The organism is Salinicola lusitanus, from assembly GCF_038648475.1.
In the GTDB taxonomy this organism is placed as follows: Bacteria; Pseudomonadota; Gammaproteobacteria; order Pseudomonadales; family Halomonadaceae; genus Salinicola; species Salinicola lusitanus.
Genome location: NZ_CP151919.1, coordinates 3,653,423 through 3,765,340 on the forward strand (window position 1 = coordinate 3,653,423; position 111,918 = coordinate 3,765,340).

General features: G+C 63.0%; 118 protein-coding genes and 1 tRNA gene (2 of these 119 only partly in view). 50 read left to right on the forward strand and 69 right to left on the reverse strand.

Features of this window, described 5'->3' with window-relative positions; all coding sequences use genetic code 11:
• The 3 genes from AAGT95_RS16460 to AAGT95_RS16470 all read left to right on the forward strand — a co-directional run.
• Nucleotides 1–89, forward strand: the 3' end of a protein-coding gene (locus AAGT95_RS16460; RefSeq protein WP_342594497.1) for a response regulator transcription factor. Its footprint begins 448 nt before the window's first position; only the last 89 of its 537 coding nucleotides appear in the window; the start codon falls outside the window, past its left edge; it ends in the stop codon at nt 87–89.
• Nucleotides 90–297: 208 nt separating this feature from the next.
• Entirely contained in the window at nt 298–1,062 is a 765-nt protein-coding gene (locus AAGT95_RS16465; RefSeq protein ID WP_240612361.1) for an inositol monophosphatase family protein, read from the forward strand.
• 127 nt (nt 1,063–1,189) lie between these two features.
• On the forward strand, nt 1,190–1,459 hold the full coding sequence (locus AAGT95_RS16470) for a GrxA family glutaredoxin (RefSeq protein ID WP_110599582.1): 270 nt from the start codon (nt 1,190–1,192) through the stop codon (nt 1,457–1,459).
• A 106-nt stretch (nt 1,460–1,565) separates the two neighbouring features.
• On the opposite strand, the gene AAGT95_RS16475 is transcribed toward AAGT95_RS16470, so the two are convergent.
• On the reverse strand, nt 1,566–2,882 hold the full coding sequence (locus AAGT95_RS16475) for an MFS transporter (RefSeq protein ID WP_342594498.1): 1,317 nt from the start codon (nt 2,880–2,882) through the stop codon (nt 1,566–1,568).
• Nucleotides 2,883–3,291: 409 nt separating this feature from the next.
• Here AAGT95_RS16475 and AAGT95_RS16480 point away from each other — a divergent pair, with 409 nt between their 5' ends.
• From AAGT95_RS16480 to AAGT95_RS16500, 5 genes are all read left to right on the forward strand, one after another.
• Nucleotides 3,292–4,167 carry an acyltransferase gene (locus AAGT95_RS16480; protein ID WP_342594499.1) on the forward strand — a complete coding sequence of 292 codons (876 nt, stop codon included), beginning with the start codon at nt 3,292–3,294 and terminating at the stop codon, nt 4,165–4,167.
• On the forward strand, nt 4,167–5,000 hold the full coding sequence (locus AAGT95_RS16485; protein WP_240612338.1) for a murein hydrolase activator EnvC family protein: 834 nt from the start codon (nt 4,167–4,169) through the stop codon (nt 4,998–5,000). The genes AAGT95_RS16480 and AAGT95_RS16485 overlap by 1 nt, the downstream gene beginning before the upstream one ends.
• A 139-nt stretch (nt 5,001–5,139) precedes the next feature.
• Entirely contained in the window at nt 5,140–6,297 is a 1,158-nt protein-coding gene (locus tag AAGT95_RS16490) for a glycosyltransferase family 1 protein (protein WP_342594500.1), read from the forward strand.
• Nucleotides 6,266–6,820 carry a phosphatase PAP2 family protein gene (locus AAGT95_RS16495; protein ID WP_342594501.1) on the forward strand — a complete coding sequence of 185 codons (555 nt, stop codon included), beginning with the start codon at nt 6,266–6,268 and terminating at the stop codon, nt 6,818–6,820. Before AAGT95_RS16490 ends, AAGT95_RS16495 begins: the two co-directional genes overlap by 32 nt.
• Nucleotides 6,821–6,829: 9 nt before the next feature.
• Complete coding sequence (locus AAGT95_RS16500) at nt 6,830–7,441, forward strand: alpha-ketoglutarate-dependent dioxygenase AlkB (protein WP_342594502.1); 612 nt, start codon at nt 6,830–6,832, stop codon at nt 7,439–7,441.
• Nucleotides 7,442–7,530: 89 nt separating this feature from the next.
• On the opposite strand, the gene gcvT is transcribed toward AAGT95_RS16500, so the two are convergent.
• The gene (gene gcvT / locus AAGT95_RS16505) at nt 7,531–8,643 is read right to left on the reverse strand and encodes a glycine cleavage system aminomethyltransferase GcvT (RefSeq protein ID WP_110599570.1); all 1,113 of its coding nucleotides are present in this window, start codon (nt 8,641–8,643) and stop codon (nt 7,531–7,533) included.
• Nucleotides 8,644–8,676: 33 nt separating this feature from the next.
• Nucleotides 8,677–10,071, reverse strand: coding sequence for an alanine/glycine:cation symporter family protein (locus AAGT95_RS16510; RefSeq protein WP_110600432.1), 1,395 nt, complete (start codon nt 10,069–10,071; stop codon nt 8,677–8,679).
• Nucleotides 10,072–10,568: 497 nt separating this feature from the next.
• Here AAGT95_RS16510 and gcvH point away from each other — a divergent pair, with 497 nt between their 5' ends.
• Both gcvH and gcvP read left to right on the forward strand, forming a co-directional pair.
• Entirely contained in the window at nt 10,569–10,973 is a 405-nt protein-coding gene (gene gcvH, locus AAGT95_RS16515; protein WP_110599568.1) for a glycine cleavage system protein GcvH, read from the forward strand.
• An 88-nt stretch (nt 10,974–11,061) separates the two neighbouring features.
• Nucleotides 11,062–13,962 carry an aminomethyl-transferring glycine dehydrogenase gene (gene gcvP, locus AAGT95_RS16520; RefSeq protein ID WP_342594503.1) on the forward strand — a complete coding sequence of 967 codons (2,901 nt, stop codon included), beginning with the start codon at nt 11,062–11,064 and terminating at the stop codon, nt 13,960–13,962.
• A 132-nt stretch (nt 13,963–14,094) separates the two neighbouring features.
• Here gcvP and AAGT95_RS16525 read toward each other — a convergent pair whose 3' ends face one another.
• Nucleotides 14,095–15,015 carry a LysR family transcriptional regulator gene (locus AAGT95_RS16525; protein WP_342594504.1) on the reverse strand — a complete coding sequence of 307 codons (921 nt, stop codon included), beginning with the start codon at nt 15,013–15,015 and terminating at the stop codon, nt 14,095–14,097.
• Nucleotides 15,016–15,283: 268 nt separating this feature from the next.
• Between AAGT95_RS16525 and AAGT95_RS16530 the strand changes: the two genes are divergently transcribed.
• Both AAGT95_RS16530 and ppnN read left to right on the forward strand, forming a co-directional pair.
• Nucleotides 15,284–15,613 carry a YfcL family protein gene (locus tag AAGT95_RS16530; protein WP_110599562.1) on the forward strand — a complete coding sequence of 110 codons (330 nt, stop codon included), beginning with the start codon at nt 15,284–15,286 and terminating at the stop codon, nt 15,611–15,613.
• 33 nt (nt 15,614–15,646) lie between these two features.
• Nucleotides 15,647–17,011, forward strand: coding sequence for a nucleotide 5'-monophosphate nucleosidase PpnN (gene ppnN / locus AAGT95_RS16535; protein WP_110708869.1), 1,365 nt, complete (start codon nt 15,647–15,649; stop codon nt 17,009–17,011).
• A 227-nt stretch (nt 17,012–17,238) separates the two neighbouring features.
• Here ppnN and AAGT95_RS16540 read toward each other — a convergent pair whose 3' ends face one another.
• The 12 genes from AAGT95_RS16540 to cysQ form a co-directional block, all read right to left on the reverse strand.
• The gene (locus AAGT95_RS16540) at nt 17,239–17,628 is read right to left on the reverse strand and encodes a hypothetical protein (protein WP_110599558.1); all 390 of its coding nucleotides are present in this window, start codon (nt 17,626–17,628) and stop codon (nt 17,239–17,241) included.
• Nucleotides 17,625–18,086: a flavodoxin domain-containing protein gene (locus AAGT95_RS16545; protein WP_342594505.1), complete on the reverse strand. Its 462-nt coding sequence runs from the start codon at nt 18,084–18,086 to the stop codon at nt 17,625–17,627. Before AAGT95_RS16545 ends, AAGT95_RS16540 begins: the two co-directional genes overlap by 4 nt.
• A 148-nt stretch (nt 18,087–18,234) precedes the next feature.
• A complete protein-coding gene (gene ihfA / locus AAGT95_RS16550) occupies nt 18,235–18,543 on the reverse strand; it encodes an integration host factor subunit alpha (protein WP_110599554.1) in 309 nt (102 codons plus the stop codon).
• Nucleotides 18,544–18,571: 28 nt separating this feature from the next.
• Nucleotides 18,572–20,953 (reverse strand): phenylalanine--tRNA ligase subunit beta, encoded by a 2,382-nt coding sequence (pheT, locus tag AAGT95_RS16555; protein WP_342594506.1) that lies wholly within the window; start codon nt 20,951–20,953, stop codon nt 18,572–18,574.
• Between the two features lie 28 nt (nt 20,954–20,981).
• Nucleotides 20,982–22,001: a phenylalanine--tRNA ligase subunit alpha gene (pheS, locus tag AAGT95_RS16560; protein ID WP_110599550.1), complete on the reverse strand. Its 1,020-nt coding sequence runs from the start codon at nt 21,999–22,001 to the stop codon at nt 20,982–20,984.
• A gap of 149 nt (nt 22,002–22,150) precedes the next feature.
• On the reverse strand, nt 22,151–22,501 hold the full coding sequence (rplT, locus tag AAGT95_RS16565; RefSeq protein WP_110599548.1) for a 50S ribosomal protein L20: 351 nt from the start codon (nt 22,499–22,501) through the stop codon (nt 22,151–22,153).
• 36 nt (nt 22,502–22,537) lie between these two features.
• On the reverse strand, nt 22,538–22,732 hold the full coding sequence (rpmI, locus tag AAGT95_RS16570) for a 50S ribosomal protein L35 (protein WP_071230088.1): 195 nt from the start codon (nt 22,730–22,732) through the stop codon (nt 22,538–22,540).
• 90 nt (nt 22,733–22,822) lie between these two features.
• The gene (infC, locus tag AAGT95_RS16575) at nt 22,823–23,314 is read right to left on the reverse strand and encodes a translation initiation factor IF-3 (protein ID WP_071230089.1); all 492 of its coding nucleotides are present in this window, start codon (nt 23,312–23,314) and stop codon (nt 22,823–22,825) included.
• Between the two features lie 82 nt (nt 23,315–23,396).
• A complete protein-coding gene (thrS, locus tag AAGT95_RS16580; RefSeq protein ID WP_110599546.1) occupies nt 23,397–25,307 on the reverse strand; it encodes a threonine--tRNA ligase in 1,911 nt (636 codons plus the stop codon).
• 297 nt (nt 25,308–25,604) lie between these two features.
• Complete coding sequence (locus tag AAGT95_RS16585; protein WP_110599544.1) at nt 25,605–26,486, reverse strand: OmpA family protein; 882 nt, start codon at nt 26,484–26,486, stop codon at nt 25,605–25,607.
• Between the two features lie 394 nt (nt 26,487–26,880).
• Nucleotides 26,881–27,363 (reverse strand): DUF2489 domain-containing protein, encoded by a 483-nt coding sequence (locus AAGT95_RS16590; protein ID WP_110599542.1) that lies wholly within the window; start codon nt 27,361–27,363, stop codon nt 26,881–26,883.
• Between the two features lie 93 nt (nt 27,364–27,456).
• Complete coding sequence (gene cysQ / locus AAGT95_RS16595) at nt 27,457–28,263, reverse strand: 3'(2'),5'-bisphosphate nucleotidase CysQ (protein ID WP_110599540.1); 807 nt, start codon at nt 28,261–28,263, stop codon at nt 27,457–27,459.
• A gap of 185 nt (nt 28,264–28,448) precedes the next feature.
• On the opposite strand from cysQ, the gene AAGT95_RS16600 reads away from it, so the two are divergent.
• The 4 genes from AAGT95_RS16600 (at nt 28,449) to AAGT95_RS16615 (ending at nt 32,333) form a co-directional block, all read left to right on the forward strand.
• Entirely contained in the window at nt 28,449–29,903 is a 1,455-nt protein-coding gene (locus AAGT95_RS16600) for an SLC13 family permease (protein WP_110599538.1), read from the forward strand.
• Nucleotides 29,904–30,370: 467 nt separating this feature from the next.
• Nucleotides 30,371–30,619 carry a DUF1654 domain-containing protein gene (locus AAGT95_RS16605; RefSeq protein WP_342594507.1) on the forward strand — a complete coding sequence of 83 codons (249 nt, stop codon included), beginning with the start codon at nt 30,371–30,373 and terminating at the stop codon, nt 30,617–30,619.
• A complete protein-coding gene (locus AAGT95_RS16610) occupies nt 30,616–31,062 on the forward strand; it encodes a translesion error-prone DNA polymerase V autoproteolytic subunit (protein WP_342594508.1) in 447 nt (148 codons plus the stop codon). The genes AAGT95_RS16605 and AAGT95_RS16610 overlap by 4 nt, the downstream gene beginning before the upstream one ends.
• Entirely contained in the window at nt 31,059–32,333 is a 1,275-nt protein-coding gene (locus AAGT95_RS16615; RefSeq protein ID WP_342594509.1) for a Y-family DNA polymerase, read from the forward strand. Before AAGT95_RS16610 ends, AAGT95_RS16615 begins: the two co-directional genes overlap by 4 nt.
• A gap of 147 nt (nt 32,334–32,480) precedes the next feature.
• Here the strand turns inward: AAGT95_RS16615 and AAGT95_RS16620 are convergent, their stop codons facing one another.
• A complete protein-coding gene (locus AAGT95_RS16620; protein ID WP_342594510.1) occupies nt 32,481–33,116 on the reverse strand; it encodes an SOS response-associated peptidase in 636 nt (211 codons plus the stop codon).
• A gap of 56 nt (nt 33,117–33,172) precedes the next feature.
• On the opposite strand from AAGT95_RS16620, the gene AAGT95_RS16625 reads away from it, so the two are divergent.
• Complete coding sequence (locus AAGT95_RS16625) at nt 33,173–33,484, forward strand: hypothetical protein (protein WP_342594511.1); 312 nt, start codon at nt 33,173–33,175, stop codon at nt 33,482–33,484.
• Between the two features lie 30 nt (nt 33,485–33,514).
• On the opposite strand, the gene AAGT95_RS16630 is transcribed toward AAGT95_RS16625, so the two are convergent.
• The 6 genes from AAGT95_RS16630 to AAGT95_RS16655 form a co-directional block, all read right to left on the reverse strand.
• Complete coding sequence (locus AAGT95_RS16630; RefSeq protein ID WP_342594512.1) at nt 33,515–34,285, reverse strand: hypothetical protein; 771 nt, start codon at nt 34,283–34,285, stop codon at nt 33,515–33,517.
• Between the two features lie 11 nt (nt 34,286–34,296).
• Nucleotides 34,297–36,354: a hypothetical protein gene (locus tag AAGT95_RS16635; protein WP_342594513.1), complete on the reverse strand. Its 2,058-nt coding sequence runs from the start codon at nt 36,352–36,354 to the stop codon at nt 34,297–34,299.
• Between the two features lie 85 nt (nt 36,355–36,439).
• Nucleotides 36,440–36,910: a hypothetical protein gene (locus AAGT95_RS16640; protein WP_342594514.1), complete on the reverse strand. Its 471-nt coding sequence runs from the start codon at nt 36,908–36,910 to the stop codon at nt 36,440–36,442.
• A 14-nt stretch (nt 36,911–36,924) separates the two neighbouring features.
• On the reverse strand, nt 36,925–39,663 hold the full coding sequence (locus AAGT95_RS16645) for a host specificity factor TipJ family phage tail protein (RefSeq protein WP_342594515.1): 2,739 nt from the start codon (nt 39,661–39,663) through the stop codon (nt 36,925–36,927).
• Nucleotides 39,629–40,045, reverse strand: coding sequence for a hypothetical protein (locus AAGT95_RS16650; RefSeq protein ID WP_342594516.1), 417 nt, complete (start codon nt 40,043–40,045; stop codon nt 39,629–39,631). Before AAGT95_RS16650 ends, AAGT95_RS16645 begins: the two co-directional genes overlap by 35 nt.
• The gene (locus tag AAGT95_RS16655; protein WP_342594517.1) at nt 40,045–40,542 is read right to left on the reverse strand and encodes a DUF1833 family protein; all 498 of its coding nucleotides are present in this window, start codon (nt 40,540–40,542) and stop codon (nt 40,045–40,047) included. The genes AAGT95_RS16650 and AAGT95_RS16655 overlap by 1 nt, the downstream gene beginning before the upstream one ends.
• Nucleotides 40,543–40,593: 51 nt before the next feature.
• Here AAGT95_RS16655 and AAGT95_RS16660 point away from each other — a divergent pair, with 51 nt between their 5' ends.
• Nucleotides 40,594–40,869 (forward strand): hypothetical protein, encoded by a 276-nt coding sequence (locus tag AAGT95_RS16660; protein WP_342594518.1) that lies wholly within the window; start codon nt 40,594–40,596, stop codon nt 40,867–40,869.
• 6 nt (nt 40,870–40,875) lie between these two features.
• Here AAGT95_RS16660 and AAGT95_RS16665 read toward each other — a convergent pair whose 3' ends face one another.
• The 28 genes from AAGT95_RS16665 to AAGT95_RS21680 all read right to left on the reverse strand — a co-directional run bounded on the left by AAGT95_RS16665 (nt 40,876) and on the right by AAGT95_RS21680 (nt 60,517).
• On the reverse strand, nt 40,876–43,371 hold the full coding sequence (locus tag AAGT95_RS16665) for a hypothetical protein (RefSeq protein ID WP_342594519.1): 2,496 nt from the start codon (nt 43,369–43,371) through the stop codon (nt 40,876–40,878).
• 60 nt (nt 43,372–43,431) lie between these two features.
• Entirely contained in the window at nt 43,432–43,818 is a 387-nt protein-coding gene (locus AAGT95_RS16670; protein ID WP_342594520.1) for a superinfection immunity protein, read from the reverse strand.
• A gap of 69 nt (nt 43,819–43,887) precedes the next feature.
• Nucleotides 43,888–44,271, reverse strand: a complete 384-nt coding sequence (locus AAGT95_RS16675) for a hypothetical protein (RefSeq protein WP_342594521.1) — start codon at nt 44,269–44,271, stop codon at nt 43,888–43,890.
• Between the two features lie 68 nt (nt 44,272–44,339).
• The gene (locus tag AAGT95_RS21675; protein WP_425356059.1) at nt 44,340–44,594 is read right to left on the reverse strand and encodes a phage tail assembly protein T; all 255 of its coding nucleotides are present in this window, start codon (nt 44,592–44,594) and stop codon (nt 44,340–44,342) included.
• Nucleotides 44,501–44,989 carry a phage tail assembly chaperone family protein, TAC gene (locus AAGT95_RS16680; protein ID WP_342594522.1) on the reverse strand — a complete coding sequence of 163 codons (489 nt, stop codon included), beginning with the start codon at nt 44,987–44,989 and terminating at the stop codon, nt 44,501–44,503. The genes AAGT95_RS21675 and AAGT95_RS16680 overlap by 94 nt, the downstream gene beginning before the upstream one ends.
• Nucleotides 44,990–44,998: 9 nt before the next feature.
• The gene (locus AAGT95_RS16685) at nt 44,999–45,508 is read right to left on the reverse strand and encodes a phage tail tube protein (RefSeq protein WP_342594523.1); all 510 of its coding nucleotides are present in this window, start codon (nt 45,506–45,508) and stop codon (nt 44,999–45,001) included.
• Between the two features lie 87 nt (nt 45,509–45,595).
• Nucleotides 45,596–45,967: a tail completion protein gp17 gene (gp17, locus tag AAGT95_RS16690; RefSeq protein ID WP_342594524.1), complete on the reverse strand. Its 372-nt coding sequence runs from the start codon at nt 45,965–45,967 to the stop codon at nt 45,596–45,598.
• Nucleotides 45,967–46,458, reverse strand: coding sequence for an HK97-gp10 family putative phage morphogenesis protein (locus tag AAGT95_RS16695; protein WP_342594525.1), 492 nt, complete (start codon nt 46,456–46,458; stop codon nt 45,967–45,969). Before AAGT95_RS16695 ends, gp17 begins: the two co-directional genes overlap by 1 nt.
• Nucleotides 46,451–46,645, reverse strand: coding sequence for a hypothetical protein (locus AAGT95_RS16700; protein WP_342594526.1), 195 nt, complete (start codon nt 46,643–46,645; stop codon nt 46,451–46,453). Before AAGT95_RS16700 ends, AAGT95_RS16695 begins: the two co-directional genes overlap by 8 nt.
• A gap of 4 nt (nt 46,646–46,649) precedes the next feature.
• Nucleotides 46,650–46,982 carry a phage head closure protein gene (locus AAGT95_RS16705; protein ID WP_342594527.1) on the reverse strand — a complete coding sequence of 111 codons (333 nt, stop codon included), beginning with the start codon at nt 46,980–46,982 and terminating at the stop codon, nt 46,650–46,652.
• Nucleotides 46,983–46,991: 9 nt separating this feature from the next.
• Entirely contained in the window at nt 46,992–47,177 is a 186-nt protein-coding gene (locus tag AAGT95_RS16710) for a hypothetical protein (RefSeq protein WP_342594528.1), read from the reverse strand.
• Between the two features lie 2 nt (nt 47,178–47,179).
• Complete coding sequence (locus AAGT95_RS16715) at nt 47,180–47,512, reverse strand: head-tail connector protein (RefSeq protein ID WP_342594529.1); 333 nt, start codon at nt 47,510–47,512, stop codon at nt 47,180–47,182.
• Entirely contained in the window at nt 47,509–47,952 is a 444-nt protein-coding gene (locus tag AAGT95_RS16720) for a hypothetical protein (RefSeq protein WP_342594530.1), read from the reverse strand. Before AAGT95_RS16720 ends, AAGT95_RS16715 begins: the two co-directional genes overlap by 4 nt.
• 66 nt (nt 47,953–48,018) lie before the next feature.
• A complete protein-coding gene (locus tag AAGT95_RS16725) occupies nt 48,019–49,260 on the reverse strand; it encodes a phage major capsid protein (protein WP_342594531.1) in 1,242 nt (413 codons plus the stop codon).
• Nucleotides 49,261–49,264: 4 nt separating this feature from the next.
• The gene (locus AAGT95_RS16730; RefSeq protein ID WP_342594532.1) at nt 49,265–49,966 is read right to left on the reverse strand and encodes an HK97 family phage prohead protease; all 702 of its coding nucleotides are present in this window, start codon (nt 49,964–49,966) and stop codon (nt 49,265–49,267) included.
• Nucleotides 49,956–51,230 (reverse strand): phage portal protein, encoded by a 1,275-nt coding sequence (locus AAGT95_RS16735; protein WP_342594533.1) that lies wholly within the window; start codon nt 51,228–51,230, stop codon nt 49,956–49,958. The genes AAGT95_RS16730 and AAGT95_RS16735 overlap by 11 nt, the downstream gene beginning before the upstream one ends.
• Nucleotides 51,230–52,963, reverse strand: coding sequence for a terminase large subunit (locus AAGT95_RS16740; RefSeq protein WP_342594534.1), 1,734 nt, complete (start codon nt 52,961–52,963; stop codon nt 51,230–51,232). Before AAGT95_RS16740 ends, AAGT95_RS16735 begins: the two co-directional genes overlap by 1 nt.
• Nucleotides 52,926–53,438, reverse strand: coding sequence for a phage terminase small subunit P27 family (locus AAGT95_RS16745; RefSeq protein ID WP_342594535.1), 513 nt, complete (start codon nt 53,436–53,438; stop codon nt 52,926–52,928). Before AAGT95_RS16745 ends, AAGT95_RS16740 begins: the two co-directional genes overlap by 38 nt.
• 173 nt (nt 53,439–53,611) lie before the next feature.
• Complete coding sequence (locus tag AAGT95_RS16750; protein WP_342594536.1) at nt 53,612–53,926, reverse strand: HNH endonuclease; 315 nt, start codon at nt 53,924–53,926, stop codon at nt 53,612–53,614.
• Nucleotides 53,913–54,377, reverse strand: coding sequence for a 3TM-type holin (locus AAGT95_RS16755; RefSeq protein WP_342594537.1), 465 nt, complete (start codon nt 54,375–54,377; stop codon nt 53,913–53,915). Before AAGT95_RS16755 ends, AAGT95_RS16750 begins: the two co-directional genes overlap by 14 nt.
• The gene (locus AAGT95_RS16760) at nt 54,374–54,691 is read right to left on the reverse strand and encodes a hypothetical protein (protein ID WP_342594538.1); all 318 of its coding nucleotides are present in this window, start codon (nt 54,689–54,691) and stop codon (nt 54,374–54,376) included. The genes AAGT95_RS16755 and AAGT95_RS16760 overlap by 4 nt, the downstream gene beginning before the upstream one ends.
• On the reverse strand, nt 54,688–55,305 hold the full coding sequence (locus AAGT95_RS16765) for a glycoside hydrolase family 108 protein (protein WP_342594539.1): 618 nt from the start codon (nt 55,303–55,305) through the stop codon (nt 54,688–54,690). Before AAGT95_RS16765 ends, AAGT95_RS16760 begins: the two co-directional genes overlap by 4 nt.
• 252 nt (nt 55,306–55,557) lie before the next feature.
• Entirely contained in the window at nt 55,558–55,941 is a 384-nt protein-coding gene (locus AAGT95_RS16770; RefSeq protein ID WP_342594540.1) for a hypothetical protein, read from the reverse strand.
• A 49-nt stretch (nt 55,942–55,990) separates the two neighbouring features.
• Nucleotides 55,991–56,533 carry a hypothetical protein gene (locus AAGT95_RS16775; protein ID WP_342594541.1) on the reverse strand — a complete coding sequence of 181 codons (543 nt, stop codon included), beginning with the start codon at nt 56,531–56,533 and terminating at the stop codon, nt 55,991–55,993.
• 305 nt (nt 56,534–56,838) lie between these two features.
• On the reverse strand, nt 56,839–59,367 hold the full coding sequence (locus AAGT95_RS16780; protein WP_342596541.1) for a bifunctional DNA primase/polymerase: 2,529 nt from the start codon (nt 59,365–59,367) through the stop codon (nt 56,839–56,841).
• Nucleotides 59,368–59,426: 59 nt separating this feature from the next.
• Nucleotides 59,427–59,636 (reverse strand): TraR/DksA C4-type zinc finger protein, encoded by a 210-nt coding sequence (locus tag AAGT95_RS16785; RefSeq protein ID WP_342594542.1) that lies wholly within the window; start codon nt 59,634–59,636, stop codon nt 59,427–59,429.
• Complete coding sequence (locus AAGT95_RS16790) at nt 59,636–60,136, reverse strand: phage regulatory CII family protein (protein ID WP_342594543.1); 501 nt, start codon at nt 60,134–60,136, stop codon at nt 59,636–59,638. The genes AAGT95_RS16785 and AAGT95_RS16790 overlap by 1 nt, the downstream gene beginning before the upstream one ends.
• Before the next feature lie 180 nt (nt 60,137–60,316).
• Nucleotides 60,317–60,517 carry a Cro/CI family transcriptional regulator gene (locus AAGT95_RS21680; protein ID WP_425356030.1) on the reverse strand — a complete coding sequence of 67 codons (201 nt, stop codon included), beginning with the start codon at nt 60,515–60,517 and terminating at the stop codon, nt 60,317–60,319.
• A gap of 109 nt (nt 60,518–60,626) precedes the next feature.
• On the opposite strand from AAGT95_RS21680, the gene AAGT95_RS16795 reads away from it, so the two are divergent.
• The 12 genes from AAGT95_RS16795 to AAGT95_RS16850 all read left to right on the forward strand — a co-directional run bounded on the left by AAGT95_RS16795 (nt 60,627) and on the right by AAGT95_RS16850 (nt 66,398).
• Complete coding sequence (locus AAGT95_RS16795) at nt 60,627–61,361, forward strand: XRE family transcriptional regulator (protein ID WP_342594544.1); 735 nt, start codon at nt 60,627–60,629, stop codon at nt 61,359–61,361.
• Between the two features lie 110 nt (nt 61,362–61,471).
• Entirely contained in the window at nt 61,472–61,648 is a 177-nt protein-coding gene (locus AAGT95_RS16800; RefSeq protein WP_342594545.1) for a hypothetical protein, read from the forward strand.
• Nucleotides 61,645–61,926 (forward strand): hypothetical protein, encoded by a 282-nt coding sequence (locus AAGT95_RS16805; protein ID WP_342594546.1) that lies wholly within the window; start codon nt 61,645–61,647, stop codon nt 61,924–61,926. Before AAGT95_RS16800 ends, AAGT95_RS16805 begins: the two co-directional genes overlap by 4 nt.
• Nucleotides 61,923–62,252: a hypothetical protein gene (locus AAGT95_RS16810; RefSeq protein WP_342594547.1), complete on the forward strand. Its 330-nt coding sequence runs from the start codon at nt 61,923–61,925 to the stop codon at nt 62,250–62,252. The genes AAGT95_RS16805 and AAGT95_RS16810 overlap by 4 nt, the downstream gene beginning before the upstream one ends.
• Nucleotides 62,249–62,551, forward strand: coding sequence for a hypothetical protein (locus AAGT95_RS16815; protein ID WP_342594548.1), 303 nt, complete (start codon nt 62,249–62,251; stop codon nt 62,549–62,551). The genes AAGT95_RS16810 and AAGT95_RS16815 overlap by 4 nt, the downstream gene beginning before the upstream one ends.
• Before the next feature lie 12 nt (nt 62,552–62,563).
• The gene (locus tag AAGT95_RS16820; RefSeq protein WP_342594549.1) at nt 62,564–62,842 is read left to right on the forward strand and encodes a phage antirepressor KilAC domain-containing protein; all 279 of its coding nucleotides are present in this window, start codon (nt 62,564–62,566) and stop codon (nt 62,840–62,842) included.
• Nucleotides 62,835–63,203, forward strand: coding sequence for a pyocin activator PrtN family protein (locus AAGT95_RS16825; RefSeq protein ID WP_342594550.1), 369 nt, complete (start codon nt 62,835–62,837; stop codon nt 63,201–63,203). Before AAGT95_RS16820 ends, AAGT95_RS16825 begins: the two co-directional genes overlap by 8 nt.
• A 52-nt stretch (nt 63,204–63,255) precedes the next feature.
• A complete protein-coding gene (locus tag AAGT95_RS16830; protein WP_342594551.1) occupies nt 63,256–63,630 on the forward strand; it encodes a hypothetical protein in 375 nt (124 codons plus the stop codon).
• Nucleotides 63,631–63,719: 89 nt separating this feature from the next.
• Complete coding sequence (locus AAGT95_RS16835; protein WP_342594552.1) at nt 63,720–64,526, forward strand: DUF2303 family protein; 807 nt, start codon at nt 63,720–63,722, stop codon at nt 64,524–64,526.
• 87 nt (nt 64,527–64,613) lie between these two features.
• Complete coding sequence (locus tag AAGT95_RS16840; RefSeq protein ID WP_342594553.1) at nt 64,614–65,000, forward strand: hypothetical protein; 387 nt, start codon at nt 64,614–64,616, stop codon at nt 64,998–65,000.
• 55 nt (nt 65,001–65,055) lie between these two features.
• On the forward strand, nt 65,056–65,271 hold the full coding sequence (locus AAGT95_RS16845) for a helix-turn-helix domain-containing protein (protein ID WP_342594554.1): 216 nt from the start codon (nt 65,056–65,058) through the stop codon (nt 65,269–65,271).
• A complete protein-coding gene (locus AAGT95_RS16850; RefSeq protein ID WP_342594555.1) occupies nt 65,271–66,398 on the forward strand; it encodes a phage integrase Arm DNA-binding domain-containing protein in 1,128 nt (375 codons plus the stop codon). The genes AAGT95_RS16845 and AAGT95_RS16850 overlap by 1 nt, the downstream gene beginning before the upstream one ends.
• Nucleotides 66,399–66,499: 101 nt before the next feature.
• Here the strand turns inward: AAGT95_RS16850 and AAGT95_RS16855 are convergent.
• A tRNA-Pro gene (locus AAGT95_RS16855) sits at nt 66,500–66,576 on the reverse strand.
• Between the two features lie 266 nt (nt 66,577–66,842).
• Between AAGT95_RS16855 and AAGT95_RS16860 the strand changes: the two genes are divergently transcribed.
• The 3 genes from AAGT95_RS16860 to AAGT95_RS16870 all read left to right on the forward strand — a co-directional run bounded on the left by AAGT95_RS16860 (nt 66,843) and on the right by AAGT95_RS16870 (nt 70,472).
• On the forward strand, nt 66,843–67,211 hold the full coding sequence (locus AAGT95_RS16860) for a CidA/LrgA family protein (RefSeq protein WP_342594556.1): 369 nt from the start codon (nt 66,843–66,845) through the stop codon (nt 67,209–67,211).
• Nucleotides 67,208–67,936 (forward strand): LrgB family protein, encoded by a 729-nt coding sequence (locus tag AAGT95_RS16865; RefSeq protein ID WP_110599534.1) that lies wholly within the window; start codon nt 67,208–67,210, stop codon nt 67,934–67,936. The genes AAGT95_RS16860 and AAGT95_RS16865 overlap by 4 nt, the downstream gene beginning before the upstream one ends.
• 163 nt (nt 67,937–68,099) lie before the next feature.
• A complete protein-coding gene (locus AAGT95_RS16870) occupies nt 68,100–70,472 on the forward strand; it encodes a right-handed parallel beta-helix repeat-containing protein (protein WP_342594557.1) in 2,373 nt (790 codons plus the stop codon).
• Between the two features lie 80 nt (nt 70,473–70,552).
• Here AAGT95_RS16870 and AAGT95_RS16875 read toward each other — a convergent pair whose 3' ends face one another.
• From AAGT95_RS16875 to AAGT95_RS16940, 14 genes are all read right to left on the reverse strand, one after another.
• Nucleotides 70,553–70,753, reverse strand: a complete 201-nt coding sequence (locus AAGT95_RS16875) for a hypothetical protein (protein ID WP_342594558.1) — start codon at nt 70,751–70,753, stop codon at nt 70,553–70,555.
• A gap of 120 nt (nt 70,754–70,873) precedes the next feature.
• A complete protein-coding gene (locus tag AAGT95_RS16880) occupies nt 70,874–72,841 on the reverse strand; it encodes an acyltransferase family protein (RefSeq protein WP_342594559.1) in 1,968 nt (655 codons plus the stop codon).
• A gap of 123 nt (nt 72,842–72,964) precedes the next feature.
• On the reverse strand, nt 72,965–74,023 hold the full coding sequence (locus AAGT95_RS16885; protein WP_342594560.1) for an acyltransferase: 1,059 nt from the start codon (nt 74,021–74,023) through the stop codon (nt 72,965–72,967).
• Nucleotides 74,024–74,157: 134 nt separating this feature from the next.
• A complete protein-coding gene (locus AAGT95_RS16890) occupies nt 74,158–75,519 on the reverse strand; it encodes an undecaprenyl-phosphate glucose phosphotransferase (RefSeq protein ID WP_110599523.1) in 1,362 nt (453 codons plus the stop codon).
• 169 nt (nt 75,520–75,688) lie between these two features.
• Entirely contained in the window at nt 75,689–76,621 is a 933-nt protein-coding gene (locus AAGT95_RS16895; protein ID WP_110599521.1) for a KpsF/GutQ family sugar-phosphate isomerase, read from the reverse strand.
• A 313-nt stretch (nt 76,622–76,934) separates the two neighbouring features.
• The gene (locus tag AAGT95_RS16900) at nt 76,935–77,489 is read right to left on the reverse strand and encodes a KdsC family phosphatase (RefSeq protein WP_342594561.1); all 555 of its coding nucleotides are present in this window, start codon (nt 77,487–77,489) and stop codon (nt 76,935–76,937) included.
• Between the two features lie 20 nt (nt 77,490–77,509).
• The gene (gene kdsA / locus AAGT95_RS16905; protein WP_342594562.1) at nt 77,510–78,355 is read right to left on the reverse strand and encodes a 3-deoxy-8-phosphooctulonate synthase; all 846 of its coding nucleotides are present in this window, start codon (nt 78,353–78,355) and stop codon (nt 77,510–77,512) included.
• Nucleotides 78,355–79,572 carry a hypothetical protein gene (locus AAGT95_RS16910; protein ID WP_342594563.1) on the reverse strand — a complete coding sequence of 406 codons (1,218 nt, stop codon included), beginning with the start codon at nt 79,570–79,572 and terminating at the stop codon, nt 78,355–78,357. The genes kdsA and AAGT95_RS16910 overlap by 1 nt, the downstream gene beginning before the upstream one ends.
• Nucleotides 79,565–80,650: a glycosyltransferase family 4 protein gene (locus AAGT95_RS16915; protein ID WP_110599512.1), complete on the reverse strand. Its 1,086-nt coding sequence runs from the start codon at nt 80,648–80,650 to the stop codon at nt 79,565–79,567. Before AAGT95_RS16915 ends, AAGT95_RS16910 begins: the two co-directional genes overlap by 8 nt.
• Before the next feature lie 4 nt (nt 80,651–80,654).
• A complete protein-coding gene (locus AAGT95_RS16920) occupies nt 80,655–81,815 on the reverse strand; it encodes a hypothetical protein (protein ID WP_110708848.1) in 1,161 nt (386 codons plus the stop codon).
• A gap of 104 nt (nt 81,816–81,919) precedes the next feature.
• The gene (locus tag AAGT95_RS16925) at nt 81,920–83,263 is read right to left on the reverse strand and encodes a lipopolysaccharide biosynthesis protein (RefSeq protein ID WP_342594564.1); all 1,344 of its coding nucleotides are present in this window, start codon (nt 83,261–83,263) and stop codon (nt 81,920–81,922) included.
• A gap of 55 nt (nt 83,264–83,318) precedes the next feature.
• A complete protein-coding gene (locus tag AAGT95_RS16930) occupies nt 83,319–85,523 on the reverse strand; it encodes a polysaccharide biosynthesis tyrosine autokinase (protein WP_342594565.1) in 2,205 nt (734 codons plus the stop codon).
• Between the two features lie 19 nt (nt 85,524–85,542).
• The gene (locus tag AAGT95_RS16935) at nt 85,543–85,980 is read right to left on the reverse strand and encodes a low molecular weight protein-tyrosine-phosphatase (RefSeq protein WP_110599504.1); all 438 of its coding nucleotides are present in this window, start codon (nt 85,978–85,980) and stop codon (nt 85,543–85,545) included.
• Nucleotide 85,981: 1 nt separating this feature from the next.
• The gene (locus tag AAGT95_RS16940; protein WP_240612336.1) at nt 85,982–87,115 is read right to left on the reverse strand and encodes a polysaccharide export protein; all 1,134 of its coding nucleotides are present in this window, start codon (nt 87,113–87,115) and stop codon (nt 85,982–85,984) included.
• 1,228 nt (nt 87,116–88,343) lie between these two features.
• Here AAGT95_RS16940 and AAGT95_RS16945 point away from each other — a divergent pair.
• From AAGT95_RS16945 to AAGT95_RS16975, 7 genes are all read left to right on the forward strand, one after another.
• Nucleotides 88,344–89,027: a YjbF family lipoprotein gene (locus tag AAGT95_RS16945; protein WP_342594566.1), complete on the forward strand. Its 684-nt coding sequence runs from the start codon at nt 88,344–88,346 to the stop codon at nt 89,025–89,027.
• Between the two features lie 73 nt (nt 89,028–89,100).
• Nucleotides 89,101–89,937: a capsule biosynthesis GfcC family protein gene (locus AAGT95_RS16950; RefSeq protein ID WP_342594567.1), complete on the forward strand. Its 837-nt coding sequence runs from the start codon at nt 89,101–89,103 to the stop codon at nt 89,935–89,937.
• A gap of 9 nt (nt 89,938–89,946) precedes the next feature.
• Entirely contained in the window at nt 89,947–92,082 is a 2,136-nt protein-coding gene (locus AAGT95_RS16955; protein ID WP_240612335.1) for a YjbH domain-containing protein, read from the forward strand.
• A 172-nt stretch (nt 92,083–92,254) separates the two neighbouring features.
• Nucleotides 92,255–93,619 (forward strand): AlkA N-terminal domain-containing protein, encoded by a 1,365-nt coding sequence (locus AAGT95_RS16960; RefSeq protein ID WP_110599496.1) that lies wholly within the window; start codon nt 92,255–92,257, stop codon nt 93,617–93,619.
• Nucleotides 93,616–94,140, forward strand: a complete 525-nt coding sequence (locus tag AAGT95_RS16965) for a methylated-DNA--[protein]-cysteine S-methyltransferase (RefSeq protein ID WP_342594568.1) — start codon at nt 93,616–93,618, stop codon at nt 94,138–94,140. The genes AAGT95_RS16960 and AAGT95_RS16965 overlap by 4 nt, the downstream gene beginning before the upstream one ends.
• Nucleotides 94,141–94,399: 259 nt before the next feature.
• Nucleotides 94,400–96,067 carry a methyl-accepting chemotaxis protein gene (locus tag AAGT95_RS16970; RefSeq protein WP_342594569.1) on the forward strand — a complete coding sequence of 556 codons (1,668 nt, stop codon included), beginning with the start codon at nt 94,400–94,402 and terminating at the stop codon, nt 96,065–96,067.
• A gap of 63 nt (nt 96,068–96,130) precedes the next feature.
• On the forward strand, nt 96,131–97,291 hold the full coding sequence (locus tag AAGT95_RS16975) for an EAL domain-containing response regulator (RefSeq protein WP_342594570.1): 1,161 nt from the start codon (nt 96,131–96,133) through the stop codon (nt 97,289–97,291).
• Here the strand turns inward: AAGT95_RS16975 and AAGT95_RS16980 are convergent.
• Nucleotides 97,265–99,511 (reverse strand): ATP-binding protein, encoded by a 2,247-nt coding sequence (locus tag AAGT95_RS16980; protein WP_342594571.1) that lies wholly within the window; start codon nt 99,509–99,511, stop codon nt 97,265–97,267. The genes AAGT95_RS16975 and AAGT95_RS16980 overlap by 27 nt on opposite strands.
• A 13-nt stretch (nt 99,512–99,524) precedes the next feature.
• Nucleotides 99,525–99,998 carry an oxidoreductase gene (locus AAGT95_RS16985; protein ID WP_240612334.1) on the reverse strand — a complete coding sequence of 158 codons (474 nt, stop codon included), beginning with the start codon at nt 99,996–99,998 and terminating at the stop codon, nt 99,525–99,527.
• Nucleotides 99,999–100,157: 159 nt separating this feature from the next.
• Between AAGT95_RS16985 and AAGT95_RS16990 the strand changes: the two genes are divergently transcribed.
• The 7 genes from AAGT95_RS16990 (at nt 100,158) to modC (ending at nt 106,044) form a co-directional block, all read left to right on the forward strand.
• Nucleotides 100,158–100,862: a response regulator transcription factor gene (locus tag AAGT95_RS16990; RefSeq protein WP_342594572.1), complete on the forward strand. Its 705-nt coding sequence runs from the start codon at nt 100,158–100,160 to the stop codon at nt 100,860–100,862.
• 103 nt (nt 100,863–100,965) lie between these two features.
• Nucleotides 100,966–101,364 (forward strand): DUF2946 domain-containing protein, encoded by a 399-nt coding sequence (locus AAGT95_RS16995; protein ID WP_342594573.1) that lies wholly within the window; start codon nt 100,966–100,968, stop codon nt 101,362–101,364.
• 114 nt (nt 101,365–101,478) lie between these two features.
• Complete coding sequence (locus tag AAGT95_RS17000) at nt 101,479–102,858, forward strand: PepSY-associated TM helix domain-containing protein (RefSeq protein ID WP_342594574.1); 1,380 nt, start codon at nt 101,479–101,481, stop codon at nt 102,856–102,858.
• A 61-nt stretch (nt 102,859–102,919) separates the two neighbouring features.
• The gene (locus AAGT95_RS17005; RefSeq protein WP_110708833.1) at nt 102,920–103,312 is read left to right on the forward strand and encodes a winged helix-turn-helix domain-containing protein; all 393 of its coding nucleotides are present in this window, start codon (nt 102,920–102,922) and stop codon (nt 103,310–103,312) included.
• Between the two features lie 92 nt (nt 103,313–103,404).
• A complete protein-coding gene (gene modA, locus AAGT95_RS17010) occupies nt 103,405–104,196 on the forward strand; it encodes a molybdate ABC transporter substrate-binding protein (protein WP_342594575.1) in 792 nt (263 codons plus the stop codon).
• A gap of 7 nt (nt 104,197–104,203) precedes the next feature.
• Nucleotides 104,204–104,914: a molybdate ABC transporter permease subunit gene (gene modB, locus AAGT95_RS17015; RefSeq protein ID WP_342594576.1), complete on the forward strand. Its 711-nt coding sequence runs from the start codon at nt 104,204–104,206 to the stop codon at nt 104,912–104,914.
• Nucleotides 104,911–106,044 (forward strand): molybdenum ABC transporter ATP-binding protein, encoded by a 1,134-nt coding sequence (gene modC / locus AAGT95_RS17020; protein WP_342594577.1) that lies wholly within the window; start codon nt 104,911–104,913, stop codon nt 106,042–106,044. Before modB ends, modC begins: the two co-directional genes overlap by 4 nt.
• 385 nt (nt 106,045–106,429) lie before the next feature.
• Here modC and AAGT95_RS17025 read toward each other — a convergent pair whose 3' ends face one another.
• Nucleotides 106,430–107,074 carry a TetR family transcriptional regulator C-terminal domain-containing protein gene (locus AAGT95_RS17025; protein WP_342594578.1) on the reverse strand — a complete coding sequence of 215 codons (645 nt, stop codon included), beginning with the start codon at nt 107,072–107,074 and terminating at the stop codon, nt 106,430–106,432.
• A 272-nt stretch (nt 107,075–107,346) separates the two neighbouring features.
• Here AAGT95_RS17025 and xdhA point away from each other — a divergent pair, with 272 nt between their 5' ends.
• The 3 genes in view from xdhA to xdhC are tightly spaced (each overlapping or abutting the next) and all read left to right on the forward strand, a layout consistent with a single transcriptional unit that may run on beyond the window.
• Nucleotides 107,347–108,807, forward strand: a complete 1,461-nt coding sequence (xdhA, locus tag AAGT95_RS17030; RefSeq protein ID WP_342594579.1) for a xanthine dehydrogenase small subunit — start codon at nt 107,347–107,349, stop codon at nt 108,805–108,807.
• Nucleotides 108,791–111,274: a xanthine dehydrogenase molybdopterin binding subunit gene (gene xdhB / locus AAGT95_RS17035; RefSeq protein WP_342594580.1), complete on the forward strand. Its 2,484-nt coding sequence runs from the start codon at nt 108,791–108,793 to the stop codon at nt 111,272–111,274. The genes xdhA and xdhB overlap by 17 nt, the downstream gene beginning before the upstream one ends.
• On the forward strand, nt 111,271–111,918 hold the 5' portion of the coding sequence (xdhC, locus tag AAGT95_RS17040; protein WP_342594581.1) for a xanthine dehydrogenase accessory protein XdhC. The gene runs 309 nt beyond the window's last position; the window shows 648 of its 957 coding nt (coding positions 1–648); the start codon lies at nt 111,271–111,273; its stop codon lies off the right edge, out of view. The genes xdhB and xdhC overlap by 4 nt, the downstream gene beginning before the upstream one ends.

Here is a 111,918-nt window from a genome sequence, read left to right on the forward strand (position 1 = left end):
ACGGCAATATCTCGGCAACGGCCCGGGCCCTGGGCATGCATCGGCGGACCCTGCAGCGTAAACTCCAGAAGCGCCCGGTGCGGCACTAGATCACCGCCCGGCGCCACCTCGGCATCGCGCTGCGTCGATCGGGCTCGCCGTATGGGGCCGGTCGACGCCGTCATGCAGACAAGTTCCCCGTTCGTCCCGACGATTCCGCCGATCGCCGGGACCACGCCATTTCCCCGACAGGAGTTCAACGTGGACCACCCCCAACGCCTCGACTCGGTGATCCGTATCGCCCGACAGGCCGGCGACATGATCGTCCAGGCTCGCCGGAAGCAAAATTTCTCCCGCCAGTACAAGGGTGGTGACGAGCTGGTGACCGAAATCGATGTCGCTGTCGACCATATGATCGCCAGCGAGCTGGAGACCCTGTTTCCAGGCGAGGCAAGGCTGACCGAGGAACTGACCCCGGACCGCAGCCAACTCGAACAGGACGGCCCGCTGTGGGTCGTGGACCCCATCGACGGTACGGTCAATTTCGCCTACGGCCACGCCCATGTCGCCGTGTCGATCGCCCTGGCGTTCGACGGCGAGGTCCAACTCGGCGTGGTTCACGCCCCGTTTCTCGGCGAGACTTTCACCGCCGTGCGTGACCAGGGTGCCCATCTCAATGGTGAGCCGATGGCGTGCAGCCAGTCGGAAACCCTCGAGAGAAGCCTGGTCGGGACGGGCTTTCCCTACGCGCGCGACAAACGCGGCCCGCTGGTCAAGCGCTTGAACCATGTCCTGCACGCCTGCCGCGACGTGCGCCGCAACGGCTCCGCGGCGCTGGACCTCTGTCATGTGGGCTGCGGCCAGCTCGATGCCTACTATGAAAGCGTCTCGCCCTGGGATTTCGCCGCCGGGCTGCTGATCGCTCGTGAAGCCGGCGCGAAGACGAGTCATCTCTACGAATGCCCCCGCAATCTACCGGCGGAACTCTACGGCGAAAACCTGCTGGTCACAGCGCCCGGCATCCATCGAGCGCTGGGGGATCTGCTGCGGGATGCCGACGCCGGGCGGCGTCTCGAACCATAGTGGCTTGCAATGATGGACGTAGAGAGACTCTATTGGGCCGTGCGGGTTTAATACGAAAGAATAACCCCCATCTTTTCTCAGGCTTTACACCCATCCAATTGCCTTTCCCAGCAACAGGAGACACACGATGCTGACTGTCATTTTCGGCCGTCCCGGCTGCCCTTTCTGTGTTCGCGCCAAGGAGCTGTCGGAAAAACTGAAGGAGGCGCGAGACGATTTCGATTTCCGTTACATCGATATCCATGCGGAAGGCATCACCAAAGCCGACATGGAGAAGACCATCGGCAAGCCGGTAGAGACCGTGCCGCAGATCTTCGTCGACCAGACCCATATCGGTGGCTTCACCGAGTTCGACCAGTACGTGCGGGACAAGGCACTGATGCCCGAAAACGCCTGACGGGAAACGGCGCCCGACGCCACGACAGACACTTCAGAAGCCGGCATTCGCCGGCTGCTGCCGTTTCGACCAGCGGCAGGCATGCGCCTGCGGCGGCCAGGCAAGCTCATGCCGACTGCAGCCCGGACTCTTCCTGTACCTCTTCCAGCTCCCCCTCCAGATTCAATTCGTACTGGTAGGGGCCATGCCGCGGGTCCAGCTCGTTGATGTAGTGGGTCGATTCCACCATCGGCACCAGCGGCGTGTACGGCTCCTGCTCCTCCGGTGCCTTGACCGGCTCGCGGCGCCACAACCGATAGGCGATGAACAGCGCCAGACCCAGCGCGGCCGCGCCGAGGAACAGCCAGAGGCCATCCGGCCCCACGCTGTGCATCAGTAGCGAGGCACTGAAGGGCCCGACGATGGAGCCCACGCCGTAACACATCAGGACCTTCGCATTGGCCTGGATGGTCTCTTCCGGTTCGAGCCAGTCATGGGTATGGGCCAGGCTCAGCGAATAAAGGGTGTGCAGCATCGCGGTATGGAAGCTCGCGACGAAAACCAGCAGCCAGTAACTCGATCTCGCGGCGAACACGATCAGCACGCCGGATATCGTCATCACCAGCGCCATGCACAGGATGACCTTGCGGCGGTCGAAGCGATCAGAAACCCTTCCCAGCGTCCACTGCGCGATAAGCGCCACCAGCGTGGTGATCGACATGAATTTCGCGGTCTGAGCGGTCGTGAGGCCGATCTCCTGGCCATAGTAAGGGGTCATTGCGAAGAAGGCCTGGACCATGAGCCCCGCCACGAACGCCCCTACCAGCCCGACCGGCGCCCGAGTCATCAAGGTTCGCAGCGAAATCTTGGCGGACACGTCGTGACTGCTGCGCAACGGCCCCTGGATACGGTGGATCGAAAGCGGCACCAGCGATAGTGCGAACAGGACGCCGGCTACCGAGAACAGCACGAAGGTGGCCGGATCCGCCATGTTGAGCATCCACTGGCCGCCCGCCAGGGAGAGCGTCGAGATCACCAGATACCAACCCAGTACCCGACCACGATTCTCGTTGGTGGACTCTCCCGAGACCCAGGACTCCATCACCATCAACAGCCCCGCGGTCGCCGCGCCGCCAAACAGTCGCCAGACCAGCCATGCCCAGGGATTGACCCAGAGCCCATGGAGTATCGCCGTCGCTGCCAGCAACGCCCCACAGGCCGCGAACACGCGGATGTGACCGACGCTACGTATGCGCTTCTCCAGCCAGTAGCTGCCCGCGACGAAGCCCAGCGAAAAGCAGGACATGAGCAGACCCGCCATCTGGGAAGGAAACGCTTCCAGCGACATGCGCACGCCGAGCAGCGTCATGATCAGTCCGTGTCCCAGCAGGAAGCTGATTTCACACAGGAACAGGATCGGCAGGGTCGCGGGTAGTGAACGCAACGAGGTTCTCCGTCAGGCGTCGATGGGGGAAACCCGGCGCAGCACATCGAATCGCGTCGAAGAGCGCCGAATGTCGAGATCAGAAGGCCATGGCGGCGGCAGTCTATCAACTCGAAGCGGCTCTTGCCGAGACCACTCGTCAAGCCCGCATTCCGGGGACCGACACGAATTATTCACATCTTCTGTGGATAACACTGTGCATTTCCGGTGGCCGATGGCGATGGCCGCCGACCCTACCGACACCGGTCTTAGATTGGTTAGTTTTTCGGCAATGATGGATCTCAACCTTTCCGGGATTCCGCCCCAGAATTCGCGTCGACCACCACGCGGCGTCGGGATCCCGGCCGAAGCGCTGTGCAGCCTGGCGACATTCCAGTAACATCGAGCCAAGTCATTGATGGAGAATGGCATGTCGACCCTGAAAGGGTGCGTCAGCGTCCTGCTGCTGGTTCTCAATACGCTCTTCTGGGGTATGCCTCTGGTGGCGCTGACGATACTGAAACTGGTCACCCCCACCCGGCGCTGGCGCCTTGGGGTGCTCGGCGGTCTCCACTGGATCGCCCTCGCCTGGGTGAAAACCAACAATGTCTGGATTCGCCGCTGGATTCGTCCCACGATCCACGCCGACCTCCCCGACTCGCTCTCTCCACGCCGATGGTGGCTGGTCATGGCCAATCACCAGAGCTGGACCGATATCATCGCCCTGCTCTACGTGCTGACGGGTCGCCTCTCGATGCCAAAATTCTTTCTCAAGCGAGAGCTCATTCTGGTGCCGATCGTCGGACTGGCCTGGTGGGCCCTGGAGTTCCCGTTCATGCGTCGCTACACCCGCGAGAAGCTGGCTCGGAATCCCAAGCTCGCCGAGCGGGACCGTCAGGCGACCCGCCGCATGTGCGATCATGCCCGCGAGATGCCGATGACGATCTACAACTTCGTCGAAGGGACTCGCTGCACGCCCGAGAAGCAGCGCCTTCAGGAGAGCCCCTACCGCCATCTTCTGCGGCCCAAGGCCGGCGGCGTCGCCCAGGTGATCGGGCTGCTGGGGCCGCGCCTGGACGGTATCATCGACGTCACCCTGCACTACCGTCGGGGCACACCCAACTTCTGGGACTTCCTGTGCGGGCGCGAGGCCGACGTCGCGATCGTCGCGAGATGTCTCGACAGGCCGCAGTGGATGCTGGACGGGGGCTACGACGATGCCCAATACAAGGAACGTTTCTACACATGGTTGAATGCACTGTGGCAGGAAAAAGACGCGGCGCTCTCCTCCTACTCCTGGGATTGATGCTCCTGCTCGCGGGCTGCGCGAGCGGGGGTGGCGGCCAGGCCCGCATCGCCGACGGCGGTGGCTGGGTGACGGTGCAGCGTGGCGACACGCTGGGCAAGATCGCGGACCAGGCGGGCATACCGCTGCTCCGGCTCCAGCGCTTCAACCCCGGCGTGGATTCGCGCCGCCTTGCGGTCGGCCAGCGCCTGCTGCTGCCTTCGCAACAGGAGCGCGCGCCCGGTGGCGGCCCTTACCGTTACCAGGTGAGACGAGGCGACTCCCTCTACTCGATCGCGCGATACTTCGGCGCCAATCCGCAGCGTGTCCAGGCCGCAAACGCGGGCATCGATCCCTCGCAGCTGGCCGTCGGCCAGTTGATCCAGGTACCGCTGGCGGGCGGCTCGGCGGGCCGCCGCCCATCATCGCCAACACCGGCGGCATCCCGATCGCTGCCCGATCCCGGCCCGCTCCCTTCGTCGGCAAGGGGCTGGCGCTGGCCCTTGGAGAACTACACCATCGAGCGCCGGTTCGGACGAGATGCCCACGGTACACTACAGCCCATGATGCTGACGACATCCTCGCCGGCCACGGCCAGGGCAACCACCTCGGGCAAGGTCAGATTCGCCAGTGGCATGCGTCAATTGGGCCAGGTCGTCATCCTCCACCACGCCGACAACATGCAGAGTGTCTATGCGTTCTGCGACAAGTTGATGGTGTCGGAGGGGCAGTCGGTATCCGCCGGCACCCCGCTGTGCGAGATCGGAAAGGAGAGCGACAGCAGCCGCTATCACCTGCTTTTCGATCTCCGCCATGGCGGCAAGCCCGTGGACCCCGCACGCGTGCTACGCTAATCAACGGTGTCATGAATTCGTCATTACCGTGACGCATTGACGTCATCGGCAGCCCCCAGTATCGGAAACCGGTTCGAACACGGTTGGCGATCGGGCTGGACTGCTGGAGAGCCTCGCTGGCGTGGAAGGAGTGGTAAAGATGCGTGTAGCCCTGGTCAGTGAAACCTGGGCGCCGGAGGTCAACGGCGTGGCTCATACCCTGAGCCAGCTCGCCAGCCATCTGGCATCCAAGGGGGTCCTGCTTCAGCTGGTTCGTCCCAGCCCGGTGAATGGCGAGCGTGACGCCCTGGCTGAACGAGACATTCACGTCAGGGGAATCGCCCTTCCCATCTATGCCGACGTGCACATCGGCTTGCCCTGTCGCCGCCGGCTGATCCGGCTCTGGCGACAGGAGCGTCCGGACGCCATCTACATCGCGACCGAAGGTCCACTCGGCTGGTCGGCGCTGAATGCCGCTCGACACCTGCGGATTCCGGTGGTCAGCGGCTTTCATACCAACTTCGACCAGTATGCCAGCAACTATCATCTCGGCTGGAGCATCCCCATCGCTCGCCGGGGTCTACGGTATTTCCACAATCGCTGCGAAGCGACCCTGGTCCCCACCGCGGCACAACAGCAAATGCTCGAGAGCAGCGGATATCGGCGGGTCTCGGTACTCGCCCGGGGCGTCGATGCCCAACGCTATCGCCCCTCGCGCCGGGACGTCGAGCTCAGGCGCGAATGGGGAGCCGGTCCGCACCAGCCGGTGGCGCTCTACGTCGGACGGCTCGCCAGCGAGAAGAATATCGACCTGCTGGCCGACACGATGGCGGCGATGCAGCGTGTCAATCCGGCGCTGGTACAGGTCCTGGTCGGAGACGGGCCGGCACGCAAGACGATCGCCAGACGCCTGCCGGAAGCCGTATTCACGGGCTTCAAGACAGGCGAAACGCTGGCACGGCACTATGCCAGTGCGGACATGTTCATCTTTCCCTCGCTGTCGGAGACATTCGGCAACGTCGTGCCGGAGGCCATGGCCTCCGGGCTGGCCGTGGTGGCCTTCGATCATGCGGCAGCGGGAGAGTTGATCACCGACAACATCGATGGTCGCCTGGTACCGCCCGAAGATGCCCAAGGCTTCATCCAGGCTGCCAGCGAGCTATGCCGACAGCCTGCGATCTACGCACGATTGGGCCGTCAGGCTCACCAGCGCGTCTCGAGCCTGAGCTGGAGCCACATTGGTGATCGCTTTCTTGCGCAGTTGATTCAAGTTCAGGGGACCCAACATGCCGCCACGCACTCAACGTCTCACGTTTGAGCGACTGGATCGCTTCGAGAGCCGGCTCAGCCACCGTCTGGCGGAGCTGTCCCGCCATGCCCCGACACTCTGGCTCTTCCGCTGCGTCAGCCGATTGGGAGACTGGCCTGCCTGGGTGTTCCTGGCCCTGTTGCAGCCGCTGCTTCACGGCCGCCAGGGCTGGTGGCTCGCGGTTCAGTGGGGCCTGACGGCCAGCGTCGCCGCCCTGCTCTACCGGCTGCTGAAGACTCGCCTGTGTCGTGAGCGACCCTATATCACCTTCACCACGATCCGCTGCACCATGCCGCCCGTGGATCGCTACAGCTTTCCCAGCGGCCATACCTTGCACGCGGTCATGTTCACCAGCCTGACCGCTGCCAGCAGCCCGCAGCTGCTGCCCGTGGTCCTACCGCTTGCCGGCCTGATCGCTGTTTCCCGCGTGATACTGGGACTCCATTACGTCAGTGACGTGATTGTGGGAGCGCTGATCGGGGCGGGCCTCGCCTGGTGCAGCGGCCTGCTGGCGTTGATGATCTGGAACTGAAGCCTCTGTATGTCCCACCCTGACCGCTGGCAATGCGTTGCCGCCTCTCCGCCGTTGATGCTGCTCCCCGATTTCATCGCCGCCGCCGAGGCCTCCGCCATTCAGCGCCGGCTCGAGCGGGATATCGCATGGTCGTCGCCGACCCTGTCGCTCTACGGCAAACGACATGTGATTCCTCGCTCCCAGTGCTGGATGGGCGATGACGGCGCTAGCTATCGCTACTCCGGTCGCGACCTGCAGCCCTGGCCCTGGCACCCGCTGGTGGAGGATCTGCGAAACCGGGTGATCCATGCGCTCGAGGTGGCAGATCTACCCTGCCAGGACTTCAACAGTGTACTGCTGAACCGCTACGAGAACGGCGACCAGAGAATGGGATGGCACAGCGACGACGAGCCCGAGCTGGGAGCAGATCCCATCGTCGCATCGGTCTCGCTCGGCAGCGAACGCCCGCTTCGCTTTCGGGAAAAGCGCGCCGACGCCCGTCGCGCCTTCAACGTCTGGCTACCCCACGGCAGCCTGCTGCTGATGGGCCCCGGCGCGCAATCCCGCTGGCAACACGCGCTGGCGCCACGCGCGATCGACGGCGCCCGGATCAACCTGACCTTCCGCCGAATCCGGTAGCCAGCCTCGCTCCTGCCAAAGCTGGCAAAAAAAGCCTCCCGATTGAGGAGGCTTTCAAGATAACGGTATAAATCTGGAGATGTCGGGGATCAGCCGCGATGGTAGTTGGCGGGTACGAAAGGCATCGGCGTGATCACCATCGGCAATCGCTTGCCGCGAACGTCGGCATAGAGCGTGGCGCCTTTCTCGGCGGCCTCGACCACGACGTAGGCCATGGCGACAGGCGCACCTACACTCGGTCCAAAACTACCCGACGTGACCTGCCCGACCATCTGATCATCCGCGTCGAACAGCTTGGCCCCCTCTCGGACCGGCGCTCGGCCTTCGCCAAGCAGACCGACACGGCGGCGGCGATGATCCTTGGCCTGTAGCTGATGCAGAACCCTGTCCGCGCCCGGGAAGCCGGCCTCCCGCTCTCCGCCAACGCGACGAGGCTTGCCCACCGCCCAGGAGAGGCTGGCTTCGACAGGCGTGGTGGTCGTGTCGATATCGTGCCCGTAGAGGCAGAGTCCAGCCTCGAGGCGCAAGGAGTCTCGCGCTCCCAGACCGATGGGCTCGACCTCCGGCTGATCGACGAACCAGCGTGCCAGTGCTTCGGTCGCCTCGGACGGTACCGAGATCTCGAAACCGTCTTCGCCGGTGTACCCGCTTCTGCTTATCCAGATCTCGTTGCCCATGACCTCGAACCGGTCATGCTCCATGAAGACCAGATCGCAAGCCGCAGGACAGAGCCGCTGCATGACGGTCGCGGCATCGGGGCCCTGCAGCGCCAGCAGCCCGCGGTCGAGGACCTCGACATCGTGATTCGCCCCGAGCCCGGTGCGCAGCAGCGCGAGGTCTTGGTCCTTGCATGCGGCGTTCACCACCACGTACAGCGAGTCGCCCTGGTTGACGATCATCAGGTCGTCCAGGATGCCACCTTCGCTGTTGGTGAACAGCGCGTAGCGCTGCCCTCCTTCCGCCAGTCCGACGACATCGGCGGTGACCAGAGTCTCCATCGCCTTCGCTGGCGCGGGTCCGGTCACCATCAGCTGCCCCATGTGGGAAACGTCGAACAACCCACAGGCCCGGCGCGTATGCTCATGCTCCTTCTTGACGCCCAGCGGATACTGCACGGGCATGCTGTATCCGGCGAATGGCACCATCTTGCCACCGAGCTCTTGATGCAGCGCGAACAGCGGGGTCTGTTTCATGTCGGACATGGATGTCTCCAGATCAGGGCAGATAGAAAAACGTTACGCTTTAGGGCCGCGACCTTCCAGCTCCTCTCCCGGCAGAACCGTCTTGCCGGCGAAGTGATCCCGGGTCAGCTTGAACACCACCGGCGACAGCAGCGCCAACGCGATCAGGTTGGGAATGGCCATCATCGCGTTGAAGGTGTCCGCCACCAACCAGATGAAGTCCAGCTTCGCCATGGCCCCGACCGGCACTGCCAGCACGAACAGTATGCGATACAGCAGAATCGCGCGGTCGCCGAACAGATACTGGAAGCACTTCTCGCCGTAGAACGACCAGCCGAGAATGGTGGTGAAGGCGAATATCGACAGCGCTATCGCCACGATGTGCTGCCCGAAGCCGGGCAAGGCGCTGTCGAAGGAGAGCGAGGTCAACCCCGCACCGCTTTCGCCATCGAGCCAGTGGGTCGAGGTCAGAATCACCAGCGCGGTCATGGTGCAGACTACCAGCGTATCGATGAATGTCCCCAGCATGGCGATCAGTCCCTGACGGACCGGATTGCGGGTCTGCGCTGCGGCATGTGCGATGGGCGCGCTACCCAGGCCGGCTTCGTTGGAGAAGATCCCGCGGGCGACACCAAAACGGATCGCCGCCGCCACTGCCGCGCCGGCGAAGCCACCACTGGCCGCAATCGGCTGGAAGGCGTGGGAGAAGATCGTGCCCAGAGCGCCACCGATCTGGTCGGCGTTCAGCACCAGCACGACCACGCCGGCCGCGAAATAGGCAACGGCCATCAACGGCACCAGCTTGCCGGCGACGCGGGAGATGCGCTTGATCCCGCCCAGGATCACCGCGCCGGCCAGCACCATGATGATCAGACCGGTCAGCCAGGCCGGCACCCCGAATGAGGTCGTCAACGCATCCGCGACGGAGTTGGATTGAACGGTATTGCCGATGCCGAAGGCCGCCACCGCACCGAAGAACGCGAACAGCCCGCCCAGCCATGCCCACCGCTTGCCGAGCCCGTTGCGGATGTAATACATCGGGCCGCCGACATGATTGCCGGTCGAATCGGTCTCGCGGTAACGGACAGCCAGCACGGCTTCGGCGAACTTGGTCGCCATCCCCACCAGCGCCGTCAGCCACATCCAGAACACCGCGCCCGGCCCACCGAGCGCAATGGCGGTGGCGACGCCGGCGATGTTGCCGGTCCCGATGGTCGCGGAGAGCGCTGTCATCAGCGCGTTGAAGGGTGAAATCTCGCCCTCGTCGCGACTATCGGCTTCACTGCGTCGTCCCTGCCACAGCAGACTGAAACCGAGGCCAAGCTTGCGAATGGGCATCAACTTGAGCCCTAGCTGCAGGTAGATACCGACCCCAAACAGCAAGATCAGCATCAATGGCCCCCAAACGACACCATTGATGGCACTGAAAACCGCATTGAGTTGCTCCACGTCGACCTCCATTCTCACGTTGTTGTTGCTGTCGAACGGGCCAGAACGGCCAACCGCCGCCACGATCGATCATTAATAAGTCAAAGCGTGGCAACAATAGAGGATTCAACTACGCGTTCACAATTATTCCAAAGCATTCATCCAGCAGCCGCCGCCATACCCCATGTGACGGGAAGATACACCTTAGCGAAAAGCGCCTGGTGTTTCCAATAAGAAACTTTTTCCTCATCGCCATTCCGGGTGTCCGGCCCTGGCGTGGCGATGTCCTATGGCAGCGGTAGGCGACGGAGCGGCCGAGGTCGGTGGCGTATATGCCGGGGCTCTGCGGAGATCGTCTCCCGACACTGGACGTTTCGTGGATCTGGGCTCAACCTAGGAGCGCACTCCGCGCAAAGGTGCGCTGGAGACGCTCGAGACTATGCCAATCGATCCCGCATTCGTGCATAATGCTCACCAAAATTCCCCATATCGAAAACTGTTTCGTATAGGAAACTCCCATGAGCGACATCCCCAACAACCTGCTGTACACCGATAGCCACGAATGGGTGCTGGACAACGGCGACGGCACCGTGACCGTCGGTATCACCGATCATGCCCAGGAAGCCCTCGGTGACGTGGTCTTCGTCGAGCTTCCGGATCCCGGGCGGGAGCTGGACGCCGGCGACGAGTTTGGCGTCATCGAGTCGGTGAAGGCCGCCTCCGACCTATACTCCCCCCTGGCGGGAGAGATCGTCGAGGTCAACGAGTCGCTGGAGGACGCGCCGGAAACCGTCAACGATTCACCCTATGGTGACGGCTGGATTCTCAAGCTGCAATTGACCGATCAAGGCGATCTGGAGTCGCTGATGTCGGCGGACGCCTACCGCGAACTGGTCGCCGCCGAGGAAGATCAGGACGACTGATCGCCGCCTCGTCTTTACCCGCTCGGCCGTTCGCTGCCATCGTCGTCGAACGGCCGCCCCTTTTCCCGCCAACCTCGCCGGATAGATCATGCCCACCGAGACTCGCCCTCTGACTGACCTGGCCAATCACGCCGACTTCATTCAGCGTCACAATGGCCCGAATTCTCTCGACGTCACCGAGATGCTCAAAGCGCTCGACATGTCATCGCTGGAGACGCTGATCGATCGCACCATTCCCAAGGGAATCCGACTTGGCCGGGAACTGGATCTGGATGGCCCGCGTGGCGAATCGGAGGCGTTGGACTATCTACGGGGTCTGGCCCGCCAGAACAAGGTCTTCAAGAGCTACATCGGTCAGGGCTACTATCCGACGCACCTGCCTGCCGTCATCCAGCGCAACGTGCTGGAGAATCCCGGTTGGTACACGGCCTATACGCCGTACCAACCCGAGATAGCCCAGGGACGTCTGGAAGGGCTGCTCAACTTCCAGCAGATGGTGATGGATCTGACCGGGATGGCGATCGCCAACGCCTCGCTGCTCGATGAGGCCACGGCGGCGGCGGAAGCCATGGCGCTCTGCCGGCGCGCCAACAAGAAGCAGAAGAGCCAGCGCTTCTTCGTCGCCGACAGCGTACTGCCCCAGACCCTTGACGTGCTCCGCACCCGGGCGGCCTACCTCGGATTCGAGCTGGTCGTGGCACCCGCGAGCCAGCTGGCGCAGGAAGACGTTTTCGGCGCGCTGCTGCAGTACCCCGGTGTCGACGGTGACATCGTCGATATCGAGAGCCTCGTTGCCGAGGCCCGCTCGCGCCAGATCATGACCTGCGTCGCGGCCGACCTGATGAGCCTGGTCAGGCTGAAGGAGCCCGGCGCCATGGGCGTGGACATCGTACTGGGCAACTCCCAGCGTTTCGGCGTGCCGATGGGTTACGGCGGCCCGCATGCCGCCTTCTTCGCCGCCAGCGAAGGGCTCAAGCGCTCCCTGCCCGGCCGGGTGATCGGCGTTTCCAAGGACAGCCGTGGACGCCCGGCGCTGCGCATGGCGATGCAGACTCGCGAGCAGCACATCCGCCGCGAGAAGGCGACCTCCAACATCTGCACCGCGCAGGCGCTGCTGGCGAACATCGCCGGGTTCTACGCGACCTATCATGGTGCCGACGGACTGCGGACCATCGCCGACCGCATTCATCGCCTCACGACCCTGCTCGCACTGGGCCTGGAGCAGCATGGGATTACGCTCAAGCACGACAGCTGGTTCGACACGCTGACGCTGTCCGGTGTCGACAGCCACCGGATTCAGGGCCGCGCATTGACGCGCGAGATCAACCTGCGCTATCCCGCCGATGGCGAAGTCGGGGTCAGCCTCAACGAAACCACCACCGCGGCCGACCTGGCGGAGCTGTTCGACGTGCTGATCGGCGAGGAGCACGGTCTTTCCGTCAGCGAGCTCGATCATCAGGCCGTCGAGGGCAACGCCTGCGGAATCCCCGCCGCCTACCGCCGTCAGAGCGACTTCCTGCAGCATCCCAACTTCCAGCGTTTTCGCAGCGAAACCGAGATGCTGCGCTATCTCAAGCGCCTGGAAAATCGCGATCTCTCGCTGACCCATGCGATGATCCCGCTGGGTTCCTGCACCATGAAGTTGAACGCCACCAGCGAGATGATACCGATCACCTGGCCCGAGTTTGCCAACATCCATCCTTTCGCTCCCGCGGCGCAGACCACCGGTTACCGCCAGATGATCACCGAGCTGAGCGATTTCCTGATCGAGATCACCGGTTACGACAGCATCTCGATGCAGCCGAACTCGGGCGCTCAGGGCGAGTACGCCGGCCTGGTCGCGATTCGGCGGTATCAGGCCGCGGTGGATGAAGGCCATCGCGATATCTGTCTGATCCCCAGCTCCGCCCATGGCACCAACCCGGCCTCCGCGGCCATGGCCCAGATGAAGGTGGTTGTCGTCGAGTGCGACCGCGATGGCAACATCGACATGGCGGACCTCGAAGCCAAGGCCGCGAAGCACAGCGCCAATCTGTCGGCCATCATGCTGACCTACCCATCGACCCACGGCGTGTTCGAAGAGAACATTCGTGACGCTTGTCGGATCGTTCATGACAATGGCGGCCAGGTCTACATCGACGGCGCCAACATGAACGCCCAGGTCGGGCTCTGTCGCCCCGGTGACTACGGCGGCGATGTCTCCCATCTCAATCTGCACAAGACCTTCTGCATTCCGCACGGCGGCGGCGGCCCGGGTATGGGCCCCATCGGCGTCAAGGCACACCTGGCGCCACACCTGCCCAATCACGTGGTGACCCCGCAGGAGGGCATCGAGAAGGATTCCGGCGCGGTTTCGGCGGCCGCCTTCGGCAGCGCCTCGATCCTGCCGATCTCCTGGGCCTACATCAAGATGATGGGCGCCCGCGGACTACGGGAAGCCACCGAGCTGGCCATCCTCAACGCCAATTACATCGCCAGGCGGCTCGAGGCGCATTATCCGGTGCTGTATCAGGGTGCCAACGGCACCGTGGCCCACGAGTGCATTCTCGATGTGCGCCCGCTCAAGGCGGCATCCGGTATCAGCGAGGAGGATATCGCCAAGCGTCTGATGGACTATGGTTTCCATGCCCCGACGATGTCGTTCCCGGTAGCGGGCACGCTGATGGTGGAACCCACCGAATCCGAGTCTCGCTACGAGATCGACCGCTTCTGCGATGCCATGATCGCGATTCGTGAAGAGATCGCCAGGGTCGAATCCGGGGAGTGGCCGAAGGACACCAATCCCCTGGTACTGGCGCCGCACACCATGACGGACGTGACCGAGGAAGCGTGGAATCGCCCCTACTCGCGGGAGACGGCGGCGTTCCCGACCGACGCCGTGCGCGAGGCCAAGTATTGGCCGGCGGTCAATCGGGTCGACAACGTCTTCGGCGATCGCAACCTGATCTGCAGCTGTCCGCCGATCGAGGCCTATCGGGAGGCTCTCTGAAGCGCACAGCAAGGACCCAACGACAACGGCCGCTCACTGAGCGGCCGCTGTCGTTACGCCAGGGACGGATAGGGTTCAGTGAGCCGATTTTTGACACCACGCGGGCAAGCGCGGGCAATTTCAGACGAAGCCCTAATTCGGCTCCATGGCGGGCAGTTCGCTATAACCATATAGCGAGTTGAGTCGCTGCTGGCGAAAGGACTCGAGCAACTGGCGGTAACGCTTGGGCAGTTCGACGTCGGTTCGCGATACCAGATGCAAGGTCTCATAGACCGGTTTCGACAGCGAGACCTCCTTGACCTGGCGCTGCCATGGCGAGGTTTCCAGCACCGGGCGCGACACGACCGTGAATCCCAGCCCCCTGGCCACCGCATCCAGAACCTGCCCCACTTCATTGGTGAAGCCCTGCCGCGGGAAGTGGCTCATGCTGCGAAACTCGCTGCCGAAGTTGCTCTTCAACAGCAGGCTCGCATTGGTGTTGCCGTCGTTGTAGTTGACGAACCCGAGCGCGAGCAGTTCACCGAGACTGGTGCCGGCGAAGTCAGCCGGTACCACCAGGCACAGGGGCTCCTGATGCCAAGCCTCGTAACTCAAGTCGGGATGCTTGCTGATTTCAGTCACGATACCGACGTCGTAACGGCCGGCCACCACATCCTGAGCAATCTCGTGGTTGAACGCGAAGCTGTAGTTGACCGTCAGCCCCGGATGCATCTGCTGATATCCCAGCAGAAAGGGGTAGAACATCAGGCCGACACTACCGGGCGAGGCAATACGACATTCACCGCTATCCGGTGAATCATCATCCAGTGAATGGCGAAAATGCTCGTGTTCGGCGAAGAGCTTCACCGCATAGTCGTAGGCCCGACGTCCCGCGTCGGTCAACGAGAAGCGACGGCCATGTCGATTGAGCAGAGAGCGGCCGAGATACTCCTCGAGCTTGCGCACGTGCTGGCTGACGCCCGGCTGCGTCATGTCCAGCTTGCCCGCGGTCTGGGTGAAGCTACCTGTCTCGACGAGCATCATGTAGGTGCGGAAATACTGGGCGTTGAACATGGAAACGCGGATCACTCACGCTGTACGCAATTAAAGCGCTTCGATTCGATGGCCTGCTGCTGCCGAAAGTCGATAACGCCTCGTTGTCGCCTGTGGACTTTCCAATCATAACAATTTATGCCCGAACTCGCACCGTCACGTCCGAGAAAAGCCCGGCCAGGTCCTGGCCTTTCCCCAGGATCTCCGATCCCGATACCCTACCGAACCCGGGCGGCGCCACGACGGTCTGATCCGCCCTCCCGCGCCACTGCGATAGGGACCGGCGCCTATGTTAGCATTGACGGGCTTTCACTCAGGATTGAAAAACGCTATGTCTGATCCCTTTGCGCAGCGCGCCAAGGCCGTGCAACAAACGCTTCTCGCGATGGAGCAGCGCGCCGATGACAGCGAGCTGTTCGCGCTCGGCTACATGATTCCCCAGATCGGTCTGGTGCAGGAAATGGCCGAATACGATCCCGCCGATGTCGAAGCGGAAGACTTCGACGCCACCTACTGGCAATGGCTGGAGAGCACTTTCGCTCAGGACAACATGAGCGACGCCGATCGCGAACAGATCGCGGGACTCTGGCAAACCGCCGCTGCGCGGGCCGAGCACTGAATCACCGAACCTATTTGCACGAGGATGCCGTCCATGCCTGAGACGCTATCGACCATCGTCTCCCCCGAGGGCAGCCTCGAGGTGCTCTCTCAGTCCGAAGTCAATCGACTCAGGGATACCTCGACCAGTGGCCTTCACGACCTGGTGCGCCGCTGCGCGCTGGCGATATTGAATTGCGACACCCCTACCGACGATGGTCTGGCGGTGATGGAGACCTACAAGGACTTCGACATCGAAGTCCTGCAGCAGGATCGCGGCATCCGACTCAAACTCTCCAATGCCCCTGCCTGCGCTTTCGTCGACGGTCGCATGATTCGCGGCGTGCGCGAGCAGTTGTCCGCCGTACTGCGTGACATCGTCTACGTCTACAACGAGATACAGAACAACCCCAAGTTCGACCTGGAGACCAACGAGGGAGCCACCAACGCGGTTTTCCACATCCTGCGTAACGCCAGCACCCTACGCACGGCGCACGAGCCAAGCATGGTGGTCTGCTGGGGCGGGCATTCGATCACCCGCGAAGAGTACGACTACACCAAGGGTGTCGGGTATCACATGGGGCTGCGCGGGCTGGACATCTGCACCGGCTGCGGTCCCGGCGCCATGAAAGGGCCCATGAAGGGCGCCAATCTCGCTCACGCCAAACAGCGGCGCCATGGCAGTCGGTATCTGGGGATTTCCGAGCCCGGCATCATCGCCGCCGAGTCTCCCAATCCGATCGTCAACGAACTGGTGATCATGCCGGACATCGAGAAACGTCTGGAAGCGTTCGTGCGTATCGGGCATGGCATCGTGGTCTTCCCCGGTGGCGTGGGGACGGCGGAAGAGATTCTGTATCTGCTCGGGATCCTGATGCACCCTGACAACCGCGACATTCCCTTCCCGGTCATTTTCACCGGTCCTGAGAGTGCCCGGGACTATTTCCAGCGTATCGACGAGTTCCTGTGCTATACCCTCGGCGAGTCGGTCCGTCGTCACTATCGCATCGTCGTGGACGACCCGATCACCGTCTCCCGCCTGATGCGCGACGGCATCCAGAAGGTGGCGGAATTCCGACGCGAGCAGAACGACGCCTTCTACTTCAACTGGCGGCTCAATATCGAGCGCGGCTTCCAGCAGCCCTTCGAGCCGACTCACGAAGCCATGGCGGCGCTGGCCCTGCATCACGATCAGCCGAACCACGAACTCGCCGCCAACCTGCGCCGGGCGTTCTCGGGCATCGTCGCCGGCAACGTCAAGGAACCGGGCGTACGCGCCATCGCCGCGCGCGGCCCCTTCCGCCTGCACGCCGAGCCCGAGCTGATGGCCCGCCTGGATGCGCTATTGACATCGTTCGTCGCCCAGGGCCGCATGAAGCTGCCCGGCAGCGAATACGTGCCCTGCTACACCCTGGGCTAACGTCGACTGCCAGCGGCCCGCCCCGGATCACGATCAGGCCTGCCTGATCGTGATCCGGGGTTCTGAATCGAGTGGAAACGGTATCGAACAGGAAAGAGTGGGAAAGAGAAGCCCTTGACGGCCCCCTTTCCGGCTCTCGGGGCAACGACGATCGCCGGATGGCGTGTCGGACACGGTGGCGAGTTTCAGTCCTGCAGGACGGGAAAACAGGCAGGACCCGACCGGATCTAGCGCCGTCGTCGCCAGAGACGCAGCACGACGTGTATCAGCAGTCCCAGGGCCGCCCCCTGAGAGACCACCACCGCCCAATGAACGGCCGCCACATCGATCCAGTGCCAGGCGGAGATCAGCAGACCACCGACCGCGAGACAGGCGACCAGGTGCCCCACGGCGCCGCGACAACGGTGACGCTCGGCGGCGGCCATCAGACACCACAACCCTATCAACGCGACGGTGACCACCGCAGCCAGGATGGCCAGCAGCGATAGCCGGGTCATGTCATGCAGTAGCCAGTAGCGTGGCAGCGAGACCAGCATCACCACCCACAGTCCGAGCAGCGTGCTCCAGCGCGTGGCGGTCAATGCCCGCGACGCCGCCGGTCCCTGCTGAACCGTCATCCTTTCAACCCCTGCGATGCCAGCCACTCCTCCACCCAGGGCAGCGCGGCATCATCCGCCATGAACGTCTCCATGGCATCGATCTCGAGACGTTCTCCCAATCGCTTCCCACCGAGATCGGCGAGCATCTCGTCGAGCGCCCGGCCGGCGCCGCAGAACGTGTCGCCATAAGAGCTGTCGCCCAGAGCGATCAGACCATATCGCAGGGCCACAAGACTCGGCGACCGGGTCTTCAGCTCACGGACGAATGGCACGAAATCGCCAGGAAAGTCACCGCTCCCCGTGGTGGAGACACAGAACAGTGCCAGGTCGGGCATATCATCGGTCAACGCTTCCAGCGATGGCTGCTCGACGATAGTGACGTCATAACCGGACTGTTCGAACAAGGGAGAAACCTGCTCGGCGACATCGAGCGCACCGCCGTAGACGGTACCGACAAAGATCTTCAGCTTGGACATAACACTCAGTCGACAGTTGATTTGCGCGGGAGCTTAGCACACACCGACAGCGGGGCTCACGCGCCGGAAATGAAAACGCGATCGCCTGCCAGCGTGCTGCTGGCAGGCGATCGCGAAATCCATGGGACCAAGAGGCCAGTCCGGCGGCTTACTCTTCCTGCAACTCACCGTCGAAGCTTTCGACTCGGGCCTTGAGCTTCTGACCGGGACGGAAAGTCACGACTCGCCGGGCGGAAATGGGGATCTCTTCGCCGGTCTTGGGATTGCGCCCAGGTCGCTCCCGCTTGTCTCTCAGGTCGAAATTGCCGAACCCGGAGAGCTTGACCTGTTCATTCTCGCGCAGACATCCGCGAATTTCCTCGAAGAACGTCTCTACCATGTACTTGGCCTCTCGCTTGGAGAAGCCAAGTTCGGTGTGAAGATGCTCCGCAAGCTCAGCTTTCGTCAGCGCTCCCATGATCGCTCCCTTCGCGCAGGATGACAGATCAACTCCGCAGCCTGGCACCGAAGCGAGCTTGCGCCGCCTGCACCACGTCTGCGATTAACTGATTGATTTCCTCGTCATTGAGAGTGCGCGAAGGATGCTGCCAGGTCAAGCCCAGGGCAACGCTCTTGACGCCTGCCTCGACACCGGCACCCTGATAGACGTCGAACAGCTGCCAGCGAGTCAACCATTCGCCGGCCTGGGCCCGAATCGCCTCGACCAGCGGTGTGACGCCGACGCTCTCATCCACCAGGAAGGCCAGATCGCGGCGCACTTCCGGATATCGCGACAGCGGCTTGAACTTTGGTATGACGCCGCGCGTCAGGGCTTCCTGCTCGACCTCGAACACATAAACGTCAGGCTTGATATCGAGCTGCGAGCGAATATCCGGATGCAGCGCACCCAACCAACCGACCGCCACTCCGTTACGCTCGAGGCGGGCGGAGCGCCCCGGATGCAAAGCGGGATGCGACGCCGAGACGAATGTCCACTCCTCCATGCATCCACTCATGGCCATCAGGCTCTCGAGGTCGCCTTTCAGATCGAAGAAGTCGACTCCCTCGCGACTGGCGGACCACCCTTCCGCACTGCGCGGCCCACAGATCAAGCCCCCGAACATCGATGTCTGGGTCAGGTCGTCCAGCGCCCCCTGAAACACCAACCCGGTCTCGAACAGCCTGACGCGATGCTGCTGACGATTGAGGTTGTGGGTGAGCGCCTTGATCAATCCCGGGAACAGACTGTGACGCATGACCGACATGTCGCTGGAGATCGGATTCGCCAACGCGGGAGAAACGCCCTCGGGCACGATCAGCGACTGCAGCTCGGGCGATACGAAGCTGTATGTCACGGCTTCCTGATAGCCCCTGGACACCATGTGACGGCGGAGACGCTTCAGCGGCTGGGTCGCCTCGTCGTCGGCCTTCAGCCACAGACGAGCCTGGGGTCGCGTGGCGGGCAGCCGGTTGTAGCCATGGATGCGCGCCAACTCCTCGATCAGGTCCTCCTCGATCGACACGTCGAAGCGCCAGCTCGGCACCTGCACATGCCAGGTCTGCCCCGACACCGAACTGGTCATGCCGAGCGAGCGGAAGATGCGCTGAATCTCCTCGTCTGCCAGACGTACGCCCAGGCAGGAAGCCAGACGATCACGGCGCAGCTCGACGCTACCCCGGTGCGGAAGGGTCGCGGGATTTCTTACTTCGGTGATGGGCCCGGGCGCGCCGCCGACGATCGAGAGCAGCAACTCGGTGGCCCGCTCCATCGCGGTGCGGGTGATATCCGGATCCACTCCTCTCTCGAAACGGTGCGAGGCGTCGGTGTGCAGCCCGAAATCCCGCGCCTTGCCAGCGATGGCCAGGGGCGAAAAGAAGGCAGCCTCCAGAAACAGATGGCGTGTCCGAGGCGTGACACCGGTAGATTCACCACCCATGACCCCCGCGATCGCCAGCGGGCCGCTATGATCGGCGATCACCAGCGTGGAGTCGTCCAGCGCCACCTCCTGCCCATCCAACAAGGTCAGGCGCTCGCCGACAACCGCGCGGCGGACTTCGATGCCGCCCTGCAACGCGTCGAGGTCAAAGGCGTGCATGGGCTGGCCCAGCTCGAGCATGACGTAATTGGTCACATCGACCGCCGGATCGATGCTGCGGATGCCACTGCGACGGAGGCGTTCGCGCATCCACAGCGGGGCCTTCGCGGTCACATCGACGTCGCGAATGACACGCCCGAGATAGCGGGGACACCCTTCGCCATCTTGCACGCTGACCGGGAACTGGGCGTTGTTTCGGGCCACGACGGTAGAGACGGTCGGCTCGCTGACCTTGGTACCGGTGACGCTGCCCACCTCGCGTGCGACTCCACGCAGACTGAGGCAGTCACCGCGGTTGGGGGTCAGGTCGACGTCGATGGTGTGGTCGTCGAGGCCCAGCCAGGTTCGAAAATCCTGCCCGGTGGGCGCATCCGGCGGCAGCACGTAAATCCCCTCCGAACGCCCCTCTTCCAAGCCGAGCTCGGAGGCCGAGCAGATCATGCCACGGGACTCCACACCCCGCAGCTTGGCTTTCTTGATCTTGAAATCCTCGGGCAGCACCGCCCCTACCCGCGCGAACGGGACCCGCTGCCCTATATCCACGTTGGGGGCGCCGCACACCACCTGCACCGGCTCACCCGAGCCGTCATCGACCTGACAGACGTTGAGCTTGTCCGCGTCGGGGTGCGGCGACTTGTCGGTCACCGTTGCCACCACCACACCATGGAAGGTCGCGGCGACAGGCTCGACGGCATCGACCTCGAGCCCCGCCATGGTGATCGCATCGGCCAAGGCCTGCGTCTCCAGCGCCGGTGATACCCACTCGCGCAGCCATGCTTCGGAAAACTTCATCTTGACACTCCTTGACTGGGCGGTGGACTCAGTTGAACTGACTCAGAAAACGCAGGTCGTTATCGAAGAACAACCGGAGGTCGTTCACGCCATAGCGCAGCATCGCCAAGCGCTCGGCTCCCATCCCGAAAGCGAAGCCTGTATAGCGCTCCGGATCGATGCCCGAGTGACGGAATACTGCCGGATGCACCATGCCGCACCCCATCACCTCCAGCCAGCCACTCTGGGAACAGACTCGACAACCCTCGCCCCGGCACATCACGCACTGAATATCGACCTCGGCAGACGGTTCGGTAAAGGGGAAATAGGAGGGTCGAAACCGCACTTCCAGGTCATCACGCTCGAAGAACGCATGCAGGAAGTCGGCAATCGTACCCTTGAGGTCGGCGAAGCTGACACCTTCGTCGACCAGCAACCCCTCCACCTGGTGAAACATCGGCGTGTGCGTCAGATCGGAGTCGCTACGATAGACACGACCGGGACAGACGATGCGGATCGGCGGCTCCTGGGACTGCATGGTGCGAACCTGAACCGGCGAGGTGTGGGTTCGAAGAAGACGTGTCGCGTCGAAATAGAACGTGTCCGCCATGCCGCGGGCGGGATGGTGGGCGGGGATGTTGAGCGCTTCGAAGTTATGGAAATCGTCCTCGATCTCCGGACCGACGGCGACCTCGAAACCGATATGCTGAAACAGCGATTCGATGCGCTCCAGCGTTCTGGTCACGGGGTGCAGCCCGCCGTTGACCTCGCCCCGCCCCGGGAGCGTGACATCGATGCGCTCGGCCTCGAGCTGGGCCGCCAACGCAGCCTCATCGATCACCTGCTTGCGCTGATCGAGGTCCGCCTGCAAGGCCTGCTTGGCTTCGTTGATGCGCTCACCGGCCGCCGGGCGCTCTTCGGCGGAAAGCCGACCCAGCCCCTTCAGCAAAGCCGTGATCTCGCCTTTCTTGCCCAGAAAACGCACGCGCACCTGGTCCAGGGCTTGGGCGTCTTCGGCAGCGGCGATCGCCGCTCTCGCCTCGTTCACCAGGGCAGGGAGATGATCCATCCGTCGAGCTCCGCTTGTCGTTCGGCATGCCGCGCCGCCTGTCATGGGCCACGCAGCAAAACGGTATAAAAAAACAGGGGAAGAGCAGCTGCTCTTCCCCTGGATCGGTCGTACAACTCATTGCCCGTCAAAGGCAAGGCATGACCCGCTTATGCAGCTTTGGCTTTCTCGACGAGCGCCGTAAAGGTCGCTTTTTCGTGAACTGCCAGATCAGCCAGCACCTTGCGGTCGATCTCGATGCCGGCCTTCTTCAGACCCGCCACGAAACGACTGTAGGACATGCCGTTGACGCGAGCCGCCGCATTGATACGCGTAATCCACAGAGCGCGGAATTGACGCTTGCGCTGGCGGCGGTCGCGATACGCATACTGCCCGGCTTTGATAACGGCCTGCTTGGCTACGCGGAAAACGCGCGAGCGCGCACCGTAATAGCCCTTGGCCTGCTTCATGATCTTCTTGTGACGACGACGTGCGACGACACCACGCTTGACGCGAGACATAGTACTCTCCTGACGTTAAAGACTGACGACCAAGTGTTACAGGTTGGGCAGCATGCGGGTGACGAGCTGCTTGTCGGCAGCGTGTACCTGCTTCATGCCACGCAACTGACGCTTACGCTTGGTGGACTTCTTGGTCAGGATGTGACTACGAAAAGACTGCTTGTGCTTGAAGCCGTTACCAGTCTTCTTGAAGCGCTTGGCAGCGCCACTGTTGCTCTTGATTTTCGGCATGGGAAAAACTCCACTCCGTTTTATTGAGAAAACCCGAGGCCGGACGTGACGAGTTCGCACTCGCCACGCCCCGTTCGACTTGCCAGCGGATCACTTCTTCTTGGGCGCAAGGATCATGATCATCTGCCGACCTTCCATCTTGGGGAAGGACTCGACAGCGGCCAGCTCTTCGAGATCGGCGGCAATCCGTTCCATCAGTCGACGACCGATGTCCTGGTGTGCCATTTCACGACCCCGAAAACGCAACGTGACCTTACCCTTGTCGCCACCTTCGAGGAAACGTATCAGGTTTTTCAACTTCACCTGATAGTCACCCTCGTCCGTGCCAGGCCGGAATTTGACTTCCTTGACCTGGATCTGTTTGGTCTTCTTCTTCTGAGCAGACTTCTGCTTCTTCTGCTCGAAGAGGAACTTGCCGTAGTCCATGATTTTACAGACGATGGGATCGGCATTGGAAATCTGAACGAGATCCATTCCGGCTTCCTCGGCGCGTTCCAGCGCCTCTTGCATGGGAACGACTCCCACCTGTTCGCCCTCGGCATCGATAAGGCGAACTTCGTCTGCACGAATACGGTCGTTGATGGGCGCGCGCTTTTCCTGAGGGCGCCCGCGCTGATTATTACGCTTGATCGTTAGATCTCCGTTTGGCGATTAACGTTGCTGCTCAGTGCCTGTCCGGCTGGCCATCTCGCTGGAGCTGCGCCAGCAGCGCCTCCACCGATAGCGACCCAAGATCCTCACCGGACCGAGTACGCACTGCAACGGCACCCGATTCGACTTCCTTATCGCCGACAACCAGCAGATAAGGAATCTTCTGCAGCGTATGCTCGCGGATTTTAAAGCCGATCTTCTCATTCCTCAAGTCCGACTCGACCCGGAAACCCGCTTCACGCAAGCGTTTTGCGAGTTTTTCGGCATAATCACGCTGAGCATCCGTGATATTGAGCACCACAGCCTGGACCGGAGAGAGCCACAAGGGCAAGGCCCCGGCATAATGTTCGATCAAGATACCGACAAAACGCTCCATCGAGCCCACGATGGCACGATGCAGCATGACCGGCACCTGACGCGAGCCATCTTCGGCGACGTACTGTGCTCCCAGGCGACTCGGCATCATGAAGTCGACCTGCATGGTTCCGACCTGCCACTCACGCCCCAGGCAGTCCTTCATGTGGTATTCGATCTTCGGGCCATAGAAAGCGCCCTCGCCAGGCAGCTCCTGCCACTCGACGTCGCAGTTGCTAAGCGCTGCGCGAAGTGCATCCTCCGCACGATCCCACGTCTCGTCACTGCCGAGGCGCTTGTCGGGACGCAGCGCGATCTTGACGGCGATATCCTCGAAGCCGAAGTCACCATAGACCTCGAGCGCCTGGCGATGAAAGGCAGTCACCTCGGGCTCGATCTGCCCCTCGGTACAGAAGACATGCCCATCGTCCTGAGTGAATGCTCGGACCCGCATGATACCGTGTAAGGCGCCCGAAGGCTCGTTGCGATGGCAGCCACCGAACTCGCCATAGCGAATCGGCAACTCACGATAGCTGCGCAAGCCCGAATTGAACACCTGGACATGCCCAGGGCAGTTCATCGGCTTGAGCGCATACTCACGCTTTTCCGACTCGGTGAAGAACATGTTGTCGGCATAGTTGTCCCAGTGCCCGGACTTCTTCCACAGCGACACGTCCATCACCTGGGGACACTTGATCTCCTGATACCCGCTACGCTTGTAGACGCCTCGCATGTACTGCTCGACGACTTGCCAAAGCGTCCAACCGCGAGGGTGCCAGAACACCATGCCTGGCGCTTCTTCCTGCATGTGAAAGAAGTCGAAACGCCGTGCCAGCTTGCGGTGATCGCGCTTCTCGGCCTCCTCCAGCCGAGTCAGGTACGCCTTCAGCGCTTTCTTGTCGCCCCAGGCCGTGCCGTAGATCCTCGTCAACATGCGCTTCGATGCATCGCCACGCCAATAGGCACCGGCCAGCTTGGTCAGCTTGAACGCCTTGAGGTGGCGAGTGTTCGGCACGTGGGGGCCGCGACACATGTCGATGTATTCCTGGTGATGATAGAGACGAATGGTCTCGTTCTCAGGAATACCCTCGACGATCTCCTGCTTGTAAGGCTCGTCCCGGGACACGAAGACCGACAGGGCTTCAGAGCGATCGACATACTCTCGAACGACATCGTACTCCTGCTCGATGAGCGATTTCATCCGCGCCTCGATGGCCTCCAGGTCCTCGGAAGAGAGCGAGGTTGCAAAATCGATGTCGTAGTAGAAACCGTCATCGATCACCGGGCCGATGGCCATTTTGGCGTCCGGATACAACTGCTTCACCGCATGCCCCAGCAGGTGGGCGCACGAGTGACGAATGATCGCGACCCCCTCTTCGTCGCGGGCGGTCAGAATCGCCACCTCGGCGTCACGGTCGATGACGTCGGCGGCATCGACTTCAACGCCGTCTATCTTTCCCGCGATGCATGCCTTGGCCAGCCCAGGGCCGATGGATTCGGCCAGCTGCATCACGGTAATGGGTTCTTCAAACGTTCTTTGACTGCCGTCGGGCAGTGTCACAATAGGCATCAAAACATCCTTACATTCAGTGGTGGTCCACACCAAAGACCACATGAACTCGATCGATCAACAGAGCACCCCCTCCATGCGACAGGACCTGCATACGGGCAGGCCGACCGATACGCGGGGGAGGTGGATTGGCATCGCCCTTCGGCAATTACGAGGAGCAGTAGACTAGCAGCGGGAAAGCCGCTTGACCATCCGTGAACGGCCAGGCGCCCCAGGTCCAACCATTTTGTTGCTACAAACATTGAGGGCGCCCGAAGGCGCCCTCAAAATCACGTCAGAAGCGTGTCGGGAAGAGGCTTATTCCCACTCGCCCAGTTCGACGCGACGGTTCTGAGCACGACCTTCAGCGGTATCGTTGCTGGCGATCGGCTGCTCTTCACCGTAACCGATAGTGGTGATGTTACTGGCAGAGAAGCCCTTGTTGACCAAGTAGGCCTTGACGGAGTCGGCACGACGCTGTGACAGCTCCTTGTTGTAGGCCGCAGGACCGACGGAGTCGGTGAAGCCTTCAAGGCGGATGCGCAGCTGGTCGTTGGCCATCAGCTTCTCGGAGATGCCATCCAGGATGGCTTCAGCGCTGGGGGTCAACTTGGCTGAATCGAATTCGAAGTTGACGTCACGCAGCACGAGGTCTTCCTCGCAACCCAGCGAGTTGACTTCTGCGCCAGCCGGGGTGTTCGGGCACTGGTCCTGGTAGTCCGGCACGCCGTCACCGTCGGAATCCAGCGGGCAGCCCTGAGCGTTGACTTCAACGCCGGCCGGAGTTCCCGGGCACTGGTCCATGTAGTCCGGCACGCCGTCACCGTCGGTGTCGAGCGGACAACCCACGGCGTCGACCGCTACGCCAGCCGGCGTGTTCGGGCACTGGTCGCGATCGTCGGGCACGCCGTCGCCATCGCTATCCATGACGTTCGAGGAATAGTCGGCGCAAAGCAGCGCACCGGCGGTTGCACCGGCAACGCCACCGACTGCAGCACCGGTATCTTCGTCGGAATCGCTGCTGGTCGCGTAACCGATGCCACCACCGATCAGGCCGCCGGCGATGCCGCAGACGAACGGGGACTGATACCAAGCCTGGTCTGACGAGCTACCGGTGGATTCCATACCGGAACTGGCACAACCAGAGAGACCGACTACCAGAGCGGAACCCAGTAGCAGGCCAGTCGTTGATTTTTTCATGTAAGACTCCTTCTTAACACAGCGCTAGTCGTAACGGGCGTTACCCAGCGGCTTCGAGTATAGAAGCCGAATTCGTCAAGAGAAAGGTGTTCCTTCCCCAACGACAAAGAAATCTCTCGGCGACCGTCATTCGCGTCGACTTGAGCAGTGGTCAATGTTCCCATTGTCCCTTTTCTTTGCAGCTCCGTAACAGCATTATCGATTCCAGCCCGAGATGCAAACCCGTGTCGGGAAACACTGTTCTTTTTTAGCATCATTTCCAAGATTGGCAAAGTGGATTAGCGAAAACTTCGCTTTTTAATCCCTATCCTTTCGCATCAAGGACGCAGCGTGCGCCTATTCCACTTTCGCGTCGTGACCGAATAACAAGTCTCGCTGACCGAAGCCCCGCATCTCAGTTCGCGGCGCGGGAAGCGTCGCGCCCCGACCACTCGAGGCAGAAAGCCTGCAGCGCCGCCGCCGCATGGTGAAGACTGTGCTCATGCCTGGCCGCAATGGCTTCGCGCTCCTTGTCCTCTCGATGGCGGTCTTTCGGCGACAGTTCGCGCCGGGCCTGATGGGTGTGCAGATGCTCCGCTTCGGCCTGCACTTCGCGGAACACTCTCCAGCCATCCCGCTCGGTCAGGCGGTGATCGATGATATCGAGCAGCACTTTACAGCGTAACGCGCCCTCGACCATGTCCACCTGGCGTTCGAGCATGGCCTGCGACAGCGCCTGCAGGCTCTCGATGCAATTCCGATTGGCGCGCGCGACTTCCTCCTCCCGGCGCACTTTGCGCCGCTCGACCTCACGCCAAAGTCGCCACGCATAAACGGACAGCGCAACGATGACGAGAATGGCCAGGAGTGAAAGCCCTACCGCAAGTGACAAGGACATGAGAGAGAAAGCCGCCTTCTGGTGATGTGGTCATCGAGGTTTCCGAGACACCGGCGCCACGACGCTCTCGTGACGGCGCCCCAGGGTTGTCAGTCAATCCGGCCAGACGTCCCGCCACACGCCATCCAAGGAGGCGCAGGCCACGAAGGCCGGATTCAGCAGGCTATCCCCGGCATTGTAGCGTAGCGCTCTCCAGGAGTGGCAATCGACAAGATGTCCGCCGGCGCCTTCCAGCACGGCCTGCGCCGCGGCAGTATCCCACTCGCTGGTTGGACCGAACCTAGGATAGAGATCGGCCAGACCCTCCGCCACCCGGCAGCACTTGAGCGAACTGCCCAGTTCCTCGACTTCGACATTGCCCAGTGACTCGATCAGGCGCCGGGTGCTCGCCCCTCGGTGAAAACGGCTGACGACGAGCCGCAAGGGGCTGTGTGAGCGGACCTGCAGCGACTCCCAGGCCCCGCCATCACTCGCCTGGTACCAGGCTCCTCGAGCCGGCTCACCGACCCATATCTCGCCGGTGCGCGGCTTTCCGATCACCCCCAGCACGGGAAGGTTGTTGTCGATCAGGGCCACATTGACGGAGTACTGGTCCGAGCCGCGAATGAACTCCTTGGTGCCGTCCAATGGATCGACCAGCCAGTAGGTGGACCATCCGCGACGCTCCGACCATGGGATGGAGGCCGACTCCTCGGACAGGATGGGCCAGTCGCGAGAGCCAATCGACGGCAGCCCCTCGACGAGCACTTGGTGAGCGGCCAGGTCGGCGGCCGTGACCGGGCTGTCGTCCACCTTTCGCTGCGTATCGAGGGCACCATGCCCGACCGCTTCGATAGCGGCTCCGGCCTCCCTGACCAGGGCGACAAGAGGGTCAATCAAGGATTGCAGCGATACGTTCATCAGTCAGCTCTTCTAACAAGGAGATCGATTGGCGATCGGGCCAGTCGATCGTCGTTGGCAAAGCGAGTCACCATTAACTATCCCGCCACCGAGTTAGACCAAAGACTAAGACCCGGCAGGCTCGGAGTCATCTACGTCTTAAGTAGAATGGAGATCACCCCGCCTATGGACAAGGAATTCACACGATGACGGAAGCATCCGATCAAGCATCCGAAGCGCCTTCGATGGCCGCCCGGGTCGGCCTGGTTCTCGGGCCGCTCTGGGTCGTCGCGACACAGCTGCTGCCAGCCCCCGTCGGTATGGAGCCCGCAGCCTGGCACTGCGTGGGCCTGGCGCTGCTGCTGGCGACCTGGTGGGCGACCGAGGCGATCCCGATTCCAGCGACTTCGCTACTCCCCATCCCGCTGGCTCCCGCGCTCGGCATCGCCGATCTCAAGGGAACGGCCGCCAGCTACGCCAACCCCACCATCTTTCTGTTTCTCGGCGGCTTCCTGCTGGGGATCGCCATGCAGCGATGGAACCTCCACCGTCGCATTGCGTTGCGCATTCTTGACGTCGTCGGCCAGAAACCCAGGCAGCAGATCGCCGGCTTCATGCTGGCCACCGGGTTCATCAGCATGTGGGTTTCCAATACCGCGACCGCCATCATGATGCTGCCCATCGGCATGTCGGTGGTGTCCCTGTTCGCCGACGCGGAATCGGAAGACGTGAAACGATACGCCACGGCCCTGCTGCTGGCCATCGCCTATTCCGCCAGCATTGGCGGCATCGCGACGCTCATCGGCACCCCGCCAAATGCCATACTCGCGGGCTACCTGTCCAGCGAGCAGGATATCGAGCTTGGGTTCGCGCAATGGATGGTGATCGGCCTTCCCGTCAGCGTGGTGATGATGGCGGTAGCCTGGTGGTGGCTGACCCGGGGCGGCTTCAAACTCAAGCTCGATGATGACAACGGCGACGTCATTGGCGACGAACTGGCCAAGCTCGGCGAGATGAAACCGGCCGAAAAACGCGTCGGCGTCGTCTTTCTCCTGGCCGCGCTGGCCTGGGTCACGCGACCGCTACTCAACGATTGGGGCGTCGAATGGCTCTCGGACACTTCGGTCGCACTGCTGGCCGGTGTCGGGTTGTTCCTGATTCCGAGCGGCAGTGAGCGGCATCGTCCGCTACTGCTGTGGGAGGACGCCCGGGATCTCCCATGGGGAATTCTGCTGCTGTTCGGCGGGGGCCTCGCCCTGGCCAGTTCGATCAGCAGCTCCGGCCTGGCTGACTGGATTGCCAATCAACTCACCGTCTTCGGCAACTTGCCGCTTCTTCTTCTGATCGGGGTGATCACGCTGGTGATCATTTTCCTTACCGAACTGACGTCGAACACGGCAACGGCCGCTGCGTTCCTGCCGCTGCTCGGCGCCCTGGCGATATCGCTGGGGGTCGATCCCCTGCTGATTACGGTGCCGGCCGCCATCGCCGCCAGCTGTGCCTTCATGATGCCGGTGGCCACCCCACCCAACGCCATCGTGTTCGCCACGGGCCGAATGACGATCCAATCGATGATCCGCGCCGGCTTCTTCCTGAACGTCGCCGGGACCGTGGTGGTCACGCTGATCTGCCTGGGATTGATCGAGCTGGTCTGGCTATAGGTGCACCGAAGCCGGCATCATGGTCCCACTGCGGTGCCGGCTCCCCCTGCAAAGCGAGGCAACGAAAAAAGGCCGTCGGAGAGTCTCCGGCGGCCTTTTTCTCGTATCTGGTCGGAGCGACAGGATTCGAACCTGCGACCTCTGCAACCCCATTTTTGCGATGTACTCTTTGCAACCTACTGATATATATGCATTTAGCTGCGAATACCCCTTACTTAAACCCGCTCGATACGCTCCTTTAAAATCAAAGACTTCCGATGCAGTTTTGGGAAGACCTTCGAAGCGCAAGGTATAGCCCGGATAGGATCTGGGCTACACCCACACAGGCTCGTTCCTGCCCACGAACCACCCGCCATAGCTAAATCCCAGCATAGAATATCGATATAGCCAAATTCCGCTATTTGCCTAACCGTGCTCCCTTGCTCGATACTGTACGCACATACAGTATTCTTAGGGAGCACGCTGTCATGTCTGCACAGTTCAAAGCCGCCGCGTCATACCAGCGCCTGGCCAAGCGCGTTCAGCAGCAGATCGCCCGGGCGCGCGATCGCGAGCAGTACGCGGTCACCGTCTACCGCTTCGACGAGGACGACCCCACCGCGTGGGATCGGATGCTCAACGAGTTCGAGGAGCTGGACTACGTCTCGGTCAGCCGCGTCGGTGTGGCCGAGGCGCTGATCACCTGGAACGCGGCGGAAGCGGAGGCGGCGTCATGACTATCCCTGTCCAGTACCTGGGCCAGTGCGACCAGAGCGCTCAGCCGGTGATGATCCCGCTCGCCGCTGGCGAAGCCCGCGCCGGCTTCCCCTCACCCGCCGATGACTACATCGAGGCCGAGCTCGACCTGATTGCGCACATCGTGCAGCGCCCCAGCGCAACGTTCTATGTTCGCGCTGCGGGGGACTCGATGGAGCGTTACGGGATATTCAGTGGCGACATCCTGGTTGTCGACCGCTCGCTCGAGCCAGTCGAGGGCGACGTCGTCGTAATCGCGGTCGATGGCGAGATCACGTGTAAGCGGCTCGGCAAAATAGGCAAGCGGCCCTACCTGCTCGCCGGCAACGAGGCCTACAAACCGATCCCGCTGGCGAACGCCGAGTGCCACGTGTGGGGCGTCGTCACCCACAACGTGCACTCGCATCGAGGCGGCCGGGGATGATCGGGCTCGTCGATTGCAACAACTTTTACGCCAGCTGCGAGCGGGTCTTCCGTCCGGATTGGGAGGGCCGACCGGTCGCGGTGCTGTCGAACAACGACGGCTGCGTGATCGCTCGCTCGAACGAAGCGAAAGAGTTGGTCGAGATGGGGGCGCCGACGTTCAAGATTCCGCCGGCGGCGAGGCGCGAGCTGATTCTAGTCTCGTCGAATTACACGCTCTATGGCGACATGAGCCGGCGCGTGACGGCGACGCTGCGCGAGTTCACGCCTGATGTCGAGATCTACTCCATCGACGAGTCGTTTCTCGGGTTCGATGGATTCCCGATCGAGAAGCTCGAGGACCATTGCCAGCGGTTGCGGTACGTCGTGCGACGCAACACCGGCATTCCGGTCAGCGTCGGGCTGTCGACATCTCGGACGTTGGCCAAGGTCGCCAACAAGCTGGCCAAGAAGATCCCGGTATATGAGGGCGTGTGCCTGCTCCAGCCCGACACCGACATCACGCGGCAGATACTCGAAGACATGCCCGTCACGGATCTCTGGGGCGTCTCTGGCCGGCTGGGCCAGCGGCTGGCGCAGATGGGCATCGTCACCGCCTGGCAGCTGCGCGAGGCCGACCCGAAGCGGATCCGGCAGCGGTTCAGTGTCGTGCAGGAACGGCTCGTCTACGAGCTGCGCGGCATCGACTGCATCGATACCGACGACTATGGCGAGCCGAAGAAAAACATCATGACGTCGCGGTCGTTCGGGCGGTTGTCGAGCGATCAGCACGAAGTGCAGCAGGCTATCCGCGCGCACGCCGCCCGCGGCGCCGAGAAGCTGCGTAAGCAAGGCAGCGTGGCCCGGGCGATCCAGGTGCACTTGAAGACAAACAAGCACCGTGAGGACCTGGCGCAGTATCACCCTGCCCTAGTCGTGCAGCTCCCCCACCCATCGAATGACACCCGTGTGATCGTCGGCGCCGCCCAGGCCGCGCTGAAGCGGATCTATCGCGGCGGGTATCGATACATGAAAGCGGGCGTGATGATGCTCGACCTTGTCGACAAAGCTACCCAGCAGCACGACATCTTCGACAGCCCGGAGAGTGATGCAGAGCGGAGGCGATCCGCCAAGGCGTCGGCGGTGATGGACGAGCTGAACCGCAAGATGGGGCGCGGCACTGTCAGGTTGGGCGGCACGAAGGGAAAGGCAGATTGGAAGTTGAAAGCGGAGCTGCTGACGCAGCGATACACCACCCGATGGGACGAGCTGCCGGTCGCACACTTGAAATAAAAGACCCGGCCCCACGAAAGACCGGGTCATCATTCCACTTCAACCACAACACCGGCGCGGAGAGAGAGCCGCCCCAGCATAGAGACTATCGGCGCCGTGCTGTCTCGCTTGAGTGAGACATTGCCGCTGCGTTGTGTCCGCGATGGCTTACAGCGGGTTGATCAGCGCCGCGTTACGATCATCACCAGGCTTATTGACGGCGGTGCTGACCGGCCAGTGTCGGATCAGGCCGGCGTCAATATGCCGAGTGACGCCACGGATGGCGTCGCGCTCGGTGAAATGCGGGTCGAGCCATGGCTCGAGCGAGTCGTTATCCAGCGCCAGCGGCATCCGGTCGTGAACCTCTTTCGCACTCCCCCGCGCCGGCTCGGTGATGATCGCCACCCCAGGCGCCAGATCGTCGCCCCGCTCGGTCCAGATGCCAGCGAGGTACAGCGTCTTCTCGTCAGCCCGGGTGATGTAGTGCGGTTGTTTGCGACCATCGACGGATAGCCACTCATACCACCCATCTGCGGGAATGAGACAACGGTGACGCTTGAACGCTGGCGCGAAGTATTTGGAAGTGGCCACGGTCTCGGCCTTGGCATTGATCGGCTGCGGGGATTTAGCATCCGCCCACGCTGGCCGATATCCCCACCATAGTTGCTCGATCATCACTGGTGCCTCGTCGTCCGCGCGACGCGCAACGCTGATCAGCGTGCCCGGTGGCACGTTGTATCGGGGCTCGGCGTCGGCGAAGAGGTCGGGCTGATGGACGGCCTCGGCCAGCGCCGAAAAGTCCATGCTGTAGAAAGCAAATCGTCCGCACATCTTGGAAGAGTAGACCGGATTTCAGCACAGTGAACTACCGATCGGCGCTTGAGCGATGGGCACAGAATCGCCGGGATCGGGACTGGAACGAGGGCACACCGCCGTCCGACCAGTGGATCGAGTACCACGCGACACACGCGCAGTTCGTCTACAGCGGCCGGTGCAGGATCGATCAGCTCAATCGCGACGACATGCTGACGCTGGACACGCATGCTCACCTGTTGCTCGATCCTGGCCGGGCGCAGATCCGGCATCTGTTCTGGCGCCCGGCGAGGATGGAAGCTGAGTGGGGGCCGAGGCGAATGGATCTGATCACCGGCGAGACCCGAATGCCGGCGTGAGTTGTGCCACAACTACGCCGGCGATTCGGCTTAGACCCCGAACTTTGCTTTCCAGTAATCCAGCAGGTTTCGAAGGTGGTAAGCGTTACCTTCAGCGAGCAGGTCGCTGTAGGTAACGATCAGCTCAGCGACATCGCCCACCAGATGACTTGAGGTCGAGTTGTTCTGTCCGAGATAGACCGCCGAGCTCGTGTTGTAGTCGGCGCCCGTCGATTGAGAGATTGTTTCCAGATCGACCGGGCTAAGTAGTTTAACCGACCCTCCGGAGATCGAGCCGATCACAATAGCCCATTTAGTCAGGTCTGCATCTTGGACGGTATTCACGTCCGGTGTACTGATACCGAGGCGCTGAGCGCTATTGGTTGCGTACATCGGCACGCCAATATTGCTCTGCCCGGTGGTGACCAAGTTGTGATTCGAGTTCAGATTACCGGTAACTCGAATGACTGCAGCGAACGTCATCTCTGCATCAGCCCCAACCGGCGCGTCCGATACGCTACGCTGCATCCCACCAGTATCGCCGTCGTTACCCGCGAAACTCACTACGTTGTATCCAGACAATGCCCCCAGGCTAACGCTGGGCCCCTTCGATCGATTCGAGGCGATAACGAAGTCAGCCCCCGCAGGTGAAAGGTCTTTCAGCGCCAGGTTGCCGAGCTGATCGAGATAGTAGTTATTCGGGTTGGCGTTGACCCAGGCGGAAAGATCCGGAAGGTTGGCCACTCCCTCGCCGAGGTCTCGCAGGATCGGCAGTGAGGTGTCTGTGAACGTGACGCCGGTCAGTTTGGTAAATTGCGGCATGTCGTGGCTCCTTACGCCAGGGGTTCGTCAAACGTGATGCACCAGTTGTGAAGCAGGATGCTGCTATCGGTTTCGCTGGGAGTGTTGTCGCTGTCGTGCAGATTGCCCCAGGCTCCGGAACGGCCGGTGACGCCAGGCCCGGACCAGGCATAGCGAACGCGTGTGCTCGACGCCGGGGCTGCGCTGAGCGTCAGCCTGACGGTGTCGTCGCCAACAAGCTCGACGCTGTTGATTGATGGCGCCACCCCCTCCTCGTCGAAGATCTCGAACCCATACGCGGTCGCCTCGGGCAGGGTCGCCGTGTCGAACACCAGCGCCCCCGTCGGGACGTGGAATTGGATATCCACAAGGCTGCCGGCAACGGTGATGTCGATCGGCGTCACCGGCGACCAGCTCTGCTCGTCGATGAATAGCGTTCGCCAGGCGCGCGCTTGGTACTCGCCAAGCACCGAATACCACTTCGGTACCAGATGGACGGTGTGCGAGTAAGCCATGAAGTACTTCGGCGTGCTGATAACGGTGTCGGCTCGCAACTTGAACACGTCGTACTGAGCCAGGGGAATATCGCTACCCTCACCGGACGCGGCCGCTGAAAGCTGGTCAATGATGCAGGTCAAAAGCGGCGCCCCATCGGGCAGCACGCCAGCGTAGTCGGCGCGATAGTCGTCAATAAGGGTATCGAGCATCGCAACGTACTCAGCTCTGGTCGTCCCAATCCCCCGGTCCTGCTCGCCCTGGGTCCAGGTGAAGGCGGGGGCAAAGATCTTGCGCCCGTAATCAGCAGCGATCGCGACAGCACGAGACGCCTCTTTGAGCCCATTGGCATACATCACCGAACCCTTGCTCAGTTGCGCGATGGTCATCCCACCCATACCGTGCGTCCGGTAGACGTATGAGCGCAGCAGACCGTCACTGGCGTCTTTCGCGTGCAGGCCTCGCATCATTCCTGAACCCTGGGTTTCCCCCTGATTGTCGCCGTTGAATACCTCGTGTGCCGGCACGAAATCGATCAGCGTTGACGGATCAAGGGTTTGGTCCATCGCGCCGCGGGTACCGGTGTTGAACATGAAGTCGTAGTGAGGGTCGACGGCGGTAGTCGTGAACACCCTGGTACCGTCCGAGTTTTCTGTCGCACCACCACCCACGGAGAGAGACTGCCCCGTGGCGATCAGATAGTTGATCGGGCCAAGCGCGGACATCATCGCCGTTGGCGTTTCAATATCGATGCGCTGACGGTAGGCCCGGGTCGCCCCCTCGCCATCTGCCAGAAACTCGGCAAGGCCGGCTTTGATGAGGCGGGCCATGAAGGCATTACCGAGGCCGGCGACATTCAACGAGTTGACATCGATGTAGTCGGATGCTGCCGTCAGGTTTCCGACGACAGAGCCGTCCCGTTTGATTCCCAGAGCGATGTGGCCCGCTTCGTCGGCGATACCCCAAACCCAGTCACCGTCGAAGACTGACTGGTTCTGGATCTCGTTGTCCCGGGTCAGGCTGACATGACCGTCCCGACGTACGCCCAGTGCGATGCGTCCCGCTTCATCGACGAAACCGCCGACGTAACCATCTTCAAAGGGCGAAAGCGTCTGAATCTCGTTCTCTCGCAATAGCCGAGTCCGGCCGTCATGAGTAACGCCAATCGCGACCCGGCTATCCATGTCGGTAAGAGCCCAGGCGAATTCGTTGGACACTGAGTCATTCGCTCGAACGCTGGAGAGATCCGAATCCAGCGCGCGGACCTGATTCTCAAGATAGGCCGTCAGGAGTGATGACGGCAGGCGCCCGATCTCTACCGCTTCGCCATCGTCGTTTCGATAGCGCACATCGAGTTCGCCGTCCTCGCCAGACACACTGAAAAAGCGGTTGTTGGTACCGGTGCCGGATGTTGCGGCCAGGCCATCCTCGACGCTCTGGTATACGCCCTGGCTCGCGAGAAACTCCGCAAAGACCTTGGCGAGCGTCGGGCGCTCCTGGCCGTTCAGCGAGACCATGCCGGGCTCGCCGAGGGCGATCTGGTTGAGCACATCGATAATGTCGTTGAAATTCGCAATGGGATCGCCAGTTGCCATGCTTTTCTCCAGGCACAAAAAAACCGCCCGTAGGCGGTCGTGATGGGGGTCGGGGGTGCCGGGTCAGGCCGGCGCGGGGGTGCTGTCAGTCGAGCCAGCTGTCGGTGTAGTAGTCGCTCAGTGCGCCCTCGAGGCGGTCCACGAAGTCACCGAGCGGGGCGATGTCGTAGATCAGCTCCAGCGTGCGCTGCTCGCTGGGCACGTCTCGCTTCAGCACGCGAACCGGGTAGGTGACCTTCCAATGCCTACCCAGCCAGCTGTCCTGGTGCACGCCGGTCGGTTGCACCTTGCGAGGCCCGAGCCCGGTCGCCGTCCGCATGCGCGCCGAGTACGGGATCGCGCCGTCCTTGATCATGTGCACCCACCAGCCGCAGAACATCTCGTACTGCTCCGGGCTGAACAGGTGCGCCACCTGCAGGTCAGTCGGTACCGAGATGTACCTCTGCCGGTTGCGGGTCGTGCCCGACTCCATCGGCGTGCGCAGCAGCGGGTCAACGTCCTGCAACTGGTAGTTCTCGAGCAACGGAATCGGCAAGGCTTCGGGGTACTGAATCACAGTTGGCGCTCCGTTCAGGCCGGCGGCTCGGCATCGTCGTGTTGGTAGACGCGGACGTCGTAGTTCTCGGCCTCGACTGTTACCTGGTCATTGCTGCCGGGCTGGATCTTGTTGATCAGCACATCGAAGCACCACTGCTCGGCGGTACCGAAGTGCACGCGCGGCGGCTCCATCTGACCGGAGAAGTCCGGCTGGAAGCTGAGCGACGGACAGATGACCTGGTATCGCGTTGGGCCCGGCTCGGCCGGGTGCGGGCCGTCGAGGCGCCCTGTCGGCTTCGACACGGCAACGACGTGGTTCGCCCCGCTCTCCCAGTTCGGCGGCTCTGAGAGCGTCAGCAGGTCGCGGTCGTCGTCGTAGACCTCGATCGCTTCCAGCACCGCGCTCTGGCCGTACCCGGGAACGTCACTGGTCACCGGCACATAGGAGCCGAAGCGGCTATTGAGTGCGTCCATCTCTGTACCCCAGGTGAACCCCCAGCGGCGATATTCCAGCTTGCAGCGCTCGCGCATGCCGATTCGCCAAGCTTTGGTCCGATCGGTTATGAACGGTAGCGAGAGCTTTTTCACGTTCAGGCCTTGGTCGTTCGGAAGGCGGCATGGAACGGTTTCTTTCTTCCAGGTCAGCGCGCTGGTGTACTCGACATCGAAGCCGTCATAGTCGTCCGGCTTACGACCGGTGAAGCGGGTTTTCAATGGCTTGGCCATGTTGCCCAGCGTGTAGCTATGGCCGAGCTGGGTGCGGGGATCGTCCCTTACCGGCAGGATCTTGCCGAGGTCCAGCGTCAGTTCGGCGAAGCCGGCGGAGAGCGCTTCGCGGATCGTCTCGCGAACGGTACCGCTCTCGACGATATGATCGAACGTGTCGCCGCGGGCGCGCCAAATGACGTCCAGCCGGTCCAGTTCCTCGAGGTCGAGCTGGTCATCGGTGTAGCCCACCGATTTGGCGGCATGCATGACCCACGGCACGATGTCGCGTGTGGGCTGTTCCGGCTGCCACTCTCCTTCCCGGCGCACCGGCAGCAGCCGAGTGCCGATCACGCTCACCTTGTTCTCGGACTGGGCGGCAAGGCGGTCACCGCCGCGCACCCGCACTGACAGCGTCGTGACAGCGTCGTACTGGGTCACGGTGTCCAGCTGGCAGCGCAGGCCGTACCACTCGACCGCGTCGCTGACCTGGGTGTCGTTGGACTCGGCGCCGATCCGGCGCATCCGGCACTCGGCGCGCATCTCGTAGGGCAGCTCCACGTCGATCGTGAAGCCGAGTTGATCCCTCGTCCGCTTGGTCCAACTCCGCTGGACTGAGCTCCACTCGCCACCGACGGCCATGTCCCGATACTGGAACTCGACGATAACCGTCTGGTCTCTCAGGTTGCCGTTGTCCTTGATCCGGCATAGGCCGCCCTGGAAGTAGACGTCGAACTGCACCATCGAGGTGGCCTTGTTGGGCGGGCACGCAGCGTAGGGCCCCGCCCAGTTGCCCTCGACGCTGTACTCGTCCAGCTCGATGACGATGTCGCTGCCGGCGTAGGTGCCGCCGAAGAAGCCCGGCCAGGCCTCATCGATGCTTCCGTTCTCCTGCAGCTTCTCGACGGAGAGGGTGGTGCGGCTGGCGCTGACAACGCGGTAGCGAAGGCCCTTCACGCCCACTGTGACATCGAAGTCGCCGGACTTGAGCCAGGTCACCGGTTGCCCTTCGAGCGTTGCCAGGCTGATCTGCTCCTCGGTGCCGGGCTCGGTCTCGGTCGGGTCGGTTGCCGGGGTGTGGGTGGCGATCAGGTACTCGCCGGCGTTGGTGCCGACGATCTCGATCGACATGCCCACACTGGGGTCCAGGCGCGAGAAGTCCATCTGCAGCGTATCGCCGCCGCTGAAAACGACCGACTGCGGCTGCTCGACGCGCACGATCTGCCCCGCGGTCCAGCCATCGGGGAAGGCGTCCGCCCACACCTCGCCGGTCTGGGTGGCATTGGTCGCGGTGATGACCTTGCCAGCGAAGGTGACCGCCGAGACATCGGCGGCACGGTCGACCGTGGTCGTTGCCCGCAGCTCGAGGCCCGCCGAGCCGGTGGAAGTCGAGCCGACTTCCGGGGCGATGTACCAGTGATGATGCGCGGGGTCGGCGCTGAGATCTGCGCCGGGCTCGTAGACCTGGAAAGACGCCGCGTCCCCCAGCGCCAGCAGCGGCGTGGAGCCGATCATCACGTCCTCGGACAGGATCTGGTAGCGGCCCTTGGCGACGCTCAACATCAGCTCCAGATACTGGACCGTTTTGCCGTCCTCCTCCACGAAGTACTTGTGGGGTGGCACGCAGTATGACGGGTAGATCCGGCGCCGGCCGGCGATCTCGGCGATGACGTCGTTTCGCTTGGCGGTGTTGGCCTCGACGTTGGCGCCCGAGATATCGCTGCCCTGCACCTGGTTGCTGTTGTAGTCGGGAACGCTGGGCGTCGAGAGCCCGAACAGCTTGCCCACGAAGGAGAACACCGAGCTGACGATGCTACCGATGGCATCGAACGCACCGCCCTTGCCCTCGAACCGGACGCGCAATGTGTCGGCCGCAGAGACCCGCAGCACGAGCCATTCATCCGGAGAGATGATCCGCCCGTTGAACTCGACCGACCACATCGAGGCGTGCTGCTCGTGCCGGTAGCTCGGCACCTTGCGCGCCAGCCAGTCGCCGAACGTCTCGCCATCCACGGCGTGGCGCTCGAGCGGTTCACCCGGCAGCTTGCTGGGGTAGATCTCGATCATCGTGGTAGCTCACTCGCATGTAGAAGCGTTCGAAGTCCTGCAGCCGCATCATCCGTGGCGTCAGACTCTGGCTGTTGATGTCGAAGACGCAGCGGCGTCCGTCGGCCATGACCACCGTGCCCATGTGGACCAGCAGCCCGCAGCGCCAAGCCAGCGCCAGCGCGCCCGGTACCGGCCGGGATTCGACCAGGGCGGGCAAGGTCGCCATCGCCGCGCGCGTGGTGCCCCGGGCATCGTCGACGCGGATCTCGCCCCAGCTGGCCAGCAGTGCCCGCCCAAAGTGGTGGTGGCGCACATGGCGCGCCAGCCCCCAGCAGTCGAACAGCAGCGGGCCGCGACCGCCATCCCGGTAGCGGGCGTGCCGTATGAGATCGTTGAGCATCAGAGATAGGCCAGGCCGGGGAAGCGGGTCAGGTCGTAGGTGTCTCGGCAGAACAGGTAGTTAATCAGGTCGAAGTAGCTGGCGTTGATATTCAGCGTGCCGCCGCTCATCTCACCTTCGGTAATCGTCGCCCGGTTGGGTGGCTCGTAGAGCTCCGACAGGTTGGTCGACAGATATGTCCGGTGGATCAGCTCCATCGGCTCGATTCTCTCCAACGCCGCTCGAATGTTGCGATAGGCGCGGCCCATCACGTTGTCGATCGCGAACCCGAGATCCTGCCGCCCGGTGGCGTTCTTCGACGGCAGCGCCACATCCATGCCGCAGGCGATGAATTCCACCCACTCGCCCGTTTCCAGCCTAGCGGTGATATTTTGGAAGCCGACGCAGAGATAGATGTGGCCGTCGTTCTCGAATGCCGGGTGCGCAAGCTCCAGGGTGGCAATCTTGACGATGCCAGCCGGCGCCGAGGCGCAAACCGTTTCCATCAGTTCGCTCATCAGGGCCTGCCTTGGTGGTAAGGTAATTCTTCAACTGAAATGGAGGTGTCCATGAACGTCGAAGAAATAATGAAGAAGATCGAGGATCTAGAAGCCGAAGCCGACATATCAATCTCATCAGTGAACGAGCTGCGCGCGACACTGTTCGTATTCCTGCTCCCCCAACTGATGGTTAATGCAGATGCGAACATCGAGATCGCTAACGCCTACCTCGAGCGGTTTAAACCAGAGCCAACCGAGGGAATGCAGAAGCACTTAGTTGAAGCGATGCGGGATCTGATCATCACCACGAAGGCAGAGGTTGAGGCGAAAAGATCGCCCTCCTGACCAGCCTTACCTCCCTCTTCCAGTCATGTTGTAGTTAGAAGTCAGAACCTGCCGCGTCGGGCCGTCTCTCTTCGCGTCTTCCTGAAGAATGACGGCCAGATCATCTCGCGTGATGTACTCGGCCCGAGCACGGACCGGCACCCCGGTCTGGTTGATGATCTGGATATTGATCCCGCCAGTTCCGCTTTCGGAACCGCCTTGCTCCATCCCGGCCTGCACGTCATCCAGAGTGCGATCCAGCTTGGCGCTGGTCTTCTCGGTCGTGACTCGCTCGCCCCGATCCAGCCAGTAGCTACCCTCTTTCGGGATGTAATCCATCCCGTCGTGCGCCATGCCGATGTTCTCGAGCTGCGTGGCCTGGGCGACCTGCGCGGCCGCAGCGGCGGCGCCCGCTGCCGGGGCCAGCACCGGTCCGACGATGGGGATGCCGACGACAGCGTCGAACGCTTTCGAGAATGACGACGGGACATTCATCAGCGCCTGGGCAACGGCGGCAGACTTGGAGACCGCGAACAGCGCGCGGTAGGCGCCAGACTGCTCGCCGACGAATGCGGACGTGAGGCCGGCGAGATCCCCGAACACGCTCTCCGCCGCGGCGAGCTGCGCCACTTGGCGCGCCTGCTCGATGCGGGCGAGCTCGTTCTCGTGTTCCTGCTTGAGGTCGCGCTCCTGGGCGTCCCACTGCTCGGTGAGGTCGGCGCGCTCGCTGCGGTAGTTGTCGAGCATCTCCAGCTGCGTCGCGTACCAATCCTCGAGCTCCGCCTGGGCCTCGTCGATCTTGCCCAGCTCACCGAAGGCGCCGCCGATGGAGGCGTCGAGCCCCTGGTACTCCGGGGCATCGGTGAATCCGGCATCCGCGATGCGGGCCACGGCATCGGCGTACTCGTCCTGCGAGACCTTGGCCGCCTTGAGGATGTCGAGGCGCTTGAGCAGCGTGTCGTTGAGCTTCTCTTCGGGGGTGCGCAGCTCTTCGACCAGCGAACGGTAGTCCTCTAGCGCCTGCTGCTGGTCGTCGTAGGCCGCCACCGATTCCAGCGCCGCACGGGCTTGTGCCAACTGCGCATCGGTGGCGCCCTCGGCGGCGAGCTTGAACAGCGTCTGCTGATCGGTGGTCAGGCCGACCATCTCGGCTTGCTGCTTCAGCGAGGCGATCTGATCGCGGATGGCCTTGGCGGGGTCGTCGGTGCTGCTACCGGCACCGGTGCCGCCAGTCACTTTCGACGGCGGCTTGAAGAGCCAATCGTCGAGCGGCTTCAATTCCACCCCGTCGTGCTCTGCGCGGAACGCCTCTAGCTTGGCATCGACATCGGCGAGGTACTCGTCGATGGCCGTACTCGGTAGCGGATCCGTGACCGCGTCGACGAAGTCTTGCCGCTGCTTCTCCGCCCTTTCGGCGACTTCCTTCGCAATCGCCCGCACCGACTGCATGTAGGGCGAATTGTTGAAGCTGCCGATCAAGGGAACATCAACACCGGGAAGGTGGTTGAACCCAGCGATCAGCTCGTTCAACCCGCCAGCGATGAAGTCGAGCGAGTTCGTCGCCGCCTCGGTGATCGTGGCGAATGCCGTGGTGTACGCCTGGGCTATGGTCCCGGCGAAAGCCTGGAGTCCCTGCAGCGGCACGTTGAGCAGGTGAAGCGCATCCAGCAGCCAGCCGGTGGCCTCGATGCTGTTTCGAATGGCGGTCGGGAATATCAGCCCGAGCTCCTCCGAATTCTTCGAGACGTCCTGAATCCGGTCCCCTATCACCGTGAGGTACGGCGCAAGGTCTGCTGCCAGCATGTTGCCGATGGTGCTGATCTGCCCGGAGATGCGATCGAACTGCCGAGCGAACTCCTCGAGCTGGGCGATATCCATATCGCTAAGCACCAGCCCCAGACGCTCGGCCTCATCGCCCATGCTCGCAATGCTCTTGCCGCCATCGCGTAGCAGCGGGATCAAGGCCGTCGTGTCACTGGCCAAGGCCTCCAGGTAGAAGGTCATATCCTGCTGGCTAAGGTTCGCTTTCTGCAGCGAATCGTAATAGAGCTGCAGCGCTTGCGGACCAGAAAGGTATCGGAACTGTTCGGCGGTCACGCCGACCTGAGGCGCGATGTTCTCGAAGAAGTCCGCCATCGGACCACCGCCGGTGGCCATGAAATCCCCGACACGATCGTTCACATCCTTCAGGATGTCGGCGAGCTTGTCCTGCTCGATGCCTACCTGCTGGCTGGCGTAGCCCCAGCGCTGGATTTCCGTGGTGGAGGCATTGGCCAGGGAGGCCTGATTCTTCAGCTCCCGGGCACTGTCGGCGGCGTGCTTGGTGAATGCCACCACAGCGGTCCCCGTGGCGGCTGCAGATCCAGCTATCGCGAGAACGGCCGTCGACGCCACCTTCGCCGATTTGGCGATGTCCGCCATGTCGGACTTGGCCGTTCGCTTCGCCTTGTCCAGTGGACCGGTGAAGGCGCCAATGCGAGCCACCAGATCCAGCGTCAGTTGACCAAGTGATCGCGTTGCCATGCTTTCTCCGGGCACAAAAAAACCGCCCGAAGGCGGCTTCATGAATGGTTCAGCGCGGGGCTAGAGTTCGCGCTCGTTGGTATCGACTGGTCCTTGCTGCGTCTGTTCTACTCCGGGCGGCGCGGCGGCGTTCTGATGCTGGTAGACCAGGAAGATCACCCCAGCAATCACGACCACCACCGCTATCCAGACGCGGCTACGGCTCATGCGTCTCTCGATCTCATCGACCGATTGGTGTTGTTCGCGACTGGCAGGCTGCTGATGCGGGTCCACCTTGTCATGCATGAGGGACCAGACCAGCGCCACCACCCAGCCGATCAGCGTCCAGCCGAGAAGGATGTTCAGCGCACCGATCGCGACAACATTCCGCTTGTGGCGAGCGGCGGCGATAATCGTTGGCAGCAGGTACAGCGCCAGCGAGATCGCCATCGAAATAAGAGCTTCCATGGTTCCCCCGTTGCTGTTTCCCATACTGTAACGGGGTTTCATACCGCCCGCATTGAATTTGAAGCCCGGCTATTTAAAGACGCCGGTTTTCATGTCATTGGCAGATTCCGTCATGGCATAGCGCCAGACCGTGTCATCTTCATTGAAGATGACGTTCAGCTTTTTCAAGGTGCCGGAAGTAGAAGTACCGAACAGCCCAACGAAAGGAATGAAGTTCACAGCGTCAGCTGACGCATCAGAATAGACGTAAGTCCACTCCTCTTTACCATCCTCACGAAATGACTTGTCAGTCGGATTACCGAGCATATTGAGCAGATCCGCTTGGGTAGTCTCGTCCTCATGGATTTTGCTCGAAACAGTAGCTTCGGTTTCATCTCCGAGTTTTTGATTACCGTATGACGCACATCCGGCAAGCAACCCAGCCACTGCAATAGCGATAAATGTCTTTTTCATTGGAATTCCCAGCATTGTTCCCGCAAGAAACATTACCCTTTGTTACCTTATGTTTCTACCCTTTCACATCAATTCCACGTCGCCATGGCCTGCTCGAGCGATTCTCCCTCCCGCTCCCGGTGCGGGATGAAGTCGTGAAGGCCGAACGGCTCGACCTCTTTCTTCCGATGCGAGTTGGCGTAGATCGTGGTGAGCTGGGCGACGGCGCGCTCGATCTTCTCGCCCTGGTTTAGCCCGCCGTGCTTCCGTCGGTACGCTGCCCATTGGCGGACTTCCGCGTAGCTGAGGCGCTGCCGCGCTTCTTCGATGGAGCGGCCGCCGATGCCGTTGAGGACGAGCTCGTGGAAGAGTTCGGCTTCGGCGTCGAGCTCGTCCGGTTCTTTCCCAGGCCGGTGACCTCACCGATGACCCGCAACAGTTCCATGGTCAGGTTGCCGTTGAGGGCGCCCCGCTCCGGATCCGCGTCTCCGGTGATATCCGCCACGGTGAACACCGGCTTGCCCTCGGCATCACAGATGCAGGCCGCGATCCGACCGGCAACGGCATCGCTGCCGTTGCGCGCCGAGGCGATATCGCTGACGGCGGTGTGGTAGGACATCGCCCGGACGTAGGTCGTGGCGGTGAACGTCTCGCCGTCCTGCGTCCATTCGATGGTTTTCTCGACCGGGGCGCCGGTGAAGGCGCCCTGTTGCTTGAGGTTGTCGATAGATAGCTGCATGGCTGTCGATTACTCCCCGGTGCCAGCGGCCGGCGCCTTGGGCGTCCAGGTGCCCTTGCCGCTTCGCTGAATGGTGGCCTGTGTGCTGACGAGCGCATTGGAGGCGAAGTCGAGCGGGAAGTCGCTCACGTAACCGCGGATGTGATACCAGGTCCGAGTCTCGGGAAGCGTGACTGATCCGGAGGAAATCTCAGGAAACGCCGTGGGCTTGCCATCAGCATCGACAGGGCCGTCGCTCCACCCAACGTAGAAGTCGACTCGCTCCTCCGACCCATCGTTGGCCATCTCGTGAAGCTCGATATGCACCGCATCGCTGGGGTCAGCGTTCAGGGTCAACGACGCCTGACCTGGCGTCCCCAGCCCTTTCTTGTATTGCCGGGAGTCGGTGTCTTCGAGCGTGGTGTCGTCGAGCTGGTCGCGGGGGTTACCCGCGGGATTGAAGGCGGTAGCGCCCTTGATACGCTTCACCGTGGCGCTGCGAACCATGAACACCTGCGTGCCCTGGGCCAGAATGGACATCGTGCTATCTCCTGCCCCAGCGGGGCTTTGGTGCAATGAAAAGGCCCGCTCAGTGGCGGGCCTCGTGGGGTGGTTGTTGGGCCTGCCTCAGCGCCGCACCCACCAGTCGACATCGAACGATCGGTGCCGGGCGCCCGTCTCGGGCTTAGTGTCTTCGTCGCCCCAGCGCGCGATGTTCACGCCAGGCTGCGACTCGAGCATGTCGCGCAACGCGACGACGCCGGCGAGGAGTTGGTCGTCGATATCCGCGTAGACATCGATCTGGATCGTGGCGCTGTCGATATCGGGCCGCTCGGCCAGATAGCTCTCCGGGGCGCCGGTGATGATCTGCCAGGTTGCGTACGGGCTGGCGACGCCGGCGGCGGCTTTCCCGAACGGATAGACCCGAGGATCGTCACCGAACACGGCGCGGACGCCGGCGTCTGCCAGGCAGGCGGCATACATAGGGACTGTTCGCATTAGTTGCCTGCCTGCTTAGCGGCGCGCCTGAGCGCGCGATCGATGGATTTGCCGTACTGCGTCACGAACTCTTGCGACGCCGCGTCGATGCTGCTGGCCAGCGCCGTGCGCATGAATGGTTGGGCGCGGGCGTACTGGGTACCGAACTCGACGTGACGCCAGTGCCGAGTATCGCCGCCAGGCAGGCTGTCCAGCGCATCGCTCTTGGCTCGACCGCCGGCACCGCCCATGATCCCGACGCGGAACTTGAGATCACCGGTTTGCTTGAAGTAGCGGCCCGACCAGCGAACGGCCACGTTCTCGGCGATGTCCGCCGCCGACTCCGGGTCATCGATCCGCTTCGCGTTGGCGATGGCTTGGTCCCGCACCACATTGGCCGCCTTGCGCAGCGCGAAGCGGCCACCCTTGCGTTTGATGTCGTACTGCAGGCCCTCGAGGCGGTCGCCGAGCGCGTTGAGTCCCTGGACGTCGAAGGTGATGGAGTCAGACATCGTCTCTTTCGATCTGGACTCTTGAAGAAGCCCTGGCATCCGCTACGAATGTCACCACTACCTTGGTGAGATCGCCCGGCTCCTGGATCACCTCCACACGCTGCTGGGCAGGCAGGATCTCGCCGGTATTGGAATCGTGCAGTGCATAGCTGTGGCCATTCTTGGAACGCCGCAAACACAGCTTCATTGATTCATCCATCATTGACTCCCTCGCTGCAGGGCAGCGTCAGGTACTCCCGGCCAGACTTGGCATCCGGGAGTACGCCTTCGATGTTGTAGATCTTGCCGCGGCTGACGGCGCGCATCTGGGCGGTCACACCATCGCGGTAGCGGATAGTGATGCGGGTGGTCACCGATGCCTGGGGTGCGCCGGCGGCGATGAACTCCCGAGCGCTGAGCGGCTCGATCGATGCCCAGACGGTCTTGACCGGCTGCCACTCATCGATAACGCCGCCAGTATCTGGATTGCGCCCGGTGCCTTTCTGCTGCAACTCGATGCGGTGGCGTAGCTTTCCTGCCTGCATGTCGCCTCCTCAGCGCGCCGGCGTGCCGTCGAGCAGCACGCCCATCTCGCGCTCGTCGTCCTGCTTGGACTCCTCGGCGATGAGCATGTCGACTACGGCGCGGTTGGACTCGGCCAGTTCGTGCATCGCGGCAGTCTGGCGGTCGAGCGCGGCCGTCTGCTTTTGCAGCGCGACGATAAGATCGATGTCGGTCATAGTCAGACTCCGATATCAGTTCGATACGGCCAGAGCAGAGCCTGGGCGCCGTTGGGCATGTCGGTTGCGATAGTGCCGATGACGACATCCTCGCGGTTGCCGTACAGGTGCCCCAGCGTCAGCAGGATCGCGGCTTTCACGGATGCCGGCATGACGAGGCCATTGGGGTCGTCTGCCGGCAGCACCGCACCCTCGGCGTAGAGTTTGCGACCCAGGAATTGCTCGGCCGCATCCTGAGCCGCTGCGAGGTAGAGGCCGATGATCTCGTCCTCTTCGACGAAGTCGACATCCAGGCGCAGATGCCGCTTGGCCAGGGCGAGATCGATCAGGCTCATGACTTGTCGGCCTCGTCGTCTCCGCCCTGCTCGCCTTCCGCCAGTTCGGGCTGGTCTGGCTCGCCACCTTCACCTGGGGTGTCGTCCTCGGCGCCTTCGCTATCATCGACGTCGGGATCGGGCTCGCCTCCGTCATCGGCGCCATCTCCGTCACCGGCCGGTTTCTCGGCTTCGGCGATGCGCTCGCGCAGGGTGGCTTCCTTCATGCGGTTGGCGTTGGGAATCTCGAGTTCAGCAGCACGGGCGCGCAGCTCGGCGAGCAGTGCCTCATCGTCGCCACCAGGCGCCTTGATCTCGGGTTCCATCGGCTTGACCTCATGGCGCGAGACCAGGCCGTTACGCTCGAGCTGCTTGACATGGAGATCGTCGGTCTCGAAACGCGTGCCGGCCTTGATGAGGCCCGCTTTCCCGACGAAGGTCTTGAGTGCTGTCACTTTCATGGCAATGCGTCAGGGCGGGTTATCCCCGCCCTGCTCCCTGAAACGATGGGTTGTGGCTCGCGCCGATCAGCCTTCGACGGTGTCCGGGAAGGCGCCGCTCACGAACGACTCCGGGCGATACACGGCCAGCGCCAGGCGCTCTTCCGCGCGGACGGTGACCATGTTCTTGACGAAGTTGTCGCGGTCTTCGGTGGAGACTTCGACGGTGGTCGTCTCGCGGTCGAAGATCTGCGCACCCATGTTCCAGGCTCCGGTGAGGAACGTACCCTCGGGGATCGCATCGCTCTCGACCACCGGCAGACCCCAGAGACGCGGCTGCGTCGAGTTCACCGGATTGGCGAACAGGTAGGCGTTGTCGTCGGTCTTGGTCAGCTCGATCTCTTCCCAATCCGCCGGATGCAGCACGATGCCGCTGGCGCGGTACTGCGCCAGGCGCACCTGGAGGATGGCGTGACGCAGCACATCCAAGCGGGTGTCACCCGCCTTGGTGCGAGCGGTGTTGTAATCCGACGCCTGCGGCAGGATGCCGAACAGGTTCTCTCCGGTACCATCACCCAGCAGCAACTGCTGGTCTTCAACGTAGGCCAGGCCATAGCGCAGCCGACCGTCGATGTAGCTGGCGAGCTGCGGCGCGTCGTCGAGGATCTGCTTGGTGGCCTGCACCCAGTGCGCGATGGTGCGCACGTTGGCATTCGCCAGGCCGAACTGAATGTCGGATTCCGCCTTGAGCGTGGTTTCCGGCGCCGGCGCGGCGTTGTTGGTGAAGCCGGTTTCCTGCACGTACTCGATCGAGCTGGAGTTAGTACGGCCCGGCATGATCAAGCTACGAACGGTCAGGACTTCGTCCGGCGAGGAGATGATCCCCGGCAGGCGCTGCGGGCGGACCAGGTGGCCGGCAGAACCGCCGTCGCCCACGCTGGTAATCGCTTTGACGTCGATACGGCCAGAGGAGCCGCGACGATCCTTGATCAGCGACTTGGTGCCTTCGGCCTCGGCGACGGATTCGCCCCAGCTCTTGGCTTTGGATTCCTGCTTGCCGCGCCGGGAATTCTTCTGCTCCAGCTCGGTCAGGCGGTCCTGCAGCTCGGTGCCGTTCTTGGCGAGCAGCTCGAGGGCACCCTTGGTGTCCTCGGCCATCTTGCCGGTTTCCTTGATCTCCTTCTGCGCGTTCTCGCAGAACTTCTTGATCTCGGCGTCACGGCTGTTCAGCGCTTCGATGAGCTGCTTCATGCTCATCTCTTCGGGCTTCTGATCGCCGCCACCGGACTTGCGGCCGAGTTCGAGGATAGAGCGTTCTTGCATTCCCATGGGGTCAGTCTCCGAATGAGGGAAGTTTGAAACCGCTCAGCGCGTCGCCGAGGGCTTTGAGTTCCGCCGGGTCAGGGTTGCCCGTGTCCCCGGACTCACTCCGGAGCAGGTGCGAAAGCCCGCGATTGGCGATGACCGCGGACTGTGTCTTCGAGAAGCCTGCCTCACGCAGGAACCGCTCGAAGTCTGGAAGGTTGGGCAGCGTGCCGTGGGCGATCGCGAACTTGACCGCTTCGACTCGGGCTTCATCGTTCGCCGGGAAGGTGACCAGCGAGATCTCCATCAGCTCGAGTTCTTTGAGCCGCCGGACGCGTTCGGACTCGTCGAAGCTATCGTCGATGACGTAGTAGCCGATCGAGAGACCAGAGACGGCGCCGGCAACCATCAACGCGTGCGCCTCAGCCGCCTGACGAACACTGTCTTTCAGAAGCCGACCTTCGACGTAAAGGCCGCGGTCGTCTTCCTCGAGCTTGGTGTAGATGCCGATCGGCTCACCCTGGCGGTGCTGCCATAGCACTGGCACCTTGCGCCCGCTATCGGCGATGGCGCGCAGGCTCTTGCCGAACGCCCCGCGCTCGACGACTTCGCCGTAGCTGTCGACATTGCCGAACACACTGCCGTAGCCACTAAAAAGGCCGTCTTCGTCGACGGCCTTGATAGAGAGATTGAAGTCTCGAATTTTTAGCGCTGCCTTCTCACGTTTCACGGGGCGTCTCCTCGTCGAGTAGCCAGGCCTTCAGTGCCTGCTTGGCCTGCTGGTCGTCGGTGTTCTGCCCAAGCTGGGACAGGCTGATCAAGTTCGATTGCACCGTGAGCACGTCGCCACCCTCGACAGGCGGCAAGTTCTCACGGGCGCGGATCTCGTTACGGGTATTGATGCCGTTCTGGGCGAAGCTGGCATAGAGCGCAGCGCGCCCGGCGCTGTCGGCGCGCAGCAGGCCTTCGAGGTTGAACTCGGCGAATAACGTGCGACGCTCGGTGCGCGTCAGCAGCTGGCGCTTCACCGCCTGCTCGATGCGGGTCAAGTACGGGCGCAGCGCATAGGTCAGGAACGCTATGTTCTGCTGTTCCAGGCCGGTGCCCCAGCTGGTCGACTTCTCCGTGTGGCCGATCATCCAGGGCGGCACGCGGAACCAGCGGCAGATTTCCTCGATGTTGAAGCCACGGGACAGCAGCATCTGAGCGTCTTCCGGCTTCAATGACAGCGGCTGATAGGTGAAGCCGCCTTCCAGCAGCATCGTCTTGCCGGCGTTCGATGAGCCGGTGAACTGTTGCAGCGCCAGGTTGAACTTGTCGCGCTGCTCCTTGTTGAGCACCTTGTCGGCCTGGACGAAGCCGGCGGTCTGCATTCCATTGGCAAACGTCTTGCCGGCGGCCTCGTCAGTCGCCATGGCGATACCCATGGAGTTGCGCGCAAAGCTGATCACCGAGAGCCCCACGCGGCCACTGACGCCAAAGCCTTTGACGTGGAAGACATCGGCTTCGGTCAGTTCCTCACGCCCGTTCTCGCCGTTGTAGACGAAGACCAGATCGCCGTTATCATCCGGCTCGGGATCGTACATGTACTCGGGATTGAGCGGTTCCAGGGCGACGATGGTGCCGACGCCGTTGCGATCGATCCGTGAGTAGTGGTTCCCCCACAGCGCGATATGCGCGATGACCAGTTCCCAAAACTCGACCGCCGTCAGGTTGGCGTGTGGCTGGTCGTGGAGCAGCGTGTAGAGCGGGTTGCCGCTGACCGCTTTCTTGCTGCCATCCGAGCCCCGTTCGTAGAGACCGAGCGGGAGCGTGGCCACCGTCTCGGACAGCAGCCGAACGCAGGACCAGACTGCCGAGAGCTGCAGCGCGGTCTGTGCCGTCACGCTCTTGCCGGTGACACTCTCGCCGCCATAGTAGGAGGCCCAGAAGTCGCCATCGGTGAGTCGGATGGTCTTGCCGATCCATTTGCGTGTGGCGTTGAAAAGGCCCATCAGGCGATCACCATGTTGTCGAGGAAGTCGTCGAGGTTCTCTTCACCCTCGAGCTCGGTCAGTGTCAGCACGGTCGCCATGACAGCACCAACGATGCCGTCGACGCGGCCGGTCGACTTGGCCTTATTGATCTTGCGATTGCCCGCCGGATCTTCCTGATAGACGGCGTTGGCCGCGCACCAGGTCAGCACCGGGTGGCTGTTGTGCCTGAGTTCCAGGTTGATCAGGCGACGCTCGAACTCGTCGACACCCGGTGCCATGTCCTTGAAGCCCTGACCGACCGGCTTGAGCGGCGGTAGTGTGACGCCCTCTTCGGCGATCAGTGACTGCAGATCCTCGATGCGCCAACGGTCGTAGCCGATCGCTTGTAGGTCGAATCGCGCGGCCAACTCGCTCAATCGATGCAGGACGAAACGCTTGTTGATCGCTCGCCCAGGCGTCGTTTCCAAATGGCCGTTATCGCGCCACACCAGGTACGGCACCCGGTCCTGCTCGGCCTTCCGTTGCAAGCCGTCATCCGGCAGCCAGAACCACGGCACCATGCGCCAGACCGGGTCCGCTTCGCTGGGCTCGAACATCAGCACCAGCGCGGTAAGATCCTGCGTGCTCGAGAGGTCGAGACCAGCGACGCAGCGGCGGCCATCGAGCAGCGATTCGTCGAAGCACTTGTCCTCCGCTGCCAGCCAGGCGTCCCGGCTGATCGCGGGGTTATCCGCCTGCACCCACTGGCAGAAGTTCAGGCGCCGGACGGTGGCCTCTTTCGAGGGCATGCCGCGCGCCTGTGTCACCTGCTCCCGCAGGTACTTGAGCCCGGGGATGCCGTAGGCCAACGAGGGGTTGGCCTTGTACCAGCACTGTTCGTCTTCGAACGGGTCGTCGGTCTCGTCGAGCCCGCAGACGAAGCCGAAGAAGGCGTCGTCTTCCAGCATCCCGCTGGCGACCTTGTCGGCGTAGTCGTGATAGTCACCGCACACGGTGAGCTTGTCGGTGCCGCTGTTGGTGATCATGAAGATGATCGCCTGGTCACGGCTCTTGGTGCCGGCGCGCATCATCTCGACGACCATCGCCGTCTTGTGCTCGTGGATCTCATCGAGCAACGCGATGTGCGGGCGCGGACCAGACTGGCCGTCGTCCGCCGCCACCGTCCGGAAGAACGACGACGTACGGTGAAACGCGAGGTTGTACTCCTTGCCGGCGGCGCCCGACTTTGCGATACGGGTCGCCAGCAGTGGCGACTGGTCGACCATTGCCACGGCATCGCGGAACAGGATCTGGGCCTGCTCCTTCTTCGTCGCCGCGGCATAGACTTCGGCACGGCTCTCACCGTCAGCCACGAGACCGTATAGGCCAACGCCACCGGCCAACGGCGACTTGCCGGAGCCCTTGCCGGTTTCAACGTAAGCGACACGGAACCGACGCCAGCCGTCCGGCCCCATCCATCCGAACAGTGACCCGATGATGAATGCCTGCCAGGGCAGCACTTTGAACGGCTCGCCTTCGAACCGACCGCCGTTGAGACGCAGCACCTCTTCGAAGAATCCGATGGCGTGCTGGGCGTGTTCCAGGCTCCAGGTCAAGCCGCGTTCGTGGCCCTCTTCCAGATCCCGCAGGTGGCGAGCACAGGCGTTGCGAACCTGCGGCCCGGCGATGATGTCACCGGCCGCCACCGCATGAGCGTAGGCCGTCGCGCGGTCGTCAGAGACCGTACTTTGCGGCGGTTTCCTTTTGCTCATTGGGGAAGAGTTCTCCTTGCCCGACCGTACCCGTGCCGAGCTTGGCGCGAGCACTGGGGTTGAGACCGAACGAGTTGCCGGCGGTGCGCATGCGTTCCTCAGCGCGGTTGGCGATCTGCATCCAGACGCTCATCTGCTTGTAGCCGCTGGGCGTGTTCATTACGTAGCCGGAGTCTTCAGCGGCGGTGATCTTCTCGCGCGCGTGTTTCCAGTCGGCCCACGCCTGGCAGTAGACGGCCAACTCGCCGCGGTCGACCTTCGTCATCAGACCCAGCGTGACCAGATCCTGAACGATCCGCTTCCATTCAGCCTTGGCGTCCTTGGTTAGGAAGCTGGGGCACGGCGGCGCTTCCGCATTGAGCGAAGGCGCCGAATTGTCATGCAGCTCGTGCGCCGACTTCTTCGATGGGTTGCCGCGCAGCGCGTGGACGTTCGACGGCAGCGCTCTGCGACCTGAGTTGCGATTGCCCGCCATGGCGAACCTCCGTTGGTGAATACCCGGGGCCGAATACCCCCCTGCCATTTTTCCCGCTTTCACGAAAAGAGATGAGCGGACGGTCTCCGGCGCTGACCCTGTGAACTTTCGACCCACCCCGGCCTCTCAAACGCGAGAAATTCGCATTTCGAGAAATCCAACTAGATCGCGGGTCAGGACCAGTGATGGCTCGGGTCAGTCGGCACGCCGTCGAGGTCGCAGCCCGGCAGGCTGCCTCCGTTCTCGATGCGCTTCTTCTCGGTGTCGTGGCACAGCTTGCACAGCGACTGCCAGTTGGACCGGCGCCAGAACAACTTGAGATCGCCACGATGCGGCACGATGTGGTCGACGACTGTCGCCGCCGTCACACGACCGCGACGCTGGCAGAACACGCAAAGCGGATGCTGCTGGAGGAACTGCTCCCGGGCCTTGCGCCACTTGCGGCCATAGCCACGAGCGTTGGCGTTACCTCGGCTATCGTCGCGCATCGATCTCGTCACCTAGCCGCCCCGCTTTCGCTTGCTCCTTGGCGACCTGCCCCTGCTGCCACGTCGAGACGCCTTCACGGATGCCCTGAGTCGTGATGTAGCCACCGACGCCAAGGGTCATGAGATCCCAAAGGCGCTCAGGCATGGGCAGCGTCAGCCCGACGCCGAACATGGCCCCCAGGTATGGCGCGACCAGATAGTTGTTCGCGACGATCGCCACGATGACCAGCATCGTGATCGGGCGCCAGTTGCGCTGGAGCCAGCTCTCGCCGTTGGCCTCGGCCAACACCACCTTCATGCGGGCATTGAGCGATGACGAACGTTCAGTGATCAGCAGCTTGGTGATGTCCGCCTTCAGCCGGGCGGCCTCGTCCTTATCGGTCACCGCCTTATCGACGATATCCAGGATCGGCGAGACAACGGCACCGAGCGCCTTGTCGATTATGCTCATTGATCCTTCCCCTCGAGCACGGTCACGCGCTCGCGCAGCGTGCGAATGTCGCTGCGGAACGAGGTCATCTCGCGCTCGGCATCCGCCCTCGGGTAATACTTATCAGACTGGCTACGTAGATCAGCTTGGATCTGTGCCAGTTGACTCTGCACGCCGATCATCTTCTCGTCCTGCCGCGCGAATCCCTCGCGCACCTCGACGACGCTACTGCCGAACCAGAGCAGTGCAGCAACAATGACGGACAGCAGAACAGTCTGAATGTGACGTTCCATGATCGGGCGCGAACGGACAGGCATGTCCTGGTCCTCACTCATCGCGCGGCCTCGGTATAGAGATTGATGGCGCGCTGGGTTGATAGCGGCCCTGCGATTTCATTGCGTAGATTCACGATCCGGCTGAACCAGCCGAACGTGAACGCCTCTTGAGATGGGCGTTTTCGGGATAACTCACGGCAGAACGCGATACGACAGCCATTGATGGCTTCGGCCAGCACCTCGACACCAGCAGCACCACGAGCGACCCGAAAGCCATCCAACGCGGCCAGCGTCTTGCCGCCGACAGCGCCATCCTCGCCGACGTCCGGATACAACCGCTGCTGATCGTTCAGGGCGTTCAGCGTCATCTGAAGCTCGAGGCCAGACCGGCCCGGCCCGCTGTTCACGCCGTAATCGAACAGGTAACTTGTCAGCGACTCGCTGATCGGCTCGATACTGTCCAGCGCCAGCGAATCCCAATACCGCCGTTCGTAGATCGAGATGGCCAGGCTCAACGGCAAGTCGCGCATGTCGCCGGCATAGCCCTCGGCCCTGGCGACGGCCTCGGTAATGCCATAGCGGGTCGGCCCGCCGCGATCCGACGGGTGATCGACGTACCCACCCTCGCGATCGATCACTTCCGTGACCAACCGGCGTTTGAGCGTCGTCATCATCGAACCTCGAATAGGTGCCCGGCGAGCGCCGGGCGGCTGTCCACCACAGACAGGAGCAACGTGGTGACCCCAGCGCCAAAAGAAAGACCCGGCGGGAGCCGGGTCAAGGGGAACTACCATGGACGCTGCGGGCATAACTCTGTGAAGTCTGACTGATTTATATCGGCCCATTCCGGTGGCATCAACGGGTCGGTAATGCCAGCATCGCAATACAGGGGCAACGTATCGGAAACGCATCACAATAGGCGGGTGTCATGAACTCATCTGCCGGCGAGTTGCAGTGTCCTTCAGCGACTCCTTCAGCTTCCTGTGCAGCCGGTCGAGGCGTTCGTAGTAGCTGCTAGAAGAGATCTGCAGCCGCTGGCACTTGGCCTGGCTGTAGCCGCCATCGCGGTAATGCTCATCGGCCATCATCTGGTGGTGCCACTCCAAACGCTGCAGCCCCTGCTCCACCTCCCAAGCCACGTTGTCCAGCTCGCCCAGGTTCAACAGGTCGCGTGACTTCTTCGGACCCGTGCCGCGCGGCGGGATCCCCCCGAACTCGATAGCTTGCGCCAGCATCGATTGCGGCTGACCGCCCCGGCGAGCGTGCTGCTCCGCCCAATGGTTCAGCAACTGGTCCATTTCTTTGATCATTGGTTTGCTCCGTGGTGGTAATCGCTGTGCACCTGGTGGTGGCAGGCGCTCAGCGCGTGCGATTCATGAAATCGTATTGGCCCTCGTTATGGCATCGCTCGTGGCAGGTGTCACAGATCGCGACCAGCTCCCACAGGAACTCATGCCCAAGGTGCTTGTAGCTCAGATGGTGTACCTGAGTCGCAGGGTTATCGAGACAGCCCTCACATCGGCCTCCAGCTCGGCGCAATACCTTGGCTCGGATCTGCTGCCAGCGCTCAGTGGCCAAATACTCAGCGTATCGTTCCCAGAACCCCGGCTGCTCGGCAAGCTGCGCCAGCAACGCCTCGTGGCGTTCATCGGAAGCCACCTTGTTGGCGTGCTGTGCTTCCTCACGCAGTGCCGTGCTGAATTCGGGAATCTCCTCGCCTTGGGCGAAGGCTAACGCGGACTGCTTGCTGATGGCATTGGTCGCAGCTCCACAGCGCTGACACTGGCCGACGTACTGCAGGCTGTGGTTGCTCAAGTATCGATACCGCAGCCGGATATCGTCGTGCTTGCATGCCTTGCAGGGGCGCTCGAGAACTGCCGGAACCATCGCTTTCGTCTCCATTTCAAACCCTAGACAGATTTACCCCAACCCTAGACAGAACCCTAGACAGAATAAAAACAATAAAATCATAGATTTATTATTGATTGTCTAGGGTGTCTATAGTGTCTAGGGTTACCGCGCGTATAGAAAAAATATCGAACCGATGGGGATAGCTACTTATGGCGTTACGCATACGTGCGCGGGCGCGTGAAACCCTAGACACCCTAGACAGCCCCTAATATTCGCTTTCATATCAATCATTTGTCTTGTCTATACCCTGAAAAACGACCCTAGACAGTGCCTAGACACCCTAGACAACCTGAGCGCTATGCGGCGTCATTGGCGGCCCTATACGGTTTCACCCAGCCCTGGCACTTGTCCCAACCGAGCGGATTCCAGCCGGCCTCTAGCGCGGCATCGCGGAACTGCTTCACCAGCGCCCCCAGCTTGCGGCCGTCGCTGAGATCCACGTCATTGGGAGGGTCGGGGAGGTAGAACATCGAGCGCACACGTTTCTCGTCCATCGTGTACCACCCCATCTGGCTGTCGCTCTTCTCGATCTCACTGCTCAGCAACAGCGAGAACTTAGTCTCGCTCATCGTGTGCTCACGATTCTTGCTGCACCACTCGAGGAACAGGTCGTGCACATCCTGCGTCCGCGCCACGGTATACGGCACGCCCAGCAGCCCGTTTCGCCAGGCCACCAGGAACGTCTGCCATGCCGCCCGGCTCATCTCGACCAGCCGCTGCCTCGCTTTCGTCAGCGGCGGCCTAGTGCGCTCGTTGAAATCGCCCGTGTCGTAGCGCAACAGGTAGTTGTAGAACGCTGCCACGCCATCAGCATCCAGCTCCTTCTTCAACGCCACGCTCGCCTCGGGGGGCAACGTCTTTTTCGGCCAGATAACCAGCATGCGACGATCGTTCTCATTGATCGGCCACGGCATCACCTCGTTGGAGAGAAACGCCGCATTCATGTAGTTGGTCTGCTCCCAGCCGCTGACGAACTTCGCCTCGATGCGCATCGTCTTGCCGGTGATCATATGTTTGATCCGGCCAACCTGGTTGTAGCGCTGATCGCGGCTCACGACCTCCTCGAAAACGCCGTAGAGCTTGTTCTCCTGCCACTGGCTCCAGCTCGACTCCAGCTGCACCTGGCCCACGGTGGCGCCATACTGGCCGTAGATCTCGCCCATGATGTCGGACATCAACAAGCTCTTGCCCGAACCTTCCATGGTCGAGTGGGCGAGCACTGCCGTGTCCATCTTCGCGCCCATGTTCTGCAGCGGGTAGGCCAGCCAGCACGTCAACCAGTGCATCGCCTCCTTGTCGCCGTTGCAGAGCCAATGGATCAGGTAGACGATGGATTTGCACCGCTCGGGCGCATCTACCGGCGCCAGCGGCAAGCCCTCGAACGTGTTGATGTGTGTCGCCGGGTCCTTAGTCATGCGCGGATCGAACACCAACCGGTCATGCGGTATCTGCTTGCGCTCCGGGGAGTTGACCCACAACGAGAACGCGTCACCCAACGCCAGTTGCACGGCCCCTTTCGGTAACCGCATGCGTAGCTGGCAATCCCAGATATCCTGCGTGCCATCGAGGAAGACATAGCGCTCCATCGGCACCATGCCGACCTTGCCGGTGTCCCCCTTGAGCTTGCTCGCCAGTTTCGCCTCGTCGGTCTGGCGCTTCGCCTGCTCCGCATCAACGATCTTCTTGTCCCCACGATCCAGCCACGCCTTCGCCAGTTGCCGCGTCACCAGCGCCTCGAATGCCGCCCACTTGAGAATCCGCCGGCGGTGAAGGTCGAACACTTTCTTCTCGCCCTCCATCAACGCGAAACGGCGAAGCACCGTCGTATCGTCGAAGTCTGAACCATCGCTCCCCTCGCCCCCGGTTTCAGGCGGAGCGCTGGGCTCCGATCCGTCGCCCGTAGGGGCAGGGGGAAGTGACTGCCGCTGGCTCTCCATGCCCAACATGCGCGCTGCATCTTTCACCGCCTGGCGAACGTCACCGGCATGATCGAGCAGGCAGAACACGTCGAAGGGATCGACCCGATGGCCAGTGTTGAGCGGGTCGGAGGCATGATGCGAGAACGCCCCGCCCTCGATAATCGATATGCCCGGCAGTTTCGTACTGCTGTGCGGATACATCCACCGCGCCCCGCGCTTCACGTACCCGTGGGCGGCTAGCATCTGCCCGATATCGTGCGCCCGATTGAAGGCATCGATAACCGATTCACCGCCACCGGCCTGTTTCGCGCGGCGCTCCTGCCGGTGGGGTTCGGGGGAGGCTTCCGGCTTCGCCCACGGGCAGACACACAGCGCATCGCGCTTGAAAATGTCCCAGTTCACCCACGCGGCCAGAATCTCGTCCGGCAGCATCGGGATCACGCCATCCTGCGGCGGCGTCTTCCAGGTATAGGGTTTACCCGTATCGGGGTGAACCGAAGGAGGAAGCACATCCTGCACCGCGCCGCCGCGGAGCTCGACCACCGTAAAGTTACCGTCTGCATCCTGATTCGGCCATGACAGCGCCTTCCGGGTTAACTCAGACCCCACCGGCGCTCGGAACAGTAGACGCATCCGATCGGGGCGACCCACAACAGTCGGATAACGCCCTGCCATCTCATCCAGATCCAGCCCCAACAGGTCGGCCAGCACCTGGCGCGTGGCCGGCACATCATCGACGTCCAGCGAGCAGAGCCCCGAGGTGCCAAGCACCACGCCGATGTTGTGATCCGAATACTGCTCCCAGAACGCCTGGGCGATATCGGGTTTCGCCATCTGGTTCTCGGCCTGCTGCCAGCCTGGCGTGCGGGGGGCTTTCTGCCCCGGCGGAATAGCCACCAACGACATGCCCAGCTTCTCGACGTACCGCCGTGCCCAACTACCTCGCGTCGTTGACTGGGTATCACTCACCGCCGCCCCTCCTTTGCCGACTGACACTCGACACACCGCAGCGCATACGGCACCCGCTCCCGTCTCGCTGCGGGGATCGTCTCGCCGCAGTCGACGCACTCGTCATCGACCGGCACCACATGCCGGCGCGGGGCCTGCCGAGCAGCCAGGGCCCGCGTCATCCGCTCGTCGATCAGCTCCTGCGCGATATCTGCCTTGTCAGCCATCACTCGTCCTCCTCGTAGCGCTCGGCCGCTTTCTCAACGGCCAGCACCGCCCCGAGCAAGCGGCGAATGCGAAGATCGAGCTTCTTGGCCTCGACGATGTCGATCACCTGGTCGTCCAGGCTATCGCTCAGCGTCTCGACGACCTCCGCAACTTCACGATGCAGCTGCTTCAACGACCCCAGCATGCCCAGCTCGGGGACCTGCTGCGTCGCCTCCTGCGGGCGCACCCAAATCGCCCCACCGGCGATCTCACCGATGCTGTCCAGAATGCGGTCGTCACGCGTCGTCGACAGCACCGCCTCCAGGTCATCGATGTTGATCTTGTGGGACTCATGGGTGGGGCTCAGTTTGTGCTGCAGCGTCGTCGGGTTGAGACCATGGACGGCGGCCACTGCCTTGATGCCGCCGGCGTAATCGCGCCCGGCATGATAGAGGGAAAGATTGAGGGGTAGAACTTCGGTCATCGCACGATCGCGCGACGTTGGCCACTGCTTGCCCATGGCATTACTCCTGAATCGTTGCCATGCGCCACGGCCCAAAGGTGGTGTACTATCAAGGCCGTGGCGCAGACAGCTTTATTGGTTTGCTCATCTGCGTCACACAAGCCCCGAGGAAGGTCGATCTGTGGTGGAGAACCCTTCCTCGGGCACCGCCGAGATAGGTAAGCCTATCCCGGCACCCTAGGCGGCTCGACTCTTACCGAGCGCCTTGATTTCGTAAAACCGATATCCGCACGGCTGGTCAGAATCGACAGCTACGAACAAGGAGCGTTTCGAACGGAGCATTTGAGAGATGGCCCCCTGGGTCATACCCATCATATGCGCCACCCGCTCCTGCGAGTGCTGCTCAACGAATTCCTTGAGAGTCATGTCGGACGTCATAGCCACATCTCGGTTTATCCTTGCGACACAGTAGCCCAGCTAATTTATTGGCGCAACAAATATTAGCTGTCACTCTTGTTCAGACACGACCAAAATATAAGCTTGGGTAATGCCACAGATCGACATATCCAAGCCCCCTCTCGAGGTCACCAGGCAAGAGCATGCCCGCCTGCGTGAGATTTACGAGAACCGCAAAGCGCGGGCGAAAAGCCTCAAGCAACCCTTCAGCCAAGAATTCATCGCTGAGAAATGCGGCTGGTCTGGCCAAAGCGCGGTTAGCCAGTACCTCACCGGCAGACTGACCCTCAACCTTGAAGCGTTGCTGAAGCTCGCCAAAGCTCTTGAATTCGACCCAGCAGAGGTTAGTCCTCGGTTGGTGGAAGAAATGCCTACGACCTATCGCTACCATGAACCCAACGAGCCTGATGGCGTTGCAGACAATGCCTCGGTTTTGGGGTATACGGCCCGACGCTTGCCTGTGATCGGGCAAGCCTCCGCGGGCCGGCTGCTTGAGGTTTTCGAAGAACAAGACATTGAGGAATGGGTGACAGCTCCAGGACCTACCGGGCCGCGAGCATTCGCACTTCGCATCGAAGGCATCTCGATGGAGCCCAAGTTCGTAGACTCTGACAAGGTCATCATCGACCCGGACCTTGAGTGGAAGGTTGGTGACTTCGTTTTTGCTCGAAAGGATGACAACACGGGCACTTTCAAGCAATTACGAAAAGAGGGCGACGATTACTACCTATGCGCTCTCAACGAGAATTTTTCCCCCCGCTATCTCCGCATGGATCGCGAATGGATTGTCGTTGGCAAGGCCAAGTGGAAGCTTGAGGACTTGTAGGCAACCTAGCAGCGACACCTCGCGTCACAAATATTAGCCAGACTGTTGACTGATAATAACAGCCAGGCTAATCTCGATCTGTACCTCCACCACAGGTCGAGCCTTCAAAAATGCAAACCAATACCCGAAAGACCCCGGGCCGGGTGTATCTGCATCCGGCGTCGGGCTCCAGCCCCGAGAGCATCCAACGCATTCAGCGTGAAACCGGCATGCTCGTCGTCCTCGGCGCCAGCGCCGCCCGCCTGATCCCGATGACCGCCACGCGCGGCCAGGCGGTGACGGCATGATGAACCGCACCCAAGAACGCGCGCTGCGCAAGGCTTGTCGCCAGGGCGGCACCCTGATCCTCCCAACGACCGATGGCCCTTTAACCATCGAGGTCACGCTCAGGCAGCGAACCAACCGTCCGGACCGTGCCGATGCCAAGATCTCGGAGAGCCCGGCGAGCTTTCTCAAGCTCAATGACTGGTCGCCCCGTGAGCTATACGCCGACCTGGCAGAGCGGATCGAGGACCAGTACCAGGTGCTGTCCGACGCCGACGACGCGCCGGAGGCCAGATCATGACCGTTCTCAGCTTCCCCGCCGCCGCACCGGCGATCACCAGCGGTATGCGTGCCCTGATGTACGGCGTTCAGGATCTCGCGCTGGACATCACCGCCCAGGGCCAGCACCACGTTCACACGCACTTCTGGGCTCACACCTTCGAGCTCGATATCCGCGTGACCAGGGCGCCGCACAAGATGGGCTGCCAATCGATCTGGGCGAAGACCATCTACTTGCCACGCAACCAGGACGGTCGCCCCGCGCTCTCCGAAACCGCGCTGGACGATCTCAGCGAGAGCATCGCCTACCTGCAGAGCCTGCTGGCCAAGCCGGAGGCCTGCACATGAACGCCCCCGCCCATGACTTGCTCACCCGTACCGGCCAGCCCCGAGTCCTGATCGTCGGGTTGATGCCCGCACACACCAACGCGGCAAGCCTGACCGGCAACCTGCTCGAACGCACCCACTACCCGCTCACCATCGAGCGGGTCGGCGAGGTCGTTGCCCAGGGCCACATCGAGGACACCGGCGCCGGCATTTCGCTCACGCTCACCAACACCCAGGGCGTCCGCGTGCTCAACCTGCACAACGGCACGCCGGCCGATGCCACCTGGGCGCTGGCCAAGCTGCTCGAACGCCTGACCTGACGGAGGCCACCGATGCGATACGACCTGCAAACCGCCGCCACCCTGCTCGGTACCGGCCGCACCACGCTCTGCCGGCAGCTGCGCGAACGCCACATCTTCGACAGCCACAACCTGCCTCAGCGGGCCCACGTCCGCGCCGGACGGTTCGCCGTCGAGGCCAAAAGCGTGGTCAACCCTGGGCTGGGCCGCGAAGTGCCCTACGGCAAGACGCTGGTCACCGAACGCGGCCTGCTCTGGCTAGCCGGCGAGCTGGGCGTCCGCATCCACCGCGAGGCCGCCAACGATGCCTGAGATCACCCCACCCGAGTGGCAGAGCGAAGACGCCTCCAACGACAGCAGCACCGTCGCCCTGCTGTTCGAGCAGTTCGGCGACGTGCTGATCCCGCTGGACGCCGTGCGCGGCCGCTACTTCCGCAACCTCAACGAGGCCAACTTCCGGGCCGCGATCCGCGAAGGGCGTATCGACCTGCCCGTCATCACGCTGGACCGCAGCCAGAAGGCCCAGCCGTTCGTGTGCATCTACCACCTGGCGGTGCTGATCGAACGCCAGGCGCACGCCGGCGTTAAGCAATTACCGTCGCGGCACTGGCGCGACTACCGCCGCGCCCTGCCGACCACAGAGCACGAAAAGCCGCCCTCACTGGCCGGCTAATACCGGTCAGGCCAACGCCTGAGCCAACCACCACACCACGAGGAAACCAATCATGAGCCAGAACCAACCGACCACCACCGGTACCGGCACCAACTTCGCCGAGCTGCTCGGCGATCTCGATGCCGGCGTCTTCCACGAGAAGATCGCCCACGCGCTCTCTGCCGTCGCCCTCGGTGTCGTCCAGAACGGCAAGGCCGGCAAGGTCACCATCACGCTGGACGTGAAGCAGATCGCCACCAGCCGGCAGGTCGATGTCAGCCACAAGCTCAGCTACGTCGAGCCCACCGCCAAGGGCAAGCGCAGCGAGGAGAACACCACCTCCACCCCGCTCTACGTCGGCAAAGGCGGCAAGCTCACGCTGTTCCCGGAGAACCAGGGCAAGTTCGAGTTCGACGGCGAGAAGGCCGGGCAGAACGCCAACGCCTGACCCAGCCGCAGCACCACAGCAGTCGCGGAGCCCGACGCCGGGCGGGCCAAGCCCGGCACCACCACACCAAACCAATGAAGGAATGACCCATGTTTGACGCCGACGCACTCGACAAGCTCCAGGACCTGACCCAAGCCGCCACCATCGGCGATCCCGGCACCCACGTGCCGACCATGCTGGTCCCGCGTGGCTACGATCTCGTCTCGCTCGAAAAGTACATGGAGAACCCGGGCCGCTTCCGGGGCAACTTCGCCACCTCCTCCATCGAGGACTACGCCGCCTACGTCAACGCCGAAGACAAGTCCCGCGTGTTCGTCGATATCGACAGCATGAGAGCCAAGGGCTTTTTCGACCTCGGCACCCATCTGGACCCCGGCCATGCGGATCACACCGCCACGCTCGCGCTCGACAAGACGGCACCCTTTGCCGCCCTGCTGAACGCCGATGGCACCGCCTACAGCCAGAAAGACCTGGCCGCCTGGATCGAGGACTGGAACGGCAACATCGAAGGCGAGGACAGCGCGGGCGACAGCATGAGCCCCAACCAGCTCGCCGCCGCCGTCCGCCGGATCGAGATCAAAGCGACCAGCGAGCGCACCCACGAGGACAACGACTGGAACGCCAGCCGCTCCGGCCTCGACCAGCTCGACGCGAAGACCGGTGGCGCCACGCCCTCGATCATCCGCTTCAGTTGCACCCCGTACGAAGGGCTCAGTCTGCGCACCTTCTCGCTGCGCGTCTCCATCATCGCCGACGATCAAAAGCCAAAGCTCAAGCTGCGCCTGATCGGCCTCGAGGCGGTGAAAGAAGAGATCGCCCAGGAGTTCAAGCGCGTGCTCGCCAGCCACCTTGGCGAGCAGACCACCCTGCTGCTCGGCAACTTCAACAAGGGCTGACCGGCAACTATCCGGAAGTTCCGGATAGTTCACCACCCGCCGCCGTCACCCACCGGCGGCGGGACTCCACCACAAGAGAGCAAACCAATGCGACTGATCGAGATCGTCTACTGTCACCGCCTTTTCGATGAACGCCTGCCCAGGGAGATATTCGAGCCCCTCGGGTTCAAGGTTTACACCGAGTGCCTCGACCCACCTATTCATCCCGAAGACATCGATGAAGAATTTTTCGAGTGCTATTTGCGTAACCCACAGACCTACATCGACAGCCTGCCATTTGAAGTACCCGCCGGCTTCGTCGAAGTCGACCGCTACGAGAACGAAGAAGCCATCGTCCTGCTCGCGCTCAAGCCAACCTCTGCGATCGCTGAGCTGCTGCTGGCCCAGATAGAGACCGGCGAAGCCCTGGCCGCCCTCGCCCGTGAACGCCGCCGGCAGGTCGAGGCCGAGGGATTCGAGATGGGAGTCATGTGATGGGTGGCATTACGACAGACAGCATGCCATGCCAGGCACGAATCAGGAGGACATCATGTCGACTGGAAAGCTGATGTGTCTCGAAGACTGGCGCAAAGCTCGCTTCGCAGGAAAACCGCCAGGCATCTCGACGGTCAGACGCTGGTGCAACGAAGGTACGATTCCGGCCAAGCGGATCGGCGGAACCTGGTATATCGATATCGACGCTGAGCGAAACCAGACCGGAATGGAGCTAGCCGATCAGGTCCTGGATAGCATGAGGAGCATGTAGTGGCATCGAGACCACGCTCTCGCCAGAAGCGGGGACTGGAACCCAACCTGTACGAGAGCCGGGGCTACTTCTCGTACCGGAATCCGGTCACAGGGAAGTGGCACAGCATGGGCAAAGACAAGGCTAAGGCGCAGGCGGCTGCACGCGTGCTCAATGCACGGCTGATGCCGGGCACGGACCTGGTCGCCAGGGTAATGGGCACCGAGGGTGTCACGTTGCGCCATGCCGCGGCGCTGTTCCTCGAGGAACGAGTCGACAAGCACCCGAAGCTCAGCGCCAGCACGAAACAGAACAAGCATTACCGCACTGGCCGGCTGGTCAAGGACCGAGGAGACGCGCGTCTGGATCAGGTCGACACGCGATGGTGCGCCCAGTACCTCGACGAGAACTTCAGCGGCGATCCCTATGTTCAGTATCGATCGGTGCTGTCGCAGATCTTCGCCTTCGCCCAGACGAAGGGCTGGATGAAGGAGAACCCGGTGGCACCGACGCGGAAAAGCGACGAGGGATACACGAAGAAGCGCAAGAGGCTGACCGTCGAGCAGTATCGCGCGATCTACGCAATGGCGCCGCCCTGGTTCCAGATCGCCATGGAGATGGCGCTCGTCTGCCTATTCGGTCGCGCGGAGGTCGCCGCCGCCCGTTACGATCACATCTATGACGGGGCCCTGCACTACATCCGACAGAAAACTCGCGAGCGATCGAAGACCGCCTACGTGGCTATCGAGATGACGCCAGCGATCCATGACCTGATCCAGCGCAGCCGGCAGCTACCGCCGCTCTCACCGTTCGTCATTCACCGCACTCCCGAACGAACCTCCGCAGCAGCGAAGCGAGACGAGCATTGGAGCAGCGTGAAGCCTGACATGATCTCTCGAAAGTTCGCCGAGCTGCGTGACCAAATCGAATCCATCGCAAGGCTACCCGACGGCGAAAAGCCCACATTCCACGAAATCCGCTCTCTCGGCTCCCGGCTGCTCGAGCTGAAAGGCGTCGCGGTCGGCGATATCCAGGTGCTCATGGGCCACGCCGACGAAGAGATGACCCAGCACTATCTCGACGGCCATGGCATCCGCTGGCAGGCCGCCAAAGGCAACTCGTTCGACATGGCCTCCCTGCTCTCTTGAGCCTGAACGCTGTCGAGTTTTGGGAATATTTTGGGAAAATTTTGGGAAACGAAAAACCGCCACTCGGTATTACCCGTAAGTGGCGGTTTTTCTTGCAACTTTGGTCGGAGCGACAGGATTCGAACCTGCGACCTCTGCAACCCCATTGCAGCGCGCTACCAAGCTGCGCCACGCTCCGATTTCGACAGGGCCACCAGCGGCAGTCCCCGTGAAACGCTGCGTATACTACCTTGCGTCCCCGCAAATTAAAAGCGCTTCTTAAGGCTTTTTTTTCAATCGGTTGCGAAAACCTCCTCGACACAAGCCAGGCGCGGCAGCAAGGCCATCGCGGTGGCTGTGATACGCGCCTGGCGGGATGGAGGCGCTGAGCGTAGGCCTCGTCTCCATGGCCAGCCATGGGTATAATTCGCCGATATCGAGACCAAAGTCTAACAAGGTGGCATCATGTCGTTGATCATCGGTATGTGCATTCTGCTCGGCTGCCAGTTCCTGGGAGAAGTCTTCAGCCGGGCGCTCTCCCTGCCGGTTCCCGGGCCGGTCCTGGGCATGCTGGTGCTGTTGATCGGCCTGCTGATCCGCGGCAGCGTCCCCGCCAGCCTGAGGGTGATGGGCGAAGGCCTGCTCAAGTACCTCACGCTGCTGTTCGTGCCTGCCGGCGTCGGCTTGATCCAGCACTTCGGCCTGATTCGCCAGGAGATCTGGATTCTGATCGCCACCCTGATCGCCTCGACCTCGGTGACGATTCTCGTGACCAGCCAGATCCTCCAGCGCACCGCCCGCCAGCGCCAACCCGCCAAGGAGAACGAGGCATGAACACTCTCGGGCTCGAGCAGATATGGGTCTACCTCTCCGCCTCCCCCCTGCTGCACCTCTTCGCCACGCTGCTGGCCTTCATTCTCGCCACCTATATCAACCGCTGGGCAGGCGGCACCCCGCTGCTGCACCCCGTCATCGTCACCATCGCGCTGCTGATCGGCTTTCTGCTGTTCACCGGCACGGACTATGCCACCTACTTCCAGGGCGCCCAGTTTCTGCATTTCCTGCTGGGGCCGGCCACCGTGGCCCTGGCCATTCCGCTCTACGACCATCGGGAGCGGGTGCGCCGAATGCTCCGGCCTATCGTCATCGGCACGATCACCGGCGTGGCCACGGCGGTGATCTCCGCCGTGGGGGTCGCCATGGCCCTGGGTGCCAACACCGAAACGGTACTCTCGCTGGCACCGAAATCGGTCACCTCACCGATCGCCATGGGCATCGCCGAGAAACTGGGAGGCATTCCGTCGCTGACCGCGGGGCTCGTCCTCATCACCGGCGTCATCGGCTGCATCGTCGGCCCCTGGATCTTTCGCCTGACCCGCATTACCGATCCCACGATTCAGGGATATTCCATGGGGCTGGCGGCCCACGGCTTCGGCACGGCCTACTGCTTTGCCTCGGTGGGCGCGGTTGCCGGCGCGTTCTCCGGCCTGGCGATGGGGGTCTCTGGATTGACCACCGCGTTCCTGCTGCCTCCGCTGGTCCATCTGCTCGGGCTCTGATCCACCCCGTCGAACCGGCCTTTCCTGATTCGTCGGCCAGCGCCTTTCCGAAGACTTACCCGATGCCTCATCCCTCTTACAAAAGAACAACGCTTCGCTAAGGCGTCGTCCACGTCGAGCCCGGATAATGCGACTAACGGATTAGGCTCAGGTGCACGACGATATGGAATTGAAGACCTTCTTTGCCCAAGGTACCGACGGCCGAGTCATCCCCCACGCCCGGGTCACCGTCTATTCCCTCGAGGATGGCGATCCACTGGCGACGCTCCGCGACGCCGCTGGCGACCCGCTCGACAACCCTTTCTCCGCGGGTGACGACGGCCAGATCCAGTTCGCGGCGCCCAACGGACACTATCGAATCGAGGTTCGGAGTGACGACAGCCACCAGCGCCTGAACACGCAGTTCTTCGATCAGGGAGAGGTTCACTCCGCCTCTGGCCAACAGTCCCTGACCGAGGCGCTCGATCAGCGCCTGCTGGTCGTAGACTCGGTCGACACCCTCAGGCGCTGGCCCGCAAATCGCGTACCCGACGGTTGCGCAGTCATCTGCCGCCGGTTCCACCATGACCTGGCCGACGAGGTCGATGTCGAGCTGAAACGTTGCGTGGCCCGGGACGACCCGTCACGCGCCGGTCAACGAGCCTGGCTGGCTGGCGATGCCGAGCGCGACGAGCGCGCCGGTCATCACCATTTCACGCTGTGGGCGGATGATGGCGCGGCGTATCAGCATTACAGTCACGACGTCCATCTGCTCAAGGTGGGATTCCGCGCCGATTACGGCCACGGTGACGATGGTCGCGCCGGCACGGACGAATCGGCCTGGCTTCAGGAAACCCTCGACAAGACGCCCTACCGCACCAAGTACCTGCCCAGCCTGCCCGCAGGTCGCGGTCTCTACGTCGGCAGTCAGCGGATTCGGCTCTGTTCCGGCACGCGCATCATCGGCGATGGCGCGCTCGCCAACAGTCGCATCGTCAGCGACTACGTCGGCGCCTCTTTTCGCGACGGCCTGTTCTGGCTGCGCGAACCCCATGTGGTGGCAGCCTGGGCCGAGGGGCGCCCCGCCGGCGATGTCGACCTCGGCTTCAGCCACGACATCGAGCTGCGGGGGCTGACCTTCGAGGCCAGCGACTTCGCCAGCGCCGCGGCCACCCTGGTCTGCGTGCGCGGCGTCGACTACCACGACAATCATCACGTCCGCTGCGGCGGCATCAAGTTCTTCCACGAACTGGAGCTCAACCGCCGCTATTCGCTGGCGCACGAGGACGATCCCACCACCGACAACGCCGTCATCGCGGGCTTCGATCCCGACACCCCGGACGATCTCAACCAGGGCATTCGCATCAGCCATCTCACCGGGGGCGCCGATCGTTACAGCTATACCCCTGGAGACGGCAAGGCAGCCGTGGCCGTGCGGCTCAACTTCGTGAGCGACTTCAGCATCGCCCATGTGCGCATGGACTACTGCAACATTTCCGGCTGGGGAGGATCGGCCAGGCCCGGCAAGGGAGGCGAACTACGCTGGATGCGGCGCCTGCGCGACGGCTACATCAGCGACGTCCATTGCACCCGCTCCAACGGCGCGATCTATTTCAACAACGCCCACAACGTCAAGATCTTCGGCTGCAGCGCCCGGGATGTGAGTGATACGGCGTTCGATTTCGAAGGCTGCACCTACTGCCTGTTCGATGGCATCCATTCGGTCAATGCCGGCAATTTCGGCATCTCGATCTTCTACGCGACCCGCGGCAACGTGATCAAGAACTTCCATGCGCGGCAGACCGCCGAAGCGGCACGGCTGCGCGAGCGCTACGCGACGAAGCGTTTCAAGCCGGGGCTGGGGAAGACGCTATTCAGGCGCCTGGCGGGATTCGAGGATCCGGATTTCGAACAGGATGTGGTGCTGGATACCGGATCTTTCGTCTACGAGGGGGAAGGCTTTGGCCTGGTGGCGGTCGACTCCTGGGTCAACGTCACCTACCGCAACGTCAATCACCATAACGTCGTGATGGATCTGCGCGCGCACAGCAACGCGCGGGAACAGTACTTGCAGGATAACCGCTTCACATTCACCAAACCGGCGTCGGACGGCGACACCCTCGTCGCCATCGGCCCCAACGGGGCAAGTTACGCCCGCTGGCAAGGCGGGGTCATCGAATCGACGGTCGAACAGCCGTCGGGAGTGATACCGCTGCTGGCTCAGGCGCGCGCCTACGGGGGCGTGACCATCGTCGACATCATCGAGTGTCGAATCGACGTGCCTGGCGTCGACACCTCGATCCTGATCGGCGACGCCCGCCGTTCGGGCCGCTCGCCCGGCCACGCCTTCCGCCTCCACGGCAACCTGGTGACAGCCGGGAGCCGGCTGGTGGCACTGAATATCAACCAGCGATCCGGTGGCGCGGCGCTCCAGTGGGAAGCCCTGAACAACCGGGACCTGAGCTTTTCCCCCGTCGACGTCGAGACCGATCAGAACGAGGGCATCGCACGCTACCGCGGGCTACGCGTTGGTCTCAAGGCGACCCGCCCGCGCTGAGCCGGGCCTCGGTAGCGTCGCCACGCTCGCGAACCGTTTCTCTTCAGCCTGGCCCACTTGCCACCTTACGAGATGTCGGGCTAGCCCAGCACGATAAGTCCCTCCGCCTGACGCAGACGGATCTCACCCTGGGGCGGGGTTTCCTGAACCCGCCCTGCCGGGTCCGGTAACCTCGACGATGACTTGGATGATCGCTGGCTGGCTCCCACGGCCAGGGACGGCATGGCGATGATCGCCAGGCCGCCCAGCCCCGCGGCCAGCACTTGACGTCGACTCGGCATGACACACTCTCCTGCGGCTGATGGGATCGATGAGGGGCGTGCACTGTGGAGCTCGGGCACGAGGGCGGCTCGCCAGCACCGGATGACGCGCCGGCGGTAACCCGCCGGTGCTCAGATGTTTCAGCGCCCTCGAGGAGAGTCGTCGAATGTCGACTCCGCCCGATGCAGCGCCGCGATGATGCGATCTGCCGCCAGATGGGAGAACGTGTTGGTAATGTGATGGTCGTCGCGGTAGACCAATACGTTGTCCCGCAGCGGCGAGCAGCGCTGGTCGTCGCAGAAGAGATCGCTCAGGTCGGCGAACTGGACGTTCGGCAGGTGAACCTCGCCGGTGGGCGATTGCGCCTTCAATACCGAGCGCCTGGGGATGGAACACGCCACGCTCGGATTATCCTGGAGGTCGACGCACTTGGGCACGTCGAAGCCGTACCAGGGGTTGTCGCGAATCGCGAGCACGTCGATGTCGTCGTCGGCCAACCGCTGCCAGGCTTGTCGGTATCCCTTTGGCACGCGCTCCTCCGCCCCCTGCCCCCGAGTCGCCGTGGTGAATACCAGGTCGGGTTGCAACTCGCCGAGGCGCTCGAGTGCCTCGCGATTCCATGCCAGACAGGAAGGGTTGACCTGATAGCGGGCGTGCGGATCGGTCGATAGCATACAGGCCCCCTTGGTCATCGAGATCAACCGGAACGCCTCACGCTCCGCTGCGACCTTCAGCGCTGCCAACCAGTGCTGGGCATGGGAGCCGCCCGCGAGCACGACCGTGTAGTCCGCTTCCGGATCGCCATAGGTACACTCCCGGACCTCGGGCTGCAGATAGTTCTGATGGCAACCATCGAACGAGGAAGCGGGCAGATCCAGGCTGGCGATCAGAGTCGACGGCTGGAGATCGTGATCGGGAACGTCGGGCGCGCGCAGGAAGGTCGCGAGTTCCGATCTGGCTGCCGCGCTACGTCCTTGATAGTCCTGATACCACATTGCCAACGAGGCAAGCGGAAACGCCATCAACAGCACGCAGGCGCCATAGGTGTTAATGCGGCGGCGAGACAGCAGCGGCGAGCGCCGCACCGGCGTCTCGAGGCCCCATGTCGTCAGGAAGGCGAGCACGCCGGCCCCGCCGATGATTGCCAGCCCCGGGAGGAGGCCAACGTCGAACTCTCCGGTGACATAGCGATAGAACGAGAGCAGCGGCCAGTGCCAGAGATAGAACGAAAACGACATGTCGCCAAACCAGACGACGAACCGGTTGTTCAGCAACCTCATGTCGCACCGATTCCGCGCCGCGATGACGATTCCGACCGCGGCAAGCACCGGCACCAGGGCGACGACGCCGGGGAACAGGGTCGAAACGTCGAGAAACAGGGCGAAGGTCGTCAGCACGACCAGCGAGATCCAGCCCAGGACCTTCGCAGCGGGCGGTGACAGCGAGATCCGCGACACCCCGAGCGCGAGCAGCCCACCGAGGGCGAACTCCCAGGCCCGGGCAAAGGTGTCGAAATAGGCCCAGGATTGATTCTTCTCGGTAATGTAGATGCTGTAGCAGAGCGACAGGACGGTGACCGCCATCAGCAACAGCACGCAGGCGTGGTTGTCCCGACGCCCACGGCGTGCATCTAGCTTCAACCCTGCCCAGAGCAGCAGCGGAAACGCGAAATAGAACTGCACCTGAACCGCCAGTGCCCAGAGCTGCTGGAACGGCGACGGCGGTGCCCCCTGCTGGAGATAGTCGGTGGCGGTCAACGCCAGCGACCAGTTCTCCAGAAACAGCATCGATGCCATTGCATGCTTGATCTGATTGCGCCACATCGAGTCCGGCATCAACCACATCGACAGCAGAATCGTCGTGCACACCACCAGCGCCGCGCTCGGGAGCAGCCGGCGCAGCGTCTTGCCGTAGTAATCCAGCACGTCGGCCAACGACAGCGGCACCCGACGTATCAGCGATCCCACGACGAAGAAGGCGGCAACCACGAAGAAGACGTCGACGCCGCCCGAGACGCGTTGAATCCAGATGTGATAGACAGCGACCATCAGGGCCGCGACGGCCCGCAACCCCTGAATCTCGTAGAGATACTTACGTTCCTTGCCCAACGAATGGCTCCTTTCCATTCCCTAAGTACTTTCCCGCGGGACGGCGAATGTCCGGCGGAAAGCACTTTTCAAACCCTCGCCGCCGACGGCGGCCCTCTGGATCACCCCCTGGGCCGAGGGGCGTCAGGCCCGGCTCCCGACCCGGACCTGGCGCCCCTTCAGGTTGTAGGCGAACAGGAACCTGACCGCGGCCCAGCGCTGAGACATCCGCGCCAGAACACAGCAGCAGGCGAAGGTCACGGCGAAGAGCAGCGCGAACACCAGGTTGGCATTCGAGTCGGGCATCGCTTTCGACAGGACCGTGACGACCACCAGGATGATCGGCATGTGGGCCACGAAAAGTACGATCGACTGGCGCCCGCACCACTGCAGCAGCGTCGTGCAGCGCTGCACCCAACCGAGCATGGCGAGACGCGCCAGCGGCACCAGCGATGCCAGGGAGATCAGCAGATAGACCGGTGAGAACGGATGGAGCGGCAGCAGGTAGCCCGCCAGGCAGATCGCCACCAGCAGCCAGACCACCATCGGATTCAGCCGCGCGAGACCCTCGGCGAATCTGCTCAGATTTTCGCCCAACCAGCCGCCGAGCATGAAGAAGACCGCATAGAAGACGATCTTGGTCGGTAGCGTCGGCACCATCCGGCCGTCGTCGTCCGGCACCAGCAGCCAGTCCGGCGCCAGGTGCTGGGCCAGATAGAAATAGAGCAGATAGCCGAACAACGTCACCGCGACCGCGCCCTTGGCACTCAACTTGAACAGGAAGAAAGCGAGGATGTAGTAGATGAAGAGGCAGTACAGGAACCAGAGATAGTTGTAGGGCAGGATCAGCAGCGGAAACAGCTCATCCGGCATGGGTTCGTTCATCAGCACCCAGCGCAGCGAATAGAGCACGAAGGCGACCAGGGTCCACACCACGTAGGGATGAGCGATGTTCTTCAGCTTGCCGGTAAAGAACCGGCGCGGCCCTTTCTGGAGCGACCGCGCCACCATCAGTCCCGACAGGAACATCAGCACCGGCATCCTGAACGGCGCCAGGTATTCCGACATCAGCGGGAGCCAGGACCAGAGTCCGTCATAGCGGATCGAAATCCCGTACTGGGAGTGAAGCACGATCACCAGGACGACCGCCGTCCCTCTGACGAGATCGATCCATCGATAGCGTGCTGCCGTCGTCTGTTCCACGAGAGCTTTCCTTGGGCATTGGGTTGAAGCGCGCCACACCTGCCCCGCCGACGTCATAGCGGATGAAGGCAGCGGTGGGATCGCGTTTGATGTGAGAGATCTGCGGCCGCCGACGGCGGCCGGACACAGGGGGATCAGTAAGCGTTGTTGCCGGTGAAGCCCTTGAAGACCGTCAGGAAGATGATCTTGAGGTCCAGCAGCAGGGACCAGTTGTTGATGTACCAGAGGTCGTGCTCGACGCGGTGCTGCATCTTGTCCAGCGTATCGGTCTCACCGCGGAAACCTCGAACCTGGGCCCAGCCGGTAATTCCCGGTTTCACCATGTGCCGCTGCATGTACGACTCGACCAGATCCTTGTAGTACTCGTTGTGCGCCAGGGCGTGGGGCCGCGGGCCGACGATCGACATGCGTCCCTGAATCACGTTGATGAACTGCGGCAACTCATCCAGCGAGGTACGGCGCAGAAACGCGCCGACCCGCGTGATTCGAGGATCCCGCCGCGTCGCCTGGGCGACCTGGCCGTTCTCCTCCTGATGCAGTTTCATCGAGCGAAACTTGTAGACCTGAACGTCCTGACCGTTGGCGCCGGTACGCAGCTGCTTGAACAGCACCGGGCCGGGGGAGGAAAACTTGACGGCGATGGCGCAAGCCGCACAGACCGGCGCGATCAGCAGCAGGATCAGCCCGCCGATGACGATATCCTCGAGCCGCTTGACCCAGAGTGCACTGCCGGCAATCGGGCTGACGCTCAGATCGATGGCATGGGTGCCGGCGATATGGCTGACGCGATGGTTGAGCAGCGGGATGTCGGCAAAATGAGGGATGAAGCGAATCTCCAACGGCAGGTGGCGAAGGTTGTACATGATCGCCTTGACATGCTCGCCCTCGGAGACCGACAGACAGATCCACACCTCATGGGCACCCGACTTCTCCACCCGGCGAGCCAGGTTGCGTGGCGCCTTCTCCGCCCGCAGCACACGCCCGCGACAGACACCGGCGATCGCATACCCCTGCTCCTGATGCCGACGCAACGAACGCGCCACATCGAGCAGATTCTCCTCAGGTCCGACCAGGAACACCTTGCGTCGATTGCGAATGCTGCCGTTGTGGTACATCGTCAGCATCATCAGCAGCGCCCGGGAGGCGGCGACCAGGCAGAATGACAGCATGAAGGTGAACACCAGCCACTGGCGGGAGACTTCGTCCGACAGCTTGAGCAGGAACATCAGGATGCTCACCGCCGCGAATACCGCGGCCCATACCCATAGCAGCCGATAGATCCGGCTGCGCAGCCGGGTGGAGCGCCACTTGCTGTAACCGCCACCCGACAGGTTGATCAGCACCACGGCCAGCGCCATCACGATCAGGACCAGCTTGTTGACGCTCTCCAGCTGCGTCGTCTGGAACCGGATCCCGTTGGCGAGAATCCCCGCCAGCAGAATCGCCATGACGTCGATCAACGGTGCCAACCGCCTGACAGGATTCAGACTCTTCATATTCGTTCTCCCGATACCATCCTGATGACCCTTGACATAGCTGTTGTTGAAAACGGTTGCCGGACCTCATCCTTGAAGGTCATTTCACACTCCGTCGTCGAGATCCATCCTTGAAAGCGTTCGGGGAAATCACGCTCGGGTTTCGGCGGACAGTCTCCCGAACCGCCCGCTATTTCTGGAAAACCCCCACCAGTCGGTCGCTGTCGAAGACCAGCAGGGCATTGATCTTCTTGGACTCCATCATCACCAACGCGTCCTCGACGCGGGCCGTTGGAGCAATTCGCGACGCCTGCGGCGTCATGAAGTCATAGGCCTTCTTGGAGAAGACGTATTCGCCGTATTTCTCGATGGCACGGCGAATGTCACCATCGGTGATGACGCCCCAACTGTCGTTGTGCTGGACCACCGCCATCCCCAACTGTCCGCGCGACATCGCCTGGATCACATCGAGCACCTCCGCCTCCGCCTTGACCACCGGCAGGTTGTCGCTGTGCATCTCGTGCTCGACCCGGCTCAGCAGGCGGCGCCCGAGCGAGCCCCCCGGGTGGAATCGGGCGAAGTTCTCGGGCTGGAAGTCCCGCGCCTTCATCAGCGTCACCGCCAGCGCGTCCCCCATCGCCAGCGTGGCGGTGGTCGACGATGTCGGCGCCAGCTGCAGCGGACAAGCCTCCTCGACGACACCGATATCGAGATGACTGTGGGAAGCGCGCGCCAGCGTCGAGCCCCGGTTACCGGTCATGCCGACCAGATAGTTGCCGTTATCCTTGAGATACGGGATCAGCTTGACGACCTCCTCCGTCTCTCCGGAATTGGAGATCGCCAGGAAGACGTCGTGGGGCGTCACCATGCCCAGGTCGCCGTGGTAGGCCTCCCCTGGATGCATGAAGAAGCTCGGACTGCCGGTACTCGCCAGCGTCGCCGCTATCTTGCGACCGACGATCCCGGACTTACCCATTCCGCAGACGATCACCCGCCCCGGGGTCTGCAGGATGGCGTCGATGGCGGCGCTCAGGTCGTTGTCGAGCTTGCGGGAAACCTCCAGAAGCGATTCGGCTTCCTTGACGAAGACCTGTCGTGCCGTTTCCAGATATTCCAGATTCATTCACTGCTCCTCCCTGACACGGGTAGCTGTCAGACCGAACCGGCCGACTGCCGACGGCGGACCGATGACGCCGCACCGACGGCATCTGGGCCCATGATTCGAGCGCGCGCGGACGCGCGACTTCGCGATAAGAAGATGTCGATAGGATCGAGAGTCGAGGGCCGTGCCTCCGACACCTGAGGGTTTCAGGGATCGAGGACCCAGGCCTCGTCAGGGTCACCGACCGGGCGGTCGGTGACTCGGGCACCGGAGGGGGAGTCCGGTGCCTTGAGGCATGGCGGGAGGCGCAAGCGGGCGCGCTCCCGTCGGAGTGCTACTGGACCAGGCGACGCAGCGCGTCGTCATCTCCCAGCATATGTGCATACATACCGGCCAGGTCGAGGCCCCGCGCCAGGAGCAAGTCCTCGGCGATCTCGCGGGCGACACCGCGGCCGCCCGCGGTCTTCATCACATGGTCGGCGGCCTCGAGAACCAGGGGGTGGGCATCGGCCGGGGCGTAGGCCACAGCGACCTCCCGCATCACCGGGATGTCGATGATGTCGTCCCCGGCGAATGCGATACGCTCGGCGGCGATGCCCTGCTCCTCGGCGATCTGCTGGATGGCTTCGAGCTTGCGACTGAAGCCGATCTTGATCACGTCCATGCCCAACTGGGTAGCTCGCGTCAGCAGTGGCTGGCTCGATTTGGCCGACAGCACGCCGCTCTTGATGCCGTGCTGTCGCAGCAGCCCGATCGCGACGCCGTCACGTACGTTGAAAGGCTTGAGCGCTTCACCCTCCGGGCCGATCAACAGCGTGCCGTCGGTCAGCACGCCATCGACATCGAACAGCACGAGCTCGATCTGGTCACGAAGATCCGGGCGAGTCATCGATCGATCCCGTCTTTCCATCAGTCGATCTCGACGGGGGGCAGGCTCTTGACCAGATCGTCCACCGCCTTGATCTGGGCCAGGAACGGTTCCAGCTTGTCGAGCGGCAGCGCGCTGGGGCCATCGCAGCGCGCATTGTCGGGGTCGGGATGCGACTCGAGGAACAGCCCGCCCAGCCCCACGGCCATCCCGGCGCGGGCGAGTTCGAGAGCCTGACGACGACGCCCGCCCGAGGCCTCGCTGGTCGGATCCCGACGCTGCAGGCTGTGGGTCACGTCGAAGATCACCGGCGCGTTGCCGCTGACGTTCATCATCTCGCGAAAGCCCAGCATGTCGACGACCAGATTGTCGTAGCCGAAGCAGCTGCCGCGTTCACACAGGATCACCTGTTCGTTGCCCGCTTCGGCGCACTTGTCGACGATATTCTTGACCTGCCCCGGGCTCAGGAACTGCGGTTTCTTGATGTTGATCGGCTTGCCGGTCCTCGCCATGGCAACGACGAGGTCCGTCTGGCGGGCCAGAAATGCCGGCAGCTGGATCACGTCGGCGACCTCGGCGACGGGCTGGGCCTGCGCCACCTCGTGCACGTCGGTGATCACGGGCACGTCGAATTCGCGCTTGACCGCCTCGAAGATTTTCAGCCCCTGGTCGAGACCGACGCCGCGGAAGGAGTGAATCGAGGAACGGTTGGCCTTGTCGAAAGAGGCCTTGAACACGTAGGGAATCCCCAGTTTTCCGGTCACTTCGACATAGGCTTCGCAGGCCCTCAAGGTGCTGTCGAGGTCCTCCAGCACGTTGATGCCGCCAAACAGCGTGAAAGGCGCGTCGTTGGCCACTGCCAGTCCGCCGACCGATACGGATTTCATCAAGCCACCTCACTTCTATCCATTGAATGCAATCTTGCGCGGTCCATTAGCTTAACGAAATTCGCCTCGCTGAAGGGAGTCTCCTGAAAGTAGTCCTCGTTCACCAGGTAGTGATCGATGTAGGCCGCCAGACGACGCTCGCTGAAGTGCGCGTAGAAGGTATTGCCCAGGAACGTCACCTTCTTGTCCAGCAGCTTGGCCTCGAGACCCACCGTGGAGTTGATCGTCACCACCTCGACCGCCCGGTCCAGTAACTGGAAGGTGTTCTCGTTGACGATGAGGAAACCGTGCTCCGCCCGCAGCCCGGCCAGAATCGACGGGATGGCCTGGTTGATCTCCGCCGGATGTGGCTTGACCACCAGCCTCAGCCCCTTCTCCCTGGCCATCGCGATCGCCTCCTTGAGACCGTCGATCACGCTGTTCTTGTGATAGTTCAGGATGATCTGGGCATCGGTACTCACCTGCATCGGGAAGAACAGGTAGGGCGTTTCCCAATCCATTTCGTCGAGGGCGACCTCATCCGCCTTGCGGAGCTTGCTGAGCTCGTCGAAGCCGTAGGCGTTCTCGCCGGCGTAACCCAGGATCGCCTCGAGGCGGCACCCCACCACCTGAACGAACTTCTGGAACGCGGTCTTGAAATCGAGCTTCCGCGCCTGCCCTATCACGTGCCGCTTCATGCGTGCGGCGGTGTACTCGCGCTTCCACCGGCGAAAGGCGTCGAGATCGACCGGGTACTCGTCGAGCACCTCCACATGCTCGTAGAGATAGGACTGCATGTCGGTACCCTGCGGATCCGCGAAGGTCTTGTTGCCGATATTGCCGTAGCCGGTGTAGAGCACGTCGATGCCGTTGACTCGGGCGTGATCGGCCAGTGCCGACTGCGACGCGAGGCGCCCACTCGGCAGGATATAGAGATCCCACTGGCGCTTGGGTTGCTCGCGTTCGATGAACTCCGCGAAACCGGAGTAGACCCTGTCGGCCTGCGCGTGGGTCAGGCGGCCGGTCAGGATGCTGAAGTTGTTCTCGCGGCAGGTACGGCCGCGGCCCCAACGCGGCATGAACACCGTCTCGCGCTTCAGCGTCAGGTAGACATACATGATCAGGTTGTTGGCCACGAACTCGACACGACAACCCCCGGCGCCGGGAGCGGCGAAGACGCGCTTGAAGAAGCGGTAATCCTCGGGATTGGAGATGTTGATCAGAACCTGACTATACATAGCACTGCCCACTAGGCTGGTAGAGTTTCAAGAGTTCGGCATTCATGCTGGCCGGCGAGAAATCCCGCTCGTAGCGCTCACGACAGCGCCGCCCCATCGCCTGTCGGTCGCAGTGGTCGAAGGCCGTCATCGCCGCGCAGAGAGAGGCCGGGAAGTCGTCGAAGTCGAAGACGAAGCCGGTCTCGCCATGACTCACCAGCTCGGGCAGAGCACCGCGATTCGAGCAGATCACCGGCGTGGCGTTGCGGTATGCCTCCAGGACTACCAGCCCGAATCCCTCCCAACGGCTGGGGACGATCAGCGCCTTGGCCCGCGCGATCAGCCCGTCGAGGGCGGTGTTGTCCTGCCACCCGAGAAATTCCATGTTGTCGCGGGGGGTGAACGTGGCATCGGAATCGACGACGTTGCCGCCGACTATCTTCAGCAGCGGGCGATCCTCGCCCCAGAATGCGTGGAGCTGGTCGAATCCCTTCTGACGATCGAAGCGCCCGATGAACAGATAGAAGTCCTCCTTGCGCTCGTCGCCGATCGCTTCCCGGGTATCGCGCACACAGTTCTTGATCAGCAGCGTCTTGTCCCCCATCCCGGCCGCTTCCAGCAGTGCGCGCTCATACTCCGAGATGGCGACGACACCATCGGTGCGTCGATACAACACTCGCTCCACCCACTGGATGCCATGTTTCTTGAGGCCGGAGATGCGATGCGGATCGAACGCGACCCCATGCGGCTGATAGATCAACTTGGCGCCGTGGAAAGAGACCGGCAACGTGCGGCAGAGAAAACCGGCGAAGGTACTATGAACATGCACCACATCGGGGCGCGCCTGGGACACCGCGCCGCGCAGACGCAGCGCAAGATGTTTCAGTCGCTGGATCCGGCCCGCTCCCTCGAACCCGACGATATGGATCTTGCCCTGCAGCCCGTCGATGTCGCCCAGGTTGATCTCCTCGAGCTGGGTGAGCGGCAGCAACACCGACACGGCCTCGACTTCCGGGCGTCGCGCCTGCTCCGCCACCACGTTGTTGAGGTACGTGGCGATGCCGCCGGTCACCGTCTCGCACACATGCATGATTTTCATGAATTCACTCGCTGAAAGAGAGCATCACCAGCAGGCAATAGATGATGAAGGTGGGAACCAGCACCAGCGCGGCATCGGAGAACGTCGCCACCCAATACATCACGCATCCGATCGAAGCGGCGCGACTGATCGGCCGGGTCGCGTCGAAGAGGCTCCGCGCCATCACGATGTTGGCGAAGAACATCAGAAAGGGGATCAATCCAATCAGGCCGACGAACTCCGCGATGGAGACGTAGGGGATCTCGTAGGACCAGTAGATCGGCGTACTGGAGATCAGGCCGGCATCGAAGAAGTACTCCAGATAAGCCGCCCGGCCGCCCAGATTGCTGTCGAAGAGGAACGTGACGTCCTTGCCCATCATGCCCAGCAATCCGATGATGCCCGGCACCACCAGGCACACTGCCAGACAGATCACGATCAGTTTCTTGACCGATATCGCCTTGTTGAAGATCAGGTACTCGAACGCGCAGTAGATCAGCAACAGTGCCCAGGCGGTGCGCGACAGCGTCAACATGATCGTCAGCATCAGCGCCAGAAGCCACAACCGGTTCTTCTCGATGACGGCGTAGACCGGCAGCAGCATGATCATGCAGACCGCGTAGATATTGCCGTTGTTGTAGGTCGAGAACAGCTTGTAGATTCCGCCGCGGTCGTTCATCCGGGCCTCGAGCGTCCGCTCGGCACCGAAGGTCGTGGTCAGCGCGGGGATGGAGAAATATTGCCCGGTTCCGATCTTGAGAACGAAAAGAAAGAGACCGAAGGCGACCGCGAACCGAGTGCAGTTGCGCAGGCAGACCAGCAGATAGCGTACGTTCTCCGCCGACAGCCTTTTCGACCATACGTAGAAGAAGATCGGCACCACGATCAGCGCCATGATGTAGCCGAAGTAGATCCCGACGCTGGCAATGCCATTGAGTAGCGTCACCGTCAGGAACAACGCCCAGAACGGCATCAGCAACCAGATGTAGATCGAGTAGCGATCCTGGCGGCCCAGCTGGCCCGTCCCCAGGATCGCCTTGATGAACAGGATCGGGAACGAGAAGCAGATCAGCAGATAGATGGTATTGAGGGGGATGCCGCCCACGGCGACCCCCGATTTCGGTAGCGCGATGGCGAAAACGATCGCCATCGCCACGAACAGCCGTTTGGCGTTGATTACCAGCATGTCTCTCGCTATCCATTAACCGCCGACGGCAATCCGTGGCCTGCGATTTCGATCAAGGTAGGGTGCCGAGCCGGAGACTGCCCGCCCCCGGCATCCGCGGTGGTTCAGCGCCGGATCGGCAGCATGACGATGCCCATCCGACGCCAGACGAAACATGCCGCGACCAGGTTCTGCATCCCCAGCACCATGGCGAGGGAGATTGCGGCACCGACCGCCCCCCACAGCGGAATCAGCACCACGAACGCCAGCAGCCCCAGAGCGCTGCAGACCAGCGAGATATTGCGCATCACCTTCTCGCGCCCCGTCATCGTCAGCAGGAAACCCACCGAGCCGAACGACACATTGACGAGATGGCCGACCACGACGATACGCAACAGGCTCGCCGCCTCGCGGAACTCCGGCCCGAACCAGCCCAGCACCCACTCAGGGAAGAGCAAGCAGACGATCGCCAGCGGCGTTGCCATGCCCGCCGCGACCATCGAGCTCTGTCGGGCCAGTCGCCCCAGCGCCTCGTGCTCGCCACGATGGAACAGCTGCGCGAAGCGCGGCGGGAAGACCGCATTGATGACCAGCAGAATGAAGCTGATGACCATGCCGACCCGCTCGGCGGACTTGAACAGCCCCAGATCGGCGTGACTCAGCAGCGCCCCGGCAATCAGCATCGCCACTACCTGCTGGAGAAACATCGACAGGTTGAGCACGATGAAACTCTGCGCGGTGGCGAAGAACTCAGCGCGGCCAGGCGGCGCCTCGGCGTCCTCCCCGTCGGCGTGCTGCACCGCGGGATGACGGCGCAACCACAGCACCATCTGGAGAGCCCCCTGCAGGCATACCAGCCAGGCCGACAGGCAGAATGCCCAACCGGCCTGCGGCAGCGAGCGGGAGTCGGTGACGACAACCGTGGCCAGGATGCAGAGCGCGGCCAGCAGCGATATCGAGCCGTTCTCCTGCAGGCTCGCCCTGGCCGGCATGTGGACGCCTTTCAGGAACCCCGCCAGCACGAACGAGAGCGTGAAGGCCGGCGTCGCCACCGCGATGCTGATCAGCAGCGACGAGAGCTCGGGCGAACCGAAGGCCTCGGCGATCTGGCGGTGCAGCAGGCCGATCCCGCTCCCCAGGAGCAGGCTCAGCCAGCCCGCCCGCACCAGTGCCCAGCGCAGGTAGCGCATGATGTAAGGGCTGGCGTTGTCCTGGCTGATGTAGCGCATCAGCGACCCGTTGAGGCCGTAACAGGCGATGATGCCCGCACCGAAGATGACGCTCTGGGCCAGCGCGAAGACCCCGACTCCCTGGGCACCGTAGAGGCGCCCCAGGACGACACCCAGCAGGATCGTCCCCAGCGCGGCGATGCCCCGGGCGGCGAAGGTGCGACAGAGGTTGACGAACAGCTCGCCACGCAACCGCGAAACGATCCGGGCGTGTCTGCCGCCCAGCAGAGAAAGCGTCATGAGGATAGTCCTGGAGTCGGATCAATCCGCCTGGATTCGAACGGTCGGATGGCCATCATTTGTAGCTGTAGTGGTAGTAGCCGTAGCCGTACTCGGTGGCGGCCTTGCGCTCCACGGCATTGAAGATGGCTCCGCGCGGCTCGACGCCCGCGGTCCTCAGCCGGCTGATGGCCAACTCCAGCTCCTTGACCGGGTTGGTCTGGAAACGGGCGAGCATCAGCGTGGTGCCCATCTGCTTGCCGATGATGGCCGCGTCGGTCACCGCGAGAATCGGCGGGGAGTCGACGATGACCAGGTCGAAGCGTTCGCTGACCTGGGCCAGGAAGTCGCTGAAGCGCGACGTCATCAGCAGTTCGGAAGGATTCGGCGGCGCCATGCCACGGGCGACGTAATAGAGATTGTCGACCTTGTCGACCGGTCGAATCACCTCCTCGAGTCCCTGCTTGCCGGACAGCACGTCGCTCAGCCCGTTCTCGGAAGCGGCACCGAAGGCGCTGTGGATCTGCCCCTTGCGCATGTCGGCGTCGACGACGAGCACGCGCTGCCCCGCCTGGGCACACACCGTCGCCAGATTGACGCTGACGAAGCTCTTGCCCACGCCTGGGCTGGGCCCGGTGATCATCAGCCGATTGTTGCCCGCCTCGAGCATGGCGAAGTGAAGACTGGTCCGCAGCCCGCGCAGCGCCTCGACCGAGACATCGGCGGGATTACGGGCGGCCAGCAGGCCGCTGGGGTAGCTGCGGGCGTACTCCTTGCCGGAACGCTTCACGCGTCGATTCAGCTTGCCCTGCTCGTCCGACAGCGGAATGGTGGCGTAGACCGGCAGCCCCAGATCCTCGATCTGCTCCTGGGTTTCGATACCGCGGTTGAACAGCGCCCTGAGGAAGACGGCGGCAACCCCGACGATCAGGCCAACGATGATGGCAACGGCGACCAGCAGCGGCTTGTTCGGTGCCACCGGGGCCGGCAGGACTTCGGCGCCATCCAGAATCCGCACGTTACCCACCGTGCTGGCCTCGGCGATCTTGGTCTCCTGCACCTTGTTGAGCAGTTGCACGTAGATCTCGTTGGTCACTTCGACGTCCCGCTGCAGCCGCAGTATCTCCTGCTGCGTCTCCGGCAACCCCTTGACCTGCTTGTCGAGGTTGTCCCGCTCGCGCTGGAGCTGCGCCTTCTTCTCCAGCAGCGCCTGATAGGTCGGGTGACTCTTGGTGAAGCGCTGCGAGATCTCAGCCTCGCTCATCTCCAGTTCATTCAACTGGGACTCCAGATTCACGATCCGCTCGAGGACCGATTTCGTCTCCAGCGAGAGGTCGACGCTATCCTTGGACTCGCGATACTCGTTGAGCTTCTCCTCCGATTCGTTCAACTGGCTACGGATCTGCGGCACCTGAGTGTTGAGGAACTCCAGGCTCTTGCGCGCCTCTTCCGATTGCCGTTGAACGTTCTGCGAGTAGTAGATGTCGGCGATCGTATTGAGTGTCTTCTTGGCGGCATCCGGATCCGGACCGGTCAGGCTCCAGCTGAGAATCCCCGTCTCGCTGCCCGCCTCCCCGACCTCGAAGCGCCCCCGCAAGCCATTGATGGCTGCCAGTCGAGGCACGTGCTGGACGGTGAACTCGGCACCGGCTGGCGCCTGGATCGAGGTGACCCGCATGGCGACGTCACCGTTCAGGAAGGTACTCAACTGCCCGACCTTGCCCGACCCCAGCGATTCCCCGTCGGCATCCCGCAGACGGTAGGTGTAACTGTCCTCGACCTCCAGGGTGAACGTCTTGCCGAGATAGGCATCGGCCATCGGCATCTCGCTGACGGCGATGGTCTCGCCGCTGAACGCATAGCCCCAACCGTTGGCGAACCCGGGTCGCCCGACGCCTTGACGCTCCAGGAAGGCCCCGATGATCGGCAGGGTAACCGGCGCCACGTTGATGTCGAGATTGAGCAGGTCGACCGCCTGGCCCAGCACCATCCGCGACCGGATGATCTCGATCTCCGAAAGCGTCGGCGGCTTCTCGCCCAGCAAGCTCGAAACCTCTTGGAGCGGATTGTTGCCCGGCGAGTCACTCTCGATCTGCACCAGGGCGTCGGCTCGATAGATGGGTGTCGCCAGGCTGGCATACAGGATGCCGATCAACGCGAAGCCCAGAACGCTCGCCATCACCCATTTCTTGTGATCCAGCAAGATCCCCAGCAGCCGACGAATGTCTATCTCTTCGTGGTTACTCGCTGTCGATGTCGTCGATGTGTTGCTTGTGGTCATGTGGGTTTTTTGCATCCTTTCAGCGATCCGGCAACTTGCCTACCCAGGCATCTGCAGCTTGTGTCAGCAAACGATGAACGTGTTCGAAAGCGCTCCGACTCTTGCGATAGGGATCGGGGACCTCCCCCTCCCCGGTCCAGCGGGTGACCAGCATCGTCTTGCCACTGGCGGCGGGATAAAGCTCCGTCACCGCCCGGCGCTGACCATCGGACATCACCAGGATCAGGTCGGCGGACTGCAACATGCCGACATCGACCTGCCGCGCGACATGGGCGGACAGATCCAGCCCTTCCCGCTCCGCCAGCTCCCGGGCCGTGGGCTCCGCGCCCTCGCCGACCAGCGCCCCCAGCCCCGCGGAGTCGATCCGCCTGCCGGGGAATCGCTGCCTCAGCAGCGCCTCGGCCACCGGGCTGCGGCAGATATTGCCGGTGCACAACACCAGTATTCGATCGAACATGTCAGTTGCCGTCGCGAAGTTCGTCGAAGTCACGCGTGGCTCGCGTCACCTGATAGACGGAGCTGATCGTCGGCGTCAGCTGATTGATGACCCGATTCCAACGACTCAGCGGCGCGGCGGTGACATAGACGATATCGGTGGGCTGCAGCATGAACTGCGCCCCGAGCACCAGCGCCGTCGCATTGCGTGCGTCGAGCTGATAGACCGTGGCCAGCTTGCCACTGTCCGGCGTGGATTGACGGATCACGAAAATGCCCTTTGCGTTGGCCTGGGTCTCGTCCATTCCGCCTGCCTGGGACAGCGCATCGGTCAGCGAGAGGCGCGAATTCCCCATCGGCAGCGTCACCGGGTCCATCACTTCGCCCATGACGAAGACCTTCTGGCTGCCGATATCGGATACATGAAGCACATCCCCGTCCCGAAGCAGCTGGTTCTGGCGCATATCGCCATTCTGGAGCATCGAATAGACGTCGATATGCGTTTCGACGCTGCCTCTCGACAGCACCACGTCGTGCCAGTTGGCATCCCCATTGAGCCCACCACCGAGATTGATCGCATCCAGCACCGTCATCGGAACGTTGGTGATGGGCATCACCCCGGGATTCTCGACCTGCCCGGTGACGTACACCTTCTGAGAATTGAAGCCCACGACCTTGACGTCGACCTGGGGTTCGGTGACGTAGGTCGCCAGGCGGCGCTGAAGCTGGGAGCGGACATCCTCTACCGTGCGGCCGGCCACCTGGATACGTCCGACATAGGGATAGAAGATCGTGCCGTCGCTGTAGACCGTATTGCCCGTGTCCTCCGTCGGCCGCTCGCTCCCGGCAGGTATGGTCAACTCCGGGTGGTCGTAGACGATGATCGACAGCACGTCACCGATGCCGATGTGATACTCGTAGCGCTCATCCAGCGCCGGGTCACCATGGGAAGCGGCCGTCACCCGCTGGAGGTCGGCCTTGTCGCCGCCCCCACCCCGAAGTGACGTCATCGCCTGCTGTGTCCGGACCAGGCCCAGCGTGATCGGCTCCACATCGACCAGATCATCGATAGGGGCGGAATCCGTGTCGTAGTCGATGTGCCCCCCGGGCGCAAAGGCGCAGCCGGAGGCGCTAACGACCAGCGATAACGCCAACACGGGCAAACACCCTCGGAAAATAGAGCGACGGCAACCTTCGCGAATTTTCATCATCCCTGTCGAACACCCTTTATTTCGTCCATATAAAGCCCTGACTACTATGACCCGTGAATGACATCCGCTTTTAAAATAATTTTTAAACACGCTACCGCCCCGGGATTTTAACGGCATTCCCCGAAGCCCTGATTATCGTGTCGAGTTTTCCATAGAAAAAAATCGCGCATCATCGACGCCTGCCGATCACCGATGCGCAACATTGAAAGTCGAGCAATCCTTGACGCAGCCTCCTCGCAAATCAACCAATGCCAATAACGTGCCAGCTTTTCAAAGCAAACAACATACCTAACCTTTGAGTTACAAAACCGCGCCGTAGAGTGTGCAAGAACCAAGAATCCCACGAATCCACATGGATCCGGCCACTACTGATAACGATCCGGTGTGACGAATTCGCGACAGTCGTAAGTATCGGTAAAAGCGGAAAATTACCATTCAGGTCTTGAAATACACGCCAAGTGACACAGGAAACCTATCGAAACAATACCGAATCCTGAAAACACCCACCTTTGCTTTTCAATGACTTATAGAAAGAAAAGTACGAAACCACCTTGCAGCACCGGCTTTCGGCTCAAGAGAGGCGCGATGCGCCGTGCGCTTTTTCCCGGCGATCGGCCAATTTCTGCACTTCATCAAGCTCGCAAACGAGCCAACTGTCTCCATTTTTAGACAAATTAAACTTGGCGATCACACTAAATACAATCAAAGTTTCATAAAAACACATGATAATTTTGTTGCTTTATCTCGCGACGCTTGCACCATAATGGAGATGACTAACTATACTTGATGCCATTCAGTGCAGCGCGCCGGGTGTCTTTGTTTTGACACACTACAACGCCAGAAAGTTGAAAGTTATAATTGCTCAGATACGTGATATTGGTAAGAATACAGATGGTCCTCGGACCACATCGTTGGTTTAACCAACACGTTAGGAGGTACTTATGAAGAAACTGGCCATAATGGCAGTCGCGTTAATGGCTGTCTCTTCACTCGCCGTCGCCCAGGAAGTCGCAACGGGCAGCGCCGCCGGAGCCGGCACCGCCGCTAGTGCATCGACAGCCTCGTCTGTCGGCACCAGCACTGCGGCGTCGTCGGTCGGTGCGCTGGCCGCAGCAGGGGGCAGTGACGGCACTACCGGAACGACCGGCACCACCGGTACGACCGGGACCCGGTAATGACAGCAGCACGTCATTACCGCCTGGAAGACCGCCCTCGGGCGGTCTTCTTTTGTCTCGCCATGGCCAGCCTCCTCCTCTCCGGCTGCTCCCTGGGCAGTGGGCGCGCCCTTGATGGCCTGGTTCCGGGTTCCGCCAGCGGCGACGTGTCCGACCAGGCCGCCGCCACTTCCTACGCCTCGCTCGACTTTCACGTCGAGGGGCATGGCGGACTGGTGATCCTGGCGAGTCAGGTTGGAGACATGACCTACTGGCAGTTCCGCGACTCGGCCACCGTCGCCCTGAAGGATGGCTACCTGCACAGCAGCGCCGGTCTCGAGCAGAACTTGATCGACACCAGCATCACTGGCGAGGAAGGCGAGATCGTCGACGAAAGTCCTTGGAGAGGAAGTTCCTCCTCGATCGCCTATCGCCTCACGCGGGAGTGGCAGACGGCGGACGGCGACCTGCACCACGGCCAGGCGACCGCCCTGCTCGACTGTGACGCGGCACCTTCCCAGGTCGAACTGCCGTTGATGTCGCGAGCGTTGCAGGTCTGCCATGAAACCGTGAACTGGGAGGATGGCAACGTCACTCACGGCACACTCTGGCGAGCGCCGGAAGATGGCCGACTATGGGCGGTCGAAACCCAACCATGGCCCGGCGCGCCGATATTCGACTGGCAGGTCGCCCGCCCTTGGTGACCCAGGTAGCGTCGCCCCTCGGCGAGAGCGAGACAGGGATTTTCGTGAAGCGCAGCAAGGACGAGATCGACACATGGTGACCCCCCGTTTCCCGTATCATCGGCGCCAGCCATGGCGCACCACGCGTTACTGGATCGCCATCGCACTGTGCGCTCTCGGTCTGGCCGGTAACGCCGGCGCCCAGGACGACAGCGAACCGACCTCGACCTTCACCATCGATATCGAGGGACGTCGGCCACCGTCGCCTTCCCCGTCGCTGCTGGATGCCTGGTTGACCGTGGAACGGGAGACCACGGTCAACTGGTCGCGCGCCTTCGTGGCTCGAGATGACGCCACGGCCGAGGAGCGTCAGCGCCAACGCCGCCTGGACGCCGAACTCGAGGGCCTTGCCATGCAAGCCCGGTTACTGGGCGCACCCAGGGTCGGTGACGGCCTCGAGGCGTGGCGCGAGGCGCTCGCCAAACTGGACAAGGGGCGGATACCGGGGCGAGTCGATCCGACCTGGCTGATGGCGCATCTGCGTCAGGTGCCCCGACTCGAGGATGTCGACGCGCTGGGCTGGTGCCAGACCCCCGAATGGATCGAGGCCTGGACACCCCAGGGCATCACCAGGCTGGCGTGGGAGCCGGGCATGACCACCGATACGTTGCTCGCCCGACTCGACGAGAACGCCTATATCGGTGCCGATACACTGCAACTGGTAAGTCCCCAGGGCGAGATTCATCGCCTGGGCATCGCCGCCTGGAATCACCAGCGAGCACCGCTGGTCCCCGGCACCCGCGTGGTGGTCCCCCTGCCCCTGGACTCGGTCGGCGCCCAGTGGGTCGATATGGCCCTACCCCAGTTTCTGGCCACACGCATGCCCGGCGACGAATGCATCACGCTCGATCCAGCCCATCTCTATCAATAAGCCATGCTCATGACGACATTCGCAGATCGCCGTTGGACGCAGCTGCGCCTTTTCACCCCGGTCATGGGAGTCTCGCTCCCGATGCTGATGGCGCACGCCCCCATCGTGCAGGCAGACCTGGGGCAGGCCCGTACCGATTTCGGCGGCGTCGGGCTGATGCAGACGCCGACGGCACGCATGGCACCCTTGGGGGACATCTCCCTCAATCACAGCCATGTGTCGCCCTACCTCCGCTACAACATCAGCTTTCAGCCGATGGACTGGCTGGAGGCCGGCTTTCGCTACACGGCGATCACCAACCAGGACTACCCGGCCTCCAGCGATCCCGGGCGCGCCTACCTGGACAAAGGGATCGACTTCAAGTTGCGGTTACTCGAGGAGGACCGCAACACGCCAGCCGTGGCGCTGGGCTTCCGCGACTTCGGCGGTACCGGCCTCTTCGGCAGCGAGTATCTGGTCGCCAGCAAACGCTGGTACGACTTCGATTTCACGCTCGGGCTGGGCTGGGGCTATCTGGCCAATGGTGGCGGCATCGGCAATCCGCTGGGGGCGGTATCGGATCGATTCGACGAGCGCTCCACGGAGAACCCCGATGAAGCCGGCGACTTCGAGTTCGGCGACATCTTCAGCGGCGACGTCGGGCTGTTCGGCGGCATCGAATACCAGACCGGCTGGGAGCCGCTGACCCTCCAGCTCGAATACGATGGCAACGACTACCGGAGCGAACCGTTCGAGACCACCCTGGCGCAATCCTCTCCGCTCAATCTCGGGGCCCGCCTGAGCCTCAACGACAACGTCTCGTTGAGCGCCGGATGGGAGCGCGGCGACACCGCCATGTTCGGTATCACCTTCCGAGGCAATCTCGCCGGCCTTGCCCAACCCAAGACCGACGATCCGCGCCCGGTACCGATCCAGGCGGCACCGGAGCGGACCGCACAGGACTGGCAAGCCGTCAGTTCGGAACTGCAGGCCAATGCCGGGATGCGCGTGCGGCGTATCACCCGCGACGACGACGAGTTGATCGTCGAGGCCGAGGCGACAAAGTATCGCTCGATGCTGGAGAGCGAAGGCCGCGCCAATCGCATCCTCAACAACCATACCGCGGAAGATATCGGCACGTACCGCTACCGCTGGCAGACTGTCGGCATGGGACTGCGCGACGATGTCCATGATCGCCAGGCCTATCTCGACGCAGCCGGTTCCACGGCCTATGACCAGCAGTATCGCTACGGTCTGTACGCCTCGGCATTGACGCAACCCGGCGACACCCCTCCCGCCGGCGAGCTGCTCTATCAGAACGATCTCGATCAGTTCACCTGGAGCCTGTCGCCGGGCTTGAATCAGAACCTGGGAGGTCCCGACGGCTACCTCTATCAGATCTATGCCAAGCTCGACGCCGAATACCGCACCGACCCCAACGGCTGGTTCAGCGGCCGCGCCGCCCTGAACCTGGCGGACAATTTCGATGACTTCGACTACGTCGCCAATTCGAGGCTGCCTCGCGTTCGCACCAACATCAACAGCTATCTGGATGAAACCAGTCTCGGTATCTACAACCTGCAGTACACCCGCACCCTGCGATTCGGCCAGGACTGGTACGGTATGGCCTACGGCGGTCTGCTCGAGATGATGTATGCCGGCGCCGGTGGCGAAGTGCTCTATCGCCCCTTCAACAGCCCGGTGGCGTTCGGCGTCGACCTCAACTGGGTCAAGCAGCGGGATTTCGACCAGCGCTTCGACATGCGCGACTACGACACCTGGACCGGTCACGCCACCGCCTATATCGAGACCGGCATCGAGGATGTTCTCGCTCAGGTCAGCGTGGGTCGCTATCTGGCCAAGGACCTCGGCGCAACATTCGATCTTTCCCGCCAGTTCGATTCCGGGGTGCGGATCGGTGCCTGGGCAACGCTGACGGACGCCGGCGACGACTACGGCGAAGGCAGTTTCGACAAGGGGCTCTACGTCTCGATCCCGCTCGATGTCTTCTTCTCGGAATCGAGCCGCAGCAGCACGACCATCGCCTGGCAGCCGCTGACCCGCGATGGCGGCGCCCGTCTCGCCCGCCGCTACACGCTCTATGGCCTGACCCAGGATCGCGACATGGGTCACTACTGGAATGACTACGACAAGCTCTGGGAGTAGCGGCGGGCGACCTGCCAGCCTCGCTCTCGAACGGCGCTTCACGGGCGCCGTTCTTGCCTCGATCCGACGATCCGATATCCTCGCCGTGGCAATCATTGAGTGCCGGATCCGGCCGGTCCCGCCGACTCGTCCCGCTACAATGAGGCCGAGACGATGATCAGGACACGCCCTCATGCTCGACCCTCAGCAGTGCCGCAGTGCCCGCCTGGCCCGAGACGCCCGCTTCGACGGTCGCTTCTTCATTGCGGTGGAAACCACCGGGATCTTCTGCCGCCCGATCTGCCCGGCGACCCTCCCGCAGGAGCGCCACGTTCGCTACTTCGAGTCGGCGGTCGCCGCTGCCCGCGCCGGTTTTCGCCCCTGCCTGCGCTGCCGTCCGGACAGTGCACCGGACTCTCCCGCCTGGCAGGGGCCTCAGACCACGCTGGCGCGGGCCATTCGTCTGATCGATGCCGGCGCGCTGCAACAGGGCAATGTCACGGCGCTTTGCGACAGGCTGGGCATCGGCGAGCGCTATCTGCGCCAGCTGTTCCAGCGTCGGTTCGGGGTATCGCCCAAGGCGTACGCGATCTACCGCCAGTGCCTGTTCGCCAAGAAACTGCTGCACGAGACGACGTTGCCGGTGATCGATGTCGCCCACGCCAGCGGCTTCTCCAGTCTCCGGCGTTTCAACGACGCCTTCAGACGACAGATGGCGCTGGCCCCCAGCGATATCCGACGGCGCAAGCGCAACAGCGCCGCCCTGACCGTCAAGCTCGCCTATCGCCCGCCCTACCAGTGGGAGCGTCTGCGCCATTTCTATGCGCTTCACGTCATCGACGGCCTGGAGTGGGTCGACGAACATTCATTGGGGCGGACCCTGAGACAGGGGGAGACCACCGGCTACTTCGAGGCCAGGCACGACCAAGAACGCCACCAGTTCGTGGTCACGCTGGTCCTGAGCGAGCTCGGCGACCTCAGTGCCATCGTGGGTCAGATCCGGCGGATGCTGGACCTGGATGCCGACACCGCCACCATCGAAGCCCACCTCCAGCGGCATCTACCGGATCTACCGCTGGCCGAGGGGCTGCGCCTGCCGGGGTCCTGGAGCGTCTTCGAAGCCGGCATCCGTGCCGTGCTCGGCCAGCAGATCTCGATCGCCGCCGCCAATCGCCTGATCCAGAGCCTGGTCGACCACCTCGGGGAGACCGAAACCGGCGGACGCCGGCGCTTCCCTACCGCCAGCGCCATCGCCGCCAGCGATCTGGCTTTCCTGAAGCTGCCCGCCAGCCGCCGGGAAACCGTCCGGCGGCTGGCGAGCGCCCATGACCGGGGGGACATCGGCGACGACCCACGGCAGTGGCTCTCGCTCAAGGGCATCGGCCCATGGACGGCCAACGTGGTCGCCATGCGCGGGAACGGCGACCCCGACGTCTGGCTGGACGGCGATGTCGGTCTGCGCCGCGCGCTCGCTCGTCGGGAGACGCCCGTGGATGTCGCCTCCGCGTCCCCGTGGCGCAGCTATCTCACAATGCAGCTCTGGAACCAGATCCTATGAACACCGACTTCCCTCAGTACGACGCCCGTCTGCCGACGCGTCACGACGAATTCGTCCAGCGCTATCAACCGTCGGCCTCGATCCCCCTGGGCCCCATCGAGATTCGCGCCACCGCGCAGGGCCTGACTTGGATCGCTTTCTCGAAGACACCGGATCACGTCGACAACCCCAATGCCGTCACCGCGCAATGCGCGCGGCAACTGGAGGCCTACTTCCAGGGGGAGCTGACGACATTCGACCTGCCGCTGGCCCCTCGTGGCACCGACTTCCAGGCCCGGGTCTGGCAGGCGCTTCGGGCAATCCCCTATGGCCAGACTCGCAGTTATCGCGACATCGCCGTGGAGATCGGCGCCCCGTCGGCGGTCAGAGCGGTCGGCGCCGCCAACGGACGCAATCCGATCTCTCTCGTCGTCCCCTGCCACCGAGTGATCGGCAGCGACGGCAGATTGACGGGCTATGCGGGAGGTGTCGCCAGAAAACAGTGGCTATTGACCCACGAATCCGCTCTCGCCAAGCCATAATGGCAATACCTGCCCAACCGTTTCCGACGCTGTATCCGGAGAGTTTTTCGCGCAATACATCATGGAGATATGGTCGAAAAAGGGGGAGTAAAATCCAGCAATATCGGCCGAATTGGATAGTTCTTTACGCCAGCAAGACGAAAGTGCTATTCAGAAAATCCGGCAATGTCAACAAACGTGACATATCGGGTTGCATAGTCGACTAAGCATGAGAAGCGCCTTATTTATCGGTTACCTATCCCGAACCGAGGCAACGTCCATGCTGACCAATTTTCGACAAATCCGCATCAAGTACACGCTTGCGTTTCTCCTGATCCCTCTCGCCTTGATGATTGTCTATCTGGCCGACTACCGATTGATAGAATCTCTCAAATCTCGCATGCAGGAGTTTGGCGGCACGTTCAATGCCGCGATTGGCGATGTCCTGAACGGCGACCGCGATCTTTATCAGTCCAGAGTCGCCGAACTCGAATTCCTGCGGTCGACACCAGGCTCCGAGCGCGCCCGACAGGCGTTGGCCGCGCATGGTGAAAACGCCCGCCAGGCCTGGGATCGCATCACGAATTTCCGGACCCTGATGGCCGACTACCCGGAGGTGGTCGCGACGACCGCCGGTGTGGATGACAAATACCGGAACTGGCTCGACGCCTCACGAAAGACTTTCGATCTTCACGCCAATGGCGACACCGCGGCGGCACGCGATCAGTTGGAAGGCGACTCCCTGACAGCCTTCGAGGAACTGCGCCTGATCTACGATCTCGCGGGGCAGCGTGCTTTCGAACTCATTCCCGAGCTGGAGTCCGCCGCGCTCTCCCGCGCCGACACCCAGGAAACCGCGATCATCGGGTTCGGTATCGTCGTCCTCGTGCTCTCGGTCTCTCTCGCCCTGGGTGGGCCGCTCCTGATGTCCCGAGCGCTTCGCCAGATCACTGCCCGCATCCGGGAAATCTCGGAGGGCGACGGTGACTTGACCGCCCGAATCGCCAGCCGCCGGCGAGACGAGATCGGCGACCTGGCAACCCAGTTCGACAATTTCATCGCCCGGATCGACAAACTGTTGCAGGGCGTTCGCAACAGCACCGCCTCGGTCAGCGTCGCGGCTGACGAAATTGCCCACAGCAGCGACGATCTCGCTTCCCGTACCGAGCAGTCGGCGTCGAACCTGCAGCAGACTTCAGCCTCGATGGAGCAGATCTCCGCCACGGTCAAGAACACCGCGGATTCGGCTCAGCAAGCCTCTCGATTGACCCAGGACACCGTCGACAACGCCAGGGCCGGTCAGAACACGATGCAAGCGGTGATCGCTACCATGGGCGATATACGGGATTCATCGAACCGGATCAGCGAGATCATCGCGATGATCGACAGCATCGCCTTCCAGACCAACATCCTCGCGCTCAACGCGTCGGTGGAAGCCGCTCGCGCGGGTGAGCACGGTCGTGGCTTTGCCGTCGTCGCTCAGGAAGTCAGGGTTCTGGCAAGTCGCTCCAGCGAGGCCTCCAACGAGATCCGCACGCTGATCGACACCTCCGTCGCCCACGCGCGCAGCGGTGCGGAGCTGGTGGACCGGGCAGGAAGCGCGATGCAGGACATCGTCAAGAGCGTTCAGCATGTCAACGATGTGATCAACGAGATCAGTGCCGGCACCAAAGAGCAGAGTATCGGCATTGGCCAGGTCAATACGGCCGTCTCCGACCTCGACAGCATGACCCAGCACAACGCCTCGATGGTCGAGCAGTCGCGCGCGGCGGCGGCAGAGATGCGCGACCAGGTACTGCGGCTGGACGAACTGCTGTCGGGTTTCAAGCTCAGCCAGACCGCACCACCGGCCAAGTCCAGCGCGCCCACGACGCCGGCGACGCCGAATCGGCACGCCATCACCACTGCACCGAAGGCCAGTCGGGCGCTGGAGTGGGAATCGTTCTGAGGGCACGGCGGCCCTGGCCGCCGTCCCGGAACGCACCGATCCTGCCATCACCAAGGAAGAAGCATGCCGAGACGCGCTCTGGTCATCGACGATGACGACGAAATCCGCACCCTGGCCGCGCATCTGCTCAGCCAGCGGGATTATCAGGTCGATGCCGTGGGCGGCCTCGACGAGCTGGCTCGCGGGCCCGAGAGAATGGCGGTCGACCTGATTTTGCTGGACTTCGCACTTGGCGAATTCGACGGTTTCGATGTCCTGCAATATCTCCACGATCTGCGACTGGACGCCTCGATCGTGCTGTTGAGCGCATGCGCGGACGACATCGCCGATCGAGTCATCCAGGCAGGTCGCAAGAAAGGCCTCGGCATGCTGGGATTTCTGCCGAAGCGACGCTTGCTGACCGGCCTGGATCAACTGCTCGAACCCCTGGCGTCACGCCCACGACAACTCGCCATCGAGGATCTGGTTCGCGCTCTGTCACGCAACGAATTCTTCCTGGTCTACCAGCCGAAATTCGATCTGCGCCGAGAGCGCGTGACCGGCGCCGAGGCCCTGTTGCGCTGGCAGACGCGGGATCATGGGACGATCGCGCCCGATCTTTTCATCCCGCTCGCCGAACGTCATGGTTTCATCGTCGAGTTGACCTGGAGAGTGCTCACCCTGGCGTTCGACCAGCTTGCCCGGTGGCACGCCAATGGCTGGCCCCTGAACCTGGCCGTCAACATACCCTCGGCCTGGATCCAGTCCGCCGACGTATTGGCGTCGTTCGATCTGCTGGCGGAAGCCCGGGGAGCGCCGTTGCGTCACCTCACGCTGGAAGTCACCGAATCCACTGGCATCGAGTGCCTGAGTTACGCCGCCCATATCCTGCGGGGATTACGCGAGCGTGGCTGTCGATTGTCGCTGGATGATTTCGGCACCGGCTACTCGTCGATGACGCAGCTTCACCGCCTCGCCTTCGACGAGCTGAAACTCGATCGCAGCTTCGTCTCCCGCGCCGACCAGGACCCTGTCGCCGAAGCGATCACCTTGTCGATCCTCGACCTCGGCCATCGGTTGCACATGAAGGTGGTGGCCGAGGGCGTCGAGACACAGACGCAGTATCAACTCCTGCGCCATGCCGGCTGTGACATCGCTCAGGGGTATTGGCTGGGCCGCCCGATGCCGGGGTCAGCGTTCGAGACCTGGTATCGCTCGTCAAGCGTGCTCGCCGCCTCGGGCTGAGGCCGCCTGGGGCACCGTTGCCAACGGGATGGCGATGGCTCGGCGGGTGCGCTCGGCGCAGGCGTTCAACCGATCGACTTGCTTCTCGACATGACTCACACCTTCTGCCGTCGTGAACGCCTCGAAACCGGCCGCCAGCTCCGCCAGGCCGAGACAGCCCAGCGCGGCGGCGGCCCCTTTCAACGAGTGCGCTTCGCGACGAATCATCACGACATCGCCATTCCGGATGGCCGACCTCAAGGCGCCGATCCTGTCTTCCAGACGCAGGAAGAAACGGTGGTAGAGCGATTCGAGCGCATCCGTCGACAGCGAGGCCCGCAACTCCCGACAGACCGCGTCGTCCAAGAGCGCTGGCGGTTCGGCAATGCCTCCAGCCGACCCAGATGGCAACGTGGCGCCATCGCTGCCGGTGCTCCCGCAGGTCGGCCCCAGGTGCGTGAACAGTACCTGACGCAGGTCCTGACGCGTGAAAGGCTTGAGGATCACGCCCTGCATGCCACTGTCAAGGCAGCGCTGCCGATCCTCGGGCATCACGTTCGCGGTCATGGCGACGATCGGCAGGATCGGCCGGGGCTCCTGCGATCGCCAGCGCCGGGTAGTCTCGACGCCATCGAGGACCGGCATCTGCATGTCCATCAAAACCAGATCGAACGCCTTGCGATGTTCCCGCAGCAGGGCCAGCGCCTCACTGCCGTTCTCGACGATCGTGACGCGCTGGCCCAGTGCCTCCAGCATGCCGCGAGCGACCTGCTGATTGATGGCGTTGTCCTCGACGACGAGAATGCTTCGTTGAACCGGCACCGTCATTATCGGCAACGTGGCCACCGCCTCCACGGAGGAAACCTCCGGCAGCGGTATGCTCGCCCAGAAGCGAGTGCCATGGCCCTCGCGGCCAGCGAAACCGATCTCGCCGCCCATGGCATCGACCAGGCGCTTGCAGATCGCCAGTCCCAGTCCGGTCCCCTCGTGTCGCCGGGCGATGGAGGCATCGACCTGCGAGAAGGGAGTGAACAGTCGGGCTCGATAATCGTCGGGAATACCGCAGCCCGTGTCGCACACCTCGAACTGAATTCGGCACGCCTCGTCGTTGAAGACGTTCAGGGCGACCTGGCCTTCGGAGGTGAACTTGAAAGCGTTGTTGAGCAGATTCATCAACACCTGCCGTAGCCGGGTCACATCGCCGACGACATATCTTGGCAGTCGGGGTGAAAGCTCCCGGATGAAGGCAACGCGGGTACCGCAGAGTCGGTACTCTTCGTAGATCTGATCGAGAAATTCCTGGAAGTCGAAAGCGTGCCGATCTAGCTCCAGGCTCCCGCTCTCCAGCTTGGAGTAGTCGAGTATGTCGTTGATGATGACCTGAAGCCCGGAGGCGCTCTGCTTCAGCGCTTTCAGATACTGAAGTCCCCGCGTCGAGACGACCTCCGTGGACAGCAAGTCCGCCATCCCGACCACTCCGTTGAGCGGCGTGCGAATCTCATGACTCATGACCGCCATGAATTCCGACTTGCTGCGACTCGCGCGCTCGGCACGCTCGACGGCCTCATTCAGCGCCTGACGCTGGACTTCCAACTGCTGCAGTTTGTGATGGCGACTCATCGCCTCCCGAAACAGGGCCCTGATCAGGATGGCACCCGATAGCATCGCCAATACGACCAGCGTCAACGCCAGGCCGTACAGCTGCATCATCTGGCGACGCTCGATCAGGCGACCGGAGGAGACCCTCGCATTGATATCGACCAGTAACTGTTGGGTCGACAACGTGATCGCCTCCAGTCGCTGCCGGGGAGCGGGGAGTCTGGAAATCCGTTCGGTCCACGGCAGGCTCGACAAGGTCTCTAGCGTTCGATCCAGCATCACGATCTCCCGAACGAGCTTGTCGAGATGCGATCGAGCATCCTTCACCGCCTCGATCGATCGACCGAGTTCCCCGCGTTGCAGGAGTGTCAGCCGGCTGTAGAAGATCTCGAAACGAAGCTGGACCGCCTCCCACTCTGCCTCGGAAGCCAGGGATGACAATCTTGTGGAGAGTTCTCGACCCTCGCGATCGAGCTGGTACGCGGCCCAGACCAGATTTTCGAGCAGGCGGCCGGCAACGGTGTGCTGCCGGGCGACGATGATCCCGCCGGTGACGAGGGTGCACGAGAAGAACAGCACGGCCGCGAAGGTCGCGACCCTGAATCGCCGAGAGAGCAGGGATTTGGCCGTTACGCCCGGCATCGGACTCGAGACCTCATTGGACCTCTATCCGCGTCACCTGCCAGACGGAGCGGGTGACGATGTCCTCGTTTTTCAGCTCAGGGTGGTCGTCGAAGGGATAGATCACGAATATCGGCCCATAGTCCCTGACGCGCAGCGGTTCCCCATTGGCCGTCAGCGCCAGCAGCACGTCATAGCGCTGCCAGTCACCAACGGGTATCGTCGCCGCATAATCGTTGAGGGCCACGACTCGCAGCGCGTCACCTCGGGCGTCGACCGCCTGCAGCACGGCACGGCCCAACGGGCCTTCGAAGGTCATCAGGCCGTCGTGCCACGGCGTGTGAGTCTGCGTGCGGCCCCCCGTCAGTGACTCGAGCATCGCGCGATCGAATTGGGCGGTATCGCCGACATTGGTCTTGCCGATATTGCCGGAGACCGTCAGCAGGATCGGACCACTCGGCTGCTCCAGCCCCCAGGCCGGCATCGACAGCGTTATGCCATAAATCAACAAACCGCCGATTGACCGTGTCAGTGCGCCCATTTAAGCCGATCCCCCGGAACTTTCGTCGATTATATTTCGAGTTTCTCGATCCAGACTGTGAACCTTTGTGACACTGAGGCAGACTGGTCCAAGCGGCGAATCACCATTCGACGGTCGAGGAACTTCATGACGACATCCATGCACATCGGCGTGCTGGAGGACGATCCGGATCAGCAGGCTTTCATTGAAATCTGCCTCGACGGCGCGGGCCACCGGCCACGGATGTTTTCCCGCGCCAGCGAATTCCGCCGAGGACTGAAGCAGCATCATTTCGACATGATGATCCTCGACTGGTATCTGCCGGATGCCAGCGGCATGGACGTGCTGGCGCAGCTTCGACAGCACGATGGCTGGCAGGGCCCGATCCTGTTCGTGACGGCCAACCAGGAGGAGGAGACCGTGGTCAAGGCGCTGGCGCTGGGCGCGGATGACTTCCTCGGCAAACCGCTGCGCCCACGGGAACTGGTCGCCAGGGTCAACGCGCTGGCGCGACGCGTCAATTCTCCCCAGCCCCGTGAACGCCATCGACTCGGCGATTACGAGCTCCACGCCAGCCAGCGCCAGGTGTCGCTGGCCGGGGAATGGATCCCGCTGACGGAAAGAGAATATCGTTTGGTCAGCCTGTTGTTCGCTCACGCTGGCGAACTGCTCTCACGAGCCCACCTGCTGGAAGTCGTATGGGGCCATAAAGGCGACATCGCTACCCGCACGGTAGACACCCATGTCAGCCGACTGCGGCGCAAGCTGGCACTGGACGGCCGCCACGGCGTCAAGTTGCAGAGCATTTACCAGCACGGGTATCGCCTCGACGTCCAGCTCGTCAATCCCTGACTCGCGCCGGGTGCGGCATAATTACACACCCGGGCGGTCAAGATTGGCGGCCAGACCGCCAGCGCGTAGAGTCCCCCTCTGACGACGGCGTCCTGGACGAGATATGACGCATTTCTGGCATCGCTGCTACCGCCCGCTGACCGCGCTCGCGCTGTTCGCCATGCTGATGGCGTTCACGGGCCCGTTGATCAGCCAGATGCAGCGCCTGATGGAGATGCCGGCCCACGGCGGCATGACGATGGCCGCGTCCCATCACGCGGCGGCCGTCGACGATCATCGGATGCTATCGTCCGCTCGGGGCATGAGCGCAGACGACCACTGGCACCTGGCCGCCTGCGGGTACTGCGAGCTGTTTCTCCACGCACCCGGCATCGCGCCGCCGCGTGTCACACCACCGGTAACGCCGCCACCGTCGGCCGTGCATCCGCTGGAGGTCATCGCCCCGCCGTCGCCGACGCCGGTCTATCCCCGCTACGCCTCTCGTGCACCGCCCCTGGCCTGAACCTGTTCCCCGCTCCGCGCGCCCATCGTGACCCGATGCGCATCGGGGCCATGTCACGCTCGCCCGACGACCGTCGTCGGGCGCTGCCATCCGGTCCAGGCCTGGAGTTCACCCATGGACACCGTTTCATCGGCGGCCGATCGCCGCCAGCGCCCCTTGTGGGTTGCACTGATCACTCGTCTTCACTTCTACGTCGGCCTGTTCGTCGGGCCCTTCCTGCTCGTCGCCGCGCTATCGGGGATCGCCTATGCGCTGACGCCCCAGCTGGAGAGCTGGCTCTACCATGACGCCTTGACCACCCAGAGCGAGGGCGAAGCACAGCCGCTGGCACGCCAAATCGCCGCCGCCGAGGTAGCCGCGGGGACCAGCGCGGCCCCCGCCGCGGTGCGCCCGGCGCCGGCGGCAGGCCAGACCACGCGAGTGATGTTCGACGACCCCAGCGTGGCGGAGTTCCAGCACCGCGCGCTGTTCATCGACCCGGTGACGCTGGCGGTACGCGGCGATCTGCCGGTCTACGGCACCAGTGGCGTGCTGCCGCTGCGCACCACCATCGATCAGCTCCACCGCAGCCTGCTGCTGGGCGAACCCGGGCGCCTCTACAGCGAACTGGCCGCCTCCTGGCTCTGGATCGCCGCGCTGGGCGGCGGCTTCCTGTGGTGGCGCCGCCGTCGGATCCGCCGGCAGGCGGCGGGACCGCAGCGCCTGCGCCAGCGTCACGCCACCCTTGGAGCGGTAGCGCTGGTCGGCCTGGTATTCTTCTCGGCGACCGGTCTCACCTGGTCGAAGTGGGCCGGCGGCAATATCGCCGAACTGCGCCACGCCTGGGGCTGGGGCACGCCGAGTGTCTCCACGGCGCTCCAGGGACAGGAGACCGCGGCCGCCGATCCCCACGCCGAGCACCACCACGGCGCGGGGGGGATGGATATGGGAGCGGCGCCGGTGACCGGTGCCGACTTCGACCGAGCGCTGGCGGCAGCCCGTCACGCCGGCCTGCTGGCGGGCAAGATCGAGCTGCAACCGCCATCGGCGCCGGATCGTGCCTGGAGGGTGCGCGAGATCGGTCGCGAGTGGCCCTCCGAAGTCGACCAGGTGGCGCTGGACCCGCACAGCTTTGCGGTACTCGACCGTACCGATTTCACCACCTTCCCGCTGGCGGCCAAGCTCACCCGCTGGGGCATCGACCTGCACATGGGCGTGCTGTTCGGACTGCCCAACCAGTTGGCGCTGATCGCGTTCGCCTCGTGCCTCGCCACCCTGATCTGCTGGGGCTACGCGATGTGGTGGCGGCGGCGGGCCGCCGCTTCCCGGGAACCGCAGACCTTGACCGCCATCTTCCGGCTCATGGACCGGCGGTCGCGGCTGGTCGCCCTCCTCGTTGCGGCCGCCTTCGGCTACGCCCTGCCGGTGATGGGCGCCAGCCTGCTGCTGTTCGTCGCCGTGGACTACCTGCGCTGGCGGGTTGGGGTCCGCCAGCAGCTGGCACAGACGGCCTGATCCTGGGCCCGTGGCGAGCGCCTGTGTTACAACGGGGGCTCGCCACCGCCACGATGCCGCCATGACCCGAACCCACCACCCCTCGCCACGCTTTCAGCTTCGCCTGGTTGCCGACCGGGAGATCGTCGTCGGACCGGGCAAGATCGAGCTGCTGGAGGCGATCGAGCGGCACGGCTCGATCGCCGCGGCCTGTCGCGAGATGGGCCTGAGCTACAAGAAGGCGTGGCAACTTCTCGACACCATGAACCGACATCTCGCCGCCCCGGTGATCGACACCGTCACCGGCGGTACTCGGCGTGGCGGTGCCACCCTGACGGCAGAGGGGCGCGCCCTGGTCGACGACTATCGCCGGCTGATGGCCGATCTCGCTGACAGCCCCCATGGAAAGACACTGCTGAACCGTCTCGCGTCGACTGGCACCCCCGATGCCGAAGCGGCGGCCGACGCCGACTGATCCACGGCTCCGCCCGATCCCCTCTCGACCACCGCGTCACCGGCAGCTATAGTGACTTCCCGTTATTTCCATTCATACATAGCGAGAAGCCCGTGAATCTCCCGGCCCGTCGAATTCCGTCTGTCCTGCTGACGCTGGCGCTCTGCGTTCCGACCGTCGCGCATGCCGACGGCGCGCCCGACCCGGTCCGGGTCTATGCCGCCGCCTCGGTGACCGATGCGATGAACGCGGCGATCCAGGCCTACGAAGCCGGCCACGATATCGATATCGTCCCGGTCTACGCCTCCTCATCGACACTGGCGCGCCAGATCGCCAGCGGCGCTCCCGCCGACATCTATCTCTCCGCCAACGAACAGTGGATGGACTGGCTGGAAACCCAGGATCTCGCGGTCGAGGCACGTACCGACCTGCTCAGGAACCGACTGGTGCTGATCGCGCCGACGACCAGCGACGTTGCTGGTTTCACCCCGGGCGACGGGACCACGATCGTCTCCCGGCTGGGCGACGATCAGCGCCTGTCGGTCGGCGAGACCAGCCACGTACCAGCCGGCATCTACGCCAGGCAGGCGCTGCAGTCGATCGGCGAATGGGACGCGCTGCAGTCGCGGCTGGCCAGTGGCGACAACGTCCGCGCCGCCATGGCGCTGGTGGAGCGCAACGAGGCACCGCTCGGCATCGTCTACCAGACCGACGCCGAGGCGAGCGATCGGGTCAAGCAGATCGGCGTGTTCCCCGACGACAGCCACGACCCGATCACCTACCCGCTCGCCGTGGTCAACCCGACGCCGAACGAGGCCACCGAGGCGTTCCGGCGCTGGCTGACGGGCGACGACGCCCTGGCGATTTTCGCTCGCTTCGGCTTCACGCCGGTCGAATCCGACTGAGGCGCGGATGTTCGAGGCGATAGCGCTCTCCGACGCCGAGTGGCAGGCGATCACTCTCAGCCTGAAGATCGCCGGTAGTGCCGTGGCGTGGATTCTGGTTCCCGGCGTCGCCGTGGCGTGGCTGCTCGCCCGTCACGACTTTCGCGGCAAATCCCTGCTCGACGGCCTGCTCCACCTGCCGCTGGTGCTCCCGCCCGTGGTGGTGGGCTACCTGCTGCTGCTGTCGCTGGGACGCCAAGGCTGGCTGGGGCAGTGGCTCTATCAGGGCTTCGGCCTGTCGCTGCCGTTCACCTGGCAAGGCGCGGCCATCGCTGGCGGCGTGATGGCATTCCCGCTGCTGGTCCGCGCCGTCAGGCTCTCGCTGGAGGCCGTCGACCCCAAGCTGGAGGCGGCCGCGGGCACCCTCGGCGCCAACCGCTGGCGCGTCATGTTCACGATCACCCTGCCCCTGGCAGTGCCGGGCCTGCTGACCGGCACGGTCCTGGCATTCGCCCGCGCGCTGTCGGAATTCGGCGCCACCATCACCTTCGCGTCCAACATCCCGGGCGAGACCCGCACCCTCCCCCTGGCGCTCTATACCCTGATCCAGACGCCCGGCAGGGAAGCCGCCGCCGCCAGACTCTGCGTGCTGTCGATCGTCATCGCCATGCTGTCGCTGATGGCCTCCGAGTGGCTGGCGCGGCGCGCCAGAAAGCGCCTGGAGGAGCGCGACCGATGAGCGGAGACATTCATCCCTCGACCCCGGGCGCACCTCCCACCGCCGCCGACGGTGCGCTGGAGTGTCGGCTGCACAAGCGCCTGGGCAGCTTCGACCTGGATGTGGCACTGACGGTGCCGGGCCGGGGCGTGACCGCGCTGTTCGGCGAGTCCGGTAGCGGCAAGACCAGCCTGCTGCGACTCGTCGCCGGCCTCGATCGTCCCGATGCCGGCCATGTCCGGCTTGGCGAGCGGCTGTTGACCGAGGTCGCCAGCCGTACCCAGGTACCGCCTCACAAGCGCCATCTGGGTGTCGTCTTTCAGGAAGCGCGGCTGTTCCCCCACTACCGGGTTCGCGGCAACCTCACCTACGGCATGCCGAGGGCAGCGCGTCCCCAATTCGACGACCTGGTGGCACTGCTGGGGATCGGCCATCTTCTCGAGCGCCTGCCCGGTACCCTCTCGGGGGGAGAGGCGCGCCGGGTCGCCATCGGCCGCGCGCTGCTGACCCAACCTCGCCTGCTGCTGCTGGACGAACCGTTGACCGGGCTCGATGGAGAACGCAAGCGGGAACTGCTGCACTATCTCGTCCGCCTGACCCGGGAGATCGACCTGCCGGTGCTGTACGTCAGCCACGATACGGCGGAGATCGCCGCGATCGCCGATCATCTCGCCCTGATCGAGCAGGGCCGGCTGACGGCACACGGCCAGCTGGACGCACTGATGATGCGACTCGACCTCACCGAGCGACTGGGTGGATTCGATGCCGCCACGCGACTGGGTGCTCGGGTGGTCGACCACGACCCCGCCTACGCCTTGACCCGGGTCGTCCTCGACGACGGACAGACGCTTCGCATCCCGGCGCTCGACCACCCACCGGGAACGCCGGTACGTCTGCGCGTGGGCGTGCGCGACGTTGCCCTCGCCCATGCCATGCCCGAGGGCACCAGCTATCGCAACGGGCTCGCGGTGGTGATCGATGCGATCGAACCCTCGACCCAGGAACCCAGCGCCAATGAAGTGCGCCTGACGATTGGGCGCCAACGGCTGCGCGCCCGACTGACCCGACAGGCCTGTGACGAAATGCAACTGGTGGTCGGCAAGCCGATGGTCGCGCTGATTCGAAGCGTCGCATTCGACTCTCGATTCTAGCGGCGAAACAATCACTTGAGAGCAGGCCACGGCAACTCTCAGCCCAAGCGTATCGCTTTGTAGCTTAACGCTTTTTAGCGATTTTCCCGTCGCCTTGGCGATCGAGTCTCATATACACTGCCCATGGCAGGATGCCGCTGCCGCAAGGAAGCCCCTTCAAGGACGATGCGACGACGCACGGAACGCGATAGGGACAGCATCCAGGGATCGACCGCAGAGCAACAGGACGTTGCCGGCCCTCAAGGTTGAGACTCGACAGGAAGTTGAGTGCGAAAGGACTCGCTTCCGTCCTCGTGTCGCACGCCGAAACGGTCAGCCGATCTCCCCCCCCCCAGCCCCTCCCACTTCGACGACGTGTCGCTTTCCAGCCCGGTTCCTCATCGGCCTAAATCGCGTCATCACGCCTTCTGACACCACACCCCTTGATGATCACCTGGCAGAGGAAATCGCCGGCCGACTGAAAGTCTCGTTCGTCGAGCGCTTCACGATGTGTGATCCCCACGATCTGGGTCTCGAAGTCGGCGTAGTGCTGGGTCGCCGACCAGATCAGAAAGATCAGCCAGACGGGATCCACCGGGTCCATCAATCCGCGCTCCGCCCAATGGCGGAAGACCTCGGCGCGGGCTTCCACCCACTTTCGCATCTCACCGAACAGCGACTCTTTCAGAAACGGTGCCCCCTGCAGTATCTCGTTGGCGAAAAGCCGCGAGCTTCTGGGATGGGTCTGGCTCAGCCTCATCTTGCTGCGAATGAACGCCTCCAGCACCTCCGCCGGATCGTCATCGACGCTGATATCGCTCAGCATCGCATTCCAGCGCCACATCGTACGCTCGAGCAGGGTGATATAGAGGCGGCGCTTGCTGCCGACATAGTAGAGGACGTTGGACTTGGGGATCCCGGCAGCCGCGGCGATCGCCTGGATGCTGGCGCCCCGATAGCCGTGTCGGGCGAAGACGCTCTCCGCCGCCTCGAAAATCCGCTGTTCGTTACGTTCCCGGGCCGTGGCTTCGGGAAGATCGTGATTATCCACCTGAACTCCTTTTACCCATCAATCAGACTGAAAGCGCCCGCTACGGTGCCAGGCTGCCACGCCCCTGGCGCGCCTATCAGTGGCTTCCGATGCCGATGCTATGCTGAATCATGAGGGTTGTCTGCCGGTGAACCCGTTTCGGCACCGGTAGAGAGCACTTGCCATCACGGCCGGAATCGAAGAGGCTATACGAAGCTGACCGATCGGTCAGGATTTATCCTGCAAGGTTGCCGGCAGACGGCACCCCGCACAATGACAACGGCAGGCTCCCCATGATCGAATTCTTCCTCAACGGCCAGCGTCGGCGGCTGGCCGCCGCGCCCGACACCAGCATACTCGAGCTGTTGCGGGGTCCTCTCGCGCAGCACGGCACCAAGGAGGGCTGCGCCTCCGGAGATTGCGGCGCGTGCACTGTCGCCATCGCCCGCCCCGACGACGGGGCGATGGCCTATCACACCTTGAATGCCTGCATCACTCCGGCTCATCAGTTGCAGGGCGCCCACCTGGTGACCGTCGAGGGCCTGGCTCGGGGCGATGCGCTGCACCCGGCCCAGGCATCGATGGTGGCATGCCACGGCAGTCAATGCGGGTTCTGCACCCCCGGCATCGTGATGTCGCTGTTTGCGCTGCACGAACAGCAGCGAGCGCTCCCCCGGCAAGAACTGGACGACCACCGCCTGGAAGCGGTACTCGGCGGCAATCTGTGCCGCTGCACGGGCTACCGTCCGATACGCGACGCCGCCCGTAGCATGGGTGAACGCACCGACACTCGCCCCCCCTGGGCGGAGGACCCCGCCTTCGAGCAGGTGGTTCGCGATCTCTTCCCGACCGTGGCCGGCGAGGACCAGACTGGCTATCTCACGCCGACCACGCTCGCCGAGCTCATCGCCACCATGCAGCGCCATCCCGAGGCCAGGCTGGTCGCCGGCGCCACCGACCTCTGGCTCGAGATCACCCAGCGGCTCGCGCGGTTCGACGCCGTGATCGATCTGCGCCAGGTCGAGGAGCTCCGCCGGATCGAGGAAGTCGCGGACGGCTGGTGGGTGGGTGCGGCGGTCACCTACCGCGAGTGGGAGCCGCTGCTGAAAACCCATTACCCCGCTTTCGCGCATCTCCTGACCCGGCTGGGTTCGGAGCAGATCCGCAATCGGGCCACCGTCGGCGGCAATATCGCCAACGCTTCCCCCATCGGCGATACGCCGCCCGTGCTGCTGACGCTGGACGCGACCCTGCGTCTCGCCGGGCCGCACGGGATTCGGGAGATCCCGCTAGAGTCGTTCTTCCTCGACTACAAGCAGACCGCTCTCGCTCCCGGCGAGTGTATCGCCGCCATCTTCCTCCCCAGGCCGGGCGACGGCTACGAACAGCGCGTCTGGAAGCTCTCCAAGCGGCGCGAGGACGACATCTCGACGCTGCTGGGCGCTTTCCGTTGGCGACTGCAGGACGGCACGCTGCGGGACGTGCGCGTCGCCTACGGTGGGATGGCGGCGATCCCGCTGAGAGTCACTGCCGTGGAGGCCGCGCTGGAGGGCAAGGCCCCCGACGAGGAGAGCTTCGGCGCCGCCAGGCGGGCACTCCACCAGTCGCTCACGCCAATGAGCGACGCCCGTGGCTCCCGCGACTACCGCGCCACCGCCGCGGCCAACCTGCTCGAACGCTGGCGACTGACACTCGCCCATGCGGACCTGGAAGAACCGACCCAGGAGGTGACACTCGATGCGTACGCTGACTGAAAAACGATACCGATCGGCGCGCGTCGCTTCCGAAGCCGTGCCGGAAGCCCTGGCCGAGGCCGACCGGGGGAAAGGCGCCGAGATCGGCCGGCTCGAAGGCGACGAGCCGGTTGCCCGCGACACCGTCAGCCCACGGCCGACCCGGGACACTGCCCGTCACGCCCAGGCTCACGAGAGCGCCATCAAGCATGTCACCGGACGCGCCCGCTATATCGACGACCTGCCGGCACCCGGCGATACGCTGCACGCCATGGTGGGATTGAGCGAGGTGGCCCATGGCCGGGTGGTCCGCCTCGACCTCGATGCGGTGCGGGCGATGCCCGGCGTGGTCGACGTGATCACGACGCAGCACATTCCCGGGCATCGCGATATCGGGCCGGTGTTCCCGGGCGACCCCATGTTTGCCGACGAGGAAGTCAGCTATGTCGGCCAGCCGCTGTTCGCCGTGGCCGCCACCAGCTATCTCGAGGCGCGCCGCGCGGTAAAGGCGGCAGTAGTGGAGATCGAGCCGCTGCCGCCCCGCTTCGACCCGGTCGCCGCCGCCGAGGCCGGCGAATTCGTACGCCCCACCCACCGGCAGGTCAGCGGGGATTGGGAGCAGGCGCTCGAGCACGCCCCCCACGTGCTCGAGGCCGCGCAGTTCGTCGGCGGCCAGGAACACTTCTACCTCGAGGGTCAGGCCTGCCTGGTCGTACCCAGCGAGGATGAGGGCGTCATCGTCCATACCTCCAACCAGCACCCCAGCGAGACCCAGAAGCTGGTCGCCGAGGTGCTGGATATCCCGTTCCATGCGGTGACGGTGGAGAATCGCCGCATGGGTGGCGGTTTCGGCGGCAAGGAGACCCAGGCCGCGCCCTGGGCATGCGTCGCAGCATTGCTGGCGAGGCGAACCGGACGCGCCGTGCGCCTGCGCCTGCCCCGTGGCGACGATACCCGCGCTACCGGCAAGCGCCATCCGTTCCACAATCGCTACCGGCTGGGTTTCGACGATGACGGCGTCATCCTCGGCGGCGACATCACCCTGATCGGCGACTGCGGTCACTCGCCGGATCTCTCCGAAGCGGTGGTCGACCGCGCCATGTTCCACGCCGATAACGCTTACTCGCTGGGGGCCGCGCGCGTGACCGGCCATCGGGCGCGTACTCATACCGCCTCGAACACGGCGTTTCGCGGTTTCGGTGGCCCCCAGGGAATGATGATCGCCGAACTGGCGATGGACGACATCGCCCGCCATGTCGGCCAGGACCCGTTGACCGTGCGCAAGCGCAATCTCTATCGCAGCGGTCGCGACACTACCCACTACGGCCAGCAGGTCGACCAGCATCCGCTGATGGTGGAGATCATCGAACGGCTGGAACGCAGCAGCGACTACTGGCAGCGCCGCGACGAGATCACCGCGTTCAACCGCGAAAGTGCCGTGATCAAGCGCGGCCTGGCGCTGACACCGGTCAAGTTCGGCATCTCCTTCACCGCCAAGCACCTCAACCAGGCGGGCGCCCTGCTCCACGTCTACACCGACGGCAGCGTAATGATCAATCATGGCGGCACCGAGATGGGCCAGGGTCTGCACACCAAGATCTGCCAGGTGGTCGCCCGCGAACTGGGGCTCGATTTCGACTCGGTACGCATCAGCGCCACCCGCACCGACAAGGTCCCCAACACCTCGCCCACCGCAGCCTCCAGCGGTGCCGATCTCAACGGCATGGCCGCCCGTGACGCCGCCGCACAGATCCGCCAGCGTCTGCTCGACTTCGCCGCCGAGCACTATCGCCTGGACCGCGAGGGGCTGCGTCTCGTCGACGGCGAACTGGTCTCCGGCGTCGGCGACGTGCATCAGCGGGTGGCGTGGGGGGACCTGGTCCAGGCGGCCTATCTCGGTCGCATCTCGCTCTCGGCGACCGGGTTCTACGCCACGCCCCTGATCCACTACGATCGCGACACCGGCCAGGGCCGGCCGTTCTACTACTTTGCCTACGGCGCCGCGGTCAGCGAGGTCCGCATCGACACCCTGAGCGGGGAGTATCGGGTCGAGCGCGTCGATATCCTCCACGATGTCGGCGACTCGCTCAATCCGGCCATCGATCTGGGTCAGGTCGAGGGCGGTTTCATTCAGGGCATGGGCTGGCTGACCAGCGAGGAGCTGAAGTGGAACGACGACGGCCGGCTGCTGACCGACGGCCCCGCCACCTACAAGATCCCGACCTTCGGCGACCTGCCACCCATCTTCAATGTCGAACTGCTCGAGGGCCATCCCAACTCCCAGGCCAGCATCTATCGCTCCAAGGCCGTGGGCGAACCGCCATTCATGCTCGGCATCTCGGTCTGGTCGGCGCTGCGCGATGCACTCTCGAGCCTGACCGGCTACCGCGCCAGTCCGTCGCTGGATACCCCTGCCACGCCGGAGCGGGTACTAATGGCGGCCGAGGCGCTACGCGCTGCGCAGGCGAACGCCGGGGACCCACGATGAGCGTCGACGAGGCTCGCGAAGCTGGGGACCACCACGAAAGCTGGCACGCCGCGCTGCATCGCCTGCAGGAGCGCGGCGTCCCTCACGTGCTCGCCAGCGTCGTCGGCGCTGCCGGTTCGACCCCTCGTGAGCCCGGCGCCAAGCTGGTGGTCACCTCGACGGCGGTCATTGATACGCTGGGTGGCGGCCACTTCGAGCAGCAGGTGATCGAGACCGCCCGGCGGCATCTGGCGGCAACCCCCGTGGCGGCAGGCACCCATCTCGAGGCGTTTGCGCTGGGCGCCCGCTCCGGGCAGTGCTGTGGCGGGTTCGTGCATGTCCTGATCGAGGTCTTCGCCGGCGCCGAAAGCCATCTGACGCTGTTCGGCGCCGGTCACGTCGGCCAGGCCCTGGTCGAACTGCTCGCGCCACTGCCCTGGCGCATCGACTGGTACGACAGCCGCGCGGGGGCGTTTCCGCCCCGGCCCTCTCACGACCGCTACCCCGACCGAATCCGGCCCCTGACGCTGGCGGCGGATGCCGAAGGCGCGGCACGGGCCGTGGCGGCCATCCCCCCGAATGCTCACGTGCTGGTGATGACCCACGACCACGCCCAGGACCGGGATCTTGTCGCCGCCCTGTTATCCCGAACGAACTCGGGCGAC

Excerpts from the sequence above, each read along its gene's own strand:
- AAGT95_RS16465 (WP_240612361.1), top strand. The coding sequence starts at position 298 with ATGATCGTCCAGGCTCGCCGGAAGCAAAATTTCTCCCGCCAGTACAAG.
- AAGT95_RS16470 (WP_110599582.1), top strand. The coding sequence starts at position 1,190 with ATGCTGACTGTCATTTTCGGCCGTCCCGGCTGCCCTTTCTGTGTTCGC.
- AAGT95_RS16480 (WP_342594499.1), top strand. The coding sequence starts at position 3,292 with ATGTCGACCCTGAAAGGGTGCGTCAGCGTCCTGCTGCTGGTTCTCAAT.
- AAGT95_RS16485 (WP_240612338.1), top strand. The coding sequence starts at position 4,167 with ATGCTCCTGCTCGCGGGCTGCGCGAGCGGGGGTGGCGGCCAGGCCCGC.
- AAGT95_RS16490 (WP_342594500.1), top strand. The coding sequence starts at position 5,140 with ATGCGTGTAGCCCTGGTCAGTGAAACCTGGGCGCCGGAGGTCAACGGC.
- AAGT95_RS16495 (WP_342594501.1), top strand. The coding sequence starts at position 6,266 with ATGCCGCCACGCACTCAACGTCTCACGTTTGAGCGACTGGATCGCTTC.
- AAGT95_RS16500 (WP_342594502.1), top strand. The coding sequence starts at position 6,830 with ATGTCCCACCCTGACCGCTGGCAATGCGTTGCCGCCTCTCCGCCGTTG.
- gcvT (WP_110599570.1), bottom strand. The coding sequence starts at position 8,643 with ATGTCCGACATGAAACAGACCCCGCTGTTCGCGCTGCATCAAGAGCTC.
- gcvH (WP_110599568.1), top strand. The coding sequence starts at position 10,569 with ATGAGCGACATCCCCAACAACCTGCTGTACACCGATAGCCACGAATGG.
- gcvP (WP_342594503.1), top strand. The coding sequence starts at position 11,062 with ATGCCCACCGAGACTCGCCCTCTGACTGACCTGGCCAATCACGCCGAC.
- AAGT95_RS16525 (WP_342594504.1), bottom strand. The coding sequence starts at position 15,015 with ATGTTCAACGCCCAGTATTTCCGCACCTACATGATGCTCGTCGAGACA.
- AAGT95_RS16530 (WP_110599562.1), top strand. The coding sequence starts at position 15,284 with ATGTTAGCATTGACGGGCTTTCACTCAGGATTGAAAAACGCTATGTCT.
- ppnN (WP_110708869.1), top strand. The coding sequence starts at position 15,647 with ATGCCTGAGACGCTATCGACCATCGTCTCCCCCGAGGGCAGCCTCGAG.
- AAGT95_RS16540 (WP_110599558.1), bottom strand. The coding sequence starts at position 17,628 with ATGACGGTTCAGCAGGGACCGGCGGCGTCGCGGGCATTGACCGCCACG.
- AAGT95_RS16545 (WP_342594505.1), bottom strand. The coding sequence starts at position 18,086 with ATGTCCAAGCTGAAGATCTTTGTCGGTACCGTCTACGGCGGTGCGCTC.
- ihfA (WP_110599554.1), bottom strand. The coding sequence starts at position 18,543 with ATGGGAGCGCTGACGAAAGCTGAGCTTGCGGAGCATCTTCACACCGAA.
- pheT (WP_342594506.1), bottom strand. The coding sequence starts at position 20,953 with ATGAAGTTTTCCGAAGCATGGCTGCGCGAGTGGGTATCACCGGCGCTG.
- pheS (WP_110599550.1), bottom strand. The coding sequence starts at position 22,001 with ATGGATCATCTCCCTGCCCTGGTGAACGAGGCGAGAGCGGCGATCGCC.
- rplT (WP_110599548.1), bottom strand. The coding sequence starts at position 22,501 with ATGTCTCGCGTCAAGCGTGGTGTCGTCGCACGTCGTCGTCACAAGAAG.
- rpmI (WP_071230088.1), bottom strand. The coding sequence starts at position 22,732 with ATGCCGAAAATCAAGAGCAACAGTGGCGCTGCCAAGCGCTTCAAGAAG.
- thrS (WP_110599546.1), bottom strand. The coding sequence starts at position 25,307 with ATGCCTATTGTGACACTGCCCGACGGCAGTCAAAGAACGTTTGAAGAA.
- AAGT95_RS16585 (WP_110599544.1), bottom strand. The coding sequence starts at position 26,486 with ATGAAAAAATCAACGACTGGCCTGCTACTGGGTTCCGCTCTGGTAGTC.
- AAGT95_RS16590 (WP_110599542.1), bottom strand. The coding sequence starts at position 27,363 with ATGTCCTTGTCACTTGCGGTAGGGCTTTCACTCCTGGCCATTCTCGTC.
- cysQ (WP_110599540.1), bottom strand. The coding sequence starts at position 28,263 with ATGAACGTATCGCTGCAATCCTTGATTGACCCTCTTGTCGCCCTGGTC.
- AAGT95_RS16600 (WP_110599538.1), top strand. The coding sequence starts at position 28,449 with ATGACGGAAGCATCCGATCAAGCATCCGAAGCGCCTTCGATGGCCGCC.
- AAGT95_RS16605 (WP_342594507.1), top strand. The coding sequence starts at position 30,371 with ATGTCTGCACAGTTCAAAGCCGCCGCGTCATACCAGCGCCTGGCCAAG.
- AAGT95_RS16610 (WP_342594508.1), top strand. The coding sequence starts at position 30,616 with ATGACTATCCCTGTCCAGTACCTGGGCCAGTGCGACCAGAGCGCTCAG.
- AAGT95_RS16615 (WP_342594509.1), top strand. The coding sequence starts at position 31,059 with ATGATCGGGCTCGTCGATTGCAACAACTTTTACGCCAGCTGCGAGCGG.
- AAGT95_RS16620 (WP_342594510.1), bottom strand. The coding sequence starts at position 33,116 with ATGGACTTTTCGGCGCTGGCCGAGGCCGTCCATCAGCCCGACCTCTTC.
- AAGT95_RS16630 (WP_342594512.1), bottom strand. The coding sequence starts at position 34,285 with ATGCCGCAATTTACCAAACTGACCGGCGTCACGTTCACAGACACCTCA.
- AAGT95_RS16635 (WP_342594513.1), bottom strand. The coding sequence starts at position 36,354 with ATGGCAACTGGCGATCCCATTGCGAATTTCAACGACATTATCGATGTG.
- AAGT95_RS16645 (WP_342594515.1), bottom strand. The coding sequence starts at position 39,663 with ATGATCGAGATCTACCCCAGCAAGCTGCCGGGTGAACCGCTCGAGCGC.
- AAGT95_RS16650 (WP_342594516.1), bottom strand. The coding sequence starts at position 40,045 with ATGCTCAACGATCTCATACGGCACGCCCGCTACCGGGATGGCGGTCGC.
- AAGT95_RS16655 (WP_342594517.1), bottom strand. The coding sequence starts at position 40,542 with ATGAGCGAACTGATGGAAACGGTTTGCGCCTCGGCGCCGGCTGGCATC.
- AAGT95_RS16660 (WP_342594518.1), top strand. The coding sequence starts at position 40,594 with ATGAACGTCGAAGAAATAATGAAGAAGATCGAGGATCTAGAAGCCGAA.
- AAGT95_RS16665 (WP_342594519.1), bottom strand. The coding sequence starts at position 43,371 with ATGGCAACGCGATCACTTGGTCAACTGACGCTGGATCTGGTGGCTCGC.
- AAGT95_RS16670 (WP_342594520.1), bottom strand. The coding sequence starts at position 43,818 with ATGGAAGCTCTTATTTCGATGGCGATCTCGCTGGCGCTGTACCTGCTG.
- AAGT95_RS16675 (WP_342594521.1), bottom strand. The coding sequence starts at position 44,271 with ATGAAAAAGACATTTATCGCTATTGCAGTGGCTGGGTTGCTTGCCGGA.
- AAGT95_RS16680 (WP_342594522.1), bottom strand. The coding sequence starts at position 44,989 with ATGCAGCTATCTATCGACAACCTCAAGCAACAGGGCGCCTTCACCGGC.
- AAGT95_RS16685 (WP_342594523.1), bottom strand. The coding sequence starts at position 45,508 with ATGTCCATTCTGGCCCAGGGCACGCAGGTGTTCATGGTTCGCAGCGCC.
- gp17 (WP_342594524.1), bottom strand. The coding sequence starts at position 45,967 with ATGCGAACAGTCCCTATGTATGCCGCCTGCCTGGCAGACGCCGGCGTC.
- AAGT95_RS16695 (WP_342594525.1), bottom strand. The coding sequence starts at position 46,458 with ATGTCTGACTCCATCACCTTCGACGTCCAGGGACTCAACGCGCTCGGC.
- AAGT95_RS16700 (WP_342594526.1), bottom strand. The coding sequence starts at position 46,645 with ATGAAGCTGTGTTTGCGGCGTTCCAAGAATGGCCACAGCTATGCACTG.
- AAGT95_RS16705 (WP_342594527.1), bottom strand. The coding sequence starts at position 46,982 with ATGCAGGCAGGAAAGCTACGCCACCGCATCGAGTTGCAGCAGAAAGGC.
- AAGT95_RS16710 (WP_342594528.1), bottom strand. The coding sequence starts at position 47,177 with ATGACCGACATCGATCTTATCGTCGCGCTGCAAAAGCAGACGGCCGCG.
- AAGT95_RS16715 (WP_342594529.1), bottom strand. The coding sequence starts at position 47,512 with ATGAGCCTGATCGATCTCGCCCTGGCCAAGCGGCATCTGCGCCTGGAT.
- AAGT95_RS16720 (WP_342594530.1), bottom strand. The coding sequence starts at position 47,952 with ATGAAAGTGACAGCACTCAAGACCTTCGTCGGGAAAGCGGGCCTCATC.
- AAGT95_RS16725 (WP_342594531.1), bottom strand. The coding sequence starts at position 49,260 with ATGGGAATGCAAGAACGCTCTATCCTCGAACTCGGCCGCAAGTCCGGT.
- AAGT95_RS16735 (WP_342594533.1), bottom strand. The coding sequence starts at position 51,230 with ATGGGCCTTTTCAACGCCACACGCAAATGGATCGGCAAGACCATCCGA.
- AAGT95_RS16740 (WP_342594534.1), bottom strand. The coding sequence starts at position 52,963 with ATGAGCAAAAGGAAACCGCCGCAAAGTACGGTCTCTGACGACCGCGCG.
- AAGT95_RS16745 (WP_342594535.1), bottom strand. The coding sequence starts at position 53,438 with ATGGCGGGCAATCGCAACTCAGGTCGCAGAGCGCTGCCGTCGAACGTC.
- AAGT95_RS16750 (WP_342594536.1), bottom strand. The coding sequence starts at position 53,926 with ATGCGCGACGATAGCCGAGGTAACGCCAACGCTCGTGGCTATGGCCGC.
- AAGT95_RS16755 (WP_342594537.1), bottom strand. The coding sequence starts at position 54,377 with ATGAGCATAATCGACAAGGCGCTCGGTGCCGTTGTCTCGCCGATCCTG.
- AAGT95_RS16760 (WP_342594538.1), bottom strand. The coding sequence starts at position 54,691 with ATGAGTGAGGACCAGGACATGCCTGTCCGTTCGCGCCCGATCATGGAA.
- AAGT95_RS16765 (WP_342594539.1), bottom strand. The coding sequence starts at position 55,305 with ATGATGACGACGCTCAAACGCCGGTTGGTCACGGAAGTGATCGATCGC.
- AAGT95_RS16770 (WP_342594540.1), bottom strand. The coding sequence starts at position 55,941 with ATGATCAAAGAAATGGACCAGTTGCTGAACCATTGGGCGGAGCAGCAC.
- AAGT95_RS16775 (WP_342594541.1), bottom strand. The coding sequence starts at position 56,533 with ATGGAGACGAAAGCGATGGTTCCGGCAGTTCTCGAGCGCCCCTGCAAG.
- AAGT95_RS16780 (WP_342596541.1), bottom strand. The coding sequence starts at position 59,367 with ATGTCGTTGGTGGCTATTCCGCCGGGGCAGAAAGCCCCCCGCACGCCA.
- AAGT95_RS16785 (WP_342594542.1), bottom strand. The coding sequence starts at position 59,636 with ATGGCTGACAAGGCAGATATCGCGCAGGAGCTGATCGACGAGCGGATG.
- AAGT95_RS16790 (WP_342594543.1), bottom strand. The coding sequence starts at position 60,136 with ATGGGCAAGCAGTGGCCAACGTCGCGCGATCGTGCGATGACCGAAGTT.
- AAGT95_RS21680 (WP_425356030.1), bottom strand. The coding sequence starts at position 60,517 with ATGACGTCCGACATGACTCTCAAGGAATTCGTTGAGCAGCACTCGCAG.
- AAGT95_RS16795 (WP_342594544.1), top strand. The coding sequence starts at position 60,627 with ATGCCACAGATCGACATATCCAAGCCCCCTCTCGAGGTCACCAGGCAA.
- AAGT95_RS16800 (WP_342594545.1), top strand. The coding sequence starts at position 61,472 with ATGCAAACCAATACCCGAAAGACCCCGGGCCGGGTGTATCTGCATCCG.
- AAGT95_RS16805 (WP_342594546.1), top strand. The coding sequence starts at position 61,645 with ATGATGAACCGCACCCAAGAACGCGCGCTGCGCAAGGCTTGTCGCCAG.
- AAGT95_RS16810 (WP_342594547.1), top strand. The coding sequence starts at position 61,923 with ATGACCGTTCTCAGCTTCCCCGCCGCCGCACCGGCGATCACCAGCGGT.
- AAGT95_RS16815 (WP_342594548.1), top strand. The coding sequence starts at position 62,249 with ATGAACGCCCCCGCCCATGACTTGCTCACCCGTACCGGCCAGCCCCGA.
- AAGT95_RS16820 (WP_342594549.1), top strand. The coding sequence starts at position 62,564 with ATGCGATACGACCTGCAAACCGCCGCCACCCTGCTCGGTACCGGCCGC.
- AAGT95_RS16825 (WP_342594550.1), top strand. The coding sequence starts at position 62,835 with ATGCCTGAGATCACCCCACCCGAGTGGCAGAGCGAAGACGCCTCCAAC.
- AAGT95_RS16830 (WP_342594551.1), top strand. The coding sequence starts at position 63,256 with ATGAGCCAGAACCAACCGACCACCACCGGTACCGGCACCAACTTCGCC.
- AAGT95_RS16835 (WP_342594552.1), top strand. The coding sequence starts at position 63,720 with ATGTTTGACGCCGACGCACTCGACAAGCTCCAGGACCTGACCCAAGCC.
- AAGT95_RS16840 (WP_342594553.1), top strand. The coding sequence starts at position 64,614 with ATGCGACTGATCGAGATCGTCTACTGTCACCGCCTTTTCGATGAACGC.
- AAGT95_RS16845 (WP_342594554.1), top strand. The coding sequence starts at position 65,056 with ATGTCGACTGGAAAGCTGATGTGTCTCGAAGACTGGCGCAAAGCTCGC.
- AAGT95_RS16860 (WP_342594556.1), top strand. The coding sequence starts at position 66,843 with ATGTCGTTGATCATCGGTATGTGCATTCTGCTCGGCTGCCAGTTCCTG.
- AAGT95_RS16865 (WP_110599534.1), top strand. The coding sequence starts at position 67,208 with ATGAACACTCTCGGGCTCGAGCAGATATGGGTCTACCTCTCCGCCTCC.
- AAGT95_RS16870 (WP_342594557.1), top strand. The coding sequence starts at position 68,100 with ATGGAATTGAAGACCTTCTTTGCCCAAGGTACCGACGGCCGAGTCATC.
- AAGT95_RS16875 (WP_342594558.1), bottom strand. The coding sequence starts at position 70,753 with ATGCCGAGTCGACGTCAAGTGCTGGCCGCGGGGCTGGGCGGCCTGGCG.
- AAGT95_RS16890 (WP_110599523.1), bottom strand. The coding sequence starts at position 75,519 with ATGAAGAGTCTGAATCCTGTCAGGCGGTTGGCACCGTTGATCGACGTC.
- AAGT95_RS16895 (WP_110599521.1), bottom strand. The coding sequence starts at position 76,621 with ATGAATCTGGAATATCTGGAAACGGCACGACAGGTCTTCGTCAAGGAA.
- AAGT95_RS16900 (WP_342594561.1), bottom strand. The coding sequence starts at position 77,489 with ATGACTCGCCCGGATCTTCGTGACCAGATCGAGCTCGTGCTGTTCGAT.
- kdsA (WP_342594562.1), bottom strand. The coding sequence starts at position 78,355 with ATGAAATCCGTATCGGTCGGCGGACTGGCAGTGGCCAACGACGCGCCT.
- AAGT95_RS16910 (WP_342594563.1), bottom strand. The coding sequence starts at position 79,572 with ATGTATAGTCAGGTTCTGATCAACATCTCCAATCCCGAGGATTACCGC.
- AAGT95_RS16915 (WP_110599512.1), bottom strand. The coding sequence starts at position 80,650 with ATGAAAATCATGCATGTGTGCGAGACGGTGACCGGCGGCATCGCCACG.
- AAGT95_RS16920 (WP_110708848.1), bottom strand. The coding sequence starts at position 81,815 with ATGCTGGTAATCAACGCCAAACGGCTGTTCGTGGCGATGGCGATCGTT.
- AAGT95_RS16925 (WP_342594564.1), bottom strand. The coding sequence starts at position 83,263 with ATGACGCTTTCTCTGCTGGGCGGCAGACACGCCCGGATCGTTTCGCGG.
- AAGT95_RS16930 (WP_342594565.1), bottom strand. The coding sequence starts at position 85,523 with ATGACCACAAGCAACACATCGACGACATCGACAGCGAGTAACCACGAA.
- AAGT95_RS16935 (WP_110599504.1), bottom strand. The coding sequence starts at position 85,980 with ATGTTCGATCGAATACTGGTGTTGTGCACCGGCAATATCTGCCGCAGC.
- AAGT95_RS16945 (WP_342594566.1), top strand. The coding sequence starts at position 88,344 with ATGACAGCAGCACGTCATTACCGCCTGGAAGACCGCCCTCGGGCGGTC.
- AAGT95_RS16950 (WP_342594567.1), top strand. The coding sequence starts at position 89,101 with ATGGTGACCCCCCGTTTCCCGTATCATCGGCGCCAGCCATGGCGCACC.
- AAGT95_RS16955 (WP_240612335.1), top strand. The coding sequence starts at position 89,947 with ATGACGACATTCGCAGATCGCCGTTGGACGCAGCTGCGCCTTTTCACC.
- AAGT95_RS16960 (WP_110599496.1), top strand. The coding sequence starts at position 92,255 with ATGCTCGACCCTCAGCAGTGCCGCAGTGCCCGCCTGGCCCGAGACGCC.
- AAGT95_RS16965 (WP_342594568.1), top strand. The coding sequence starts at position 93,616 with ATGAACACCGACTTCCCTCAGTACGACGCCCGTCTGCCGACGCGTCAC.
- AAGT95_RS16970 (WP_342594569.1), top strand. The coding sequence starts at position 94,400 with ATGCTGACCAATTTTCGACAAATCCGCATCAAGTACACGCTTGCGTTT.
- AAGT95_RS16975 (WP_342594570.1), top strand. The coding sequence starts at position 96,131 with ATGCCGAGACGCGCTCTGGTCATCGACGATGACGACGAAATCCGCACC.
- AAGT95_RS16980 (WP_342594571.1), bottom strand. The coding sequence starts at position 99,511 with ATGCCGGGCGTAACGGCCAAATCCCTGCTCTCTCGGCGATTCAGGGTC.
- AAGT95_RS16990 (WP_342594572.1), top strand. The coding sequence starts at position 100,158 with ATGACGACATCCATGCACATCGGCGTGCTGGAGGACGATCCGGATCAG.
- AAGT95_RS16995 (WP_342594573.1), top strand. The coding sequence starts at position 100,966 with ATGACGCATTTCTGGCATCGCTGCTACCGCCCGCTGACCGCGCTCGCG.
- AAGT95_RS17000 (WP_342594574.1), top strand. The coding sequence starts at position 101,479 with ATGGACACCGTTTCATCGGCGGCCGATCGCCGCCAGCGCCCCTTGTGG.
- AAGT95_RS17005 (WP_110708833.1), top strand. The coding sequence starts at position 102,920 with ATGACCCGAACCCACCACCCCTCGCCACGCTTTCAGCTTCGCCTGGTT.
- modB (WP_342594576.1), top strand. The coding sequence starts at position 104,204 with ATGTTCGAGGCGATAGCGCTCTCCGACGCCGAGTGGCAGGCGATCACT.
- modC (WP_342594577.1), top strand. The coding sequence starts at position 104,911 with ATGAGCGGAGACATTCATCCCTCGACCCCGGGCGCACCTCCCACCGCC.
- xdhA (WP_342594579.1), top strand. The coding sequence starts at position 107,347 with ATGATCGAATTCTTCCTCAACGGCCAGCGTCGGCGGCTGGCCGCCGCG.
- xdhB (WP_342594580.1), top strand. The coding sequence starts at position 108,791 with ATGCGTACGCTGACTGAAAAACGATACCGATCGGCGCGCGTCGCTTCC.